The 115,343-nt window shown below is 42.6% G+C and carries 102 protein-coding genes and 2 tRNA genes (1 of these 104 running past the window's edge); 41 read left to right on the top strand and 63 right to left on the bottom strand.

The features are described 5' to 3' along the window. The 14 genes in view from DW173_RS12440 to DW173_RS12375 are tightly spaced (at most 57 nt apart) and all read left to right on the top strand, a layout consistent with a single transcriptional unit that may run on beyond the window. Positions 1-1,187, top strand: the 3' portion of a protein-coding gene (locus tag DW173_RS12440; protein WP_120144512.1) for a beta-ketoacyl-[acyl-carrier-protein] synthase family protein. 121 nt of this gene lie to the left of the window's left edge; only the last 1,187 of its 1,308 coding nucleotides appear in the window; its start codon lies beyond the left edge, outside the window; the stop codon is at positions 1,185-1,187. 12 nt (positions 1,188-1,199) lie between these two features. Beyond that, positions 1,200-2,225 carry a beta-ketoacyl synthase chain length factor gene (locus tag DW173_RS12435; protein WP_120144511.1) on the top strand — a complete coding sequence of 342 codons (1,026 nt, stop codon included), beginning with the start codon at positions 1,200-1,202 and terminating at the stop codon, positions 2,223-2,225. Further along, on the top strand, positions 2,222-2,902 hold the full coding sequence (locus DW173_RS12430) for a polysaccharide deacetylase family protein (protein WP_120144510.1): 681 nt from the start codon (positions 2,222-2,224) through the stop codon (positions 2,900-2,902). The genes DW173_RS12435 and DW173_RS12430 overlap by 4 nt, the downstream gene beginning before the upstream one ends. Before the next feature lie 11 nt (positions 2,903-2,913). Then, positions 2,914-3,549 (top strand): outer membrane lipoprotein carrier protein LolA, encoded by a 636-nt coding sequence (locus DW173_RS12425; RefSeq protein ID WP_120144509.1) that lies wholly within the window; start codon positions 2,914-2,916, stop codon positions 3,547-3,549. Continuing rightward, positions 3,524-4,084, top strand: a complete 561-nt coding sequence (locus DW173_RS12420) for a hypothetical protein (protein WP_120144508.1) — start codon at positions 3,524-3,526, stop codon at positions 4,082-4,084. Before DW173_RS12425 ends, DW173_RS12420 begins: the two co-directional genes overlap by 26 nt. Positions 4,085-4,087: 3 nt before the next feature. Beyond that, positions 4,088-4,567: a 3-hydroxylacyl-ACP dehydratase gene (locus DW173_RS12415; protein ID WP_120144507.1), complete on the top strand. Its 480-nt coding sequence runs from the start codon at positions 4,088-4,090 to the stop codon at positions 4,565-4,567. Then, positions 4,564-5,754, top strand: a complete 1,191-nt coding sequence (locus DW173_RS12410; RefSeq protein WP_120144506.1) for a DUF2062 domain-containing protein — start codon at positions 4,564-4,566, stop codon at positions 5,752-5,754. Before DW173_RS12415 ends, DW173_RS12410 begins: the two co-directional genes overlap by 4 nt. Continuing rightward, a complete protein-coding gene (locus DW173_RS12405) occupies positions 5,751-9,617 on the top strand; it encodes a 1-acyl-sn-glycerol-3-phosphate acyltransferase (protein ID WP_120144505.1) in 3,867 nt (1,288 codons plus the stop codon). The genes DW173_RS12410 and DW173_RS12405 overlap by 4 nt, the downstream gene beginning before the upstream one ends. After that, positions 9,610-11,100: a phytoene desaturase family protein gene (locus DW173_RS12400; protein WP_087318133.1), complete on the top strand. Its 1,491-nt coding sequence runs from the start codon at positions 9,610-9,612 to the stop codon at positions 11,098-11,100. Before DW173_RS12405 ends, DW173_RS12400 begins: the two co-directional genes overlap by 8 nt. Then, the gene (locus DW173_RS12395; RefSeq protein ID WP_087318134.1) at positions 11,093-12,829 is read left to right on the top strand and encodes a C45 family autoproteolytic acyltransferase/hydolase; all 1,737 of its coding nucleotides are present in this window, start codon (positions 11,093-11,095) and stop codon (positions 12,827-12,829) included. Before DW173_RS12400 ends, DW173_RS12395 begins: the two co-directional genes overlap by 8 nt. Continuing rightward, positions 12,813-14,108: a phenylacetate--CoA ligase family protein gene (locus tag DW173_RS12390; protein ID WP_008020513.1), complete on the top strand. Its 1,296-nt coding sequence runs from the start codon at positions 12,813-12,815 to the stop codon at positions 14,106-14,108. Before DW173_RS12395 ends, DW173_RS12390 begins: the two co-directional genes overlap by 17 nt. A gap of 57 nt (positions 14,109-14,165) precedes the next feature. Further along, a complete protein-coding gene (locus tag DW173_RS12385; RefSeq protein ID WP_008020512.1) occupies positions 14,166-14,735 on the top strand; it encodes a hypothetical protein in 570 nt (189 codons plus the stop codon). A gap of 19 nt (positions 14,736-14,754) precedes the next feature. Next, positions 14,755-15,495, top strand: coding sequence for a hypothetical protein (locus DW173_RS12380; RefSeq protein ID WP_117811263.1), 741 nt, complete (start codon positions 14,755-14,757; stop codon positions 15,493-15,495). 57 nt (positions 15,496-15,552) lie between these two features. Further along, entirely contained in the window at positions 15,553-16,167 is a 615-nt protein-coding gene (locus tag DW173_RS12375) for a hypothetical protein (RefSeq protein WP_049701827.1), read from the top strand. A gap of 637 nt (positions 16,168-16,804) precedes the next feature. Here DW173_RS12375 and DW173_RS12365 read toward each other — a convergent pair. Further along, on the bottom strand, positions 16,805-17,659 hold the full coding sequence (locus tag DW173_RS12365) for a phosphodiester glycosidase family protein (RefSeq protein ID WP_117811828.1): 855 nt from the start codon (positions 17,657-17,659) through the stop codon (positions 16,805-16,807). Between the two features lie 200 nt (positions 17,660-17,859). On the opposite strand from DW173_RS12365, the gene recJ reads away from it, so the two are divergent. The 8 genes from recJ to dnaG all read left to right on the top strand — a co-directional run bounded on the left by recJ (position 17,860) and on the right by dnaG (position 29,262). Continuing rightward, positions 17,860-19,578: a single-stranded-DNA-specific exonuclease RecJ gene (gene recJ / locus DW173_RS12360; protein WP_008016000.1), complete on the top strand. Its 1,719-nt coding sequence runs from the start codon at positions 17,860-17,862 to the stop codon at positions 19,576-19,578. Then, complete coding sequence (locus DW173_RS12355; RefSeq protein WP_004311061.1) at positions 19,571-21,475, top strand: ATP-dependent DNA helicase RecQ; 1,905 nt, start codon at positions 19,571-19,573, stop codon at positions 21,473-21,475. The genes recJ and DW173_RS12355 overlap by 8 nt, the downstream gene beginning before the upstream one ends. A gap of 39 nt (positions 21,476-21,514) precedes the next feature. Further along, complete coding sequence (locus DW173_RS12350) at positions 21,515-22,477, top strand: tetratricopeptide repeat protein (RefSeq protein ID WP_004311062.1); 963 nt, start codon at positions 21,515-21,517, stop codon at positions 22,475-22,477. 450 nt (positions 22,478-22,927) lie between these two features. Further along, positions 22,928-23,776 carry a prephenate dehydratase gene (locus DW173_RS12345; protein ID WP_004307854.1) on the top strand — a complete coding sequence of 283 codons (849 nt, stop codon included), beginning with the start codon at positions 22,928-22,930 and terminating at the stop codon, positions 23,774-23,776. Beyond that, on the top strand, positions 23,751-24,929 hold the full coding sequence (locus tag DW173_RS12340; RefSeq protein ID WP_004307853.1) for a pyridoxal phosphate-dependent aminotransferase: 1,179 nt from the start codon (positions 23,751-23,753) through the stop codon (positions 24,927-24,929). The genes DW173_RS12345 and DW173_RS12340 overlap by 26 nt, the downstream gene beginning before the upstream one ends. 108 nt (positions 24,930-25,037) lie before the next feature. Then, the gene (locus tag DW173_RS12335; RefSeq protein ID WP_004307852.1) at positions 25,038-26,099 is read left to right on the top strand and encodes a bifunctional 3-deoxy-7-phosphoheptulonate synthase/chorismate mutase type II; all 1,062 of its coding nucleotides are present in this window, start codon (positions 25,038-25,040) and stop codon (positions 26,097-26,099) included. 130 nt (positions 26,100-26,229) lie between these two features. Beyond that, positions 26,230-27,003 carry a prephenate dehydrogenase gene (locus tag DW173_RS12330; protein WP_004307851.1) on the top strand — a complete coding sequence of 258 codons (774 nt, stop codon included), beginning with the start codon at positions 26,230-26,232 and terminating at the stop codon, positions 27,001-27,003. 180 nt (positions 27,004-27,183) lie between these two features. Next, positions 27,184-29,262 carry a DNA primase gene (gene dnaG, locus DW173_RS12325; RefSeq protein WP_032851002.1) on the top strand — a complete coding sequence of 693 codons (2,079 nt, stop codon included), beginning with the start codon at positions 27,184-27,186 and terminating at the stop codon, positions 29,260-29,262. 113 nt (positions 29,263-29,375) lie between these two features. Here dnaG and folE read toward each other — a convergent pair whose 3' ends face one another. From folE to DW173_RS12255, 14 genes are all read right to left on the bottom strand, one after another. Further along, positions 29,376-29,966 (bottom strand): GTP cyclohydrolase I FolE, encoded by a 591-nt coding sequence (gene folE, locus DW173_RS12320; RefSeq protein ID WP_004324710.1) that lies wholly within the window; start codon positions 29,964-29,966, stop codon positions 29,376-29,378. A 7-nt stretch (positions 29,967-29,973) separates the two neighbouring features. After that, positions 29,974-30,423, bottom strand: coding sequence for an SPOR domain-containing protein (locus tag DW173_RS12315; RefSeq protein ID WP_004307848.1), 450 nt, complete (start codon positions 30,421-30,423; stop codon positions 29,974-29,976). Between the two features lie 110 nt (positions 30,424-30,533). Then, positions 30,534-31,292: a triose-phosphate isomerase gene (gene tpiA / locus DW173_RS12310; RefSeq protein ID WP_004307847.1), complete on the bottom strand. Its 759-nt coding sequence runs from the start codon at positions 31,290-31,292 to the stop codon at positions 30,534-30,536. Positions 31,293-31,399: 107 nt separating this feature from the next. Next, positions 31,400-32,758: a BT_3928 family protein gene (locus DW173_RS12305; protein ID WP_004297258.1), complete on the bottom strand. Its 1,359-nt coding sequence runs from the start codon at positions 32,756-32,758 to the stop codon at positions 31,400-31,402. After that, a complete protein-coding gene (locus tag DW173_RS12300) occupies positions 32,748-33,290 on the bottom strand; it encodes a DUF1599 domain-containing protein (protein WP_004297257.1) in 543 nt (180 codons plus the stop codon). Before DW173_RS12300 ends, DW173_RS12305 begins: the two co-directional genes overlap by 11 nt. Positions 33,291-33,412: 122 nt before the next feature. Beyond that, entirely contained in the window at positions 33,413-34,282 is an 870-nt protein-coding gene (locus DW173_RS12295; protein WP_004307844.1) for a peptidoglycan DD-metalloendopeptidase family protein, read from the bottom strand. Positions 34,283-34,301: 19 nt separating this feature from the next. Next, on the bottom strand, positions 34,302-34,766 hold the full coding sequence (gene ndk / locus DW173_RS12290) for a nucleoside-diphosphate kinase (RefSeq protein ID WP_004307843.1): 465 nt from the start codon (positions 34,764-34,766) through the stop codon (positions 34,302-34,304). 223 nt (positions 34,767-34,989) lie between these two features. Next, positions 34,990-37,086, bottom strand: coding sequence for an ATP-dependent DNA helicase RecG (recG, locus tag DW173_RS12285; RefSeq protein WP_120144504.1), 2,097 nt, complete (start codon positions 37,084-37,086; stop codon positions 34,990-34,992). After that, the gene (locus DW173_RS12280) at positions 37,087-37,746 is read right to left on the bottom strand and encodes a 2-C-methyl-D-erythritol 4-phosphate cytidylyltransferase (RefSeq protein WP_120144523.1); all 660 of its coding nucleotides are present in this window, start codon (positions 37,744-37,746) and stop codon (positions 37,087-37,089) included. It abuts the gene before it with no gap. Between the two features lie 7 nt (positions 37,747-37,753). Next, entirely contained in the window at positions 37,754-38,305 is a 552-nt protein-coding gene (locus DW173_RS12275; protein WP_008020485.1) for a DJ-1 family glyoxalase III, read from the bottom strand. Positions 38,306-38,332: 27 nt separating this feature from the next. Beyond that, positions 38,333-39,205, bottom strand: coding sequence for a cell envelope integrity protein TolA (locus DW173_RS12270; RefSeq protein WP_120144503.1), 873 nt, complete (start codon positions 39,203-39,205; stop codon positions 38,333-38,335). A gap of 6 nt (positions 39,206-39,211) precedes the next feature. Then, the gene (locus DW173_RS12265; RefSeq protein ID WP_004305499.1) at positions 39,212-39,628 is read right to left on the bottom strand and encodes an ExbD/TolR family protein; all 417 of its coding nucleotides are present in this window, start codon (positions 39,626-39,628) and stop codon (positions 39,212-39,214) included. Between the two features lie 46 nt (positions 39,629-39,674). Next, on the bottom strand, positions 39,675-40,394 hold the full coding sequence (locus tag DW173_RS12260; RefSeq protein WP_008020483.1) for a MotA/TolQ/ExbB proton channel family protein: 720 nt from the start codon (positions 40,392-40,394) through the stop codon (positions 39,675-39,677). Beyond that, positions 40,391-41,107, bottom strand: a complete 717-nt coding sequence (locus DW173_RS12255) for a pyridoxine 5'-phosphate synthase (protein WP_004307837.1) — start codon at positions 41,105-41,107, stop codon at positions 40,391-40,393. The genes DW173_RS12260 and DW173_RS12255 overlap by 4 nt, the downstream gene beginning before the upstream one ends. 148 nt (positions 41,108-41,255) lie before the next feature. Between DW173_RS12255 and DW173_RS12250 the strand changes: the two genes are divergently transcribed. Beyond that, positions 41,256-42,125: an NAD kinase gene (locus DW173_RS12250; RefSeq protein WP_004307836.1), complete on the top strand. Its 870-nt coding sequence runs from the start codon at positions 41,256-41,258 to the stop codon at positions 42,123-42,125. 8 nt (positions 42,126-42,133) lie between these two features. Here DW173_RS12250 and DW173_RS12245 read toward each other — a convergent pair whose 3' ends face one another. After that, positions 42,134-43,006, bottom strand: a complete 873-nt coding sequence (locus DW173_RS12245; protein ID WP_008020481.1) for a hypothetical protein — start codon at positions 43,004-43,006, stop codon at positions 42,134-42,136. 885 nt (positions 43,007-43,891) lie between these two features. On the opposite strand from DW173_RS12245, the gene mdh reads away from it, so the two are divergent. The 5 genes from mdh (at position 43,892) to DW173_RS12215 (ending at position 50,109) form a co-directional block, all read left to right on the top strand. Continuing rightward, positions 43,892-44,833 (top strand): malate dehydrogenase, encoded by a 942-nt coding sequence (mdh, locus tag DW173_RS12235; RefSeq protein ID WP_004297234.1) that lies wholly within the window; start codon positions 43,892-43,894, stop codon positions 44,831-44,833. 269 nt (positions 44,834-45,102) lie between these two features. Beyond that, entirely contained in the window at positions 45,103-46,566 is a 1,464-nt protein-coding gene (locus DW173_RS12230) for a TolC family protein (RefSeq protein ID WP_008020478.1), read from the top strand. Between the two features lie 106 nt (positions 46,567-46,672). Further along, positions 46,673-47,665: an HlyD family secretion protein gene (locus DW173_RS12225; RefSeq protein WP_008020477.1), complete on the top strand. Its 993-nt coding sequence runs from the start codon at positions 46,673-46,675 to the stop codon at positions 47,663-47,665. 2 nt (positions 47,666-47,667) lie between these two features. Then, positions 47,668-48,849: an ABC transporter permease gene (locus DW173_RS12220; protein WP_032811697.1), complete on the top strand. Its 1,182-nt coding sequence runs from the start codon at positions 47,668-47,670 to the stop codon at positions 48,847-48,849. Continuing rightward, entirely contained in the window at positions 48,850-50,109 is a 1,260-nt protein-coding gene (locus DW173_RS12215) for an ABC transporter permease (protein WP_049701821.1), read from the top strand. A 154-nt stretch (positions 50,110-50,263) separates the two neighbouring features. Here DW173_RS12215 and DW173_RS12210 read toward each other — a convergent pair whose 3' ends face one another. Then, complete coding sequence (locus DW173_RS12210; protein ID WP_004314733.1) at positions 50,264-50,833, bottom strand: porin family protein; 570 nt, start codon at positions 50,831-50,833, stop codon at positions 50,264-50,266. Positions 50,834-51,231: 398 nt separating this feature from the next. Here DW173_RS12210 and DW173_RS12205 point away from each other — a divergent pair, with 398 nt between their 5' ends. The 3 genes from DW173_RS12205 to DW173_RS12195 all read left to right on the top strand — a co-directional run bounded on the left by DW173_RS12205 (position 51,232) and on the right by DW173_RS12195 (position 55,538). Then, the gene (locus DW173_RS12205) at positions 51,232-51,597 is read left to right on the top strand and encodes a BlaI/MecI/CopY family transcriptional regulator (protein WP_004305524.1); all 366 of its coding nucleotides are present in this window, start codon (positions 51,232-51,234) and stop codon (positions 51,595-51,597) included. 18 nt (positions 51,598-51,615) lie between these two features. After that, a complete protein-coding gene (locus tag DW173_RS12200) occupies positions 51,616-53,433 on the top strand; it encodes a M56 family metallopeptidase (RefSeq protein ID WP_120144501.1) in 1,818 nt (605 codons plus the stop codon). A gap of 191 nt (positions 53,434-53,624) precedes the next feature. Continuing rightward, on the top strand, positions 53,625-55,538 hold the full coding sequence (locus DW173_RS12195; protein WP_004307827.1) for a TlpA family protein disulfide reductase: 1,914 nt from the start codon (positions 53,625-53,627) through the stop codon (positions 55,536-55,538). A 331-nt stretch (positions 55,539-55,869) separates the two neighbouring features. On the opposite strand, the gene DW173_RS12190 is transcribed toward DW173_RS12195, so the two are convergent. The 8 genes from DW173_RS12190 to mnmA form a co-directional block, all read right to left on the bottom strand. Beyond that, a complete protein-coding gene (locus tag DW173_RS12190) occupies positions 55,870-56,970 on the bottom strand; it encodes an Mrp/NBP35 family ATP-binding protein (RefSeq protein ID WP_004309381.1) in 1,101 nt (366 codons plus the stop codon). Between the two features lie 94 nt (positions 56,971-57,064). Further along, complete coding sequence (trmB, locus tag DW173_RS12185; protein WP_004314730.1) at positions 57,065-57,823, bottom strand: tRNA (guanosine(46)-N7)-methyltransferase TrmB; 759 nt, start codon at positions 57,821-57,823, stop codon at positions 57,065-57,067. Positions 57,824-57,935: 112 nt separating this feature from the next. Continuing rightward, positions 57,936-58,559 (bottom strand): DUF975 family protein, encoded by a 624-nt coding sequence (locus tag DW173_RS12180; protein WP_004314729.1) that lies wholly within the window; start codon positions 58,557-58,559, stop codon positions 57,936-57,938. Between the two features lie 45 nt (positions 58,560-58,604). After that, positions 58,605-59,636, bottom strand: a complete 1,032-nt coding sequence (locus DW173_RS12175; protein ID WP_255344217.1) for a branched-chain amino acid aminotransferase — start codon at positions 59,634-59,636, stop codon at positions 58,605-58,607. Positions 59,637-59,675: 39 nt separating this feature from the next. Then, positions 59,676-59,885, bottom strand: coding sequence for an exodeoxyribonuclease VII small subunit (gene xseB / locus DW173_RS12170; RefSeq protein ID WP_004314727.1), 210 nt, complete (start codon positions 59,883-59,885; stop codon positions 59,676-59,678). A 60-nt stretch (positions 59,886-59,945) separates the two neighbouring features. Further along, positions 59,946-61,178, bottom strand: coding sequence for an exodeoxyribonuclease VII large subunit (gene xseA / locus DW173_RS12165; RefSeq protein WP_004309386.1), 1,233 nt, complete (start codon positions 61,176-61,178; stop codon positions 59,946-59,948). Positions 61,179-61,191: 13 nt separating this feature from the next. Beyond that, complete coding sequence (locus DW173_RS12160) at positions 61,192-62,547, bottom strand: S8 family peptidase (protein ID WP_008020460.1); 1,356 nt, start codon at positions 62,545-62,547, stop codon at positions 61,192-61,194. A 24-nt stretch (positions 62,548-62,571) separates the two neighbouring features. Next, positions 62,572-63,657: a tRNA 2-thiouridine(34) synthase MnmA gene (mnmA, locus tag DW173_RS12155; RefSeq protein ID WP_120144500.1), complete on the bottom strand. Its 1,086-nt coding sequence runs from the start codon at positions 63,655-63,657 to the stop codon at positions 62,572-62,574. Between the two features lie 110 nt (positions 63,658-63,767). Here mnmA and DW173_RS12150 point away from each other — a divergent pair, with 110 nt between their 5' ends. After that, a complete protein-coding gene (locus DW173_RS12150; RefSeq protein WP_120144499.1) occupies positions 63,768-64,631 on the top strand; it encodes a hypothetical protein in 864 nt (287 codons plus the stop codon). Here the strand turns inward: DW173_RS12150 and DW173_RS12145 are convergent. From DW173_RS12145 to DW173_RS12130, 4 genes are read right to left on the bottom strand one after another with little or no spacing between them, the layout of a single operon-like run. Next, positions 64,621-65,628: a metallophosphoesterase family protein gene (locus DW173_RS12145; RefSeq protein WP_074706626.1), complete on the bottom strand. Its 1,008-nt coding sequence runs from the start codon at positions 65,626-65,628 to the stop codon at positions 64,621-64,623. The two genes, DW173_RS12150 and DW173_RS12145, sit on opposite strands and share 11 nt — an antisense overlap. A gap of 18 nt (positions 65,629-65,646) precedes the next feature. After that, positions 65,647-66,129, bottom strand: a complete 483-nt coding sequence (gene ispF / locus DW173_RS12140; RefSeq protein WP_004308656.1) for a 2-C-methyl-D-erythritol 2,4-cyclodiphosphate synthase — start codon at positions 66,127-66,129, stop codon at positions 65,647-65,649. Between the two features lie 38 nt (positions 66,130-66,167). Then, a complete protein-coding gene (locus tag DW173_RS12135) occupies positions 66,168-66,782 on the bottom strand; it encodes a fumarylacetoacetate hydrolase family protein (RefSeq protein WP_008020452.1) in 615 nt (204 codons plus the stop codon). Further along, the gene (locus DW173_RS12130; protein WP_004297208.1) at positions 66,782-67,432 is read right to left on the bottom strand and encodes a redox-sensing transcriptional repressor Rex; all 651 of its coding nucleotides are present in this window, start codon (positions 67,430-67,432) and stop codon (positions 66,782-66,784) included. The genes DW173_RS12135 and DW173_RS12130 overlap by 1 nt, the downstream gene beginning before the upstream one ends. A 165-nt stretch (positions 67,433-67,597) precedes the next feature. Between DW173_RS12130 and DW173_RS12125 the strand changes: the two genes are divergently transcribed. Both DW173_RS12125 and DW173_RS12120 read left to right on the top strand, forming a co-directional pair. After that, a complete protein-coding gene (locus tag DW173_RS12125) occupies positions 67,598-67,948 on the top strand; it encodes a translation initiation factor (protein ID WP_004314718.1) in 351 nt (116 codons plus the stop codon). Between the two features lie 36 nt (positions 67,949-67,984). After that, the gene (locus tag DW173_RS12120) at positions 67,985-68,494 is read left to right on the top strand and encodes a TlpA family protein disulfide reductase (protein ID WP_009038982.1); all 510 of its coding nucleotides are present in this window, start codon (positions 67,985-67,987) and stop codon (positions 68,492-68,494) included. Positions 68,495-68,698: 204 nt separating this feature from the next. Here DW173_RS12120 and tsf read toward each other — a convergent pair whose 3' ends face one another. From tsf to DW173_RS12095, 5 genes are all read right to left on the bottom strand, one after another. Then, entirely contained in the window at positions 68,699-69,691 is a 993-nt protein-coding gene (gene tsf, locus DW173_RS12115) for a translation elongation factor Ts (protein ID WP_004297205.1), read from the bottom strand. Positions 69,692-69,813: 122 nt separating this feature from the next. Further along, on the bottom strand, positions 69,814-70,650 hold the full coding sequence (gene rpsB / locus DW173_RS12110) for a 30S ribosomal protein S2 (protein WP_004297204.1): 837 nt from the start codon (positions 70,648-70,650) through the stop codon (positions 69,814-69,816). 121 nt (positions 70,651-70,771) lie between these two features. After that, positions 70,772-71,158: a 30S ribosomal protein S9 gene (rpsI, locus tag DW173_RS12105; RefSeq protein ID WP_004297203.1), complete on the bottom strand. Its 387-nt coding sequence runs from the start codon at positions 71,156-71,158 to the stop codon at positions 70,772-70,774. A gap of 6 nt (positions 71,159-71,164) precedes the next feature. Then, positions 71,165-71,626, bottom strand: a complete 462-nt coding sequence (rplM, locus tag DW173_RS12100; RefSeq protein WP_087322380.1) for a 50S ribosomal protein L13 — start codon at positions 71,624-71,626, stop codon at positions 71,165-71,167. Positions 71,627-72,428: 802 nt separating this feature from the next. Further along, positions 72,429-72,947, bottom strand: a complete 519-nt coding sequence (locus DW173_RS12095) for a transposase (RefSeq protein ID WP_233562153.1) — start codon at positions 72,945-72,947, stop codon at positions 72,429-72,431. A gap of 78 nt (positions 72,948-73,025) precedes the next feature. Between DW173_RS12095 and DW173_RS12090 the strand changes: the two genes are divergently transcribed. Continuing rightward, positions 73,026-73,400, top strand: coding sequence for a helix-turn-helix domain-containing protein (locus DW173_RS12090; RefSeq protein WP_049701812.1), 375 nt, complete (start codon positions 73,026-73,028; stop codon positions 73,398-73,400). Positions 73,401-74,120: 720 nt separating this feature from the next. On the opposite strand, the gene DW173_RS12085 is transcribed toward DW173_RS12090, so the two are convergent. From DW173_RS12085 to carB, 9 genes are all read right to left on the bottom strand, one after another. Beyond that, positions 74,121-74,612 carry a DUF4488 domain-containing protein gene (locus DW173_RS12085; protein ID WP_120144498.1) on the bottom strand — a complete coding sequence of 164 codons (492 nt, stop codon included), beginning with the start codon at positions 74,610-74,612 and terminating at the stop codon, positions 74,121-74,123. A 139-nt stretch (positions 74,613-74,751) separates the two neighbouring features. After that, positions 74,752-76,155 carry an asparagine--tRNA ligase gene (gene asnS / locus DW173_RS12080; RefSeq protein WP_008020415.1) on the bottom strand — a complete coding sequence of 468 codons (1,404 nt, stop codon included), beginning with the start codon at positions 76,153-76,155 and terminating at the stop codon, positions 74,752-74,754. 138 nt (positions 76,156-76,293) lie between these two features. After that, positions 76,294-77,781 carry a pseudouridine synthase gene (locus DW173_RS12075; RefSeq protein ID WP_120144497.1) on the bottom strand — a complete coding sequence of 496 codons (1,488 nt, stop codon included), beginning with the start codon at positions 77,779-77,781 and terminating at the stop codon, positions 76,294-76,296. A 74-nt stretch (positions 77,782-77,855) separates the two neighbouring features. Next, positions 77,856-79,202, bottom strand: coding sequence for an adenylosuccinate lyase (purB, locus tag DW173_RS12070; protein ID WP_008020410.1), 1,347 nt, complete (start codon positions 79,200-79,202; stop codon positions 77,856-77,858). 142 nt (positions 79,203-79,344) lie between these two features. Further along, a tRNA-Val gene (locus DW173_RS12065) sits at positions 79,345-79,419 on the bottom strand. A gap of 34 nt (positions 79,420-79,453) precedes the next feature. Then, positions 79,454-79,528, bottom strand: a tRNA-Val gene (locus tag DW173_RS12060). 312 nt (positions 79,529-79,840) lie between these two features. Continuing rightward, complete coding sequence (locus DW173_RS12055; RefSeq protein WP_120144496.1) at positions 79,841-80,395, bottom strand: sugar O-acetyltransferase; 555 nt, start codon at positions 80,393-80,395, stop codon at positions 79,841-79,843. Positions 80,396-80,398: 3 nt separating this feature from the next. Next, positions 80,399-81,172 (bottom strand): peroxide stress protein YaaA, encoded by a 774-nt coding sequence (gene yaaA, locus DW173_RS12050; protein WP_120144495.1) that lies wholly within the window; start codon positions 81,170-81,172, stop codon positions 80,399-80,401. 244 nt (positions 81,173-81,416) lie between these two features. Then, entirely contained in the window at positions 81,417-84,638 is a 3,222-nt protein-coding gene (carB, locus tag DW173_RS12045) for a carbamoyl-phosphate synthase (glutamine-hydrolyzing) large subunit (RefSeq protein ID WP_032844102.1), read from the bottom strand. Positions 84,639-85,064: 426 nt separating this feature from the next. Here carB and trpS point away from each other — a divergent pair, with 426 nt between their 5' ends. Further along, a complete protein-coding gene (gene trpS, locus DW173_RS12035; protein ID WP_004314379.1) occupies positions 85,065-86,159 on the top strand; it encodes a tryptophan--tRNA ligase in 1,095 nt (364 codons plus the stop codon). A 94-nt stretch (positions 86,160-86,253) separates the two neighbouring features. Here trpS and DW173_RS12030 read toward each other — a convergent pair whose 3' ends face one another. Further along, positions 86,254-88,668: a DUF2339 domain-containing protein gene (locus DW173_RS12030; protein ID WP_120144494.1), complete on the bottom strand. Its 2,415-nt coding sequence runs from the start codon at positions 88,666-88,668 to the stop codon at positions 86,254-86,256. 281 nt (positions 88,669-88,949) lie between these two features. Between DW173_RS12030 and DW173_RS12025 the strand changes: the two genes are divergently transcribed. The 3 genes from DW173_RS12025 to DW173_RS12015 all read left to right on the top strand — a co-directional run bounded on the left by DW173_RS12025 (position 88,950) and on the right by DW173_RS12015 (position 90,724). Further along, positions 88,950-89,408 (top strand): hypothetical protein, encoded by a 459-nt coding sequence (locus tag DW173_RS12025; RefSeq protein WP_120144493.1) that lies wholly within the window; start codon positions 88,950-88,952, stop codon positions 89,406-89,408. Positions 89,409-89,445: 37 nt separating this feature from the next. After that, entirely contained in the window at positions 89,446-90,147 is a 702-nt protein-coding gene (locus DW173_RS12020) for a hypothetical protein (protein ID WP_117685318.1), read from the top strand. A 163-nt stretch (positions 90,148-90,310) separates the two neighbouring features. Continuing rightward, positions 90,311-90,724: a hypothetical protein gene (locus DW173_RS12015; RefSeq protein WP_004314383.1), complete on the top strand. Its 414-nt coding sequence runs from the start codon at positions 90,311-90,313 to the stop codon at positions 90,722-90,724. A 162-nt stretch (positions 90,725-90,886) separates the two neighbouring features. On the opposite strand, the gene DW173_RS12010 is transcribed toward DW173_RS12015, so the two are convergent. From DW173_RS12010 to tig, 12 genes are all read right to left on the bottom strand, one after another. Beyond that, positions 90,887-92,074: an OmpA family protein gene (locus DW173_RS12010; RefSeq protein WP_004314384.1), complete on the bottom strand. Its 1,188-nt coding sequence runs from the start codon at positions 92,072-92,074 to the stop codon at positions 90,887-90,889. 103 nt (positions 92,075-92,177) lie between these two features. After that, positions 92,178-94,079, bottom strand: a complete 1,902-nt coding sequence (gene mutL, locus DW173_RS12005) for a DNA mismatch repair endonuclease MutL (protein WP_120144492.1) — start codon at positions 94,077-94,079, stop codon at positions 92,178-92,180. Between the two features lie 17 nt (positions 94,080-94,096). Then, on the bottom strand, positions 94,097-94,396 hold the full coding sequence (locus DW173_RS12000) for a hypothetical protein (RefSeq protein ID WP_004314386.1): 300 nt from the start codon (positions 94,394-94,396) through the stop codon (positions 94,097-94,099). A gap of 1 nt (position 94,397) precedes the next feature. Beyond that, a complete protein-coding gene (locus DW173_RS11995) occupies positions 94,398-96,164 on the bottom strand; it encodes an OstA-like protein (RefSeq protein WP_008020395.1) in 1,767 nt (588 codons plus the stop codon). 22 nt (positions 96,165-96,186) lie between these two features. Next, complete coding sequence (locus tag DW173_RS11990; RefSeq protein ID WP_008641845.1) at positions 96,187-97,569, bottom strand: peptidylprolyl isomerase; 1,383 nt, start codon at positions 97,567-97,569, stop codon at positions 96,187-96,189. Positions 97,570-97,578: 9 nt separating this feature from the next. Next, on the bottom strand, positions 97,579-98,424 hold the full coding sequence (locus tag DW173_RS11985) for a peptidyl-prolyl cis-trans isomerase (protein ID WP_120144491.1): 846 nt from the start codon (positions 98,422-98,424) through the stop codon (positions 97,579-97,581). 54 nt (positions 98,425-98,478) lie between these two features. Next, positions 98,479-100,023: a peptidylprolyl isomerase gene (locus tag DW173_RS11980; RefSeq protein WP_120144522.1), complete on the bottom strand. Its 1,545-nt coding sequence runs from the start codon at positions 100,021-100,023 to the stop codon at positions 98,479-98,481. 142 nt (positions 100,024-100,165) lie between these two features. Beyond that, entirely contained in the window at positions 100,166-101,644 is a 1,479-nt protein-coding gene (gene guaB, locus DW173_RS11975) for an IMP dehydrogenase (RefSeq protein WP_008020388.1), read from the bottom strand. 86 nt (positions 101,645-101,730) lie between these two features. Next, the gene (gene recQ / locus DW173_RS11970; RefSeq protein WP_008020386.1) at positions 101,731-103,911 is read right to left on the bottom strand and encodes a DNA helicase RecQ; all 2,181 of its coding nucleotides are present in this window, start codon (positions 103,909-103,911) and stop codon (positions 101,731-101,733) included. Positions 103,912-104,078: 167 nt separating this feature from the next. Next, positions 104,079-105,323 (bottom strand): ATP-dependent Clp protease ATP-binding subunit ClpX, encoded by a 1,245-nt coding sequence (gene clpX, locus DW173_RS11965; protein ID WP_008641838.1) that lies wholly within the window; start codon positions 105,321-105,323, stop codon positions 104,079-104,081. A 2-nt stretch (positions 105,324-105,325) separates the two neighbouring features. Further along, complete coding sequence (gene clpP, locus DW173_RS11960) at positions 105,326-105,988, bottom strand: ATP-dependent Clp endopeptidase proteolytic subunit ClpP (protein ID WP_004297164.1); 663 nt, start codon at positions 105,986-105,988, stop codon at positions 105,326-105,328. Positions 105,989-106,131: 143 nt separating this feature from the next. After that, the gene (gene tig / locus DW173_RS11955; protein WP_074708781.1) at positions 106,132-107,487 is read right to left on the bottom strand and encodes a trigger factor; all 1,356 of its coding nucleotides are present in this window, start codon (positions 107,485-107,487) and stop codon (positions 106,132-106,134) included. A gap of 675 nt (positions 107,488-108,162) precedes the next feature. On the opposite strand from tig, the gene DW173_RS11950 reads away from it, so the two are divergent. Further along, positions 108,163-108,408: an RNA recognition motif domain-containing protein gene (locus tag DW173_RS11950; RefSeq protein ID WP_004297160.1), complete on the top strand. Its 246-nt coding sequence runs from the start codon at positions 108,163-108,165 to the stop codon at positions 108,406-108,408. A 66-nt stretch (positions 108,409-108,474) separates the two neighbouring features. Here DW173_RS11950 and DW173_RS11945 read toward each other — a convergent pair whose 3' ends face one another. Next, positions 108,475-109,245 carry an ABC transporter ATP-binding protein gene (locus DW173_RS11945; protein WP_004308628.1) on the bottom strand — a complete coding sequence of 257 codons (771 nt, stop codon included), beginning with the start codon at positions 109,243-109,245 and terminating at the stop codon, positions 108,475-108,477. Further along, on the bottom strand, positions 109,242-109,985 hold the full coding sequence (locus DW173_RS11940) for an MlaE family ABC transporter permease (protein WP_004308627.1): 744 nt from the start codon (positions 109,983-109,985) through the stop codon (positions 109,242-109,244). Before DW173_RS11940 ends, DW173_RS11945 begins: the two co-directional genes overlap by 4 nt. Before the next feature lie 75 nt (positions 109,986-110,060). On the opposite strand from DW173_RS11940, the gene lptB reads away from it, so the two are divergent. Continuing rightward, entirely contained in the window at positions 110,061-110,822 is a 762-nt protein-coding gene (gene lptB, locus DW173_RS11935; protein ID WP_004308626.1) for an LPS export ABC transporter ATP-binding protein, read from the top strand. 128 nt (positions 110,823-110,950) lie between these two features. On the opposite strand, the gene der is transcribed toward lptB, so the two are convergent. From der to DW173_RS11910, 5 genes are all read right to left on the bottom strand, one after another. Then, positions 110,951-112,264 carry a ribosome biogenesis GTPase Der gene (gene der / locus DW173_RS11930; protein WP_004308625.1) on the bottom strand — a complete coding sequence of 438 codons (1,314 nt, stop codon included), beginning with the start codon at positions 112,262-112,264 and terminating at the stop codon, positions 110,951-110,953. A gap of 48 nt (positions 112,265-112,312) precedes the next feature. Continuing rightward, positions 112,313-113,194, bottom strand: coding sequence for a GTPase Era (gene era / locus DW173_RS11925; protein ID WP_087319022.1), 882 nt, complete (start codon positions 113,192-113,194; stop codon positions 112,313-112,315). Between the two features lie 86 nt (positions 113,195-113,280). Next, positions 113,281-114,288, bottom strand: a complete 1,008-nt coding sequence (locus tag DW173_RS11920) for a beta-ketoacyl-ACP synthase III (protein WP_004308623.1) — start codon at positions 114,286-114,288, stop codon at positions 113,281-113,283. Positions 114,289-114,375: 87 nt separating this feature from the next. Next, a complete protein-coding gene (gene rpmF, locus DW173_RS11915) occupies positions 114,376-114,561 on the bottom strand; it encodes a 50S ribosomal protein L32 (protein ID WP_004296852.1) in 186 nt (61 codons plus the stop codon). 12 nt (positions 114,562-114,573) lie between these two features. After that, positions 114,574-115,152, bottom strand: a complete 579-nt coding sequence (locus DW173_RS11910; protein ID WP_004313594.1) for a YceD family protein — start codon at positions 115,150-115,152, stop codon at positions 114,574-114,576. Positions 115,153-115,343 lie beyond the last annotated feature (191 nt).

The raw sequence follows: 115,343 nt of genomic DNA, 5'->3' as shown, positions 1-115,343 counted from the left end.
CTCTCGATGTACCCGTATCTGAAGTGAAACGTAGCAATGAAGAACTTAAACAACTATTATCTTTACCTCCGCAGCGTACAGTATCACGCACAGCATTGCTAGGCATGATAGCCGCCAAAGAAGCGATGGAAGATGCAGGACTAAACTTGCGTATATCATCCAATCAGCCAAAAAATCAATTACCGAACCAGTCAATAACCTCGCAAAAAGACCAGCAACCGTTACGTATTGGTTTTATTTCCGCCACTTCTGTCGGCGGTATGGATTTAAGCGAGCGTTTCTATGAATCGTTCAAGAAAAACCCGAAACAGGGACGATTGCGGGAAGTGATTTCACACGACTGTGGAGCCAGCACTGAATTAATAGCTTCGTATTTAGGTATCAATGATTTTATAACCACCATCAGTACAGCCTGTTCATCGGCAGCCAATGCTATTATGTTGGGAGCGAGACTGATAAAACACGGACAACTGGATGCTGCTATCGTCGGAGGTACGGATGCACTTTGCCAGTTTACGCTTAATGGGTTCAACTCTCTCATGATCTTGGACAAAATACATTGTCGTCCTTTTGACCGTTCGCGTAACGGATTAAATTTGGGAGAAGGCGCAGGTTATTTAGTGCTTCAATCAGAAAGTTCACTGCAGAGAATTCCTTACTGTGAACTAAGCGGTTATGCTAATACAAATGAAGCGTATCATCAAACAGGAAGTTCTCCCGAAGGAGATGGCGCCTTTCTATCAATGAGCGAAGCCATCGCTTCCAGTGGTATTTCTCCTGAAGATATTGATTATATCAACGTACATGGAACAGGTACTCCCGGCAATGATGCGTCGGAAGGTATGGCACTGCGAAGAATCTTCGGAGAACATGTTCCACCGTTTAGTTCGGTAAAAGCTTTTATCGGACACACCTTAGGAGCTTCCGAAGGAATTGAAGCTGTTTATTCCGTTCTTTCCATAGATAAAGGCATGATTTATCCGAATCTGAATTTCACGGAGGCTATGCCGGAAACAGAGCTGATGTCAGAAACAGGAGTAAAATCAGAAACAGGATTGATACCGGAAACGTCTTTCCAGGAAGGATTGCCGATCCGCCATGTATTATCCAATTCTTTCGGCTTTGGGGGAAACGACTCGTCGCTCCTCTTTTCCGCAACGAATTTTCCAAAACGAACGAACCTTTAAGTTTTTGAGCCTATGCAGCCAGTTTATATTCAACGCATCGCTTCTATCCATCCACAAGGAAATCATTCACAAGGAAATAATCCGAAAGTAAATGATTCGCCCGATGTTTCAGCAAACCGTCCTTTTCTTCAGGCTTGTGAACCCGATTATAAGGATATTATTGCCAATGCAACTTTGCGCAGGCGCATGAGCCGTATTGTCAAAATGGGAGTAGCTTGCGGATTGGAATGTATGGGCGAACTATCTCCCGAGAAGATAGGGGGAATTATCACAGCCACAGGGTTGGGCTGCCTGGTTGATACGGAAAAGTTTCTGAACAACCTGTTAGATAATGAAGAGCGGATGCTGAATCCTACTCCTTTTATTCAGTCGACATTCAATACAATTGGTGCACAAATAGCTTTAATTCATCAAATACACACCTATAACATGACTTATGTTCACCGGGGACTAAGTTTTGAAAGCGCTTTGCTGGATGCCATGATGAAAATAGAAGAAGGAAGCGAGAATATACTGGTGGGAGCCATGGACGAAATGACAGAAACCAGTTACATCATTCAGCAACGACTGGGCCTGCTGAAAGGAATAGAAGCCGGAGAAGGCGCTCAATTCTTCCTATTAAGCCGGGAAGCCGGAGAGCATCCGTTAGCAGAAATACGAGGACTTGAAACTTTCACGGGACAACATACGACAGAAGAAATCAGTTCCCGAATTATTCGTTTTTTACAACGAAACGGATTAGAGTGTCAGGATATTCAATGGTTAGTTACCGGAAAGAACAAAAAACAATCCCTTCAAGGTGATTACCACGAGCAAATCACTAACTCTATCTATGAAGAGCTTGAAACCAACCTTTTCCCGGAAAGTATTCATCTTAGTTTTAAGGACGAATGTGGAGAATATCCTACCGCCTCATCGTATGCCGTATGGAAAGCAGTAAAGACATCAATAAACTGCACTACCCCTACCAATATATTGATTTATAATCATCACCACTCCATCAATCACTCATTGATTCTAATTCGGAAAAGCGTATGATGATTGTTTGCCTCCTTCTATGTTTATTCTTGATACTGTCCTTTCTCGTTTATGCTTCCTATAGCATTCAGTCGGGAATTTATCTACGATCGTTTTGCAAAAAACGTACTACGGAAAAAGTTGTCGTCCTAACTTTTGACGACGGTCCCGATCCCATTCAAACGCCCAAAGTATTGGAGGTACTAAAAGAATATCAGGCAACTGCCTGTTTTTTCTGTATCGGACACAAGATAAAAGGAAATGAAGCCTTATTGAAAAGTATGGTAACAGAAGGTCATCTAATTGGGAATCATTCATATAGTCATTCCGGTTTATTTCCACTATATGGACTCTCTAAAATGAAAAAAGACCTGCAAACTTGTCAGTGTGAACTAGAACGAGTAACTTCGCAGCCGGTTACTTTGTTTCGTCCGCCATTCGGTGTCACTAATCCTACGATTGCGAAAGCTGTCCGACAGTTAGGATATACCTCGATCGGATGGAGCATCCGTACATTAGATACGCAACAGTCAGCTCCGGACAAAATACTTGCCAGGATTCGGAAACGTCTTGAACCGGGAGCCATCATTCTGTTGCACGACCGGATGCCCGGCAGCGACCAGTTAGTGAAACAAATACTGGATTTGCTGAAAGAACAAGGATATACCGTTGTCCGTCCGGATAAACTATTGGCATAAAATAAAAATGTATGAGAACTTTATTACTATACTTATCGCTTTTCTTCTTGTCTATCGCCACCGTCCATGCACAGAGCATGAAAAAGATGGTGCAAAAGACCGAGTTTGAAAACCGCTTGGCAAAGGAGGCACAAACCGTAGAGTCTATCGAAAGCGATTTTACCCAAGTGAAATATCTCGATGTATTCGACGAAAAGGTTACTTCCAAAGGGAAGTTCTACTACCAAAAAAGCAATAAAATCTGTATGGAATACTTCCGCCCGATGGATTATCTCATCGTGATAAATGGCAGTAAACTCAAAATTGTATCGGATGGCAAGAAAAGTATTATGAACCTAAGTTCGAACAAAATGATGGCACAGATGCAGGATATGCTAACTGCGTGTATGATAGGCGACCTGTCTAAGATGTCATCCAACTACCAGCTAGAATATTTTGAAGACGCACGATATTATTTGGTTAAAATTAAGCCGACTAACAAAGCAGTACAAGCCTATATTGCCGGTATCGAAATTTATTTGGACAAGAAAGATATGTCGGTGCACAAACTCCGTCTGTCCGAAACAGCTACAAACTACACAGAATACGAATTCTATAATAAAAAGTTCAACTCTCTGAAGAATGAGACGAAGTTTGCGATTCATTAGCCTGACGGTTCTGTTATTCTTAGGAATACAGGTTCAAACGTCCTGCTCTCCACGAATAAGCGGGGAAGGCAGTACTGTGCCTCCTGTTATCGAACTGACACAAGGGGAAGAATCACAAAAATACAATATCCAACTGGATTTCATGAAACATCACATGAGTGGTATGCTGATAGTACGCCGTATGCCTGATAACGAAATCCGGATCGTGGCGTCTACCTACTTCGGATTAAGCCTTTTCGATTTTTCTCTTCGCGATGATCAATTTAATGTCAACAGCTGCATTGAACCCATGAAAAAAGAAAAGGTATTGAAACTGTTAGAGATGGATTTCAGGCGTTTGTTCTTAAATGGAAAAGACGTCCGTGTGAAAGCCACCAAAGACAATGCTACCCAAAAAAGAACCAGTGGAAAAGGCTTTGGAAAATCAGTGGTCTACATTACCGGCGACACTCCGGGTGAACCGGCACAAATAAAAATCAAACATCCGTGGATACGGTTAACGATCCGTCTGGATAAACTATCTAAAGAAATTTAATATATGCTACTTGATAACTTCTATACTATCCTTTCCTCCGAGTCATCGGATTCAACCACCTGGACTATTCAGATAGAGTTGAATCCTGCCCACACTGTTTATCAGGGACATTTTCCTGAACATCCGGTAGTTCCCGGAGTTTGTCTATTGCAACTTATCAAGGAATGTGCAGAAAATATTCGTCAGCAAAAGTTGCAAATAACACAAGTATCTTCCTGCAAATTTCTTTCGGCTATCAATCCTATAGAAACGCCTCGGATAGCAATCGTACTGATTCTCAAAGAGACAGAAGAAGGCAAGTTCCAGTTACAGGCGGAAGGTACTATAAAGGGAAATACCGTAAATAAAAGCATTGTGAAAGAGGATATTGCAAAAGAAGAAATTGTAAAGGAGAACACAGGAAAAGAAAGCATTATAAAGGAAGAAAATATAAAAGACGAATGTTTCATTAAACTAAAAGCTGCACTTACCCCAAAAGCATGAAGGAGCAAACAAGTACAGCCTATTGGCACGAAAAGTTGAAACAATTAGGGATCATCGTCATCATCCCGAGTTACAACAATGGCAAGACACTGGCAGAAGTCATAGCAAGTGTACGTCTTTATGCCCCGGAAATCCTTGTTGTCAATGACGGTTCAACGGATGAAACACCTGAAATACTGAATCAGGAAGCTAATCTTCACATCATCACCCACCCTGTCAATCAAGGAAAAGGGGTAGCTTTGAAACATGGATTATCTTTCGCAAAGAAGCAAGGATTCCGATATGCCATCACCATTGATTCCGACGGACAGCATTTCGCTTCGGACATTCCCGTATTGATTGAAGCCATAGAAAAGGAACCGGACACGTTACTGGTAGGCTCCCGTAATCTGGCCTCGGACAATATGCCGGGAAAGAACACCTTTGCTAATAAGTTTTCCAACTTTTGGTTCACCCTCGAAACCGGTATCAAACTACAAGATACGCAATCCGGCTACCGCCTCTACCCTATCCAACGAATGAATGTGGACAAGTGGTATTACACTGCCAAATATGAGTTCGAACTGGAAGCACTTGTTTTTGCAGCATGGGGAGGCAATCCCGTAAAAAACATTCCGGTACACGTTTATTATCCGCCACAGGAAGAACGGGTTTCTCATTTCCGCCCGTTCCGTGATTTCACCCGTATCAGTATTCTGAATACGATACTGGTACTCGTCACTTTCCTTTGGATCGTACCACGGAACTTCTTTCGTAAACTGACCTGGAAGAATTGCAAGCAGTTTTTCTCCAATCACATCACCCACTCCCCCGAATCTAACCTGCGGATTACAGCAGCCATCATGCTCGGCGTATTTATGGGCATCGTTCCGGCATGGGGATATCAAATGCTGATTACGTTGTTTTTGGCACATTTGTTCCGATTAAACAAAGTCATAGCTATTGTAGCAGCCAACATCAGCATCCCTCCGATGATACCATTTTTACTGTACGGAAGTTATGTAACCGGCTGTAAAGTACTGGGAGAACCTGTAAACCTGCACTTAAACGAACTTTCTTTTGAAAATGTAAAATCAGTCATAGAGCAATATTTAATAGGAAGTGTTATCTTTGCAGTCGTATGCAGCATACTGGCAGGAACCATCGCGTTCATTCTGCTCACGGCGTGTAGGAAAAAAAAGATATGACCCAGTTTTTTATCGGACTATATGATTATTTTGAGAGGCACAAGATTCTGTTCTATTTGTCACTCATCAGTTGTGTCCTGTTGATGGGGTTCTTTGCCCTGCAAGTAAGGTTCGAAGAGAACATCACACAATTCTTCCCCGACACCAAAGACTCCCAAAACACAATCAAGGTATTCGACAATCTCAAAATCAAGGATAAGATTATCATTATGCTATCCTCGGCAGATACATGTCACCGGGTAGAACCTGATTCCCTGATAGAAGCTGCCGGACAACTGCAACAAACCCTGACTGAAAAAGCCGGAGGAACCCTGATTAAGGGAATTTTCGCACAGGTAGACCAAAGCCTCATCGGAGGAGCCACAGACTTTGTCTACGAGCATCTCCCGCTTTTCCTGACAGATACGGATTATCAACGATTCGATTCCCTATTGACAGAGAAAGGTATACAAGCTATCATGCAGAAGAACTATACCAATCTCCTCTCTCCTGCCGGAATCGCATTAAGAAGTTATATTCTCCGGGATCCGCTCGGACTGGGAAGTGAAGCCCTGAAACATCTGCAGGATTTCCAGTTGGAAGCCAACTACGAGATTTATGACGAACACATCTTTTCCAAAGACGGTTCCACCTTGCTTATGTTCATTACCCCGGTATTCAGCACAGGCAGTACCGGAAAGAATGACGAACTGATAAAAATACTCGAAGAAGAACTCCAACACGTACAGGAAGAATCTCCTACCATTCGAGCCGAATATTTCGGCGGTCCCTCCGTGGGAGTCTACAACGCCCGTCAGATCAAGAAAGACACGATTCTGACTTCTTCCCTGGCACTGCTTATCATCATAGTCTTTATCTCACTCGTGTTTAAACGGAAGCGATCGATACCATTGATTATTACTCCGGTACTCTTCGGAGGATTATTCGCCCTGTTTCTGATTTTCTTTATCAAAGGAAGTATATCGGCCATTGCCGTGGGAGCCGGTTCGGCAGTGATGGGTATTGCGCTAAGCTATTCCATCCACATGTTGGCACATCAAAACCATGTTTCCACCGTGCAACAACTGATTAAAGAGATAGCCTATCCGCTTACAGTAGGTAGTTTCACTACCATCGGCGCATTTATGGGATTGATATTCACCAGTTCCGATCTGTTACGCGATTTCGGGTTGTTCGCTTCCCTGGCATTGGTGGGTACTACTCTTTTTTGCCTCATTTACCTGCCTCATTTCCTGAAAGGACAGGCAGACGTCAAACAGGGACGCGTATTACGCATCATCGAGAAAATAAACGCATATTCTTACGAAAAGAATAAATGGTTGGTAGGCGGTATTCTCCTCATTACAGTTATCTGTTTCTTTACCTCACAAAAGGTCGGCTTCAACAACGACATGATGAGCCTCAACTATGAACCTCAACACCTCAAACAATCGGAAGAGAAATTAATGCAGCTCTTCGACAGCGACGAAAAGACAGTGCTTTTTGTCAGCGTAGGCAAAGACATGAATCAGGCTACCGAAACTTATGCAATAACCAATCAGAAGTTATTGGCACTGAAAGATCAGGGACTGATTAAAGACTATGCTTCCGCCTCACAATTTCTGATCTCACCACAAGAGCAACAGCTACGTCTGAAAAAATGGAAAGACTACTGGACAGATGAGAAACAACAGCAAATCCGTGAACAGCTGGAAACAGCTGCCGCTGAATACCGTTTCCGCCCAGGAAGCTTCGATCCCTTTTATCAATGGCTAAACCAACCTTTCGGTGAATATCACTACACCGCACAAGAAGACGATTTATCCGGCAAGCTACTGAACGAATGGCAAACTTCTGCCGATTCCATCACCATGCTTATCAGCCAGATACGGATTAGCGACCAGAATAAGGAAACCGTGTATCAGAACTTCAGCAAAACCCAGGATGTAGTCATCTTCGACCGTTCCTACTTTGCCAATAAATGGGTATCTGCCATCAATGACGACTTTTACCTGATTCTGTATATCTCTTCTTTCCTGATATTCTTCGCATTATGGTTCTCATACGGACGTATCGAACTTACCTTGATGAGTTTTCTCCCGATGCTGGTCAGCTGGGTAATCATCTTGGGATTGATGGGAATTTTGGGGATTGAGTTCAACATCATCAACATTATCCTGTCCACCTTTATCTTTGGCATTGGAGACGATTTCAGTATCTTCATTATGGACGGGCTACAAAACAAATACCGTACAGGTCAGAAGGTACTGAATTCTCACAAAACAGCCATCTTCTTCTCTGCTTTCACCACAGTTGTCGGCATGGGAGCGCTTGTTTTTGCCAAGCATCCGGCTTTGCAATCCATTTCATTGATTTCCATTCTCGGCATGATAGCAGTGGTGTTGGTAGCTTATACCATTCAGCCACTCATTTTCCGGTTCTTCATCGCGGGACCCGCTTCCAAAGGATTGCCGCCTTATACGCTTATCGGACTGATACGAACCGTGTTGCTCTTCCTGCTTTTCTTTATCGGTTGTATCTTCCTCCGTGTACTGATCGCTGTCCTTTATCTGGTGCCTGTGCGGAAAAGCAACAAGCAACGTTTGGTATGCCGACTGATACAAATCACTTGCAAAGGGATTCTGTTGTTGGCCACTGCCGTTAAAAAAGAACATATCAACAAAGCTAACGAACGTTTTCAGCATCCGGCAATTATTATCGCCAACCACCAGTCGTTCATCGATATTCTGGTATTGCTGTCTCTTTCGTCTAAAATCCTGATGGTAACCAACCATTGGGTATGGCATTCTCCTTTCTTCGGAGCAATCATCCGCTATGTCGATTTCTATTACATAGGCGAAGGCTACGAACAATATATGGAACGGATGCGGAAAAAAGTAAAAGAGGGCTACTCCATCGCTATCTTCCCCGAAGGTACACGCACTTACAACGGAAAGATGAAGCGTTTCCACAAAGGAGCTTTCTACCTGGCAGAAACATTGCAACTGGATATTCTTCCGATCCTCCTCTACGGCAACAACAAAATCATTGCAAAGGCACAGCCTTTCAATATCCGCAAAGGAATCATCTACACGGAAATACTTCCCCGTATACCGGCCGACGACCTTTCTTTCGGAACCACCTACCAGGAACGTACCAAACGCATATCCGCGTATATGAAGGAAGGTTACGCCCGTATCTGCCGGGAAAAGAACACGACGGACAATCCTGCTTTCTACGAAGCACTGATCCAAAACTATATATACAAAGGACCGGTCGTAGAATGGTATATCCGTATCAAGGTGAAAATGGAAAGAAACTATCGACTGTTCAACCAATTGATTCCCGTCCAAGGGCAAATTACAGACATCGGCTGCGGCTACGGTCCGCTCTGTTATATGCTGTCTCTGCTTTCCGAAGACCGGGAAATTTTAGGAATTGATTACGATGAGGATAAAATAGCCTTGGCACAACACGGATGGTTACGCAACGAACATCTCCAGTTCAGGCACGGCAACGCATTGGAATATCCGCTACCGGAAAGCGATGTTTTTATCCTGAACGATATGCTTCACTATATGAGCTATGAACATCAACGGACTTTGCTGTTGAAATGCGCTGACCGGCTGCGTTCGCAGGGAATGATTATCATACGCGACGGAAACTCGGCAAATACATCCAAACACCGGCTGACCCGGTTCACGGAATTGCTATCCACCCGCATCTTCAATTTCAACCGGACTACCGGAGAATTGCATTTCACCACAGAAACCCAACTACGGGAAATAGCAGTCACCTGCGGAATGAATGTAGAAATCATTCCTAATGACAAATATACCTCGAACACTATTTATATATTCAGAAAACCGAACGAACATGAATAAATACGATATCATCATTATCGGAAGCGGCCTTGGCGGACTGGAATGTGGAGCGATTCTTAGTAAAGAAGGATTCAGCGTATGCGTCGTAGAGAAAAACACGCAATTCGGCGGATGCTTTCAAACCTACCGGCGAAAAGGACACTTATTCGATACAGGCATTCATTATGTAGGAAGCCTGGATGAAGGTCAAGTGATGAATCAGTATTTCCGCTATTTCGGCATCATGGACAAACTAAAGCTGAAACGTTTGGACGATGAGGCTTTCGATACAATCTACTATAAAGGAAAAACATACGATTATGCAATGGGGTATCCGCAATTCATCGAAACGATCTGCCGGTCCTTCCCGCACGAAAAAGAAAACCTGAAACGTTATGCCGAACAGCTTCAGACTGTTGGTAACTTGATTAGCGTAGACCATCTGAAACAGGGCACACTTGCCCTGGAAGGAATGAAATACTTCTGCACCTCCGCCGCAGGACTGATTGCGGATATTACTCCGGACCCCACTTTACAAAATGTACTGGCAGGCTCGGCTTTGCTCTACGGAGGCTTGAAAGATGTCTCCACCTTCTACGAACATGCCATGATTAACCATTCCTACATCGAAGGAGCTTATCGTTTTGTGGACGGCAGTATGCAAGTCAGCCTGGAATTGATTAACGTGATCCGGGCGAATGGAGGGACAGTACTTAACAACAGCGAAGCCACCCGCATCATTGTTGAAAACGAAAAAGTACAGGGAGTCATCATCAACGGCGAAGAACGATTGGAAAGCGACTTTGTGATTTCTAACATGCATCCTCAACGAACCTTAGAGATACTGGATAAAAACCGCAGCATCAAGAATGCCTACATTTCCCGCATCCGCTCGCTCGAAAACACATACGGTATCTTCACGCTTTATCTGGTAATGAAAAAGAAGAGCACTCCATACCAAAACCGTAACCTCTATCTGCATGGAGATCATAAAGTGTGGTATGACAAACAGCTCTATCCGGGACGGACCACCAACTGCATGATTTCGATGCAAGCCTCTTCCGAAGACAGTCAATACGCCAGTGTTATTTCTATCCTGACACCGATGTATATGGACGAACTCTCTGCATGGAAAGACACCACTCCCGAACATCGGGGAGAAAGCTATCGGTTCTTCAAGCAGGAAAAGACGGAACAGCTACTTCGCTTTATCCGGAGCCATGGCATTGATTTCTCCGACAACATAGAAGAGATTCACACCACCACTCCGTTGAGCTACCGCGACTATACCGGAACGGTGGACGGTTCCGCATACGGAATTATCAAAGATTATAAATGTCCGCAAATCGGTTTTGTGTCTACACGAAGCCGGTTGGGTAATCTCTTTCTCACAGGTCAAAACCTGAACGTGCATGGCGCACTGGGGGTAACGCTGACTTCCATGCTCACTTGTGCGGAATTTGTGGGACAAGAATACCTGGCTAAAAAAGTAGGAAATGCATAAAACAATCAAAAAGATATTCAAGTACACGAGCTGCGTTCTTTTGTCGCTCCTTGTGATATTGATAGCCGGAGTCTGTTATCTCTACTTTTCAGCAGATATGAGGACACCGAAACATGAACCTGGTATCATCATGACAAAAGTGTCTCATGCAGATACTACCATCATGGTTCCGGCAGAGGTGCTCTACAACGATACGCTTGATCTCCGATATTATGACGGCAACTTCCTGCGCCACAGCGAAAGCGGATTGTGGGAGTTGTTTGTGAAAGGGGATGCCTTTCAAAGAGGAGAAGCCATCGGCAAACTGTCTTCCGATTTGCTTCATTATCAGGAGAAAGTATTTGTCGATCAGATTCGCGAGATTATTCCTTCAGACAGTTATCTGAAGTTCCTCCGGTTCTTTATTGTATTATTCAACCGTCATTTAGGTGAGAACGTTCTCGAAGAATACCGCGACGAGATCTACGGAATCTCGCTATCGTGTACTCATGAATACGACTTTATCGGCACTCCTTACGAACGTCAGTTGAATTACCATTCGGCACACGACCTGGGACATGCCATGCAAGATTATATGTTAGTAGGATGCAGTTCGTTTGCCACTTGGGGAACTCAAAGTGCAGATTCGTCTCTACTGATCGGACGCAACTTCGATTTCTATGTGGGAGATGCCTTCGCAGAAAATAAACAAGTGGCTTTTTATACACCGGATCAAGGTTATAAGTTCGCGTCCGTAGGATGGCCTGGCATGATAGGCGTACTATCCGGTATGAACGAAACGGGGCTGACCGTCACGATCAATGCCGCCAAGTCTGCTGTTCCAACAGGTTCCGCCACTCCTATTTCCATTCTGACCAGAGAAATACTGCAATATGCGTCAACGATTGATGAGGCTTTTGCCATCGCAAAGAAACGGAAGACATTCGTCTCCGAATCTATATTGATAGGTTCTTCCAAAGATGGCAAAGCCGCTATCATTGAGAAATCTCCGGAGAAGACAGTGCTCTTTAAAGGAAAAGAAGCCGACCGGCTCATCTGCACCAATCATTACCAATCGGAGGAATTCAGTAAGGATGAACGAAACATGGAAAATATCCGTACTTCGGACAGTCCATACCGTTTTGCACGACTGGAAGAACTCATCAATGAAAATATGCCGATAGACGCCTCCAAGGCCGCCTCTATCCTGCGTAACCACAAGGGTTTGCAAAATGCAGACTTGGGACTGGCTAACGAAATGGCTATCAATCAATTCATTGCTCATCATTCCGTTATCTTCCAACCGGAGAAACGATTGATGTGGGTATCTACCTCTCCCTGGCAATGTGGAAAGTATGTAGCTTATGACCTAAATAAGATATTTAACGACACGATTAACTTGCAACACGAAATATACAGTTCCAACCTGACCATTTCGGCAGATGAATTCGCCGAAACACCGGAGTTCCAGCATCTTCTTACTTATAAGAAGCTGACTCCGCTCCTATTGAAGAAGATCAGGAAAAAGGAGAAGATAGAAGAGCATGTTTTAAAAACATACGAAGCCTCTAATCCTTCTCTATATTATGTATATGAAGTGATGGGAAATTATTACGAGGCTATGCAGCAACCGCAACAAGCCATCGTATACTGGCAAAAAGCATTAAAGAAACCGATTCCCAAATTGCAAGAGAAAGAACGTATCCAACAGAAAATTCAAAAACAATCCAAAGATGGAAAAGAATCCTGAAATTCAGTTCCGCTCACCGGAAGAGATCAAATGCTATCAGGAAGAACGGTTAGCCCAAACGTTGACCTACCTGCAAGCACACTCCAAGTTCTACCAACGAATGTTCGAAGAACACCACATTGACATCAATCAGATAAAGAAGATTGAAGACCTGCAACAAATCCCTGTCACCACCAAGACAGACTTGCAACTTCATAACGACGACTTCATCTGTGTAGACAAGGAGCAAATCATCGACTATGTAACAACTTCCGGCACACTGGGAGATCCGGTGACTTTCGTTCTCACTTCCGAGGACCTGGACCGTTTATCTTACAACGAGTACCTGTCTTTCACCACCACCGGATGCAGTAAAAAGGATATTCTGCAACTCATGACTACCATCGACCGCCGCTTCATGGCCGGACTTGCCTATTATATGGGAGCACGCGAACTCGGCATGGGAGTGATCCGGGTAGGTAACGGCATCCCCGAACTGCAATGGGACACGATTCGCCGGATTCATCCGACTTGTGGAATGGTCGTTCCTTCTTTCCTTATCAAACTGATAGAGTTTGCCGAGAAGAATCATATCGACCATAATGCGTGCTCGATGCAGAAATGTATCTGTATCGGTGAGGCTTTGCGCAATCAGGAGTTTCAGTTAAATACGCTCGGACAGAAGATACATGACAAATGGCCTGCCTTACAGCTATATTCCACCTATGCTTCCACCGAAATGCAGTCGTCCTTTACCGAATGTAGCGAATTCCATGGCGGGCATTTGCAACCGGAACTTATCATCGTAGAGTTTTTGGATGACAACAATCGTCCTGTCGCAGAGGGAGAAGCAGGCGAAGTGACGATCACGACGCTTGGAGTAGAAGGTATGCCGCTGCTCCGCTTCAAGACTGGTGATATTTGTTACCATCATACCGAACCTTGTGCCTGCGGAAGAAATACGATTCGCCTTAGTTCCATCCTCGGACGAAAAGGGCAAATGATTAAATACAAAGGGACTACTTTGTATCCACCTGCATTGTTCGACATTCTGGACAATATCCCTTCGGTAAAGAATTACATCATTGAAGTCTACACCAACGAATTGGGGACGGATGAAATTCTGATCCGTATCGGAAGTGAAAACCGCAGCGAAGGTTTTGCCAAGGAGATAAAAGACCTGTTTCGTTCGAAAGTAAGAGTGGCTCCAAGCATTAATTTTGAGTCGGCAGAATACATCGCAAAAATTCAAATGCCTCCAATGAGTCGAAAAACGATAAAATTCATTGATTTACGATAATTATTTTCTACTTTTGGAAGTTAGTAAACCAACTATATCACTTTAACATTAACGTATATGAAGAAACTTATTCTATTCTTATTCTTAAGTACGAGCCTGTTCTGTTTTGGACAAGGCAAGAGTGCATTGAAAGACATCCAGTCTATCAAGTTCTATGGAGTGGACTACTCCCAAGCTAAAGTTTTCGGTGCAGATGAATCACCGATACAATTCAAAGATGCTTTCAGACGTATCAATGAGCTGTTCATCACAGAAGCAAAAAAGTATAACGTAGGAAAACAGTTGAAAAAAGAAGTAACGGAAATCTCACTGGATGCAGTCAATCAAGTGAACGAAAACATCAACGTGGCCGAGCTGATGACTACCAAAAGAGAATATAGCCTTAGTAAAGAACAAATCAAAGCGGCTATCGAAGCATTACCTATTCAGAAAACGCCGGGCGTAGGTATGGTATTTATCGCACAGTTCCTGGATAAATCAAACAACAGAGGCACGTATGAAGTCGTATTCTTCAATACTGAAACAAAGGAGATCATTGAAGAATGGATAACAGATGGAAAAGCACGTGGTTTCGGATTGCGCAACTACTGGGCAGGCTCTGTTTATAGCGCACTCAAGAAATTATAAACCAATAATATATATAAACATGAGAAAACTACTATTATTGCTGACTTTACTGTTAAGTATCAGTACTTATGTCGCAGCACAAAATTACACAGAAGTAGTGTATTTAAAGAATGGCAGCATTATCAAAGGAGTTATCATTGAGCAAGTGCCCAATGTTTCCTTAAAAATTAAAACAAGTGATGGCAGCCTCATCATCTGTCAGATGAGTGATGTGGAGAAAATCACTAAAGAAGAACGGTACACAAGAGATTACCGCAAAGAGGCCAACAACCGCAAAGCTGCAAGAAATACATTAAAAGGCTATAAAGGTTTCGTTGACTTTGCATACATCGGTGATGTCAGCGACTACAATGCCTCCAAAATTGAATTATCAACCTCACACGGTTATCAATTCAATAATTATTTCTTCGTTGGTGGTGGTGTTGCTCTCAACTACTATACGGATGCTGATCTTGTTGCAGCGCCAATCTATGCTAACTTCAGGGCTAACTTCATCAACAAAAGAGTGACGCCTTTTGCCGATGTAAAAACCGGATATGCTGTAGGAGACATAGAAGGAGCGTATGCTTCGATAGGAGTAGGAGTACGTTTTTCTTTAAAAGGGAAAAAGGCCTTGAATTTAGCTTTAATATATAACTTCCAGGATTATGAGATCTCAACAGATTATGGTTACAGTTCCGGAGGTTATTATTACCATTCCAGTTATGACGATACATGGGAGTTACACGGAGTAGGAGTCAGATTCGGTTTTGAATTCTAAATCTACTGTTTGTCTGTACCTTTTAACAACAAACAAACAATAAATCAAATTCGAACCATGAAAAAGACTATCACAACACTTCTACTATTGAGCTGCATTACTGCATTTTCATTTGCGCAAAGCATTGTTATGACTTCAGGAACTATCGACTTCATCAAGGACCAACAAGTGATACAATTCACTTTCTCTTATGATGAAATGCTGGTAGGAAAACTGACAGAAAGCGAATATGTAGACAAAAAGAGCTCTGAATATAATGCAAAAGAAGAGGGCAAAGGAGATCAATGGAAAGCTGCCTGGTATGGCGACCGTAAAGAACGATTTGAGCCAAAGTTCTTGGAACTTTTCGATAAATATATGAGCGAAGTTGGTATCACAGCAGGTACGGAAGGCGCTCAATATCGAATCGAAATCAATACAGACTTCACCGAGCCGGGCTGGAATGTGGGTGTCATGCGTCAGAATGCATCTGTCGACCTAAGCTGCAAAGTGAAGAAGATTGAAACGGGTGAGCAAGTAGCCTCTATCAGAATCCGTAATGCTTCTGCCAACAACTTTTGGGGTACTGATTTCACTTCCGGGTATCGCGTTCAGGAAACGTATGCCAAAGCAGGAAGAGAATTAGCCAAGTTCTTTATCAAAAAGGCGAAGTTACGCAAGATAAAAGACTAACTGGCTTGAACCACATTTGCCTACTATAAAGTTGAAAAAACATAGAAGTATCTGCCACCTGCAACAAAAAGCGCGTAATACGCTAGCTGACAAACAGTTGTAGCGTTGCAGATACCTGCGACAGATGCGTTGCAGATAAAGTATCTGCAACGCGTTATATAACCAAAGAAAACCCCTTGGTTTCTATATGTAAAGCTATAAGATAGTTTTGGTATCCATACGGAGAAACGGCAGTTTCCATACATAGGAACTGTCGTTTCCTGCCTTGGAAACGCTCGTTTCCTACCGTGGAAACTACAATTTCTAATACCGGAAACGACAGTTCCCCGCCTGGAAACTGGAGTTTAATGCATTTAATAAACTTCCGTACTCATAGGAAATAGGTTTATGTATAGATTATACAGTGTGGCAGATACTCTATCTGCAACGCATCTGCAACAGGTATCTGCAACGCTACAACTAGTTGTAAACTAATATATTATACGCGTTTTGTTGCAGGTGGCAGATACTTCAATGTTTTTTCAACTTTATGGAGGAAGGAATATATCACAATTATGCTCATAACTGTAAAACAGTTGGATGAAGCACTCTCCCATCCGTTATTGAGCTAAATAAATGCTCTCATTAAAGAGTAGTATTAATGAATATAAAGAATATTAGGCACCTTACGCTCCCCAGCATGATCAAACCGCCCATTATCACAAGGATAATTAACGACTCCATCATCCGATGCACCGGACAGCCAAAGGGTAGTAGACCCGCCTCCATCCAAATTTAACGCATCCTCACCTCCTAAAATACGAATCAAGTGTGCCAGTTCCGGAATATTCACCCCTTCGGCTTGCTCCGGGAAACGTCCGTCTACGGTTATCAACAATATTTTCCCCTCCTTAGTGGTGGCAACAGCACTACGAGGATGCTTGGTTCGGATAAAATTCGTGCCACATGAATTCCAATCGCAAATCTGTCCGTCTTTCAGCATCAGCGGACCGGAAGCAAGTACTATACCTGTTTCCCCTTTGTATTCTTTTTCTATCTGCCTGCTCCAGGGAATTAACTTTATCTTCCCTTTATGTACATGCATAGCTCCTGTGACACGCAGTTTACATTCGCTCAAAGTGGTTGTGTCAACAACCTGATTGCCCACTTTCAGGAAACAAACCGAATTTCCCCGCTTCATATCAAAGTAGGAACCATTAATTGCTGCAATGCCACGATGTTCTGAAGCAATCCGGCTCGTCTCTTTCATCTCATCCGAAACGGCAATATCGACTTTCAAACCTGCGCCGGGTTCTATTTCTATCAGACTAACAGACTGGATCCCCTGATATAATCGAGGGATAGAAGCATACTTATGAATTATTCCTTTTTGAGGACTTTCCACTTTCCATCGGGCAGACATGATCGCCAGTGAATCCGACACAGTTTGCCCTTTTATTATTCCGATAGAGCATAAAATCAGGATAGCGATTAACAAGTTTCTTTTTATCATAAACAGAGAAATCTCACAAATTTAATTCTTTGCACTTTTTACAAAGATAGGCAAAAGAAATCAGCCTCCAAAAAGTCAGCCTTGAAATATTTTCGTCTTATCTACTATACACTTCCGCTTTTTTTCGTACTTTTACCCCTTGTTGGGAAGAAGTGCCTTTCCAACCCTTGAGAACAGAAAAAGAAAAAACAATATATAAAATGAATCACAAATGGAATTATCGACCCATTACACCCGAACAGGCAGAGACAAGCCAGACATTGGCCCAGGAATTAGGGATTAGCCCGATTCTTGGACAACTTTTGGTACAGCGGGGAATTACGAAGGCAGCAGATGCCAAGAAGTTTTTCCGCCCGCAGTTGCCCGACCTGCACGATCCGTTCCTGATGAAGGATATGGATATTGCAGTAGAACGTCTGAACAGGGCGATGGGAAAGAAAGAACGTATTCTAATTTATGGAGATTATGACGTAGACGGTACTACTGCCGTGGCATTGGTCTACAAGTTTATTCAACAGTTCTATTCGAACCTTGATTATTACATACCCGACCGCTACAACGAAGGGTATGGCATTTCTAAAAAAGGAGTGGACTACGCCGCTGAAACCGGTGTGGGACTGATTATTGTACTCGATTGCGGAATAAAAGCAGTAGAGGAAATTACGTATGCCAAAGAAAAAGGGATTGACTTTATCATCTGCGACCATCACGTGCCGGATGATATTCTCCCGCCTGCCGTAGCTATATTGAACGCCAAACGCCTGGACAACACGTACCCGTACACCCACCTTTCCGGTTGTGGAGTCGGTTTCAAGTTTATGCAGGCGTTCGCCATTAGTAACGGTATCGAATTTCATCATCTGATTCCGTTGCTCGACATCGTAGCCGTGAGTATCGCATCGGACATCGTTCCGATTATGGGTGAAAACCGTATTCTCGCCTACCACGGTCTGAAACAACTGAACAGTAACCCGAGCATCGGCATGAAGGCCATTATCGATGTATGCGGACTTTCTGAAAAAGAAATTACTGTCAGCGATATTGTGTTTAAAATCGGACCGCGCATCAATGCATCGGGACGTATTCAGAATGGGAAAGAAGCAGTAGACCTGCTGACGGAAAAAGACTTCTCGGCGGCACTTGAGAAAGCCGGACAAATCAACCAGTACAACGAAACCCGGAAAGACCTCGACAAGAGTATGACGGAAGAGGCAAACAACATCGTTGCCAATCTGGAAGGATTAGCCGACCGCCGCTCTATTGTGCTCTACAACGAAGAATGGCACAAAGGAGTGATCGGCATCGTAGCTTCCCGTCTGACGGAAGTGTATTACCGCCCTGCCGTGGTATTGACACGAACGGATGACATGGCGACAGGTTCCGCACGTTCTGTTTCCGGCTTCGACGTATATAAAGCAATCGAGCATTGCCGCGACCTGCTGGAAAACTTCGGAGGACATACATACGCCGCCGGACTATCAATGAAAGTGGAGAATGTGGATGCTTTTACCAAACGGTTCGAAGACTACGTCTCACGGCATATCCTGCCGGAACAAACCAGTGCCGTCATCGAAATTGATGCTGAAATCGACTTCAGGGATATTTCTTCCAAATTCTTCAACGACCTGAAAAAGTTTAATCCTTTCGGTCCCGACAACACGAAACCCATTTTCTGCACTCATCACGTCTATGATTATGGAACAAGCAAAGTGGTGGGACGCGACCAGGAACATATCAAGCTCGAACTGGTTGATAATAAATCGAATAATGTAATGAACGGTATTGCGTTCGGACAGAGTTCGCACGTGCGCTATATCAAAACGAAACGTTCGTTCGACATCTGTTACACCATTGAAGAAAACACGCATAAGCGTGGCGAAGTTCAACTTCAAATCGAGGATATAAAGCCGATTGAATAAGTATCAGGAGATATTAAAACAATATTGGGGATATGACTCCTTCCGCGACTTGCAGGAGGAGATCATCACCAGTATCGGCGAAGGCAAAGATACACTGGGGCTCATGCCTACCGGAGGCGGTAAGTCCATCACCTTTCAAGTGCCTGCTCTCGCCCAGGAAGGAATTTGCATTGTCATTACTCCGCTCATCGCCCTGATGAAAGACCAGGTGCAGAACCTCCGCAAACGCGGTATCAAAGCCCTTGCCGTATATTCCGGCATGACGCGGCAGGAAATTCTCACTGCACTTGAAAACTGCATCTTCGGTGATTACAAATTCCTTTATATTTCTCCGGAACGTCTGGACACGGACATATTCCGCACCAAACTGCGGTCGATGAAAGTCTCTATGATTACGGTTGACGAAAGTCACTGTATCTCACAATGGGGATATGACTTCCGCCCCGCTTACCTGAAAATTGCCGAAATACGGGCGCTGTTACCGGGAATTCCGGTATTGGCACTGACCGCCACCGCCACTCCGGAAGTGGTGAAAGATATTCAAGCTCGCTTGGATTTCCGTGAAGAGAATGTTTTCCGCATGAGTTTCGAGCGGAAAAACCTGGCGTATATGGTACGGCAAACGGATAACAAGACTCAAGAACTGTTGCATATCTTACGAAAGGTACCGGGCAGCGCCATTATCTATGTCCGCAACAGACGACGGACCAAAGAAATCACCGAATTACTGGTAAATGAAGATATCACCGCCGACTTTTATCACGCCGGACTGGATAATGCCGTAAAGGACCTCCGTCAAAAACGCTGGCAAAGCGGAGAAGTTCGCGTGATGGTAGCTACCAATGCCTTTGGCATGGGGATCGATAAGCCTGATGTGCGTATCGTATTACATCTTGACCTCCCCGACTCTCTCGAAGCCTACTTTCAGGAAGCCGGACGTGCAGGAAGAGACGGTGAGAAAGCGTATGCCGTAATCTTATATACTAAAACGGACAGAACGACGTTACACAGGCGTGTAGTGGATACTTTTCCCGATAAAGAATATATCCTCAATGTGTACGAGCATCTGCAATATTACTATCAGATGGCAATGGGCGACGGTTTCCAATGTGTACGTGAATTTAACCTGGAAGAGTTTTGCCGGAAGTTCAAATACTTCCCGGTTCCGGTAGACAGTGCGCTGAAGATACTGACTCAAGCAGGTTATCTGGAATATACGGACGAACAGGACAACGCTTCCCGTATTCTTTTTACGATTCGCCGGGACGAACTGTACAAACTGCGGGAAATGGGAACGGAAGCGGAAGCTCTGATACAGATGATTCTCCGTTCTTACACCGGAGTGTTCACCGATTATGCCTATATCAGCGAAGCCACCCTGTCCGTACGTACCGGACTGACCCGCGAACAGATTTATAACATATTGGTCACGCTTACCAAACGTCGCATCGTGGATTATATTCCGCACAAAAAGACTCCTTATATTATATATACACGCGAACGGCAGGAACTTCGTTTTGTGCACATCCCCCCTGCTGTCTACGAAGAGCGTAAAGCCCGGTATGAAGCTCGCATCAAGGCGATGGAAGAATATGTCATTTCGGAGAATGTGTGCCGAAGCCGGATGCTGCTCCGCTACTTCGGAGAGAAAAACGAGCATAACTGCGGACAATGTGATGTTTGCCTTAGTCACCGTGCAACAGATACGCTGACCGGGGAGTCTCTTGAAGAACTGAAAAAGAAAATAGCAGAATTACTTGCCCAAAAACCGCATACGCCGGCAGAAATAGCCGAGAAAATAGAAGCGGAGAAAGAGAGAGTCAGTGAAGTCATCCAATATTTATTGGAGGAAGGTGAATGGAAGATGCAGGATGGAATGATACATATTTCAAAATAAGTTACTACCTTTGCAAGGTAACTCAAAAATAACACAGTCATGCCGAACTTTTTTAAATCTTTCTTCTCCGGTAAGTCGGAAACTCCGGAAAGTGAAAAACAGAAAAACGATCAGAAAAATTTCGAGATTTTTAAATACGACGGTTTACGTGCGCAACGCATGGGACGTCCGGATTATGCAGTAAAATGTTTTACAGAAGCTCTTGCCATTCAGGAAGAGTTTGAAACAATGGGCTATCTTAGCCAACTCTACATTCAGATGGGAGAAACGGCAAAAGCCCGCGAACTGTTGGAAAAAATGGCTGCCATGGAACCTCATCTCACGAGTACTTTCCTGACACTGGCAAATGTATGCTTTATCCAGGAAGATTATCAGGCCATGGAAGAGGCTGCCAATAAAGCAATTGCCATTGAGGAAGGAAATGCCGTAGCTCATTATCTGCTAGGAAAAGCCCGTAAGGGACAAAACGACGACCTAATGACCATTGCCCATCTCACCAAAGCGATCACTTTGAAAGACGATTTCATCGAAGCCCGCCTGCTACGTGCAGAAGCTTTGCTGAACCTGAAACAGTATAAAGAAATGATGGAGGATATAGACGCCGTACTTGCTCAAAATCCGGAGGAAGAAACTGCCATGCTCCTGCGTGGAAAAGTGAAAGAATCCAACGGTCAGGGCGAGGAAGCGGAAGAGGATTACAAACTGGTGACGGAAATAAACCCGTTCAACGAACAGGCTTACCTTTATTTAGGACAACTTTATATCAATCAGAAGAAGCTGACGGAAGCCATCGGACTGTTTGATGAAGCCATCGAACTGAATCCGAACTTTGCAGAGGCCTACAAAGAACGCGGACGTGCTAAATTACTGAATGGTGATAAGGATGGTTCTGTAGAGGACATGAAGAAATCTTTGGAATTGAATCCGAAGGAGGAAGCTGGTCTGAATGGAGAATTCAAAAATTTGGGACCGAAATCGGAGGCACTGCCGGGAATCTTTTGATTGTTTTTTTTGATTGTTTTGTAAGATATATCATAAAAGTAGTGGTCGTTTCCAAAATAGAAACGACCACTACTTTTATATATAGGGATCTAACTAAAAAGGACTCAATTCTACAATCCAGAAACATTCCGCTTAATCCTCCCTGTATCTTATACCTTTTTCATCCTTTTTAGATGAAAAAACAAAAAAAATATCGTTTTTTGTTTGCATCTAACAGAAAATTATTACTTTTGCCCCAGAATTAGAAACCAAAGCAAAAAACAAAGATTCGAATGAAATCATTTACTTATGCATATTACTTCTTTTTTTACTTTTACTTTAGCAACAAAGTAGAGCGGGAGTTTGTATGTATCAAGTGACAGTGATGCTTAAGGACTGAATAGAGAAATCAATCATATGAATCCCGCTCCAATATGGACGCGGGATTTTTTTATATAATACATTAGAACAATGAAAAAGATAGCAATTCAAGGAACACTCGGCTCATATCATGATATCGCCGCACACAAGTACTTCGAGGGAGAAGAAATAGAGTTAATCTGTTGTGCCAACTTCGAAGACGTGTTTACTTCGATACGAAAAGACAGCCAGGTTATCGGAATGCTAGCCATCGAGAATACAATTGCGGGAAGCTTGCTGCACAACAATGAGTTGCTGCGACAAAGCGGCACACAAATCATCGGTGAATACAAACTGCGTATCTCGCACAGCTTCGTCTGTCTCCCTGATGAGAGTTGGGAAGACCTGACTGAAGTCAACTCCCACCCTATCGCCCTGATGCAATGTCGCGAATTTCTGAATCAGCACCCACAGTTGAAAGTAGTGGAAGGTGAAGATACTGCCCGCAGCGCGGAAATCATCAAGAATGAAAGTCTGAAAGGCCATGCCGCTATCTGCTCCAAAGCAGCAGCCGAACGTTACGGCATGAAAATTCTTCAGGAAGGCATTGAAACGAACAAACACAACTTCACCCGTTTTCTGGTAGTTGCCGATCCCTGGCAAGTGGACGAACTCCGCCAACATCATGTCAACGCAACCAACAAAGCGAGTATGGTATTCACTCTTCCGCACACAGAAGGTAGTCTGTCACAGGTTTTGTCTATTCTATCGTTCTATAATATCAATCTGACAAAAATCCAATCGTTGCCAATCATCGGACGGGAATGGGAATACCAATTTTACGTAGATGTAGCTTTCAACGATTATCTAAGATACAAGCAATCTATTGCCGCAATCACTCCATTAACCAAAGAACTTAAATTATTAGGCGAATATGCAGAAGGAAAGTCAAACGTATAAAATCGCTCCTGCCGACAGATTGGCAAGTGTTAGCGAATACTACTTCTCAAAGAAACTTAAAGAGGTAGCACAGATGAATGCTGAAGGAAAAGATGTCATCAGCCTCGGTATCGGAAGCCCCGATATGCCTCCTTCAAGGGAAACCATCGAAACATTGTGTAACAATGCTCATGATCCCAACGGACACGGTTATCAACCGTATGTAGGTATCCCCGAACTGCGCAAAGGTTTCGCCAATTGGTATCAACGCTGGTACGGAGTGGAACTGAATCCGAATACGGAAATACAACCATTGATCGGTTCGAAAGAAGGAATCCTCCATGTTACGCTGGCATTTGTCAATCCGGGTGAGCAGGTGTTAGTCCCGAATCCGGGATACCCCACCTATACTTCTTTAAGTAAAATACTTGGCGCGGAAGTTATCAACTATGACCTGAAAGAAGAAGACGGTTGGATGCCCGACTTTGAGGCACTGGAAAAGATGGATCTTAGTCGTGTAAAACTAATGTGGACCAACTACCCGAATATGCCGACAGGAGCCAATGCTACTCCGGAAATCTATGAGCGCCTTGTTGATTTTGCCCGCCGAAAGAATATTGTGATTGTGAACGACAATCCGTACAGCTTTATCCTGAACGATAAGCCTATCAGTATTCTAAGTGTGCCGGGAGCCAAAGACTGTTGCATCGAGTTCAACTCTATGAGCAAGAGTCACAATATGCCCGGCTGGCGTATCGGTATGCTGGCATCGAACGCAGAATTCGTACAATGGATATTGAAAGTGAAAAGTAATATCGACAGCGGTATGTTCCGTGCCATGCAACTGGCTGCAGCAACTGCTCTTGAAGCAGAAGCAGACTGGTATGAAGGCAATAACGAAAACTATCGCAACCGTCGTCACCTCGCCGGTGAGATTATGAAAACATTGGGATGCACCTACGACGAAAAACAAGTAGGAATGTTCCTTTGGGGAAAGATTCCCGCTTCCTGCAAGGATGTAGAGGAGCTAACGGAAAAGGTATTGCATGAAGCAAGAGTGTTTATCACTCCGGGATTTATTTTCGGCAGTAACGGAGCAAGATATATTCGTATCTCTCTTTGTTGCAAAGACAATAAGTTGGCGGAAGCACTGGAAAGAATAAAAAGAATATAGGTTTCTGTTGTTCTCTCTTCAAAGAAAAAGAGAAGAAAACAGCAGCATAATGAGACAGAATAATTTCAACGAAAACAAGTTATTAAAAGAATAAAAACAAATAAGAATATGGAACTCGAATCAATTTTATTACCGGGCATTGAAGCTAAAAGACCGATTGTCATTGCCGGCCCTTGTAGCGCAGAAACTGAAGAACAAGTAATGGATACAGCCAAACAACTGGCTGCAAAAGGACAGAAAATATATCGTGCCGGCATCTGGAAACCGCGTACCAAACCGGGAGGTTTCGAAGGTATCGGCGTAGAAGGTCTTGCCTGGTTGAAAGAGGTAAAGAAAGAAACAGGAATGTATGTTTCTACGGAAGTAGCAACAGCCAAACATGTTTACGAATGTCTGAAAGCGGGCATCGATATTCTTTGGGTAGGTGCGCGTACCACTGCCAATCCCTTCGCCGTACAGGAAATCGCTGATGCGCTGAAAGGTGTTGATATCCCCGTATTGGTTAAGAACCCGGTGAACCCGGATCTCGAATTATGGATCGGAGCACTGGAACGTATCAACAACGCTGGTTTGAAACGCCTGGGGGCTATCCACCGTGGTTTCAGCAGCTATGACAAGAAGATCTACCGTAATCTTCCCCAATGGCATATTCCTATCGAACTGCGCCGCCGTATCCCTAATCTTCCGATTTTCTGTGATCCGAGTCATATCGGTGGAAAACGTGAGTTAGTAGCTCCGCTTTGCCAACAGGCGATGGACTTGAACTTCGACGGTCTGATCGTAGAAAGCCACTGCAACCCGGATTGCGCTTGGAGCGATGCTTCCCAACAGGTTACTCCGGACGTACTCGACTATATCCTCAATCTGCTGGTGATCCGTACTGAAACGCAATCTACCGAAAGTCTGGCACAACTCCGTAAACAAATTGACGAATGTGACGACAATATCATTCAGGAACTATCAAAAAGAATGCGCGTAGCCCGCGAAATCGGTACTTACAAAAAAGAGCATGGAATCACCGTTCTTCAAGCCGGACGTTACAATGAAATCTTGGAAAAACGTGGCGCGCAGGGCGAACAGTGTGGTATGGACAGCGAGTTTATGAAGAAAATTTTCGAAGCCATCCACGAAGAATCGGTTCGTCAACAGATGGAAATTATTAATAAATAAAAAGCAGCCTCTCCACTAACCCTCTTCCAAAGAGAGGAAAGAAAGTAACCTCCTGTTCATATTGACAAGAGTAACTTTCAGTCTGTTCTCCTTGGGAGAGGGTTAGGGAAAGGATTTTTAAATAAACATTATGAGAATATTAATCCTTGGAGCCGGCAAAATGGGCTCTTTCTTTACTGATATATTAAGCTTTCAACATGAGACGGCCGTGTTCGACGTCAACCCGCACCAGTTGCGTTTTGTCTATAACACGTATCGTTTCACCACATTGGAGGAGATTAAGGACTTTGAACCGGAACTGGTTATTAATGCCGTTACAGTGAAGTACACGCTGGATGCCTTTCATAAAGTATTGCCTGTGTTACCGAAAGACTGTATCATTAGTGACATTGCCTCTGTAAAAACAGGACTGAAGAAGTTTTATGAAGAAAGCGGTTTCCGTTATGTCTCCAGCCACCCGATGTTTGGCCCTACTTTTGCTAGTCTTAGTAATCTAAGCAGCGAGAATGCCATCATCATCAGTGAAGGAGACCATCTGGGAAAAATATTCTTCAAAGATCTCTATCAGACATTGCGTTTAAACATCTTCGAATATACGTTCGACGAACACGACGAAACAGTAGCTTACTCGCTTTCTATTCCGTTCGTATCGACTTTTGTATTTGCTGCCGTAATGAAACATCAGGAAGCTCCGGGAACTACGTTCAAAAAGCACATGGCAATTGCCAAAGGCCTATTAAGCGAAGACGACTACCTGCTTCAGGAAATCCTGTTCAACCCACGCACTCCGGGACAGGTAGCCAATATCCGCACGGAGTTGAAGAATCTTCTCGAAATTATCGAGAACAAAGATGCGGAAGGAATGAAAAAGTATCTGACTAAGATTCGGGAGAAGATTAAATAATCCATTATCTATTATATAGAGAGGGATCAGGGGAAATAATAATCTTCCGTGTGCCTCTCCGGTTACAGAACCATCCCATATATAGGCAAGATTTAACGATCCTCTGCATACTTTTTTGTTTGCAGGGGATTTTTTTATGTGTACCTTTGTATCCGCAAAAACGGATTCACAGGAGAAAGAATGATAGATCAAGTTACCATAGACCGGATATTGGACGCGGCACAAATTATGGATGTCGTTTCGGATTTTGTCACCCTGCGCAAACGTGGTGTCAATTACGTCGGTTTGTGTCCGTTCCACAGTGATAAAACCCCTTCTTTTTATGTCTCTCCCGCCAAAGGATTATGCAAATGTTTTGCTTGTGGAAAAGGTGGAAACGCAGTGCATTTCATTATGGAGCACGAGCAGATGTCATATCCGGAAGCGCTGAAGTATCTTGCCAAGAAATACAATATTGAAATCAAGGAGCGGGAATTAAGCGATGAAGAGAAGTTTGTGCAAAGCGAACGTGAAAGTCTGTTTATCGTCAATAACTTTGCGCGCGATTATTTCCAAAACATACTAAAAAATCATATAGACGGGCGTAGCATCGGTATGGCTTATTTCCGCAACCGTGGCTTTCGCGATGACATTATTGAGAAATTCCAATTAGGCTACTGTACTGAAAGTCACGATGCATTCGCCAAAGAGGCAATCCAAAAAGGATATAAGAAGGAGTATCTGGTAAAGACCGGACTTTGCTACGAAACGGATGACCACCGATTGCGAGATCGTTTTTGGGGACGTGTGATTTTCCCTGTCCATACGCTTTCCGGTAAAGTGGTGGCTTTTGGCGGACGTGTACTTGCCAGTGCAACGAAAGGGGTTAAAGTAAAATACGTCAATTCACCCGAATCGGAAATCTATCATAAAAGTAACGAATTATACGGTATATATTTTGCCAAACAGGCTATTGTAAAACAAGACCGTTGTTTTTTGGTTGAAGGTTACACGGATGTAATCTCCATGCATCAATCCGGTATAGAGAATGTGGTTGCTTCTTCGGGAACAGCCCTTACACCGGGACAAATCCGTATGATTCACCGGTTCACCAACAATATGACTGTGCTTTACGATGGTGACGCAGCGGGTATCAAGGCCTCTATCCGGGGAATTGACATGTTATTGGAGGAAGGTATGAATATCAAAGTCTGTCTTCTTCCCGATGGGGACGACCCGGACTCTTTTGCCCGCAAACATAACTCAACGGAATTCCAGGCTTTCATCTCTGAACATGAAACGGACTTTATCCGCTTCAAAACAAACTTGCTGCTGGAGGATGCAGGAAAAGATCCCATCAAGCGTGCGGAACTGATTGGTAACTTGGTGCAAAGTATTTCTGTTATCCCGGAAGCGATTGTCAGAGATGTCTATATCAAAGAATGTGCACAGCTACTTCATGTAGAAGATAAGCTGTTGGTATCGGAAGTTGCCAAAAGACGGGAAACTCAAGCAGAGAAACGAGCTGAACAGACGGAACGGGAACGCCGGATGGCTGAAAGAACAGCTACAATGTCTCAAGGGACACCGTCTGAAAATGCTCCGATGCCCAACGGAGATATTCCGTTGCCTCCTGAAATAGATAACGGATATACAGAGGTTCCTCCCGCTCTGCAGGAAGACAACTATGCATCTTTTATCCCCCAGGAAGGAAAGGAAGGACAAGAATTCTACAAATTCGAACGGCTGATATTACAAGCGGTAGTTCGTTATGGAGAAAAAATCATGTGTAACCTGACTGATGAAGAAGGAAACGAGATTCCGGTAACCGTTATAGAATATGTGATTAATGATTTGAAAGAAGATGAGTTAGCTTTTCATAATCCGTTGCACCGCCAAATGTTATCGGAAGCTGCTGCACACATGCATGATTCCAATTTCATTGCTGAACGTTATTTCCTGGCACATCCTGATCCGGTAATCAGTAAATTGAGTGTGGATTTGATTAATGTGCGGTATCAGCTTAGTAAATACCACTCCAAATCCCAAAAGATCGTAACAGATGAAGAGCGTCTCTATGAAATGGTTCCAATGTTAATGATTAACTTCAAATATGCAATCGTAACGGAGGAATTGAAGCACATGCTTTATGCCCTGCAAGATCCTGCTCTTGCCCATGATAATGAAAAATGTGACTCGCTTATGAAACGCTTTAATGAGTTGAAGACCGTACAAAGCATCATGGCAAAACGATTGGGTGACAGGGTTGTTCTGCGATGATTCCTCATCGGTGCCGAGAGATGTCTTCATCGGTGCCGCACACCCTCTTCATCGGTGCCGAAGCCTGCCTTCCCCGGTACCGAAACCAAATAGCATTTCTTACCAGGTTTTCTCTACAAAGTCCCGTGTTGAATCAGATTCATAAACTCTTCACGAGTTTTTGCCTGATTGAAAGCCCCGGTAAAATCCGAAGTAGTAGTAATAGAATTTTGTTTTTCTACACCACGCATCTGCATACACATGTGTTTGGCTTCCACTACCACCATTACCCCAAGTGGATTCAGTGTTTCCTGAATACACTCTTTGATTTGCAGTGTCATGCGTTCCTGCACTTGCAGGCGATGAGAGAATATATCGACTACACGGGCTATCTTGCTCAACCCGGTGATATAGCCGTTAGGAATATAAGCCACGTGTGCCTTCCCGTAGAACGGCAACATGTGATGTTCGCAAAGGGAGAAGAAATCGATATCTTTCACAATCACCATCTGACTGTATTCTTCCTGGAATTTAGCAGAGCGAAGCACTTCATGAGGATCCATGTGATACCCTTTCGTCAAGCTTAACATTGCTTTAGCCACCCGTTCCGGAGTTTTCAGCAACCCTTCCCGTTCGGCATCTTCACCCAACAAAGTTATAATACTACGATAATGACTCTTCAACTCCTCCAGATTCGGAGAAACAATTTCTTCTTTTTCTAACATGATACAATTATAAAGGAATATTGATCTGGTCTCTTACAATAGAAACCTCTTTGAACACACCGGTAGACTTCAACCGACGCATCATTGCGTCCGCCTCTTCAATGCTCCGGAAATCACCTACACGACAAAGCCAACGAGGTGGATTGAACGAAGTATATACTGTCAATTCAGGGAAATACTCTTTAACGCGTGATGCTACATGATAAGCATCATTCTTAGCCTGACGAGTATTATTACCGGCATACGCCTGTATTCTGAATCCGGAAGTCTTTATTACTTTCTGTTCACCTGTTGCAGGACGTTCCATCCCTATCAGAGCCTCAATACGGGGATCTTGATGAATAGTCACCTTTCCTTGTCCCGGAACGTTACGTTCCAGACTTTTGACAATGCCCTGTGCCTGTACACCGACAACTGCCAATACCAACAACAAAGTAAGTAAAGCTAGTTTTCTCATTCTATAAATAATATTTAGGCACGGATTACGCGGATTATACAGTTTTTGAAATCTCTTGGACTAAACGATATCGTGTAATCCGTGAAATCCGTGCCTGAAAGAAGTTTTAATTATGCGTTAAAAGCATCAATGATACCTTTGAAATCAGATACTTTCAGAGCAGCACCACCAATCAAACCACCATCAACGTCCGGGTTAGCGAACAGTTCTTTAGCGTTAGAAGGTTTGCAGCTACCACCGTAAAGGATAGAAGTATTGTCTGCGATTTCTTTGCCATACTTGTCAGCTACGATAGAACGGATGAAGGCATGGATTTCCTGTGCTTGTTCAGGAGAAGCAGTTTTACCTGTACCGATAGCCCAAACCGGTTCGTAAGCCAATACAATCTTAGAGAAGTCTTCAGCCGACAGAGAGAATACAGATTCCATTTGTGCAGCTACCACTTCGTTCTGCTTGTTAGCTTCGCGTTCTTCCAACACTTCACCGATACAGAAAATCGGAGTCAGACCGTTAGCCAAAGCCAATTTTACTTTTTCTTCAAGGATAGCAACTGTTTCACCGTAGTATGCACGACGTTCAGAGTGTCCCAGAATTACATATTTTGCACCAGTAGAAGCAACCATTTCAGCAGAAACTTCACCTGTATAAGCACCTGATGCTTTGTCTGCACAGTTTTCAGCACCTACACCAATCTTAGCAGCGTCTACCAACGGAGTAACAGAAGCCAAGTGGATGAACGGAGTACAGATGATTACATCACAGTTAGGCTTTTCGTTAGCCAATGCTTCGTTCAGTTCTTTAGCCAAAGCGATACCCTCTTGAAGGGTTTTGTTCATTTTCCAGTTTCCTGCAACAATGTTCTTTCTCATTTTGTTTTTTATTTTAAAGGGTTAATAAATTTACGATTTCACGATTGACAATTGAACGATCGGAATTAGCGTTCGTTACAGAGGCCGCTCGTTATCATTTATTTTTTTTATTCTTGTTCTTCTATTTTCGGATTCTCCGTTTTTAATTCTTTGCTTTTCATCTCTTCCTCTTGTTGCTTCCGCTTCGCGTTTTTCCGTTCTCTGCGGCGAACGACCAAAACATCCACCCCAAGCACTAACAACAATGGAATAACAAACCATAAGAATACATATCCTACCGTATGAGTGTCACTGCTCACCTTCTGCTTTCCTAACGACAGATTTTCCAGTTTGTCCGTCAGCACATATTCATCCGGTATATCCTCATCGCTCCATTTATTCAAAATTGTTCCGTTCTTAATCAGTATCAATCCCGGATTGGAACGAACCATCGTCTTTAATGTAATATCATCCATCTGACAGAAAGGATATTCGGCTCCCGTCTTGTCCTTCCACAATTCGATCTGTTCTTCCGGTGAAGAAGTGAGGCAATAAAACTTATAGCCATGCTCCACCGAATAGTCATATATCTCATTAATCAAATCAATGTTACTATCATCCGCCTCTTCAATCCGATGGGCAACCAACAGGAAGGTGTATCCTATATCCGTCAATACATCGTCTGTTATATCCTCGCCCGTATTCAGATCAATCATAGAGAAATCGTGAATAGCCGGTTCATATCCTTTTTCCTTCAGGATTGTCCGTGTGTCGACAAATGTCCAGGTACTATCCGGATAGTTATCCAACGTAAATTCTTTCTTCTCTCCGTTCTTTTCCAGAATAAAGATGCTTTCATATACACTCGGTTTCGCTCCTTCGGGCATTGTCATTCCTTCCAGAATATTCTTTCCGATCTTGTAAGGACGAAAGTCTAAAACAGGCAGACGGTCCAGACAATAGAACGACAAAGTAAATACAAAGAACAACGTGTAGAGAGAAACTAGCCACTCCATTTTCACACTGATAAAACGAACCAGCATTCTTCTGTGACGGAAAGCCATCATTGCTGCAAACAGCAGAACTATATTCTTACCGAATGTCTCCCAGTTCGTCAACACCCATGCATCTCCAAAACAGCCACAGTCCGAAACCGGATCAAAGATGGCAAGATACAAGGTCAGTGGTGTCATGAAAATCATCAGCATCAAAGCCAACGAAGTAGCCAATGTTCTTCTGGTAGCAAAAAATAAGGAGATACCGATAAAAAACTCAACGGCTGACAAGATGATGCCTCCCAATAAAGGGAAGAATGAAGGGAACCAGGAAGCCATTCCGAATGCGGTCAGATAATCCTGGATCTTATACTGGAACCCCAGTGGATCAACTGCCTTTACAAATCCGGAAAAGATGAACGATGCCGCCAAAAGAAAGCGACACGTATTCGCCACTACCTCCTGAATGATATGTAAGTTCTTATCCTTCAAATTCTATCTTAATCAGTCCGAAAACAGAGTAATTAATCATATCCATATAATTGGCATCAATTCCCTCTGACACCAATGTGTTGCCGGCCAGGCTCTCAATCTGCTTGGTACGGTAAATCTTCATCAAGATCAAGTCTGTGTAAGAGCTGACACGCATGCTCCGCCAGGCTTCATCATAATCATGGTTTTTGGCAAGCATCAGGTCTAATGCCTCTTTTGCATACTTATCGTATAAAGCCATCGCTTCTTCATTGCTGATGTCGGCAGACTCGGCATAACCCAGTTCCAACTGGATGAGCCCGACAATGCCATAATTGACAATCGCAATAAATTCAGCACGGATTCCCTCATCAATCAAGGTCACTCCTTTGGTTTCAATACTACGAATCCGATTGGCTTTAATAAAAATCTGGTCAGTCACCGAAGCCGGACGCAGGATACGCCATGCAGGTCCGTAATCGTGCAGCTTCTTGGAAAATAAGTCACGGCACAAAGCGATGACATGTTCAAATTGTTGCTTGGTATCTTTCATCTTCTTCCAAATAGTGCGCAAAGGTAACAATAATTAAGTAAAAACAGAAAGAGGGCACTCTAAATTATATTAAAGTGCCCTCTCCTAAAGATATTGTATTACTGTTTTATAAGCTATATTTTTTATGAACAACGCAAAACCTGTCCGATACGCAAAGTAGTGGTCGGTTTGATACGGTTCAGTTTGCAAAGTGTACTGACTGATACGCCACGCAATTTAGCAATGCGGGACAATGTATCGCCACTCTTCACCTTGTGATAACGGATGGTACCGTCAGCCACTTGAGTATCATGAGAACCAGCACGCTTCACGCCTTTTGCTTTGCGGAACGTATAAGTATCGGCAACGATATCTTGTTTCGGGAAGTCGAACATATAAATCGGATTAATTGCAATCCCCAGGAAGCGGGTTTCGAAATGAAGATGCGAACCAGTAGAGCGTCCGGTGTTACCACCCAAACCGATTACTTCTCCGGCTTTCACTAATTGGTTTTCTTCAACCAATTGTTTTGATAAATGACCATACACTGTTTCCAATCCATTATCATGACGGATAACGACATATTTTCCATATCCTCTACGCTCATATTTTACGATACGTACTTTACCGTCAAAAGCAGCTACGATAGTATCACCTATATTCACTTTCAAGTCCAACCCATTATGCATTCTTCTCCAACGAGGACCGAAAGGCGAAGTAATTTTTGTACTTGGAGTTGGCATATGGAAACCTGTCAGGTCGATTGTATACGTATCAGGGATAATAGCATTTCCGTAAGCATGTACATACTGGTTGTTCCAGTTTGGATAAAGACTTAGGGCGGGATATTCGGACTGTTCGGCACGGATTTGCTTCTGCAAGGCCAAAGAGTCTACTGATTTTAATTTCTTGTCTATCGGTGCTTGGCGGGCAATCAGGTCTTGTGAGAAAGAGCTCAGACTGACCATAGCCGCAACAGCGACCAATCCTGTTTTAATAATGCTAAAATTCATTCCTTCTTTGTCAATTCAATTAATATTCGTCGTTTGCGTACAGGTAATCGAATGTAGCCTGCTTGTAATCGAATATTTCTTCCGGTTTAAAAAATCTCGTTAATTCAATAGCTGCAGTCTCCGGAGAATCGGATGTATGAACGATATTCTCTTGAAAGCTCATACTGTAATCCCCGCGAATGGTGCCTGGGGCAGCTAAACGTCCATTAGTTGGTCCCGCCAACGTACGGACTGTTTGAATAGCATCCACACCTTCGAAACAACAAACAATGACAGGAGTTGTCATCATCGAATCTTTCACACGCTGAAAGAAAGGTTTGCCGCTAAGGTGGGCATAATGTTCGCTTAACAATTCATCAGTCAGTTGCATCATCTTCATGCCGGCCAACCGTAATCCTTTACGTTCAAAGAGATGAGTAATCTCACCAACCAATCCCCGTTGAAGGGTACATGGTTTTAAAATGACCAGCGTTTTTTCAAGCATAATACTCGACTTTGCAAATGGTTAAACAATACATTTACTAAAAAAATTCCCCCAAAGGTAGTATTTTCCTATGAAAAGGCAAGAGAGTTATTAACTATTTTTCAGATGCTTAGTACAAAAAGAGGGAGCAATTGAGCCGTTAAACTCCTATAAATAGGGAGAATAGGGACAAAATATGTTTTGCAACACATTTACGCAAATAAACTGCATGTTTAACCGTTTTTCAACTTATGGCAGCCCAGTTAACATTCGTTTTCCGCAAGGCTTTAAGTTGCCGCCACAAGATTTCATTCTCGGGATTCTGTGCCGCAGGGTCTTGTTCCACAATACTTTCAGCTATGGCACGAACGTATTGCAACAGTTGCCCGTCGCGTACAATATCCGCAATCTTCAAATCGAAAGCGATGCCGCTTTGCTGCGTACCTTCAAGATCACCGGGGCCACGCAATTTCAAATCGGCCTCGGCTATTTCGAAACCATCATTGGTGCGTACCATGATTTCCAATCGTTTTCGGGTGTCCTCCGTCAACTTATAATTCGTCACCAGAATACAATAAGACTGTTCCGCCCCACGTCCTACCCGACCACGCAACTGATGTAACTGCGAAAGCCCGAAACGTTCTGCATTTTCAATAATCATCACCGAAGCATTCGGAACGTTCACTCCGACTTCAATGACGGTAGTAGCCACCATGATCTGCGCTTTGCCCGAAACAAAAAGCTGCATTTGCTCATCCTTCTCGGCTGGTTTCATTTTGCCATGCACTTTACAAACCGTACATTTGGGAAACTCTTCCAGAACATGTTGATATCCTTCTTCAAGGTTCTTCAAATCAATCTTTTCGCTTTCTTTAATCAGCGGATAGACAATGTAGACCTGACGTCCTTCTTCAATTTGTTTGCGCACCGAACGGTACATACTTTCCCGGCGGTTATCAAATTGGTGAATGGTAGTAATCGGTTTTCTTCCGGGTGGAAGCTCGTCGATAATAGACACGTCCAAATCACCATACAATGTCATTGCCAAAGTACGTGGAATCGGGGTAGCAGTCATCACGAGCACATGTGGAGGTTGAACATTCTTACTCCAAAGGCGGGCGCGTTGCGCCACACCAAAGCGATGCTGTTCGTCGATAACAACGAAACCTAAAGAAGAGAAATTGACAGTATCTTCAATAACGGCATGCGTTCCTATTAATATCTTCACATCTCCGGTCAGCAATCCGGTCAGAATCGCTTCCCGCCTTTTGCCTTTAATAGAACCTGTCAGCAGTTCGACACGGATATCCATGCCAAAGAGCAGTTCTTTGATCGTTTCATAATGCTGGTTCGCCAAAATTTCGGTAGGCGCCATCATGCAAGCCTGATAACCGTTATCCAACGCCAACAACATACTCATCAAGGCAACCAGCGTTTTCCCGCTTCCTACATCTCCCTGCAAGAGGCGATTCATCTGCCTGCCACTGCCGACATCGTTCCGTATTTCCTTCAATACCCGCTTCTGTGCACCTGTCAGTTGAAAAGGAAGATTCTTTGTATAAAATGTATTGAACACCTCTCCCACTTTCTCAAAGATATATCCACGATATCTTTTTTGTCTGTCTTTGGCGTAGCGGAGGATATTCAGCTGAACATAAAACAGCTCTTCGAACTTAAGGCGATATTGCGCCCTGCGAAGCACATCGGGATTGGTCGGGAAGTGGATATTCCGGAGAGCTTCCGTCAAAGGCATCAGATGATATTCCGCCAGCAATTTGGAAGAAAGTGTTTCAGGCAGAGGCTCCTGTATTTGTTGAATCACCGTTGCCATCATCTTCTCAATCGCGTGAGAGTTGAGGAAACTGCGCTTCATCTTCTCCGTCGTATTATAATAAGGTTGCAATCCCACCGAAGAAAGTTTCAAATCTTCCGGCTTGTCTACATCGGGATGCGCCACATTGATACGTCCGTTGAAAACAGTCGGTTTACCGAAGATGATATATTCTTCGTGCAACTTATACTTGCCTAAGATATACTTAATGCCTTGAAACCACACCAAATCCACGACTCCCGTACCATCCGAAAAGTGCGCCGTCAAACGACGTTGACGTCCTTCGCCAATGGTTTCGAAACCGAGAATTTCTCCTTTCAACTGGATATACGGCATATTGCCATCTATTTCGTGAATGTAATAGATGCGGCTCCGGTCAATATATTTATAAGGGAAATAATAAATTAAATCGTGCAAGGAGTAGATTTCCAACTCCTTATTTAATACAGCGGCTTTTTGAGGGCCTACACCGGAGATGAATTTTATGTCGCGTGTGGCTAAATCGAACATTTATAAAAGAGCACTCCCTACTTTTAAATCGAAAGGAGTCGTTATTTTTATATTTTCACGGTTACCTTCCGCCAGATACACAGGTATTCCCATTGCTTCGACAACGGAAGCGTCATCTGTAAAGAAGGGAGTAAATTCTTGTGTATATGCTTGTTTCAACAACTCTACATCGAAAACCTGCGGTGTTTGCACCAGCTTGTAATCATTCCGGCTGACCGTTTCACTTCCGGCATCTGTCAGATGGCGAAGTGTCTCTACCACATCCACCACAGGAATCACTGCTTTCTGCACTTTTGCCAAGTCATAACAACGGCGAATCACCTCTACCGACACAAACGGACGTACTCCATCATGCACCCCTACCAGTCCCGGCTCCTGCACCAGTGCCAGACCATTCTTTACAGAGTGAAAACGTGTTTCGCCTCCATCGGCAAGGGTATGTTCCACCACAAAGCTATGTTTTTGGCAAAGTTGCTTCCAAAAGTCCTGTTGTTCCTGCGGAAGCACTACTATGATTTGAAGTGTTTCGTCATATTTCCTGAATACTTCCAGGGTATGCATCAACACAGGTTTATCACCCATGGGAAGGAATTGTTTCGGGAGGTCACTTCCCATTCGCAAGCCCTTTCCACCGGCGACAATGATTACATATTTCTTCATGGACGGTTTAGCGTTTAACACACATCGCTTCTACCAGTTCGTCTACTTTTTCTTTACCTACCAACAGGTCAACGATTGTCAAAGCAAATTCCATGGCAGCACCCGGTCCCATACCGGTAATGATGTTTCCATCACGTACGACAGGTTCATTTACACATTCTGCACCATCCAGATATTGTTCAAAACTCGGATAACAGGTAGCCTTCTTTCCTTTCAGCAGCCCCAGCTTACCCAACACCATCGGAGCAGCACAAATGGCCGCAATAGGTTTACCTTTTGCGGCAAAATCAAGAATCAATTTACGCAACCCTTCGTGCTTGTCAAGTGTGGCAGCTCCCGGCATTCCTCCCGGCAACAACAGCAGTTCAGCATCGAAAAAATCGCAATTCTCGAAGTTGATATCGCAAAGGACAGATACGTCATGTGCTCCCACTACAATTTCATCCGGCGTAACGGATACGATTTCTACATTAAGTCCGGCACGTCTCAACGTGTCAATAGCAGTAAAGGCTTCAATTTCTTCAAAACCATCTGCAAAAAAAGCGTATACAGTTCCCATAATCCTTTATATATTTGGTTAATGATACTATCTCAAGTTAAAATAATAGGTGATTGTCCCTGTCTGGTTATTCACCCCATCTATCGTATTAAAACGGGCTTTCTTCGCTGCATCCTCCGCTGCCTTACGTAAAGCGGAATTTACCGTATTCGTTTGAGGGCTAATGCTGGTCGATATCACTTGCCCTGCAGGATTCACGGTGATATTCACCACTACACGCCCTTCTTCCTGCACATTATATACAGGCTTCGGCAAACTGCCCGTACCTAAAGAACGTCCGCCAAGGTCAAATGTTCCGTAACCTCCGGTTCCGGTCTTCGCTCCGGTAGAAGAATTCCCCTCCTTGCTACCTTCGGTTCCCGTGCCACTAGCCGCTGTTCCTTTATTTCCTGTCATTTGCGCTCCCTTTCCAAACGCACCGGACACCCTCTTTCTGGCAGCTTCTTCGGCAGCCTTACGTTCACGTTCCGCTTTTTCTTCTGCCAGTCGTTTCGCTTCCGCAGCTTTTTCGGCTTCCGTTTTCTCCGGCTTCTTCACCGGTTCTTTCGGCTTGACCACCTCTTTAGGTTTCACCGTTTCTTTTTTCGGTTCTTCCGTCTTAGGTTTCAGGGTTACTGTTTCCTCTTCAGTCTGCGTCAATAAATCCTGTTCCGAAGGAAGTTCCGGTGCTGTTTCCGCAGGTGCTGCCGCATCTTCATCCATGATATCCACGTCTACCAGAGAGGGATCATCGAAGCCACTCGCTGCGTCTACATTTCCCATCATTACAGGCACTCCGCCTGCATCTTCATCCGGTTGAGGGATAGTAAAGCTCACCAGAATCAAAAGAGCAATCACTGCCACATGCACCAACAGTGCACCCAGCGCTCCTATGTATTCACCCTTTTTTCTTCTGTCCATTGTTTCTTATTTGTTTTCAGGCGGGCGTGTAGCCAGCACCATCTTAAAATGATTCTCGTTTGCAATGTTCAATACCCTTACGATCTCACGGTAAGGTACCGATTCATCCGCATACAATGCCACGTACATTTCCGGCTCCTTCTCTGCGCAACTCTGCAAGAATGAAGTCAGGTCGTTCAGCGCCACCGGCTGCTCTTTTTCATTGCCAAAAGCGGCATAGAAATTCAAGTCTTTATCGATAACCACTCTTGTCAGCGGTTTGGCCGAAGTCTGCTGCTTGCCTTGCGGCAACAAGACTTTGATAGCATTGGGCGACACCACCGTAGAGGTTATCATAAAGAATATCAGCAACAGGAAGATGACGTCCGTCATGGAAGCCATGCTGAAATTGGGCGATACTCTATTTCTTCTTTTTAATCCCACTTTGTTAGTGATTAAGGGTTAGTGATTAATAGGTTGGCATATCGATTCACTTTCCAGCCGGCTCGTTCAGCAAGTCCATGAACTCCATTGTACGAGATTCCATTTTATTTACCACACGGTCTACCAGCATCACCAGATAATTGTAGGCAAACATAGCAATGATACCGACAATCAGACCACCGACCGTAGTAATCATAGCTTCATAGATACCACCGGAAAGTAAAGTGATATCAATGTTTCCGCTTCCGGCATTCGCCATTTCGTAGAATGCACGCACCATACCGGTCACCGTACCGAGGAATCCAAGCATCGGAGCACCTCCGGAAATAGTTGCCATTACAGTCAATCCTTTTTCCAGCTTTGCCACTTCAATATTACCTACATTCTCAATAGCTACCTGCACATCGTTAATAGGACGTCCCAAACGGCTGATCCCTTTTTCTATCATACGTGCCGAAGGGGTGTTTATCGTACGGCAATAGTTAATAGCCGCTTTGATCTCACCGCTATGAATATAGTCTTTAATCCGCTCCATAAACATCGGGTCCTCTTTTCCTGCCTTGCGAATCATGTAGTTACGTTCAAACAGGATATAGAAACAGACAACCGACAATACACCCAGCACAATCATAATCCATCCACCCTTGATAGCCATATCAAGCATGTTCATTTCAGGAGCGTTCACCTCCGTCAATACGGGGTTGGCAGTAGCCAGCGAGTCGGCCATATTCATAGCCCCTTGGGCTAACAAGATCATTGCATTCATGAGCGTAGACAGTTTTTATATTCCTGAATGGTACGTTCGAGTCCCAGATACAATGCATCACTAATCAACGCATGTCCAATGGAGACTTCATCCACCCAAGGAATGTTTTTATAGAAATAATTTAAATTCACCAGACTTAAATCATGACCGGCATTCAATCCGATACCCAGTTTACGGGCAGTCTTCGCGGCTTCGATAAAAGGAGCGATGGCAGCTTCCGGATTCTTCGGATAGTTCGTTGCGTATGGTTCGGTATACAGTTCGACACGATCCGCTCCCGCTTTTGCCGCATATTCCACCATTTCAGGATCGGCTGCCACAAAAACGGAAGTACGAATACCGGCGCTGTTAAACTGATCGAGCACTTCAGTCAGGAATTCCAGATTTGCTTTGGTGTCCCAACCGGAATTAGAAGTAATTTGTGAAGGATCGTCGGGGACCAAAGTTACTTGATGAGGTTTAACTTTCAACACCAGGTCAATAAACTCCGGAGCGGGATAACCTTCGATATTAAATTCCGTGCGCAGCAAAGGGCGCAAATCATATACATCTGAACGACGAATGTGGCGTTCATCGGGACGAGGATGAACAGTGATACCGTCTGCACCAAAAGATTCACAATCAAGCGCTACCTTTACTACATCGGGAACATTTCCTCCGCGAGCATTCCTTAGCGTAGCAATCTTGTTTATGTTTACACTTAATTTAGTCATAGTTCTACGTTATATTTGCCGCAAAAATACAAATATTATTATTAGTTGCCTAATAATACGAAACGCATTATGGGTTCTTTTTTGGTTATTTAAAGTAGAAATCCAAGAAAAAATGCCAAATTTGCATCCTGAACTAATGATATTGCTTATGAAATTCGCCATTTTCGGAAATACTTATCAGGCTAAAAAGTCCTCTCATGCTGTCACCTTGTTTAAACTTTTAAAGAAACAGGGAGCAGAGATTGGTATGTGCAGGGAATTTTATCAATTCCTAGTTTCTGAAAATATGGATATTAAAGCAGATCAATTATTTGATGGTGATGATTTTACTGCCGATATGGTAATCAGCATCGGAGGCGACGGAACATTTCTGAAAGCTGCCCGCCGCGTAGGAAGAAAAGGGATTCCTATTTTGGGAATTAACACAGGACGTTTAGGATTTCTGGCAGATATTTCGCCGGAGGAAATGGAGGAAACATTTGATGAAATCCAAAACGGCAGATATAGTGTGGAGGAACGGAGCGTACTTCAGTTGATCTGCAACGACAAACATCTCCAAGATTCTCCTTATGCCCTCAACGAAATAGCTATTCTCAAACGAGACAGCTCCTCAATGATTAGTATCCGGACAGCTATTAATGGCGCGTATCTGAATACTTATCAAGCTGACGGGTTAGTAATTGCCACTCCAACAGGTTCCACAGCCTACTCTTTGAGTGTAGGAGGCCCGATCATCGTCCCTCATTCCAACACTATTGCCATCACTCCGGTGGCTCCACATAGTCTCAACGTCCGTCCTATCGTTATTCGGGATGACTGGGAGATTACATTAGATGTAGAAAGCAGAAGTCACAACTTCCTCGTCGCCATCGACGGGAGGAGCGAGACTTGCAAAGAAACGACTCAACTAACCATCCGTCGGGCAGATTACAGCATAAAGGTAGTGAAACGTTTTAATCACATTTTTTTCGATACACTCCGCAGCAAAATGATGTGGGGAGCGGATGGAAGACGATAGATGGGAAACTAATCTAACGTAAAAGTCTGCGAACCAATCAGATTACCACCTTCGAAGATATCAACGCGATAGTTTCCGGCATATAAGAATTCTTCTACATCCCAGAATACATTCACGTTCTGTTCTTCTCCGTTATATTCAATATATTTCTTGATGGAGTAAACCAGTGTACGGTTTTCATAAGGGAAAGTATTGGATGCACTCTTGGTCAGTACATCATTATCGGGTTTGGTAATACGTATATAGATGGTACGTTCACCGTTTTCAGCAGTTATATTCTTCACGATTGTGAAACTGATAGCCAATTTCACCACATCTTTCACCTTCTTCGCCACTTTACCGCGTTTATTGCGTGGTTCGATACGAATATTAGTTGCATCGAGTTGTGCGGCTAACGTCACCTTCTTATCCAGATTTTTCTTTTCTTCGGAAAGGTTACTGATTTGTTGTGAAGCCTGATTATATTTTTGTGTTACTTCTGCAATGACCTGTTTCTGCTGTGCAGCCAGTTTATTTAGTGAATCAATCTGATTAATATAACCAACCATTACTTTACGTAAGGTAGCCAATTCTTTCTTTAAACGACGAATCTCTGTTGCATTCGAACTCTTCACAGTACGAAGTTCTTCTAATAGACGTTGGGTCTTTAACTGTTCCTGTTCTAACAATACTCCTAATGAGTCATTAGTAACCTTAAACTTCAATTCATCATATTCTTGCACAAAACGACTATATTCGTTTTCCAGATCTTCCTTATCCAATTGGAATTCCTGCACTAACTCCCGATTAGCTTTTTTTTCGGTAAACAATAAATAAGTAATACCAATAATAGCTATCACCAAGATAGCCACGGCCGCAATAAGAAGGCTTTTTTTACTCATAGTTTCAGTTGTGAATTGATAACGTGCGCAAAAGTAATCATTTCGCAACAGAAGTCAAGTATAAAAAGTGAGAGTTTTTGAAAAACTCCCGACTAATCTATGCAATTTTAATTTATTAACCAGTCAACCAGGCCGAACCGACAGACGCAAAGTCCCCCGACTGATTCTCCTTTATGATCCTAAGCGGCCACTGACATTACCTGATCGAAGCATCCTTATTTGCGACTTTTACCTTGTTTACGTACTAGTTTTGAAGCAAATGGTACTTTAGCAAACAAGTATTGAAATTATTTTTTAATGAAGCGGTAGCCCGAGAAATAATATAGAATTCACCTAACGTACAAACGTATGTTATCTACCGTGTGAATGTCCGTTACCCACCGGGCGAGCATCAATAACCTACCAGACAAAAGGCGGTCATCTGCCGGACGAACAGTTCATGAGGGACACGGGAACAGAAACGACACCGACGAAGTGATCCGAACCGACAACGGCAGCAGCCAAAGCCATCTTCTCTGCCCAGTATTATTGCTATTGTTTATAACAGAAATAATACTTTTACTTACTCTTCTTTACTTTACTCTTCTCTACTCTACTGGTTTTCATTGGGTTTTTCCCCTTTACTGGCGGGCGTTTCAACGCTTTGTAACACCCTCTCCGAACACCCTCGTTTTTGTATCGTTTTCGTTGTTTATTCTCCGCTTCTCTTCCACGCTTGCCAACGGCTTGTTCGACCACTTTTTTTTCATGATAGCTATCCATTCCGGAGAACTTAGACCTTTAACTAAAATTATTACGGAAAAATTTCTTTAATCAGGATTATCGTTGTAATTTTGTCGCGCTAAAAGATAAAACAAATTATCAACTTTTTAAATATATAGTATTATGTCAAAAGTAACCGTAGTAGGCGCAGGTAACGTAGGTGCTACATGTGCAAATGTACTTGCTTTTAATGAAGTAGCAGACGAAGTAGTAATGCTGGACGTTAAAGAAGGCGTTTCAGAAGGTAAAGCAATGGATATGATGCAGACAGCTCAATTGCTGGGTTTCGACACTACATTGGTAGGCTGCACTAACGACTATGCTCAAACCGCTAACTCTGACGTTGTTGTGATTACTTCAGGTATTCCTCGTAAACCGGGTATGACTCGTGAAGAGCTGATTGGTGTGAACGCTGGTATCGTTAAATCGGTAGCAGAAAACCTGTTGAAATATTCTCCTAACGCTATCATCGTTGTTATCTCTAACCCGATGGATACAATGACTTATTTGGCATTGAAAGCTTTGGGCTTGCCGAAAAACCGTGTGATCGGTATGGGTGGTGCTTTGGATAGCTCTCGTTTCAAATATTTCTTGTCTCAAGCTATCGGTTGCAACGCTAACGAAGTAGAAGGTATGGTTATCGGTGGTCACGGTGATACTACTATGATTCCTTTGACTCGTTTCGCTACTTACAAAGGTATGCCTGTAGCAAATTTCATCTCTGCCGAAAAACTGGAAGAAGTAGCCGCTGCTACAATGGTAGGTGGTGCTACACTGACTAAATTGCTGGGTACTTCTGCATGGTATGCACCAGGTGCAGCAGGAGCATTCGTAGTTGAATCTATCCTTCATGACCAAAAGAAGATGGTTCCTTGTTCTGTATTATTGGAAGGTGAATATGGTGAATCAGATCTTTGCATCGGCGTTCCTGTAATCCTTGGCAAGAACGGTATCGAAAAGATCGTTGAACTGAACCTGAACGAAGACGAAAAAGCCAAGTTCGCAGCTAGCGCAAAAGCTGTTCACGGAACGAACGCTGCTTTGAAAGAAGTAGGTGCTCTGTAATTAATCCCCTTACTTTATATATCAAGAAAGGCTGTTCTTCACTACGAGGAGCAGCCTTCTTTCTTTTCTACAGAATCCTACCCCACTATATTTTAAAAAAAGCTAATTCATTTTGCACTTTCAAGTAAAGCTCATACATTTGCATCGTTGTTTATGCAATTATTGTTTAAGTAAACAAGTTCAAAAAAACAGACTACTTCAATAAACAAATTACATGAGAACCGGGTTATTAAATATAGAAGTATCACCTTATTAATATGCAAGATGCGATGAAAAAAGTATTTCTTCTGACAATTCTGCTAAGTCTCACTTTCATAGGAAAAGCGCAGAACTTTCTAAGTCTGGATAGTTGCCGCGCATTAGCTCTTGCCAACAACAAAGATTTGTTGATAAGCAATGAGAAGATAAATGCTGCTCATTATCAACGAAAAGCTGCATTTACGAATTATTTGCCCAACTTCTCGGCAACCGGAGCTTACATGAGAAACCAGAAAGAGTTTTCATTATTAAACAATGACCAGAAAGCTACGCTTTCAGGATTAGGAACTAATCTGGCAGGCCCTATCCAACAGGCTGCAACCGAGATTGTAACAGCACATCCTGAATTAAAACCACTTATTGCTTCCTTAAGCGGAAAACTAGGAGCGGCTCTGCCTGCTCTCGACCAAGCAGGAAACTCTTTAGTGGATGCACTCCGCACAGACACCAGAAATGTCTATGCAGGCGCTATTACATTGACACAGCCTTTATATATGGGTGGAAAAATCCGGGCGTACAACAAAATAACAAAGTATGCCGAAGAGTTAGCTCAAGAACAACACCACGGTGGCATGCAGGAAGTAATCATGAGTACAGACCAGGCATATTGGCAAGTTATTTCGTTGGTTAATAAGAAGAAGTTGGCGGAAGGTTATTTAAAGCTCTTGCAACAGCTGGACGGTGATGTGGAAAAAATGATTAATGAAGGAGTAGCCACCAAAGCGGATGGCTTGTCTGTACGCGTCAAGGTGAATGAAGCAGAAATGACACTCACCAAAGTGGAAGATGGATTGAGCCTTGCCCGAATGTTGCTGTGCCAACTATGCGGTATTGATCTTAGCTCCCCCATCACGCTAGCAGATGAAAATATGGAAGATATTCCATTACTGACAACAGACCCTCATTTCGATTTATCTACCGCTTATGAGAATCGTCCGGAAATACGTAGTCTCGAATTAGCGACACAGATTTATAAACAGAAAGTAAACGTAACCCGTGCCGAACATCTTCCTTCTATCGCATTGATGGGGAATTATATGGTAACCAACCCTTCTGTCTTCAACAGCTTTGAAAACAAATTCAAAGGCATGTGGAATGTGGGAGTGATGGTACAGATACCTATATGGCACTGGGGAGAAGGTATTTATAAAACGAGAGCGGCAAAAGCCGAAGCCCGCATTGCACAATACCAGCTTCAGGACGCACGCGAAAAAATAGAGTTGCAAGTCAATCAAGCCGCTTTCAAGGTAAAAGAAGCAGGTAAGAAACTGGTTATGTCTTCCAAAAACATGGAAAAAGCGGAAGAGAATCTGCGCTATGCAACGCTTGGTTTTAAAGAGGGAGTGATTGCCACAAGTAATGTTCTTGAAGCACAAACGGCATGGCTGTCCGCTCATTCAGAAAAGATTGACGCACAAATAGATGTGAAGTTAACAGAAATCTATCTGAAGAAATCTCTGGGAACACTGAAATAAATAAAAAGCAGAAAAATAAAGTAAAGAACCCAATCAGAAACAACCCAATCCCTAACCAACTCACAATCCATAAAACATAAATCATAAATCATAATTCATAAATCATATGGCACCTATAAAATCACAAAACAGCAATATGCTGCTTGCATTCCTTACTCTACTGGGAGTTATTGCAATCGTTGCAGTCGTTGGCTTCTTCATGCTTCGCAAAGGTCCTGAAATTATACAGGGACAGGCTGAAGTTACCGAGTATCGCGTTTCGAGCAAAGTTCCGGGACGTATATTGGAATTTCGCGTGAAAGAAGGACAAAGTGTCAATGCCGGAGATACGCTGGCCATTTTGGAAGCTCCTGACGTAGTGGCAAAAATGGAACAGGCACGTGCTGCCGAAGCTGCCGCACAAGCACAAAACGCAAAAGCAATCAAAGGCGCACGTGAGGAACAAATCCAGGCGGCATACGAAATGTGGCAAAAAGCCCAAGCAGGCGTCACCATTGCCGAAAAATCATATCAACGTATAAAGAATCTCTATGAGCAGGGAGTAATGCCTGCACAGAAATTGGATGAAGTTACTGCGCAACGGGATGCAAGCATTGCTACAGAGAAAGCAGCCAAAGCGCAATATACTATGGCAAAGAACGGAGCAGAACGTGAAGATAAGATGGCCGCGGAAGCTTTGGTAAACCGGGCAAAAGGTGCTGTTGCCGAAGTAGAATCGTACATAAAGGAGACTTATCTCATAGCTCCGGCTGCCGGAGAAGTTTCAGAGATTTTCCCGAAGGTAGGCGAATTGGTAGGTACTGGTGCTCCTATCATGAATATCGCCGAGCTCAACGATATGTGGGTAACATTCAACGTACGCGAGGATCTGCTCAAAAATCTGACAATGGGTTCGGAATTCGAAGCAGTCATTCCTGCTCTGGATAATAAAAAGATCAAACTCAAAGTATATTATCTGAAAGACTTAGGGACTTATGCCGCTTGGAAAGCAACCAAAACAACCGGACAATTCGACCTGAAAACATTCGAAGTGAAAGCTTCTCCGATAGAGAAAGTGGAAAACCTCCGTCCGGGTATGTCTGTCATCATTGACAAGTAATCATGAGAGAGAGAGAAAAGAAATATATAGCCCTGTGGCAGGTCATGCAAAGAGAGTGCCGGCGGTTGGTTTCACGCCCGCTCTACCTCTTCTGTATGGTCATTGCCCCACTGTTTTGCTATATATTCTTCACCACCTTAATGGATTCGGGACTTCCCAAGGATCTTCCTGCAGGAGTGGTAGACATGGATGATTCGTCCACCTCCCGCAATATTGTCCGCAACCTGGATGCTTTTTCACAGACAGGGGTTGTAGCTCATTACAGTAATGTGACAGATGCACGCATTGCCATGCAAGAGGGAAAAATCTACGGATTCTTCTACCTTCCCAAAGGTTTATCGGCAGAGGCACAGAGCCAACGACAACCGACAATCTCCTTCTACACCAATTACTCCTACCTGATTGCAGGCTCCCTATTGTTCAGAGACATGAAAATGATGGGAGAACTCACTTCGGGAGCTGCTGCAAGGACTATGTTATATGCCAAAGGTGCAACAGAGGATCAGGCTATGGCATATCTGCAACCGATTGTTATCGATACACACCCACTGAATAATCCGTGGCTGAACTATTCGGTATACTTATGCAATACACTGATACCGGGAGTACTCATGCTATTAATATTTATGGTAACTGTCTATTCAATCGGTGTAGAAATCAAAGATCGTACGGCTCGCGAATGGTTACGAATGAGTAACAACTCCATTTATATTGCATTGGCCGGGAAGTTGCTTCCCCACACCGTAATCTTTTTCATCATGGGTATATTTTATAACGTATACCTGTATGGATTCCTGCATTTTCCTTGCAACAGCGGTATATTTCCGATGATATTTGCCACGCTTTGTCTTGTACTGGCATCCCAATGTTGTGGTATTGTCATGATAGGAACCCTGCCGACTCTACGACTCGGATTAAGTTTTGCTTCCCTGTGGGGAGTCATATCGTTCTCCATTTCCGGTTTTTCATTCCCGGTCATGGCTATGCATCCTGTTTTACAGGCTTTGAGCAATCTATTTCCTTTGCGGCACTATTTCCTTATTTACGTGGATCAGGCGCTCAACGGATATAGTATGGCTTACTCATGGACCAACTATATGGCACTATTAATATTTATGATGCTCCCCTTCTTCGTGGTTCACCGCCTGAAGGAAGCATTGGTTTACTATAAATATATACCCTAAATGAAAGATATAAAATTAAAAGATAAGATAGCTCAAGGCATCAATGACCTGTTTTATATCTGGAAACGGGAGTTTCAGACAACTTTCCGCGACCAGGGGGTACTGATATTCTTTATACTCGTCCCGTTAGGTTATCCGTTGCTATATAGTTTCATCTATGATAACGAAGTAGTGCGTGAAGTTCCTGCTGTTGTTGTAGATGATTCACATTCATCTCTTAGCCGCGAATATCTCCGCAAGGTAGATGCTACACCCGATATTCAAATCGTCTCCTACTGTGCCGATATGGAAGAAGCTAAACAAATGCTGAAAAACCGGCGTGCATACGGTATCATTTATATCCCTTCGGATTTTAGTGACAATATTGCCAAAGGAAAACAGACACAAGTGAGCATCTATTGCGACATGAGCGGATTGTTGTATTATAAATCGATGCTTCTTGCCAACACAGCGGTTTCTCTGAATATGAATAAGGACATCAAGATTGCACGCAGTGGAAATACAACCGACCGGCAGGATGAAATCACCGCTTATCCGATCGAATATGAAGAGATTTCCATTTTCAACCCGACTGCCGGATTCGCCGCTTTCCTAATTCCTGCAGTATTGGTATTGATTATCCAACAAACATTATTACTCGGCATCGGTCTCGCTGCAGGTACAGCTCGTGAAAATAACAGGTTTAAGGATCTCGTGCCTATTAACCGCCATTACAACGGAACGCTGCGAATTGTATTAGGAAAAGGCTTGAGTTATTTCCTGGTTTATATATTGGTAGCTTTCTACGTACTTTATGTGGTACCAAGATTATTTAGCCTCAACCAAATTGGGCAACCCAGTTCATTAATATTATTCGTTGTCCCCTATCTTGCGGCTTGTATTTTCTTTGCGATGACAGCTTCTATTGCCATTCGCAACCGGGAAACGTGTATGCTGATTTTTGTATTCACGTCAGTCCCCTTGTTATTTATTTCCGGAATCTCTTGGCCGGGAGCAGCTATTCCCCCGTTTTGGAAGTATGTATCTTACATCTTCCCCTCTACCTTTGGAATTAACGGCTTTGTAAAAATCAATAATATGGGAGCTACTCTTAGTGAAGTAGCTTTTGAATATAAGGCTTTATGGTTGCAAGCCGGCATTTATTTCCTTACCACCTGTTGGGTATACCGCTGGCAAATACTAATGAGCCGCAAACATGCAATAGAGCGATACAAAGAATTAAAAGAGAAAGCAAACTTATCCAAGCAGATAAGTGATTAATGAGTAAGAATTACAAGAGAGAGAATTAACGGTGTATCCTTTCAATGGGATATGCCGTTTTTCTTTTTATTAATAAGGATATAAAAAAATCCCCCGTTCCAAGAGAGTATAGAACGAGGGATTTTAGAGATATTATAAAGAGAGTATAATAAGTTTAGAACTTGTAACCTACGCCAATAGAGAAGTTCATGTTCTTCGGTGCACCGTCACCATCAGCCAATTTAGCCAAACCAAATTCTCCTGATAAGTCAATAAAGAATTTATTAATTTCATAAGCAACGCCTACACCGAGACCTGCATCAAATCTTTTTGCTCCAAATTGATCATCACCGTCACCAAAGAAATCAATTTTTTCATCACCAATTTTACACTTACCAGCAATACCAAATGCAAAATAAGGACCAGCTTTCACTACAATATTCTGGTTATCAGCAATTGCAAATCTTGCAGCAGCCAATACCGGAATCTCCAAATACATTGGATTCATTTTCACTTCATCCTGTTTAGCACCTTTTTGAGTGAACATCAACGAAGGTTGAATAGACCACATATCAGAGAACTGATATTCCATGCCAACGCCTACATTGAATCCAATCCTCATGTCAGTATCCATATCCCCAGTAAAGTTACTCATGTTCATACCAACTTTGGCATTCCAAGAAATCTGAGAATAAGAAACGATAGAAACAAGTGCAAATAGCACAAAAATCAAACCTTTTTTCATATCATTCATTTTTTAGTTTGCCTTCCTCTTCCCTTTGGTTGGCATTGTTAGTTAATAGTTCTGTTTGAAGTGTGGGGAATTATTCGCAACCGATTAAAGTATTGAAACACACCCTTCCGTATTTAACGTATGTTTTGTAGCCGCAAATATATTTCATTTATTTTATATAAAAAAATCCTTGATAGTCTATTTTTTGCATAAAGGTTATTAAAGAGTGACTATATAGAAAAAAATAATGTTCATCCGGTCTTTTTTTATGCTTAAATAATTTCCGAATAACAATGCAATTAAAATATTCTTGCAAGATTTATACATTTACAATTATTAACCGACTAGCTATTGCTTGTTTACGAAATATTCGTAGATTTGCGAAGTATTCGTAATTAAACAACATCTCCATGGAAAAGTTAACTATACAAGAAGAAGAAGTAATGATCTACATTTGGGAGTTACAATGCTGTTTCGTAAAAGACATTGTTGCAAAGTATACGCAACCGGCACCTCCTTATACCACAGTAGCATCTATCGTAAAGAACCTCGAGCGGAAAGGATATGTCACACCGAAACGTGTGGGTAATACCTACCAATATACTCCTGCCATTCGCGAAAATGAATATAAACGCCATTTTATGAGTGGCGTAGTTCGTAACTACTTTGAGAACTCTTACAAAGAAATGGTTTCTTTCTTTGCCAAAGACCAGAAAATTTCGACCGATGATCTCAAAGATATTATCGAACTCATTGAAAAAGGAAAAGAAAATTAATAGAAAACATTCATCACCATGACTCCGGAACTAGCTTATTTTCTAAAGATAAATGTAGCGATAGCTCTGTTCTATGCATTCTATCGGTTGTTTTTCCATAAAGACACCTTCTTCCATTGGCGTAGGATGGCTTTGCTATGTTTCTTTGCCATCTCCATGCTTTATCCCCTATTGAATATTCAGGGATGGATAAAAGCTCACGAACCGATGGTGGCAATGGCAGATCTTTATGCAACCATCCTGCTTCCGGAGCAAGTTGTGACTCCTACACAAGAGACTGTCATAAATTGGCAAGAGGTTATCATGCAGTTCGCTAAAATTATTTATTGGAGCGGAATGTTATTACTTACCGCACGTTTCTTCGCACAACTGGGTAGCATCATCCGATTGCATTTCCAATGCTCAAAAAGCAATATACAAGGAGTACGCGTACATCTATTAAAAAAAGAAACAGGTCCTTTTTCTTTCTTCCACTGGATATTCATACACCCGCAATCACATACGGAATCTGAAATCAGTGAAATCATTACGCATGAAGAGACCCATGCCCGACAATACCACTCGGTGGATGTGCTTTTCAGCGAAATAATGTGTATATTCTGCTGGTTCAACCCATTTATCTGGTTAATGAAACGGGAAGTCAGAGGAAACCTCGAATACATGGCAGACCATCGTGTATTAGAGACGGGACATGATAGTAAATCATACCAGTACCACTTATTGGGACTGGCACATCACAAGGCTGCAGCAAATTTATCAAATAGTTTCAATGTTTTACCACTCAAAAATCGTATTAAAATGATGAATAAACGAAGAACGAAAGAAATAGGAAGAACAAAATATCTGATGTTTCTTCCCTTGGCTGCCATCTTGATGATTGTCAGTAACATCGAAATGGTAGCACGTACTACTGAAAAATTTGCAAAAGAAATGATGGGACAAATAACAGAAGAAGTTGCCATGCAAGCTGAAACCACAAATATTCCCGAACTTTCTACAAGAGAAATTCAAGAAATCACTCTTCCGCAAGGTACAAAAGGAAAGGAAGTAACGGAAACACAAATCAAGAATGTACCGGATTCTGTTGTTTTTCAGGTTGTAGAAGAAATGCCGGATTTTCCGGGAGGGATGAAGGCATTGATGGATTACTTGTCGAAAAATGTCAAATATCCGGCTGAAGCACATGCAATCGGTGCACAAGGACGTGTAATTGTAAGCTTTACTGTTAAAAAGGACGGAAGTATAGCCGACACAAAAGTAGAACGAAGTGTCAATCCGTATCTCGACAAAGAAGCCATGCGTGTCATTGCTGCCATGCCTAAATGGCAACCTGGAAAACAAAGAGGGGAAGCAGTAAATGTAAGATTTACAGTTCCCGTTGCTTTCAGACTATCCGATCCCCCCACCCCCAAAGCGGAAGAGATCAAGCAGTCTGATCTGGACGAAGTAGTTGTAGTGGGATACGGTCCACAGGAAGATTCAACTCCCGGTGCAGTAGGTGTGAAAGGAGAAAACACAGATCAGGCTTTCACTGTAGTAGAAACAATGCCCAAATTCCCGGAGGGACAAGCCGGGTTGATGCGTTATCTTGCTAGAAGTATCAAATATCCTGTCATTGCTCAAAAAAACAAAGAACAAGGCAGGGTAATCATACAAATGATTATCGGAACAGACGGTAGTTTGTCAAACGTAAAAGTATTACGTAGCGTATCTCCGTCACTGGATGCAGAAGCCATCCGTGTAGTGGGAAACATGCCTAAATGGGAACCGGGAATGCAAAAAGGACAGGCTGTCCCTGTTAAGTATACCCTCCCTATCACGTTCCGGTTACAATAAATAACTTCCCCGATACCGCTCCCTTTCCTCATCGGTGAGGAACGGGGCGTTCATCGGTGGGGAACCCTCTCCTCCCCGGTGCCGGACGTATCTTTCCCCGGTGCTGAAAAAAGTCATTTCTTTTTCCGTTTTTTACAAGGATAGTTATAAAAAGATCCTTATATTTGTTCGTGTAATAAAACATTATTCACATGAAAAGATTCGCATGGATTATCGGTTTAATATTCTGCACAATCTGCACCATACAAGCCAAAGACAGAGTTATCGAGCGGCCTCCTTTTCTAGCATGGAGCTCCAATAGTATTGAGATTGATAAAATTGTCATGAGTGATACCGTGACAACAGTGTATATAAAGGCTTTTTATCGTCCGAAATACTGGATTAAAATAGCAACGGGCAGTTTTCTGAAAGATAATAATGGAATGCTTTATCCCATCCGAAAGGGAGTTGGAATCACATTGGATAAGGAATTCTGGATGCCGGAATCGGGAGAAGCGGAGTTTCAACTCTTATTTCCCCCAATACCTGAAAATGTAACCAGTCTGGATTTCTCGGAAGGAGACTTCGACGGGGCCTATAAGATATGGGGAATACAATTAGACAAAGATACATTCTATAAACAAAAACTTCCCAAAGAAGCAGTCGTACACAAAATAAATAAGAAAGCGATATTGCCTACTCCAAAGTTGGTTTATGGGACTGCTACACTTAAAGGAAAAATACTGGACTATCAAAAAGAGATGATGCAACAAATGAAGATGCATATAGAAAGTCCTGCATTGAATGTCCACAACGAACAGAATATCATAAAGATCAAAGAAGACGGCACTTTTCAGGCGGAGGTCAAAGTAGCGTCCGTTACAAGTGTAGCATTAGAACTTCCTTTTGGCTGGATCGAGTGTCTGATAGCTCCCAACGAAGAGACATCGCTCATCATCAATACAAAGGAACTATGCCGTAGACAGGCGCATCTGCAAAAAAAGGATAAAACGTATGGAGAACCTGTATACTTTAATGGTTATCTGGCTAGTCTGCAACAAGAATTAGCTTCCGTAGATATAGATATTGTATTGAAAAGCGTTTATTACATGGATATGTACAACGACATTGCCGGGAAAAGCGCAGATGAATACAAGGCTTATGTATTGGAGCGTCTTCCATCCATTCGAAAAGAAATTGCACAATCCCCATACAGCAATGCGTGTAAAGAGCTATTAAATATTCAGGTAGATCTGGCAGCGACTGGTAAAATCGCCATGACGGAGAGAGAACTAAAATCAGCATATATCACTGTTAATAAACTGAATAAAGAACAGACCGACGACTATTTCTACAATACCCGCATTGATATTCCTACAGGATACTATGACATATTGAAAGAGTTCACTTCTATCAACACTCTGAAAGCGCTATACGGTAAATATTACGCATCAACAATATACTTGATAAGTTTTCTGCCAAATTCTTTAGATGTACTTAAAGAGACACTGGGAACGGGACAGGGACCCTTATTCGATAACATTAAATTTAATAAGCTGTATCAATCCATAAAGGATTTTACCCCGTTAACAACAGAGCAGAATGCCGAACTAAAAACTTTTTCTTCCCCGGCATACGCAGAGATGCTTACCCAAACGAACAAAGAAATAATAAAGAAAATAGAATTAAACAAAAGAAAGACAGGCTTCACTGTAAACGAGACGGGACAAGTCTCCAATGAGGACTTATTCCCATCCATTATCTCTAAATTCCGTGGACACACGTTGTTAGTCGATTTTTGGGCAACTTGGTGTGGCCCTTGTCGCACAGCCAATAAAGCCATTACTCCAATGAAAGAGGAATTAAAAGACAAGGATATTATCTACCTCTACATCACAGGCGAAACTTCACCCAAAGGCACTTGGGAAAATATGATTACCGACATTCATGGTGAGCATTTCCGTGTGACAAATGAACAATGGAGTTTTCTGATGTCCAGCTTCAATATCCGGGGAGTTCCCACTTATTTTGTTGTTGATCCGGAGGGTAATATTACTTTCAAGCAAACTGGATTTCCCGGAGTAGACACCATGAAAAAAGAGCTTATGAAAGCTTTGAATAAGTAACTCGAACGTTAAAAAGATAGTGACGGTATATGCTTAGGATAGTGACGGTATATGATAATGATACCGTCACTATTTCTATCGGATAGCGTCACTATCTTGTAGAGGAAAATCCGCCAACAACAATTGCTACATAAGTATGTCATCATAATTAGTTTATATAATATATTTAGGCACGGATTACGCGGATTATAATATAAGATTATTTTGCAAGAATACGTAATCCTAAAAATCAATAAATAAACGAGCCTCCATAGTCTTTGAAAAGACTACAGAGGCTCGTTTTATATCCTATGGATAACTTACTGCAAAGCTATCCAACTCCAGATTCCACTTATTTATGCATTTCCACGATTTGAGTCGGCGCCATCTCTACATTCCGTCGATCTACTTGGCGAACGACACTGGCAGCCAGGGATAAGAAAGCACGTCCGGTTACGGAATCTTCATCCAACGCAACAGGTGTACCATTATCTCCCCCTTCGCAAATGCTTTGTACGATAGGTATCTGTCCCAACAAAGGAACATTCATCTCTTCAGCCAATTTCTTTGCGCCTTCTTTTCCGAAGATATAGTATTTATTTTCGGGAAGTTCGGCAGGAGTAAACCAAGCCATATTTTCAACCAAACCAAGGATAGGTACATTTACCTTATCATTGGTAAACATATTGATTCCCTTACGGGCATCTGCCAAAGCCACTGCCTGCGGAGTGCTGACAACAATCGCCCCTGTCATGGCCAGCGTTTGAACAACTGTCAAATGAATATCACTGGTTCCGGGAGGAAGGTCTATCAGAAAATAATCCAACTCTCCCCAAGCTGCATCAGCAATCAACTGTTTCAACGCATTACTAGCCATTCCACCACGCCACAAAGTTGCCTGATCCGGATCGACAAAGAAACCGATAGATAATAATTTCACTCCATATTTTTCTACCGGAATAATCATGTCACGACCGTCGATACGTTCAGCATAAGGGCGTGCATCTTCCACCTGAAACATCTTCGGCATAGAAGGACCAAAAATATCAGCATCAAGCAAACCTACTTTATAACCTAATTTAGCCAAAGCAACAGCCAGATTCGCAGACACCGTAGACTTGCCTACTCCACCTTTACCGGAAGATATGCCGACTATATTCTTCACTTGCGGAAGGAGCTTGCCAACTTCCGGACGGGCAGCTTGTTTACTTTCCGCTGTGATCGTTACCTGCACATCAGGAGAAACATACGTGTGAATAGCTGTTTCCGCAGCCTTCAACATTGATTTCATAAACGGATCAGTCGGTTTCTCAAAGATCAATGAGAAGCTGACAGTCATGCCATCAATACGGAGATTATCGGCAACCATCTCCGCTTCCACCAGATTCTTTCCCGTACCGGGATAACGCACCGTTGCCAATGCATCTAATATCAATTTAGGATAGAGAGTCATTTTATTTACTATTTGACGATTTACTATTTACAATTTAAAATCACCATTCGATTAAGTGTCAGTTCACTTTAAGGGCGATTGTTACTGCACAAAACTATTTACTTGTACTTAATCCGCTACGTTTGCTACGATTGTAACTACGATAAGGATCAAGTTCTATTTCTACATCCGGTTCTTGCAATTGACCTTCCTGCGGAAGCCGGAATTTGATATACTTAATAGCTAAACCACGATCGAGCCATTGTTGTTCATAATAAGTCTTGATACCGAGAATATCATCTACCAAATCGGAATGATATAAATCTTCGGTCATAAACTCAACGGGAAGACGATTTGCTTCAATCATGTATTTTGTATAGGTAAACATGAAGTTGCTGTCCGTTTTCAGGTGGATAATACCATTCGGCTGTAAGAATTTACGGTACCGTTCCATAAAATAGGTAGAAGTCAATCGCTTGGTTGCTTTCTTCATTTGCGGGTCAGAGAAGGTAAGCCATATTTCACTTACTTCGCCTTCGGCAAAAAAACGTTCAATGATTTCAATATTGGTACGCAGAAAAGCGACATTCTTCATTCCGGCCTGTAATGATTCCGTTGCTCCCGTCCACATACGGGCACCTTTTATATCAACTGCTATAAAGTTCTTTTCGGGAAACATTTTACCCAAGCCGACGGTGTACTCACCACGTCCGCAGCCTAGTTCGAGCACAATCGGATGATCGTTTTTAAAAAACTCCTCATGCCATTTTCCCTTCATGTCAAAAGGCACGTTATCTACCGCCGAATAAGGATATTCGAACACGTGTGGATAACTCGCCATATCGGCAAACTTTTCTAATTTATTCTTTCCCATATCAATCCTGATTAGGCCGCAAAGGTACTGATTTTGACGCAACCGACAAAAAGAAATGGAGCACAGATTTCTCTATGCTCCATTCTTCTATAATATTGAATGATTCGTGTTATTAAATCTCAACATTCACCTCAACGTTTACTTCTACATTTCCACCTTGTTGTGCTTTCAAATCTTCATAGAAAGCTGCACGGGAAATAGCAACATACGGTTGCAGGAAAAGAAATCCGATACCAAAAGTAAAAATACAAAGGATAGCCCAACCAATGAAGCTTAAATCAAGCATGAACAACTTCATCTTGTTCCCTTCCATCATAGCCATACTTTTCTCAATAGCTGCATTGTTTTTCATTTCCGGTTCATCTTTCAAGATAAAAGATGTCATTGCATAAGAATAAGACTTAATGATACCCGGTATAACCAGCAATAATGACCACAAAACTGTATAGACAGTCTGAAGCAACATAGTTACAAAAATACGCCCATAATCCTGGAAACCTTCGAACAAAACACCAAAGTCAATGTCTTTGCCTCTACATACACCAAGCATTACAATAGTAAAACCGTATGCAACCGGTAGTCCGACAAACAATGAACATAATCCGCCAATCACAGGAATAGCAGATAATCCACCGGCAATAACTGAATAAATAAGTGCAGCAACGGCTGCCATAGGCCACTTTCCTCGAAGTGCCTCACGCGCCTGAGCACGCAGTTCTGAGTTTAGTTTTAACATAGTGAATAATATTAATTGATAAATGTGTTATTTCATAATATATCGTCATTCTACAATCGTCACCCAGCCATGTGTATCCGGCTCGTCGCCATACTGAATTCCACGCAGCTTATTGTACAATTTTGTACAGATAGGTCCCGGCTTACCATCTTTAGAGATAACGTATGATTTTCCGTTTTCCAAATCATCGATACGCTGAATCGGGCTGATTACTGCGGCAGTACCACAAGCACCTGCTTCTTCAAACGTTTCCAATTCTTCTTCCGGTATCGGACGGCGTTCCACTTTGATACCCATGTCTTCTGCCAACTGCATCAAACTCTTATTGGTAATAGAAGGCAGAATAGAAGTTGATTTCGGAGTGATATAAGTATTATCTTTAATACCGAAGAAGTTGGCAGCACCACATTCATCAATATATTTCTTTTCTTTCGCATCGAGATAGAACTCGCAGGAATACCCCAGATCGTGTGCTTTCTTATTAGCACGAAGACTGGCTGCATAGTTGCCACCTACTTTATAAATACCTGTTCCATGAGGAGCGGCACGATCGAACTCACGAATGATAACGTACGGATTGGTAGAAAAACCACCCTTGAAATACGGACCTACCGGAGTTACGAACACTACAAACATATACTCTTCAGCAGGATGTACGCCTACTTGGGCACTTGTTCCGATCAATAGCGGACGAATGTAAAGAGAAGCACCGGTTTCATAAGGAGGGATAAAACGTTCATTCAGTTTTACGACTTTCAAAATTGCTTCTTTAAACCGTTCTGTCGGAAGTTCTGCCATCAGAATTCCCTGGCAAGTAGATTGCAGACGGGCTGCGTTTTCTTCCAAACGGAAAATACGTACTTTACCATCCTTTCCACGGAATGCTTTCAACCCTTCAAAGGCTTCCTGACCATAGTGTAAACAGGTTGCCGCCATGTGCAAATTAAGGTGTTCATCACTACTAACCTCTAATTCCCCCCATGCACCATTACGGAAGTTAATTCTCACATTGTAATCTGTCTTCATGTATCCGAATGACAGATTCGCCCAGTCTATTTCTTTCATATTGTTATGTATTAGTTTATTTTCTATTGCATTGAAACGCAAAAATAACTTTTATTCTTCAGATAGCCTCTTTTCTTGCAATAATTTTTCGACTTCCCGGTCGGCTTTTGTCAGTTTATCCTTGCAAAAGGCAATAATCTCATTGGCTTCTTTTATTTTCTCACTCAAAATGTCGATATCCAGTTCGTTATTATCTATCTGGCGAACGATCTTTTCGAGACGTTCCATTGCTTGGGAATATGTTTCTTTTTTTGCTGCCACGATGATTGATATTTAATGGTTAATGATGAATGTTCTTACAAATAAACAGTCGACGGATAGTTACTTTTCCACCACAGATTGCACTTCTCCTTTCAGCAACCGGGTTGTCAAGCGATCTCCCGGTTTCAGCGAAGATGCATCCGTCACCGCTTTCCCGTCTTTGATTGTAATACTGTATCCCCGGCTCAAGAGTTTATCCGGAGAGGCGTCTGCTATTCGCTGTTGTAAAAGTTCCAACCGGTGAGACTGACGGGCCAACAATGCTTTCGCCACTTGTGACAAATCCTTCTTTGCTGCCAGCAAAGAAAAACGAGCATCCGCAAGTTTGCGGTGAACAAGATTGGGAATACGGATTTGGAGCGCCTCCAACCTTCGTTGTTCCTGCTCAAGAAGCATATAAGCTCCCTGTTGAAGACGTACAGATAATTCTTCCAGATGCTCTGCTACTTCCGTTACCTGATGAATCAGAAGCTCGGCAGCAGCCGTAGGAGTCTTTACCCGGGTATGAGCTACAGAGTCAAGGACTGTATCATCGCGTTCATGACCAATACCGGTAATGATAGGTAATGGAAATTGCGCACATGCAGCTGCTAGTAGATAAGTATCAAAACCGGATAAATCGGAAGTAGCCCCACCGCCACGAATAATGACCACTACGTCAAATTCATTGATGCGGGCATTGATACGGTCTAAAGCCGCCAATACAGACTCTTCAACTTGATTGCCTTGCATTAAAGCCGGAAAAAGTTCTGTATAAAAATAGAATCCGCCCGGATTGTGCTGTAACTGATGGCAGAAATCTCCATATCCGGCTGCGGTAGCCGAAGAAATGACGGCAACACGTTGGGGAAGAACCGGCATTTCAAGTTCTTTATTCAACGTCAAGACTCCCTCCTCTTCCAACTGCAATAATATTTCCCGACGACGGCGAGCCATATCTCCCAACGTGTAAGCAGGATCAATATCAAGCACCGTCAAACTGTAACCGTATAACTCATGAAACTGAACAGTTACTTTCACCAGCACTTTAATACCGGAGGTAAATAGTTGTCCGGTGCTTTCCTCAAAATAGGGTTTCAGCAAGCGGTAGATATTATTCCAAATCATCCCCCGTGCTTTGGCTACGAGATTATTACTACGAGGATCTTTCTGCACAAATTCCAGATAACAATGCCCCGTCGTATTGGAACGGACATCGCTCAACTCTGCCTGTATCCAATATTCATCGGGCAGGCATTGCTCCAGACTACGGCGGACAAGTGAATTCAGTTCTAAAAGGGAAAGAGAATCCATAAAAAAAGAACAGTTAACGTTGAGTTGATTGATATGCTTTCCACAAATCGGGAATACCATATCCATATATATTATCCGGGAAATCAGCTCTGTCACCTGACTGACGCACCAAATCAATAATCTGCTTTGCCGTCAGCTTCGGACAAGCCTGCCACAAACAAGCTACCATACCGCACATAATCGGAGAAGCAAAAGAGGTTCCATTGGCGCGACGAAGATTTCCATCCGTTCCCATCACATCCGAATTTAAACCGACAGCCACTACGTCCGGCTTCACACGCCCGTCAGCCGTATTTCCTACAGAAGAAAACGGCGCCAGTTCTCCTCTTTTTGTTACAGCTCCTACAGTTATGATATTCTCCGCATCTCCCGGAGGAGTAATCTTCTTCCACGAACCCGCGCCCGAATTTCCGGCACTGCACACAACGACCATTCCTTTATCGGCAGCCTTCGCAGCTTCACGGGACATCAATGCATAATGCCCATTCAAGTCACGGTATCTATAATTCTTCGTAGGATCATCAAATGAGTAGTAACCAAGCGATGTATTCACTAAATCCACTCCTACACTATCGGCAAACTCGATGGCTGCCGCCCAATAATCCTGCTCTACCAAATTTTCCGAATATTCGTCTTCACTACGCAGCAACCAATAAGAAGCTTCAGGAGCAGTGCCAATCATCACATGCGGCTGGTTCATAGCCATACAGGACAATACAGACATTCCATGACTGCTTTCTGCATAAATATCTGCCTCCGGATTCACAAAGTCACGCACACCGAGAATACGGATATTTTTCATGGCATCAATCTTATCCACATTATGGAAGCCGGCATCAATCACGGCAATGGTCATTCCCTGTCCCTTAAAGCCTGCATCATGCAGGAGATCGACGCGGCTCATAGCCGCTTGCGTGATTGCAGGACCGTAAAGGCTATCGGTGCGCAACGGTTTATTTATCAGTGAGTCTCTTTGAAATGCTCTTTGCGTGATACCTTTCCACACTCTTTCTGTAGAACGTACAAAAGGCAGTTGAGCTATTTCGCTGATTAAGGTACTGTCATTACAAGAAACAGTAACGAAATTATCCCATTTCCCGGTCACAAGTACATGAACACCAGTCTTTCGTATGGCATCTACATACGTCCTGCAAACCGGTAAATCGGTAGAATCAATGGGCAATCCCTGTTTCTTTCTCCGTTCTATAGATTTCTTAGACAAATACTTTTCCGGTTTTTGCAAGGAATAGTCCGTAGCCGCTTTGTCTTTCAGACTAATCCGGTATTTTAAGGTATCTCCCGGAGTAAATTGGGCAGATACCCCCAGATACAGATTTAGAGCGAGAATCAATACTATAAACTTCTTCATAAGTTATCTTTCTATTTTAATCAATCATAATTCTTCATTTTCTATAATCACCAGCCCGATTCCTCTTTGGGAAGCGATGAAAGCTCCTCCCAGCACCCGTCTTCCATCATAAAACACAGCAGATTGTCCGGGAGCAATGGCTGAAGCCGTTTCGAGGAAACGGACCAACAAACGTCCGTCTTCCAGTCTTTTCACCCGACAGGGAATCGGACGACTGCGATAACGAATCCGCACTGTCAGATTCTCACACCCGAACAGTTCCCGTTCATCCACAATCTTATCCTGCTCCGCCAACATGTATTCAGTTTCCAATTGGTCGGCATCTCCAAGCATCACCGTATTTTTCTGCGGATTGATTTTCAACACATAAGCAGGCTTTCCTAAAGCGATCTCCAGTCCTTTTCGTTGGCCAATCGTATAATAAGGTGCTCCTTTATGTTTCCCCAGTTTTACTCCTTCAGAGTTAACAAACCATCCCGGTCCGATTTCACTATCCAGTTCGGGGCACTGTTCACGAAGAAAATCACGGTAATCTCCCTTAATAAAGCAGACTTCCATACTTTCTCCTTCTTTCGACTTTGCTTCATATCCTTTCTCCGCAAGATACTCACGGACCTTTACTTTCGTATAATCTCCCAACGGGAAAATGCAACGTTTCAGCACATCCTGCCCCAATCTCCAGAGAAAATACGACTGATCTTTCTTATCATCGTCTCCGGCTACTATATAAATGTTTCCGTTTTTCTCTTCCAATCGCGAATAATGTCCGGTAGCTACCCATGCACAATTCAACTTATCCGCCCACTCCGTCAAAACACGAAACTTAAACAACGGATTGCACATCACACACGGATTCGGTGTACGCCCCTGCTTATATTCGTCTATGAAGTTTTTTACGATGGTCTCTTTAAAAGGAATACGCTCATCTGCCACATAATATTCAATCCCCATCCGTTCTGCTAACTCCCTGGCGTCCTGCGGTTCATCTCCCCACACACGCATGGTAACTCCTACAATCTCATATCCTTGTTCTTGCAGCATCAAGCAGGTAGCGGTGCTGTCTATGCCACCACTCATACCTACCAATACTCTCTTGTTTCGTTCTTCCATTCGAATTTTGAAAATTTACATGGTTACAAATGTACGAGATTTCAAAGAGAAAAGTTGCTTTTCTGAAAGAAAATCCTTATATTTGAAATATACCAAAAGCGAGAACAATTATGGCTAACCCTAGATTACCGGGCATTTCCGAAAACGAAGAAGCCTTATTGTATGCCAAATTGAATGAGTACAACCGAGGCAGAGCCTCTTTTAAAGAGGCAGGAGTCTACTTGGTGGTGTTGCCCCGACCGGGGAAACCAAACTATTCCCTTTGGCTGTACTCTCCCCTGCCCGAAAAGCAATCCATTCTTTATATACATGACCTGTCACCGGACATTAACGAATCCCTCCGGATGGCCAGTACGATGCTTTACTATTCAAGGCGTTGCCTTATTCTCATGGATTACAATGAGAAAAGAATGCAAAGTAACGGTGACGACCTTATCTTTTTCGGAAAATACCGGGGACATTTTCTTCATGAAATTTTGAAGATAGATCCTGCCTATTTAAGTTGGGTAGCTTACAAGTTCACCCCCAAAATACCTAAACAGGAACGTTTCGTTAAGATAGCACAGGCTTATCATTCCATACATTTGGATATCATGATCAGAAAGTCGAGAGAGAAACGTTCATCAAGCCGCTATTTGGGAGAATTAGGGGAAAAACTGACTGACTTAAAATTAAAAGTCACACGCGTACGACTGGAAGACGATCCATACAAAACAAGAGTGAACGGCACTACCCCACAGTTTTTTGTCAAGCAGATACTAACTTTAACCGATGCCAGTGGAAACCTGGTTATTATAAGTATTCCATCAAAAAATCCCAGTGCGGTTTCATGCACTCTATCAGGGATAGAACATGAATACCGACTGGGAGATATTATCTACATTGCATCGGCGAAAGTATCACGCCAATACGAAAGCTATGGTTCAAAGTACACGCGCCTTAGCCATGTGAAGTTCGCAAGCCTCAACGTTTAGTCCAATCGTCCTTGACAAAACTTGCCGGATAAGAAATTTTATCCACCACTCCGTCTTTCTGACGAATCCAGGACGTAAATGTACGAGCACCCTCATCTAATACAATAATACGGGCCCCGTTAGGCAAATGATTATATTCCGTATTTCCACCGGTGAAGCGTCCATAAGCCAGAAGAATACCTTTCCACATCACTGCATAATCATTATCATGATCGTGTCCTACAAACATACCCATCACATCACCCGCTTCTTTCATTGCCGCAAACATTCCCGTATTCAATTTAGGTGCACAAGCTTCCTCCATACGAGTTCCGCGAAGAATCGCGTTTTCGGTACGGGCAGCTTCATTGTATTCAGGAAGAGGAATATGGAAAAAGGCAAGAGCCGGCAAAGGCTGTCCACCATTTTGCGCTTTATAAGCTGCACTCTGCTGGCGATACCAATTTATCTGATCGAATGTAAGCCATGCATATCCCTTCACATCTTTCAAAGGAGAATAGGAATGAGAATCCATGCAATAAAGCAAAGCTGCATCCTTCTTTACATTAGAAGACGATTTCACGGTTAATACATAGTCCGGCGATAAGACTGTTCCCCGGTCAGGCAATAAATTTCCGGGAACTTTACGGATAATATCATATAACTGTTCCCGTGTCATTCCCTGTTCATTGTCATGATTACCAAAAGTGACCACGAAAGGCAGTTTGCGTTTAACTACCGGTTCCAATACCTGCAACATTCCGGAATCTGCCGGAGCAGAATAAACAACATCGCCGGTAAAAATCACCAAATCCGGGCGTTCATCATCAAGCACCTGATTTATGCGTTCCAAAGCGATATCAGAAGCCCGGTTGCCGTATTTAAAATGCACATCGGTAAATTGCACAATTTTGAATTTACCATCTTTACTAAATTTCAGTTCACTCTTTTGAGCCATACAAAAAGTCGTTACCAACAAAAAGGTAAGTGTTAAGTAAATTTTTAAGAGCCGAATCATATTTATTTGTTTTAGGGGTTAAGAAATCTTCTCTATCAGCACGGTAGCATAGGCTGATATACCTTCTTCACGACCCGTAAAACCGAGTTTCTCGGTAGTAGTCGCCTTAATGGAAATATCATCCGCATCAATTCCCATGACAGTTGCCATCGTCTCTTGCATCAAAGGAATGTGTGCCTTTAACTTCGGGCGTTCGGCACAAATGGTTGCATCGATATTACCCACTTTATATCCTTTGGTAGCAATCAATTCCACTGTTTTCTTCAGCAGAATTTTGCTATCTATGTTTTTAAATTCTCCAGCCGTATCGGGAAAGTGATAACCGATATCACGCATATTCGCTGCCCCTAACAAAGCATCGCAAACCGCATGCAACAATACATCAGCATCCGAATGTCCCAACAATCCTTTGGTATGTTCCAAAAGAATACCGCCCAGCCACAATTCACGCCCTTCGACCAACTGATGTACGTCGAAGCCAAAGCCTACTCTTATCTTCATATTTTGTATAACAAATGAGTACTAATGAATAAAAAAGATCAACGGATATAGAAATCCAGCAGTTTTTCCTCTTCCAGATAACCTTGCAAACGCTGTCCGATACTAACAGGACCTACACCGACAGGAGTCCCCGTAAAGAGTAGATCACCGATTTTCAACGTTACAAACTGACTGACATAAGCGATAATATCATCTATCTTGAAAAGCATATCTGCTGTACAGCCACGCTGTACTTCTTTACCGTCGATCAACAGATTGAAGTTCAGATTTTGAATATCTTTATAATGCTCTACCGGAACAAAAGTCCCAATAGCAGCCGATGAATCAAAACCTTTACAAAGCTCCCAGGGGTTCCCCTGCTCACGGAACTTTCGTTGAAGGTCACGGGCTGTAAAGTCGATACCGACTGTCACAGCATCATAATAGCGGTTAGCGAAACGGGAAGCGATATTTTTCCCCAATCGGTTGATACGGACTACCAATTCCGTTTCATAATGTATCTCGTTGGAAAAGTCGGGGATGAAAAACGGTTTGCCATCTTTCAGAATAGCAGAATCAGGCTTCATAAAAATCACCGGCTCCGTATTTACTTGTGTATGTCCCAGTTCTTTGTTATGCTGGGCGTAGTTCATGCCTACTGCAATAATCTTCATTATTTCTCGTTAAAATTCAATCGGTTAAACATAACAGCCAAATGAGCATATAAAGACGTATTCTGCACCACAATATTCTCGGGTACACGGATTCGGAAAGGAGTAAAGTTCCATACGGCTTTTATACCTCCGTCTACCATCTTATCTGTAATTTCCTGAGCAATATTAATAGGCACGGTCAACACACCGATATTTACATCGTATTCTTTCATCTTTGCCTCAAAATCATCAGAGTGAAAAATAGGAATACCATTCAGGTCTTTTCCCACCAATTCCGGATTCACATCAAAAGCTGCCACAATCTCCAGCCCGAAATGATGCAAACCTGAATCCCGAAGCAAAGCAGCCCCCAGGCTACCTACACCAAACAAGAAGGCTTTGTGCATATTGGTAAATCCAAGAAAACTCTCCAACACTTCAATCAGCGCATCAATGTTATACCCTACTCTCGTGCGCCCGGAGATATTGACGTAGGATAAATCCTTGGCGATTTGAGAAGCATCAATATTTATTTCCTTAGAGATTTGTGTAGAAGAGACGTACTGTTCTCCTTTTTCTTTCATTAGTTTTATGTTGGACAGATACCAGGGAAGTCTGCGCAAGGTAGGCTCCGGCACTTTATCCGCCTCTTTTCGTATAGATGTGCTCATACTTCTTACTAAATTTGGTATTTTGCAAAAGTACAATCTTTTTTGAGACTGACAACCCTATAACAGAAAACCTTAATAGAGATTAAACAAAACAATGAAAAGAGGTTCAAATTTTGCTCTTTTCCATAAGTTTAATACTTTTGAAAAGGATTAAAAATGACGAGTATGAAAAATAATGATTGGAAAGATAGATTAAACGTAGTGTATTCCACGAATCCGGACTTCGGCTATGAAATGGATAACGATGAAGAGCAAGTTACTCTCGACAAAAACAAACAAAGCCTGCGAGTTTCCATTGACAAAAAGAACCGGGGCGGTAAAGTGGTCACATTAATTACCGGATTTATAGGTACAGAAAACGACTTGAAAGAGCTGGGTAAGCTACTGAAAAGCAAATGCGGAGTAGGCGGATCGGCTAAAGACGGAGAGATTATGGTACAAGGAGATTTCAAAACCAAAATCATAGAGCTGCTCATTAAAGAAGGATACTCTAAAACAAAAGGTATAGGAGGTTAAACTAAATAGCATTTTGTAACTAGAAATTTTAAAGATATGAGAAAAGTAACATTATTCTGTGCAGCAGCGTTATTCTCACTGTTGTCATTTGCACAAGACAACAATGCTGATATCGTCAAGGTAGGCGATAGTATGCCTGCTTTCACCCTTCATTCAACAGTGAACGGTACTGTAAACTCCGAGGACTTGAAAGGGAAAGTTGTATTAATCAATATTTTCGCTACTTGGTGTGGTCCTTGCCAAAGCGAACTGGCTGAAGTTCAAAAAACACTCTGGCCTAAATATAAGGACAACAAAGATTTCTGCATGTTAGTAATCGGGCGCGAACATACCGACGATCAATTAACGGAATACAACAAGCGTAAAGGGTTTACATTTCCTCTCTACCCGGACCCGAAACGGGAAGTCACAGGTAAGTTTGCCAGTCAATACATTCCCAGAAGTTACTTAATCAACAAAGACGGGAAAGTGATATCCGCCACTGTCGGTTATAAAAAAGAGGAAATGGACAAGCTGATGAAGGAAATAGACAAAGCATTGAAATAATCCTCCCCAAGAATGTGCCTCATGTTATACATGGCAGTTTCTTGAGGAAAGGAATGATAAGATCAAATCAAAAGAAAAGGCAACTAACTCGTTATGAATTAGTTGCCTTTCTTGTATCTTCAAATAGAGAGTCTTAATGAATACCTCTATTAAGTTAACGTGTTCCGTTTTTAAGGACACATCATAGAATTTGAATCTGATTGATTATTCAGCTTTCAAAGTGAAACGCTTGAAATCAACAATCTTCAGTTCAGGGTCAGCAGCAGCCAACACTTCTCTTACAGTTTTCTTACCGTCCATGATATCTTCCTGGTTCAATAAGCAAACTTCTTTCAAGAACTTGCCCAGACGACCTTTCGCGATGTTCTGAATCATTTGTTCAGGCAGGTGTGCAGCCTTCTCTGCAGAAACAGTAGCAATGATTTCTTTTGCTTTAGCTACATCTTCAGCTGTAATCCATCCTTTAGCCATGTTGCTATCCATGTGTTCTTCGCTGTCCACATGAGCCGGGTTGATGTTAGCTTTCTTCAGAGCAGCCTCTACAGCTTTCTGTACCTGTTCTGCTTTTGTCTTCTCAATAGCAACTTCAATTTCTTTCTGTTTTACTTCTTCAGAAACGCCATCTTCATCAATAGCAATCGGGTTCATGGCAGCAATCTGCATAGCTATTTGCTTAGCCAACTGCTCGTTCACTTCCTTGTTGAAAGCAACAATCGTGCAAAGACCATTTCTGTTCATGTGATTGTAAACAGCAGTGCATACACCTTCTACAGTCATGTAACCATCCAGTTCCATTTTCTCACCTGTGATACCGCTACGGTCAGTCACTGCATCCTGTACAGTACCGTTACCCATCGGCAATGCTTTTACTTCGTCCAAAGTAGCGCATTTATTAGCCACAGCAAGATCAAGAATATCCTGAGTCAGTTTCACGAAATCAGCATTCTGAGCCACAAAGTCAGTTTCACACTTCAAAGCAACGATAACAGCACGGTCACCGGTAGTTTTAGCCAAAACGCAACCTTCAGAAGCTTCACGTTCTGAACGCTTAGCAGCAACAGCTTGTCCTTTCTTACGGATAATTTCCATTGCCTTGTCGAAATCGCCTTCAGCTTCAGTCAACGCGTTTTTGCAATCCATCATACCAGCTCCGGTCATTTTGCGCAGCTTGGTAATATCAGCCATACTTACAGCCATAATAATTTCCTTTATTTAAATGAATAATAATTTTCGAAACAAAAAAATGTGCCAATCTGCCAATCAAGATACAAGCGTATAAATATACTCTTGCACATTAGCAAATTGGCACATTTTATATATTAAGCCTCTTCGTCTTCCTTGATGAAAGCAGCAGCTTTAGCTGCGTTGATAGCTTCTTCGTCAGACTTGTCGAGTCTAGCTTTCACTGATTTCTTCTTGCCTTTGTTAGCAGGAGCTTCACCAGCAGCTTCCATATCGATCTTTTCAGCTTTTCTTTCTTCCAAACCTTCGATCATTGCAGCGCAGCAAGCATCCAAGATAACTTCTACTGATTTAGTAGCGTCATCATTAGCAGGAATTACGAAATCTACGTTTGAAGGATCAGAGTTAGTATCAACGATACCAAATACAGGGATACCCAGACGGTTAGCTTCGCGAACTGCGATGTTTTCTTTCATTACGTCGATAACGAACAATGCAGACGGCAGACGAGTCAGGTCAGCGATAGATCCCAAAGTCTTGTCCAATTTTGCACGTTGACGAGAAATCTGAAGAACTTCTCTCTTAGAAAGGTTAGAGTAAGTACCATCGTTAGTCAATTTATCGATAGTAGCCATTTTCTTCACAGCCTTACGGATAGTCGGGAAATTAGTCAACATACCACCCGGCCAGCGTTCGATTACATAAGGCATATTAACAGATTGAGCTTTCTCAGCTACAACTTGTTTAGCTTGTTTTTTAGTAGCAACAAAAAGAACTTTCTTGCCAGATTTGGCAATCTGTTTCAAAGCTTCAGCAGCTTCGTCTACTTTTGCAACTGTTTTGTGGAGGTCAATGATATGAATACCATTGCGTTCCATGAAAATATAAGGAGCCATTGCAGGGTTCCACTTTCTCTTAAGGTGTCCGAAGTGGCAACCAGCCTCCAATAATGTATCAAAATTTGTTCTTGACATCTTGTTTTTTCTTTAAATCGTTTACTTTCTTTTTTGTTTTTTCTAAACCAACCGCTGGGTAGTCTATGAGCAGAGTCCCAGTAGTTTAGATACTAAACATATTCCTCTATCAGGCAGCACATTAACGCTTGCTGAACTGGAATCTTCTACGAGCTTTCGGCTGTCCCGGTTTCTTACGTTCAACAGAACGAGGGTCACGAGTCATGAAGCCTTCTGCACGAAGAGCAGCTTTATCTTCAGCGTTCATCTTAACCAGTGCACGAGCGATTGCCAAACGCAATGCCTGAGACTGACCAGTGAAACCACCACCACACAAGTTCACCTTGATGTCATACTTCTCAGCAGCACCCAGCTTGTTCAATGGTTGTTTTACAACATACTGAAGAATAGTTGATGGAAAGTACTCTGCAAGGTCTCTCTTGTTAATAGTAATCTTTCCTGTACCTTCGCTTACGAATATGCGTGCAATAGCACGTTTACGTCTGCCTAATGCATTTACTACTTCCATTATATCTTATTTATATGAATTAATATCAATCTTTTTCGGGTTCTGAGCAGCCTGTTTGTGTTCGCTACCAGCGTAAACATACAAGTTATTCAGCAATTTAGCTCCCAGGATATTCTTAGGAAGCATGCCCTTCACTACTTTTTTCAGTAATCTCTCTTCACCGTTCGGTTTTGTGATCAAACGGGCAGGAGTCATTTCTCTCTGACCACCAGGATAACCTGTATATGACAAATAAACTCTGTCATTCCATTTGTTACCAGTCAGTTTTACTTTGTCTGCATTGATGATGATAACGTTATCACCGCAGTCTACGTGAGGAGTAAAGTTTGGTTTGTACTTTCCTCTCAGCAATTTTGCAACTTTTGCTCCCAGACGGCCTAATGTTTGGTCTGTAGCGTCAACGATAACCCATTCTTTGGTTACAGTCGCTTTGTTTGCAGAAATGGTCTTGTAACTTAAAGTATCCACTCTAATTTTGTTTTTTAAATGTTACTACTAAAAATTTCTTCACCACTCATTAGTCTTCCCCGGACAAAGGAATACTAACTTGCTATGAATTAATCTCTTATCATTTTGTGATAATAATCGGCTTGCAAAAGTACGGCTTTTCTTTGAATTGGCAAACTATTTTTGTATATTTTTCCAGTCGCCTATTCTATTGAGGGACTTACTAATACCCGTCATTATATCATTCCATTGAGTTTCGGATTACTTTGTATCTCTTTCAGAGGGAAAATCGCGGAGACGCTTATGTTGCAGATGGCAAATGTTTTTATATTTTTCAGGTTTATGGAAGATAAAAAAACTCTCATTCATTTCTGTACCCGCATGAGCAAAATTCACCTCTGTGTCCTCCGCGTCCTCTGTGGTGAACTATTGTCATCTACCCAAAGACAGCCTCTCCCTAGAGGCAAGTGTAAAGATAGAATTAATACCTTTTGCACGAATAAACGCCCTTTTATATCATGCTGTTCAGTTTTCTTTTATATATTTGCAGAGTCTGAACGGAAAAGCGACAAACTTCCCGGACAGGCATACATTATTATAAATAAGAAAAGAAAGCCTTATCAGCTTCATCCTAAAAAACGAAAATCGCCAAAATTTCGACTGATAAAGGATGGAACAGTATGATGCTTCTGTTGTTGTATGTGTGTGCACCCTTGCAAAAGGGTGCACACACATATACTATCAGCGTGGGGTGTTTATTCAGTTCATTTATCAGTCTGGTGTTTGGCGATACCACGTATTCTATGTTTCTATCCAAGTCATTTTATGAGTTTAACATTTGCTTAACATCGGTAAATTTAGCATTGTAAAACATGTATGTTTTTGGGTCGTAATAGACCTTCTTTCGCACAAGAGCCACAATAATCCTGATGAGTTTGTTCTTGACATTGTTTAAAGCCACTTGTGGCTTTTTACCACGCCCAATTAGTCGGTTATAATACTCTCTTATCTCTGGATTGAATTTTTTTGCACAATGAGCAGCCTGTCCCAGCAAGGATTTTATGAGCTTGTTGGCGAAATGGCTTGTTTTAGCCGGAGAGTGGATACTTGTGCCTGAATCTTTTCCAAACGGGGCAACACCATAATAACAGACTATTTTGCGTGCGTCCAGGTCAAAACGTCTGAAGTTGTTGGTGAAGATAAGCAAACAGGCTCCGTTTTGACGTGCAACGCCTTTTATCGAAGTGATGATAGCATAGTTCTCCTTAAGTTCGGCATCACTTTCTATGATGCGGTCTATCATCAGGTCGCATTCCTTGATGGCATTATCAATCTCAGACATTAAATGCTTGCTTTTTTAACAATGGAAAGCCCGCTGCCACAGGGGAACAGGTGCAGGCACATTACAAGCACACAAACTGTGGAATCTAAATTTAAAGACATCTATATTGAAAAACTCATACAGCAGAAAGTAGATGAACGCGGTATCAGTTATGCAGAGTTCGCCCGGCAAATTCATTGCGCACGGACTTCTCTCTACCATATTTTCAACAGTAAAAACATAGATATGGAACGTCTTCTACTCATCTCTGAAGTTCTTCAATACAACTTCATTGAAGAAGTCTATCTGCAGAAACTGAAATCCACGGACGAGAATATACCTTGCATTGTAATCCCTGTCAAAGAGAAAGGCATCGACACCTCACAGCTTCCGAACGAACTGCTGGAGTGGTTGAAGCAACAATTGTTGGATCAGTCTAAAAAATCGGGGGAGACAGTTTGGAAGTCTGGATAATGTGCTTCAGGGCATCCTATATCACAATAATTTATTCATGTCTGCACGGTAATGAATATCTTTTATTCATTACCAATATTAAGAATCAGCCTTCTTATTACTGATAAACTACCGCCTTCTCGTATACTTTATTTCTATTTATTAATCGCCGACTATAGTTGTCTGCCTGGCTGACTATAGTCGGCTGATTAGACAACAATAGTCGACTAGATGGACAACTCTAGTCGGCTTCTTAGATGCAAGCTGTTCAATTTGCTAAGATTGACAATGTCGATGCGAAGGTTGCGGACTGTGAAAGTGTAAACTGTGGGGATTGTGAAGGCGTGAAGAGCGTGAAAATAAGACTTTTCTTTATTTGTTCACAGAAAACACCTATCAAACAGATGGTTACCATCCGTGAAGGATGTGAATGAGAAAAACTAAACTTAATTGGGGCTTTGGTAATTTTCGGCACAATTAGTTCAAAACCACACCGCTTTTTAGTTAAATGAGAATTTAATACAGACAGAAGAGCATAAGAACAAAAAATAAAATAACCGTTCAATAAGCAACAGAAATTTAATATACCCACAGGGTTTTAGGACTGCCTCCCTTTTTCCCGATAGCTCATACCTCACATACTAAAAGAATAAGTGGCAGGTGGATATTTACATAGTAATATCTATCTGCCACCCCTCTATATATCGGTTTTATCCCCTTCCTGCACATGTGCGTTGGAAATTATCTCACAATATCTTCCGGGAATTTAGCCGGCATCCCCACCCTCTTCCAGGTTTCATAATACCAGGTGTTCAACTCATTTCCATTCAAATCATTCTTGATAAAATATTTCAGATGGAGATAATCATTGTCCTTAATCTCAAATTCCAAAATATTGTCCTGATTGTCCAGCATCGGGAGATGAATGTTCTTCTCGATACTTTCCTTATAAGAATCGTCCGTGAGTTGTTTATAAGTACCGTATCCAGTAATAATCGCATCCGCACCGGGAATAATGGTAAAGTTAACGATTTGTCCGTCATCACCCAATACTTTAAATGTATTACTGGGTTTCAACGCTCCCGGAACATCGGGAGACTCGGATACATAATGGCAGAGCTGCCAAATACCTTTCAAATCGGCCGCTTTGAATTTGGTTTTCTTCTGGGCCGTCGCACCTGTTACCGCTAACAACATTATTGAAAGCATGGTAAAGAAATAGAGCTTTTTCATTGTTGTATTATTTTAGTTAACACTCTCGAATGCGTATTTCCAAATATAAAGATTTATTTTGAGAATACAGCAATTCAGAGCATAAAAAAACTCGCATAACCTAAAGATTATGCGAGTTTTACATAAATATACCGAAATATTAGAAATCAGCATTTCTTGGTGTACGCGGGAACGGTATCACGTCACGGATATTCGCCATACCTGTTACAAACAATAACAGACGTTCGAATCCTAATCCGAAACCGGAGTGAGGACAAGTACCGAACTTACGGGTATCCAGATACCACCACATATCCTTCATCGGGATATGCATTTCTTCAATACGGGTCATCAGCTTGTTATAGTCGGCTTCACGTTCGGAACCACCGATAATTTCACCAATTTTCGGGAAAAGAACGTCCATGGCACGTACAGTCTTACCATCTTCGTTCTGCTTCATATAGAAGGCCTTGATTTCCTTCGGATAATCAATCAGAATCACCGGACGTTTGAAGTGTTCTTCCACTAAGAAACGTTCGTGTTCGGAAGCCAAGTCCACGCCCCAGTAAACCGGGAATTCAAACTTATGTCCTTTTGCAACAGCTTCTTCAAGAATCTTGATACCGTCTGTATAAGGCAAACGTACGAAATCATCTTTCAATACACCTTGCAGACGTTCAATCAAGCCTTTATCGAACATATCGTTCAGGAACTTCACATCATCCGCACAGTTATCCAACGCCCATTTCACACAATATTTGATGAACTCTTCTGCCAAGTCCATGTTGTCTGTAATGTCGTTGAAAGCCACTTCCGGCTCAATCATCCAGAACTCTGCCAAGTGGCGGGGAGTGTTGGAGTTTTCGGCACGGAACGTAGGACCGAATGTGTAGATAGATCCCAAAGCAGTAGCTGCCAACTCACCTTCCAGCTGACCGGAAACAGTCAGACTTGCCTGCTTACCGAAGAAATCATCTTCGTATGAGATAGAACCTCTCTCATCTTTCTTCAAGTCATACAGGTTCATGGTAGTCACCTGGAACATCTGTCCGGCACCTTCACAATCGGAAGCCGTAATGATCGGCGTATGGAAATAGAAGAAGCCCTTTTCATGGAAGAACTTGTGAATAGCAATCGCCATGTTGTGACGGATGCGGAACACTGCACCGAATGTATTGGTACGCGGACGCAAGTGAGCAATCTCGCGCAAGAATTCCATAGAGTGGCCTTTCTTCTGTAATGGATATGTATTATCGCAAGTACCCAGCACTTCGATTTCACGAGCCTGTACTTCCACTTTCTGTCCGGAACCCACTGATTCTACCATTTCTCCGTTCACGCTGATACAAGCGCCGGTAGTAATCAGTTTCAGCATCTCTTCATCGAAACCAGCCAAATCTACTACGATCTGCAAATTATTTATTGTAGAACCGTCATTCAGTGCGATAAAGTTTACTTGTTTGCTACCTCTACGGGTGCGAACCCATCCTTTCACATTGACCATAGCGCCAATATCTGTGCGCTTCAACAGGTCAACAATTTTTGTTCTACCAATCTTTTCCATTTAACTTACTTTGATTAATGAAGAATGAAGAATGAAAAATGAAGAATTTGGCTGTGCTATGCAAACACGCCCTGATAATTCTTCATGTTCCATTCCTCATTTTCAATTCTTAATTCTTCGTTCTTAATTCTTAATTCTTCATTCAAAAGATCCCATGCGGAGGTAGTTTACTTCTGCTTCCGACAGGTAACGCCAGTCTCCGCGACGCAGACCTTTTTTGGTCAGTCCGGCGAAGAACACACGGTCGAGTTTTACTACTTTATAACCCAGTGATTCGAAAATACGGCGAACGATACGGTTCTTACCGGAGTGAATTTCGATACCGACCTGGTCTTTCTTGAAATCATCTGTATAGCTGATCGCATCTGCATGGATTTCGCCATCTTCCAACTGGATACCAGCTGCAATCTGTTCCATATCTGCTTTAGTCAGGTTCTTGTCCAGATGAACATGATAAATTTTCTTCTTCAGGAATTTCGGGTGTGTCAGCTTGGAAGCCAGATCACCGTCATTCGTCAGTAACAGTACACCAGTCGTGTTACGGTCCAGACGTCCTACCGGATAAATACGTTCGTTGCAAGCGCCTTTCACCAAATCCATTACTGTACGGCGTTCCTGCGGATCATCCGATGTAGTAACGGTATCTTTCGGTTTATTCAGCAATACGTATACCTTGCGTTCGATGCTTACCGGTTCGTCGTGGAACTTAACCACATCCGAACGTTTGATCTTCGTACCCAATTCCGTTACCACTTCACCGTTTACAGAAACCACACCTGCTGTGATAAATTCATCAGCCTCACGACGGGAGCAAACACCTGCGTTAGCCAAGAACTTATTCAGACGGATCGGTTCATTCGGATCAACGAACTGTTCCTTGTACTCGATCTGTTTCTTTACGCTATACTTAGCGTTCGGATCATAATCGCCGGTACGCGGACGAGGACGATATCCTCCTTGACGGTCGTTATTATATCTCGGACGATAACCTCCACCGCCGTTGTTGCTGCGATAGCCGCCACCTTCGCCGTTATTGAAACGAGGACGATACGGACGGTCACCACCTTCACGGTTGTAAGAAGGACGTTGAGGACGGTCGCCACCTTCGCCGTTATTAAAGCGGGGACGGTAAGGACGGTCGCCACCTTCACGGTTGTAAGAAGGACGTTGAGGACGATCGCCATAAGACGGACGCTCACCACCTTCGCCGCTATTGAAGCGGGGACGATAAGGACGGTCACCACCTTCACGGTTGTAAGAAGGACGTTGAGGACGGTCATAAGAACCACCTTCGCGGTTGTAAGTACGTTGCGGGCGTTCACCTCCTTCATTATTGTTATTGAAGCGAGGACGATACGGACGATCTCCACCTTCACGATTGTAAGAAGGACGTTGGGGACGGTCGCCATAAGAGCGGTCACCGTACGAACGCTGCGGGCGTTCGCCTCCTTCATTGTTGGCATTAAATCGCGGGCGATACGGACGATCCCCGCCTTCACGGTTGTAAGAAGGGCGATACGGACGTTCTCCACCTTCTCTGTTGTAAGACCTGTTACCATCACGGCCGGCACCTGTATTCTCTTCATTGAAAGAATTTTCGCGCCATTCTTCGTTTTCTGTGCTCATTTTTTTATTCGAATAAAATTAGACTTTGGCCTCACGGCCTATTTAAAAAACACGTTTATTATATAAGTAAACAATTAAAGCCCCGTATATGTATGGGGAGTGATTGCTCTTAACTCTTTTTTAATATCTTCGCTTACATTCAATTCTTCGATAAACTCTTTAATAGAACTTTCTGTAATAGCTTGGTTGGTGCGGGTTAACGCTTTCAAAGCTTCATACGGATGCGGATAAGCCTCACGGCGCAGGATGGTCTGAATAGCTTCTGCCACTACACTCCAACAATTATCCAAATCACGATAAATAGCCGGTTCGTTCAATAACAGTTTGCGCAATCCTTTCAAAGAACTCTGGATGGCAATCACGATGTGACCGAAAGGTACACCGACATTACGCAACACTGTTGAGTCTGTCAAGTCACGCTGCAAACGGGAAACAGGAAGCTTCACAGCCAAATGTTCCAGAATAGACGTTGCTATGCCCAAGTTACCTTCTGCATTTTCAAAGTCAATCGGATTCACTTTATGCGGCATAGCGCTCGAGCCTACTTCTCCGGCTTTGATCTTCTGCTTGAAGTACTCCATAGAGATGTACTGCCAGAAGTCACGATTCATATCCACCATGATGGTATTGATACGCTTCATAGCATCAAAAACAGCAGAGAGGTTATCATAGTTCGAAATCTGCGTTGTATATTCTTCGCGTTCCAGTCCCAGCTTTTCTGCAACAAACCGATTGCCGAATTGTTTCCAGTCATATTGAGGATAAGCCACGTGATGCGCATTGTAGTTTCCGGTAGCACCGCCAAACTTAGCGGTAAGCGGACATGCTTTCAACATAGCCAACTGACGTTCGAGACGGTAAACAAATACCATCACTTCTTTACCCAGACGGGTAGGAGAAGCCGGCTGACCGTGAGTTTTGGCAAGCATCGGAATGTTGGCCCATTCTGTCGCATAGGTTTTCAACTGTGCAATCAGCTCTTCAATCAACGGGTAATAAACCTGATCCAATGCCTCTTTGATAGAAAGAGGAACAGACGTATTGTTAATATCCTGAGAAGTCAGTCCGAAGTGGATAAACTCTTTATAGTCATCCATTCCGCCCATCTTGTCAAATTCTTCTTTCAGGAAGTATTCTACGGCTTTCACATCGTGGTTAGTTACACTTTCGATATCTTTAATGCGTTGTGCGTCTGCTTCAGAGAAGTTACGGTAGATATTCCGTAAAGTTTCAAACACGCTACTATCGATTCCTTTCAATTGCGGCAAAGGAAGTTCGCACAAGGTGATAAAATACTCCACCTCTACCTGTACACGGTATTTAATCAGTGCAAATTCAGAGAAATAAGCTGCCAAAGCTTTAGTTTTGCCTCTATATCGACCATCAATCGGAGATATGGCCGTTAATACATCAAGTTCCATACGTTTTCTTAGATAATTATCAGACTGCAAAATTAACTCTTTTTCCTGAGTTATAAGATAAAAGGAGAAAGAAAGTTTGTATAAAAGAGGTAAGAAATAAAAAAAGTCTCACGAATTTCTTCGTAAGACTTCCTTTTTGGTGTGGGCGTTGACGGATTCGAACCGCCGACCCTCTGCTTGTAAGGCAGATGCTCTGAACCAGCTGAGCTAAACGCCCTTGTTAATGAGCCGGAAGTGTTTCGTTTTTTGTGTGGGCGTTGACGGATTCGAACCGCCGACCCTCTGCTTGTAAGGCAGATGCTCTGAACCAGCTGAGCTAAACGCCCGTACACTTCCGTTTCAAAAGCGATGCAAAGGTACGGCATTTTTTGAATTCTGCAAACATTTCATGTATTATTTTTCAAGAAAGTTTTTATCAAATAAAGAAACACTCTGATTATCAGCAAATAATAATAAAAACTTTTTTCTTGCCACTTTCACTTCTTCCGGTTCATCTAATAAACAGAACAAAATAAAGATAGCCGCGCCTCTTTTTCTATCATTAATAATTAAAATAGAATCTGCAGGAAAACGAATTCCCAACAAAGATAGTAACGCAGGAACGCTTAAATCCGGGAAATAACTTTTCCGGTCAAACGTTAAACAACCTGTTTGCGAACAACACGTGCCGGATTCCCGACTGCCACACTGTCGTCGGGAATATCTTTCGCCACAACGCTCCCCGCCCCTATCACACAGCGATTGCCAATCGTCACGCCGGGACAGATAATAGCACCGCCACCAATCCAGCAGTCTTCGCCAATCGTCACCGGATAAGCATATTCCTTAGAGCCTCTTCTTTCCAGGTAATCCATCGGATGATGCGGCGTATAAATCTGCACACAAGGTCCAACCAGCGTATGGGCGCCTATCGTGATATATCCTCCATCCAGGAAAGTGCAATTGGCATTCACAAATACATGTTCACCCAATTTGATTCCGTCTCCATGATCGCAATGAAAAGGCGGGCAGATTATTGAAGTTTCAGGAATCTCCGGTACCAGTTCTTCCAATAATTCCCGATACCCCGCATCATAAGTGCTCATTCCCCGCATACGCGCCAGCAGCTTCTTGGCATGTTCAAAACGCACCTGCAATTCCGGCGCAGCCATATCAGCCAACTGGCTACTACGCATCTTTTCTACTTCCGTCATACTTTATATTTCTTTACCGTTAGTAAATACAAACTTCTTTTCATCCGAAAGAAATTCGTTAAATTCGAATCCTTCCCAGGAGAAGCTTTTCAAATCCTCCGGATTTTCGATTCTGTTCTTCAGAATGAACCGCGTCATTTCACCACGGGACATCTTGATATAGATCACTATCGAAGCTAATTTCCCGTTCTTCCACACCTGAAATTCGGGAGTAACGACACGTACTTCTCTCTCCACACGTTTCCAATCGAACAAACTTTTCATCTCGTCGCTAGCCAGATTGCAGAGTATGCCTCCCGCTTTCTTTATATCTTCGATGAAAACATCCGTCAGACGGGATTTCCAATAAGAGAACATGGTCTGATTACCCGGTTCCGGCAACACTACGTCTCCTTCCAAGCGGTAGGAACGAATGACATCTAAAGGCCTCAACAACCCATAACAGAAAGAAGTCAACCGCAGATGTTCCTGCGCATATTCAAATTCTTCTTTCGAGAAATCCTTTGCATTCAGTCGCTTGAATACAATTCCGGTATAAGCCAGCAAAGCGGGCAGTTCCGATGTGTCTTCTGCATGAAAAGCCTGATAACGCTTATAATTCTCCACCGCCATCCTGGCATTTATACGCAACAGGCGTTCCAGTTCATCCATCGAAAACTGTGACATCTGCAAAGCAATCCCGAAAGCTTCTTTTTGAAATCGTGGAACTGTCGTCAAAGGTACTTTCACCTTTGAAGTCTCACTCATAGTCTTGGCACAAGATAGAAGTACTAACATTGTTTTATCTGATTTTATCTTTTCAAGAAACAAAAATAAAAAATAAATCGCTTCTCTTGCTGATGGATAGACAGATTCTACTTAGTTTCAACCAATAATTAACTTTAATCATTTATTAATAACAAAAACACTCCCTATATAGAACACACTCTGATGTGCTATATTTACTAATAAAAAAGAAACTCCCCCTTTGGACAAGCCAAAGAGAGAGTTCTCCTTATCTAATAGACAGCTAAAGCTGTTTTTATTTATATTCCTGCCAGCTCTTAATCTGAATATCATTCAGTTTCAATTCGCAGAATGCTTCGATAAAGGCGCTTGCCAAACGAGCATTGGTAATCAACGGAATGTTATGATCGATTGCACCGCGACGGATACGATAACCGTTCGTCAACTCACGCTTGCTGTGATTCTTCGGAATGTTAACGATCAAATCAAACTTATGGTCAGCAATCATCTTCATGACGTTGTTCTCTGCACCCGGTTTTTCGTCCGGCCAGTAAACTGGAGTCGTTTCTACACCGTGAGCGTTCAGGAAGGCAGCAGTTCCGGCAGTTGCGTAAATTTGATATCCCTTAGCAAACAGCATACGGCTGGCATCCAGCAAATCTACTTTCGACTTCATTGCACCGGAAGAGAACATCACAGCTTTTTCAGGAATCTTGAATCCGGTAGCAATCATTGAATTCAGCAATGCTTCAGAGAAATCGTCACCGATACATCCCACTTCACCAGTAGAAGACATGTCTACGCCCAATACCGGGTCAGCCTTGTGCAGACGAGAGAAAGAGAATTGAGAAGCTTTTACACCAATCCAGTCGATATCGAATGCAGACTTATCCGGGCGTGAGTATGGAGCATCCAACATGATGCGGGTAGCAGTTTCGATAAAGTTACGTTTCAGAACTTTAGAAACAAACGGGAAGCTACGAGAAGCACGCAAGTTACATTCGATTACTTTCACTTCGTTGTTACGAGCCAGAAACTGGATATTGAACGGACCGGAGATATTGAGTTCTTTAGCAATCTGACGGCTGATCTTCTTGATGCGACGAGCTGTTGCAAAGTAAATCTTCTGTGCCGGGAATACCAACGTAGCATCACCGGAGTGAACACCGGCAAACTCTACGTGTTCGGAGATTGCGTATTCTACCACTTCACCATTCTGTGCAACGGCATCAAATTCAATTTCTTTCGTATTTTCAAGGAACTGGGAAACAACAACCGGATATTCTTTAGAAACTTCGGCAGCCATCTTCAGGAAGTTCTCCAATTCTTCATCGTCATAGCAAACATTCATTGCTGCTCCTGAAAGGACGTAAGAAGGACGAACCAATACCGGGTAGCCTACTTTTTCTACAAATCCCTTCACTTCTTCAAGACTGGTCAGTTCCATCCAAGCCGGTTGGTCGATACCCAGTTGGTCGAGCATAGCAGAGAACTTGTTACGGTTTTCAGCACGGTCGATAGAAATCGGAGAAGTACCCAATACAGGAACCGACTGACGGTAAAGTTTCATAGCCAGGTTGTTCGGGATTTGTCCGCCTACCGAGACGATCACACCACGAGGTTGTTCGAGGTCGATTACGTCAAGTACACGTTCGAACGAAAGTTCGTCGAAGTAGAGACGGTCGCACATATCATAGTCAGTAGAAACCGTTTCAGGGTTGTAGTTAATCATGATAGACTTGTAACCCAGTTTGCGGGCAGTCTGAACTGCATTCACCGAGCACCAGTCAAATTCTACAGAGCTACCGATACGGTAAGCACCCGAGCCTAGTACGACTACTGATTTTTCATTCTTATAATAGTTTACATCGTAGCCTTCCACTGCATAAGTCATATACAGATAGTTAGTCAGTTCCGGATGTTCGGAAGCGATGGTATTGATACGTTTTACAGCCGGAAGGATACCCATCGATTTACGATGAGCACGTACGGCAAGGTTTTCTTTCTCCATGTTTCCGGTTGGATTCAGTACGAAACGTGCAATCTGGAAGTCAGAGAAACCTAACACTTTAGCTTCACGCATTACATCGGCAGGTATATCTTCTACCTTATTATAAGTAGACAATTTCGCTTTGTAGTCTACGATATTTTTCAGTTTGCCAAGGAACCATGGGTCGATCTTTGTCAGGTCGTGGATACGTTCGATGGTGTAACCTTCTTCCATTGCTTGTGCGATAGCGAAAACACGCAAGTCAGTCGGGCGAGAAAGCTCTTTATCAAGATCATCAAAGTGCAGTTCGTCATTACCTACGAAACCGTGCATTCCCTGACCGATCATACGAAGGCCTTTCTGGATGATTTCTTCGAAAGAGCGACCGATAGACATGATTTCACCTACCGATTTCATGCTTGAACCGATTTCACGGGATACACCGGCAAACTTCGTCAAGTCCCAACGAGGGATTTTACAGATATAGTAGTCAAGTTGCGGAGCTACGTATGCAGAGTTCGGGGTTCCCATCTCGCCAATCTGGTCGAGTGTGTAACCAAGTGCCACTTTAGCAGCTACGAATGCCAACGGATAACCGGTAGCCTTAGAAGCCAATGCAGAAGAACGGCTCAAACGGGCATTTACTTCAATCACACGGTAGTCATCCGTTTCAGAGTTGAAAGCATACTGAATGTTACATTCACCCACGATACCGAGGTGACGGATACATTTGGTAGAAAGTTCTTTCAACAGAGCCAGTTCTTTATCATCCAGCGAGCAGGTGGGAGCTACTACAATTGATTCGCCGGTATGAATACCCAGCGGATCGAAGTTTTCCATGCTGGCTACTGTGAAGCAATGGTCGTTAGCGTCACGGATCACTTCAAATTCGATTTCTTTCCAGCCTTTCAAAGACTCTTCTACCAGAATTTGTTTGGAGAAAGCAAATGAGCTCTCTGCCAATTTCAGGAATTCTTCCTCATTGGCACAGATACCACTACCAAGACCACCCAGTGCATAAGCAGAACGCACCATGACAGGATAACCAATTCTGCGTGCAGCAGCAATGGCATCTTCCATGTTTTCTACTGCCTGGCTGACCGGAGTCTTCATTTCTATCTCGTCCAGTTTCTTCACAAACAGGTCACGGTCTTCTGTATACATGATAGCTTCTACTGAAGTTCCGAGCACCTTTACTCCGTATTTATCAAGAACACCTTGTGTGTAAAGTTCAGCACCACAGTTCAATGCAGTCTGTCCGCCGAATGCCAAAAGGATACCATCGGGACGTTCTTTCTTGATAATTTCTTCTACGAAATAAGTATTCACGGGAAGGAAATACACTTTATCGGCAATACCTTCAGAAGTCTGAATGGTTGCGATGTTCGGGTTTACCAATACTGAGCTGATACCTTCTTCTTTCAAAGCTTTCAGTGCTTGTGAGCCTGAGTAGTCGAACTCTCCGGCTTGTCCGATTTTGAGTGCTCCAGAACCCAAAACGAGAACTTTCTTGATTTCCTTTTCCATTTCTTTTGTTGTTATAATAAGTTGTTATTTCTAAGTCCGTTCATAAAAAAAATGCGTTACCCTCAAAAAAGGATTAACGCATTACCAAAGAACTAAAATATTGTTTTTGGAAATAAGAGAAGAAGACTTTCGTTTCGGGATGAAAAACATCCGAATGTAAATAATACTTGCTTCTAATTTCCTGTTGATTCATTGTTGACTTCAAAATTTGTGCAAAGTAACGACATATTTTGCACATGACAAAAAGATACGTTCACTTTTTTACTGAAATAATTTACCGTGTTAATGAAACAGTCGTTTTTCCATTGGCTTTTAATGATTACATTCTTATCTTAAGCAGGCACAAATCATGAAGTAACTGCATTTTGATGTTTCTTTCAGTTTTTATCCTTATCTTTGTCGCCATTATATAATAAGGTAATAAATATGGGAAAAGAAAAAATCATATTGACGGGCGACCGTCCTACCGGAAGACTTCATATCGGTCACTATGTAGGTTCGTTGAAACGCAGAGTTGACCTGCAAAACGCAGGTGATTATAGTAAGATGTTTATCTTCATTGCCGATTCACAGGCATTGACAGACAATATAGACAATCCGGAAAAGGTGCGTCAGAATGTAATCGAAGTTGCTCTTGATTATCTGGCTTGTGGTATTGATCCGACTAAAGCTACGATTTTCATCCAGTCGCAAATACCGGAACTATGCGAACTTAGTTTCTATTATATGGACCTTGTCAGCGTATCCCGCCTGCAACGTAACCCGACTGTGAAATCGGAAATCCAGATGCGTAACTTTGAAGCAAGTATTCCCGTAGGTTTCTTTACTTATCCCATCAGCCAGGCAGCAGACATTACAGCATTCCGCGCAACGACTGTCCCTGTGGGTGAAGACCAGGAACCGATGCTCGAACAGGCTCGCGAAATCGTTCGCCGTTTCAACTATATATATGGTGAGACATTGGTAGAACCGGAAATCCTGTTGCCGGACAATGCAGCTTGTCTGCGTCTTCCGGGAACTGACGGTAAAGCTAAAATGAGTAAATCGCTCGGAAACTGCATCTACCTTTCGGAAGAACCGGAAGAAATCCAAAAGAAAATCATGAGTATGTATACCGACCCGGGACATCTCCGCGTACAAGATCCGGGAAAAATTGAAGGTAATACGGTATTTACTTACCTAGATGCTTTCTGCCTCCCCGAACATTTCGAACGTTATTTACCGGATTATCCGAATCTGGCAGAACTGAAAGCGCATTATCAACGCGGCGGATTGGGTGACGTGAAAGTAAAACGTTTCCTAAATTCCATCATGCAGGAGACTTTGGAACCGATTCGCAATCGTCGCAAGGAGTTCAGCAAGGATATCCCTGCTATCTACGAGATGCTTCAGCAAGGCTGCGAAGTGGCAAGGGCTGCGGCTGCCGAGACTTTGGCTGACGTGAAGAAGGCGATGAAGATTAATTATTTTGATGATAAGGAATTAATCGAAGAGCAGGTGAAACGTTTCTCGCAAGAGTAAAAGATTTCGTCTGGGAATAAACATAATTATAAGGTAAAGGCTGCCCTTCTTTTGTAGAACAGGCAGCCTTTCTTATCGGATATTTTTCAAAGATTCAGTTTGTTTCTTCCTCGTCATTCTTGAACAACACATCCTTTAGTTTCTGATAAAGGAATGAAAGTATCAGCAATATCAATCCCAGAATGATAAATACAATAATCTTGCCAATGGTCGGCATAGCCCATAAATCATCAAAGACGAGTTTGAGCAGGACTAATCCGAAAGTCGCAAGGCTCACCATGCGGAGTAGTTTCTGATGCAGGCGCATGCCCAACCCCATTTGGACGAACCCGGCAATGCTTAATGAGAGTGACAGCCCGGCACTGAAATCGTCCACTCCTACTTGCCAAAGGAAAGAGCGTACCATTGTCAGCCAAAGGAGCGTGGCAAGAATATTCAGATATACGGTGAAACGGGATTTTATGCCGATTGATGTATAGTACATACGTGCTACATAATACAAATTCGCTATTACGAACACAGCTGTCAGCCATGGTAGTACAACAGGAGGGGAAGTCCATATTCTCTGGTCGCCCCATATATTTATAATATATACAAGTACGTTTGCCCCGATAGTCAAGATATAAGAAGTGAGATGTTTCGTTATCGGGAATCGTTTTCTGAAAGCATAGCAAACACTCGAAATGGATATGGCTGTAAACAAGAACATAACTCCGCTTCTCGTCGCACCTTCAAAATACAAATTGAATTCCATCATAAATGTATAATAAAGTATGATTACGGAGACGATAAGCATAAAAGGATTCCAGAAGCTGTATTTCAACCGGCGTGCCGTAGAGAAGAAGGAATGATAATATTCCATTAATAAAGCAAATGCTCCTGTCGCTAATCCCACAAACAAAGAGGTGGCAAATGAACTATTCAGAAAAATTGTATCCAAGGAATGATGTTCAAACATCACACTATACACATCCATCAAGTAAGAAACGAAAGTGAGTCCTACCAGAACTTTAGCCGCATACTCATATACTCTAATTTTCGACTTAACATAGAGCCACAACAGCAATACCATTTCCGATGCCCAAAGCAAGGTTATATAGTTTCCGTCCAGTTGAATCGGAACTGTAATGGAGACAAATGTCAGCACAAGCCCCAACGTGGTATGCACGAGGAATTTATATTCCTTCCTATTCTTCCACAACCAAAGAACCAGTCCTAAATTAACGAGTGCGATAAACAGGCTCAACAAGCCGCTTGCTTTGAAAGATAATCCCATATTCCGCAAGAATAAGGCTCCTGAAAGTAAATAGATAAAATTATTCGTTATAATAACGAATACTAATCCCCGGCTCATCGTCCGCATATTCTCTCCACGAAGGATAGAGAACACCGGAAGTAGAAAGATAAAATAGAACAAAGTAGCAAACCAAAACAGATGGTTCGAAATAACCGTAGAACTAGAGGTATAGTTAAACAAAAGAAAGATTCCCATTATCAGGCAAGTAAAGACAAATGAAATCATTGGAAGTTCACTCCACTTTTTATAAATGGAAAGTCCGAACATACCCAGATTTAATATGCTCACGTAAGTGAACAGTACCAAATAACTTCCTTCCCCGCTACTCACTATGAATGGCGCAAGGAAGCCTCCTACAAGAGAAATGATAGCCAACTCACGCCGATTATATACCACAGACAGAATAGACATAAACACTGTGACACCAATCAGAATGATAAAGGCCATAGTCTGCGAGAAAATATGATAATAATGGAAAGCAATGGCAACTGTAAGATAGAACACAGCGAAAGCACCACCCGCAAGCAGCGAACTGAAGGTTCGGTATTTCTTTTGCAACCGTTCGGCAACAGCCAGCAATACAGCTCCCGTCAAGAAACCAAGCACGGTACGGAAGGTTTCATTAATCCAGTTTTTATCAATGGCATACTTTACAAAGAAACCTACACCGATTACAAATATAAGGATACCAATCTTCCCGAAAAGATTCTCACCGATGAATTTTTCATAGTTCACCTGTTTTTTTTGTTTCGGAACAGTCGGAACAACCGGAGTAGCCGGAGTAACCAGTACAACTGGCACAGTCGAAGATTCAGCGGATTCCTTCCGAACAGCCTCTACACAAACTTCCTCCATTCTTGTTTCAAGCGTCTTTTCAGGCGTCTTTTCCAATGTCTCACGGACAACTGCTTCAACAACCGGTTCGTGTTTTTCCTGAACAGCCTCTTCTCGTTGTCCGGTCTTTACTGCCTTAACATGCTCTGCCGCTTGAGGCATCACAGGAATATCTTTTGTTTCTTTTTCTGATATTTCCTCTTTCGGCTTGGAGGCTTCAGCAACAGAATTTTGCTGAACCTTGAGATAATCTTCCATCCGTTTCTTTATCTCATGCAACTCTTTCTCTATTTTTCCGAAGCGATTGTCCAACCTACTCAATAAAATAAATAACATAACCAAAACGAGTAGTGCATATACGGTATTAAAGTCGTCCATAATATTCCAGATTTGAGTTCTATATCACAAATATAGATAATTATTAATAGCTTCAATCAATTGTTATTAAATTATTTGGATTATCCCAATAATGCAATTTTACATCTATTGCATAAATCAGGATACAAATCCTCTAAATCAGGAAAAAAATCTCCTCATTTTATAAAAAAGAATAGAGCTTACAAATTCCAAACAATTATACGGCTTTTATTCTTCTTTTTCCTATCTTTGCCACAATATCAATAAAAATCACACAAATTATTCACTTAAACACAAGAAGCATGAAGCACCTTAAATTTCTATTTGCACTTGGCGGCATTCTTTTCTTATCTTGCCAAACAGTATCCGCACGTGGTTTAAAAATCCCTTTCGGCGACCGCGAAGTATTAACCAAAGTAGCAGATTTGCCTGATACCGAAGAGTACCAAACAGACGATGGAAACTACATTGATCTGGCAACTTTCCATCAGGAGTTCAACATCGCTTACATTCTCCCTCTATACATAGAGAAAGAGCCTCGCCTGGTCGGCTATTGCGAAAAGGAAGACACTTACTATGAACTGACGGAAGAACAACTGGCTACCATCCTAAAAGAAAATAATTTGGATGGAGAGAAGTTGAACAAGGTCGGTTTCTATTCCCGTTATGGCGGTAAAGCTGTCGGACTTCTTATAATTGCCCTTATCATTTGGGGATGTATTCCTGGAAAAAAGAAAGAAGTGAAACCCGTGGAAGTATAAAACAAACCATTATTAATAACATTAAAAAGTACAAACTATGTCTATTTACACCTTTATTCCGGTCATTTTCATTGTTCTATATCTAGGATACTGGTTTTACATGAAAAACAAAAACTCGCAACAGGCACAAGTAGTGAACAACACCGATTTCAAAGCTGAATTTGCAAATGCAGAACAGTATAAAAACCTCTGCTTAAACTCTGATTTATCTTTCCTGAAAGAAGCTATGGGAGAAGAAAAAATTGACGCTTTCAACTATGCCAGCAATGAGTATGGTGTAGCATCCGCACTCAAAGACGGAATGAAAGATAAGCTGAAAGGAATGGCCACTTTAGGAACTGTACGTTTCAATACCGTACAAACTCCCAAATATCTGGTATTGAGCGGAGACAATCTGCACCTATTCGATACAGACACAGATGGAGAAATCGACAATCATTTTGTATTCAATCAGGCGCGTCTTGAAAATTCCCGTCTCATCGCAATTCCTATGGAGGGACAAGTACAAGCACAGGCACAAGCCAGAGGAAACAACGTGAAAGCATACAAACTTTCATTGCAAACCGACGAGAAACCTGTTGAACTCATTATCTACTCCTGTCTGATATTTACAAATATCCCGGAGATTCCGACAGATCCACAAGAAACAATACAGGATATTATCATTGGCAATGACTTCTTGAAACAATTGGGTGACAAATATCCTAATTTGAAAGTCTCATTGCCGATATTTAGCTAAAGAAGGACATATACTTAGAAAAAATAACAGCGGAAGGTTAGCTAGTTACCAAACATTATGCGTCCCGGCGTCCCGGCGGATTTGCAATCCGCCGTTCTCCGAGTATCAGGATTTATAATCCGCAATACACCTATACTTTATATAGTTCGGATTGAAAATCCTGATGCTCAAAGCAATCGGATTACAAATCCGATTGAACAGAGAACAGATCTCTGCAGATACTCCCCGCAGAAATTCAAAAGTAAAATTAAAAGCGATACAGTTTCGTTCGGACAAGAAGCTGAAACAATCTGTCGGATATATAAAAATAAAGCAAATGAAGCGGGTCAAGCACTCTGCCAAATTATCGGAAATAGAGATAGACATGCGGCTAAAAGAGTATTTCAGCGATCATCAGATTATGCAACGTTCCGACTTTCAAGGCATCACGGGGATGGTACGTTCCACAGCCATGATTCATATTCGCCGACTCCGTCAGGAAGGCAAGCCGCAGAATATCGGCATTCCCAGTCAACCTATTTATGTGCCGGCCCCAGGATTTTATGGAAAGTCCAGAGATTATCAGCCTGTCAAATAAACTAAAACAAAATATCAGAGGAGATACCCCCAAATAACAGATATAAAAAAGGCGGCTGAAAGCATGAACCTCTCTTTTCAAGGTTCGCTTTCAGCCGCTATCTCTTTCCAGCAAGCGATTACAGAGAATCGCTGAATGCTGAAATCGCTTTTTTACTTTTTATTACTGTGCAGATTCTACCAATACTACACGGTTCAGAATCGGTTGACCGAATTTGTCAACACCACCACCGGCTGCAACTTTCAGTCTATCGGCAGAGATGCCATACTTCTTAACTAACAAGTCTTTAACAACCTGTGCACGTTCCAAACTTAACTTCTGATTGAAAGCAGGAGTACCGGTTGCAGAGTCAGCATATCCGTTGATTGTGTATGTAGCATTCGGAGATTCTTTTATCTTGCTGGCAAGATATGACAAGTTCATTTCTTCTTGCGGAGATAATTTATCAGAACCGATCTTGAAGAATACGGTACGCGGAGCAATGTTAGTATCTGTGATAACAACTTCTTCAGTATCTTCTACTTCTACCGGTTGCTGTGCATTTGCCAACTGCTGTTGCAATTGCATATTAGCTGCTGCCATTGCATTCATCTGATTACGCATCTGATTCAATTCGAGTTCAGAGATAATCTGTGGAGTAGGACGTTGGAATCCGCGAGTAGGGAAGTAATAAGTCACACCGAGGGTAGCACCTAAGATACCATCATAATCGGGTCTACCTCCATGTTCTCCGTCAAACTTGCCTTCCAGACCTGTTGCGCTCAACTCCAGATTCAAGTCAACAGCATTCGACAAACGGAAGCGGTTGATAATACCTGCATTGAAAGTAGCGGAGTTAGTGTGAGGACGAGAATAAGCATGAGCCCAACCGGCACCTATATAAGGGATAATTTCATATACGCGGTTCGGATTGTATCCACCGAAAAGTGCGTTCAAGTTAATCATCAAATCACCATGCAAGTTCATGTAGTCCCATCTTTGTTTGTAAGAACCGTCTTCTCTCGGACCACCCACTACATAATTAGCAGTTTCGCTGGTAGTGAATCCTTTTGCCTGCAATCCGCTGTATTGCAAACGCAGCCCGAATCCCGGAGTTACCCATTTGCCGACAGACACGTTAAATGTAGGAGCAACACGGTCTCTGAATTTGCCAATATGGTCATTGTTTCCATATAGCACTTGGGCGCCGCCTCCTACAGAGAAGAACCAGTTACTCCAGAAAGGATTAGTTATTACTTGATATTTATCTTGTACCTGAATCACTTCGTATTCAGTTACAGTCATTGTCTGCTGCGCAGAAGCGACAGACGCAACGCCGGCAAATGCCAGCAACATCAGAATCTTTTTCATATACCTAATAGTTAAGTGGTTATTTAAATCTTTTTCTTTGTTGAACTATTTAAATAACACGAACCGAACTAAAAGGTTTTAGAAAAAGATGAAATTATTTGTTTTATTTGAATAATCTTTCGATGTCTTCCTCCTTGATTGTTGTCAAAACAGTTTTCCCATCAGGGGTGTAATTCGGTGAGGGACAGGCAAAAAGGTTGTCTACAAGGCTTACCATTTCTTCATTACTCAACACCTGTCCGTAAACAATAGCCGCCGCGCGAGCCAATGTTAATGCCAGAATACTTTGGATTTCTTCCTTGACGTCACTTCCTTTTTCCATCGCCGTATGCAGCATATTACGCACCAGTTCCACCGGATTCAGACCTTCAATCCCCGAAGGAATACCATTAATGGCATAGCTACCGCCTCCCAGATTACTCAAATCGAAACCGACTGCAGACAAATCATCCATAATACTTTGCAGTACAGCTGCTTCCGAAGCCGGCAACTGTAAGATTTCCGGGAACAGGACGCCTTGTGATACCCCCTGTTTCTGTTGGATCTGTACCATATAACGATCAAAAAGTACCCGTATGTGTGCCCGGTGCTGATCGATTAGCATCAAACCGGATTTAACTGAAGTCAAAATAAACCGCCCTTTAAACTGCAAATGCTGATTTCCTTTCTCTATCACCGGTTCACTGGCATACAAAGTAGAAGAAGCGGCAGAGGTGACCGTCTCCATCTTTTCTTCAACGAAAGCGGGTTGGCCGCCAATAGAAGAGTCTTCCCAATCCATTTCGGGTTCCGGTTGCGGGTTATTCATCTTACTGGCTTTCGTCAGCCCTCCGTACAAATCTTCCCATTCCACTTTCGAACGGCTGTACGATCCGCCACCACCGCCACCGGCAGAAACTTTAAACGGATTATAATCTGTATTATAATGTATCTTCGGAGGCTCGGAAGATATTTTCTCCTCAAATGCCGGAATGTCAGGCATATCTTCCGTATCAAAGTCGATGGAAGGGATCGCACTGAATTTACCCAACGACTCCTTCACGGATGCCGAAAGTATCTGCCAGATGGCCTGTTCATTTTCAAACTTGATTTCAGTCTTTGTCGGATGGATATTCACGTCAATATTAGCCGGATCTACATCGAAATAGATAAAGTAGGAAATCTGTTCACCAGTGGGAATCAACTGTTCATAAGCCTCCATGACTGCCTTATGAAAATAAGGATGACGCATATAACGCCCGTTGACAAAGAAATACTGATGTGCCCCTTTCTTACGGGCAGTCTCCGGCTTAGCTACGTATCCAAAGATTTTCACCATGGTAGTATTGACCTCTATGTTCAGTAACTGCTGATTGAGCTTCTTACCGAAAATAGCAAGGATACGCTGGCGTAATTGTGATACCGGAAGATTAAATAACTCCGAATCATTACTATAAAGCGAAAAGGCAACCTCCGGATGCACCAAAGCGATCCGTTCAAATTCGGCAAGGATGTTACTCAATTCCGTTGAATTAGCCTTTAGAAATTTACGACGGGCAGGTACATTAAAGAATAGGTTCTTTACAGAGAAGTTACTTCCTTTAGAACAGGACACAGCCTCCTGACTTTCCACTTGAGAGCCTGCAATCACCAGTTTCGTGCCCAGCTCTTCCGATTCCGGACGTGTCTTTAACTCTACCTGTGCCACAGCAGCGATGGAAGCCAATGCCTCTCCGCGAAATCCCATTGTACGCAAAGCAAACAGATCTGCCGCTTGACGTATCTTGGAAGTGGCATGTCGCTCAAAAGAAAGACGGGCATCCGTTTCGGACATTCCTTTTCCATCATCAATCACCTGAATGCTGGTTTTACCTGCATCAGTCACCAATACATGTATATTTTGTGCATCTGCATCAATCGCATTCTCCACTAGCTCCTTGATGACAGACGCGGGACGTTGTATCACTTCACCGGCAGCAATCTGGTTAGCTACCGAATCAGGTAACAAATGAATTATATCGCTCATTCTTCGTAAATTAATAATTAAAAGTTCCAGCTTCCTGTCGCCAAATAATGCCACAGATAAAGAAGGAAAGCAATGATTATCAGTATGATTCCGAAAGAGACCGGTTTGCGGCCACTCGCTTTTCTTCTTTTCAAATGCGTAGTACCTTCGATGAACTTACCGCGAATATCCTCCGGATTAAATTCCTTTTCCGGAAGCATCCCCAAGTCACGTTTGGCGTTCTCCTCCATCTTTGCGAGCTTTTCTTTCCGCTCGTCTACATAAATGTATTGATGATTAAAGCCACGGGGCTTTCTCATTGAGTTAAACATTCCCATACTACTTCATATTTATTAAGTTTCGCTTTTCTGTTTTGGGGCGCCGATCGGTGGTCGGTTTCAGTGTATCACCCGCACGCTTACCCCGCCAGTTAAAGATATCATCCTTATTCAGCGGACGGACATAGTCGAACCAGGCAAAAGTGGGAAGACGCAATTTATCAGGCGGTATCTGGTCCATCGGATACATCGTTCCGTTGGATTTACCGATAAACAGTCCTTTTTCCATCTTCTTATCCTTCATATAAAGATGAAGCACACTACCTTCCAGACAATTAAAGCCGGTCATCGTACTGTCTTTTTCTTCCGGATAGAAAGCGGTCAACACATTACCAATCACTTCAATATGACGCATATCTCCATTAATGAAATAGGCTTTCATCTCTTTGCCGGACACTTGGTTATAATGAATAGAATCTTTCATTTCCACCGTCAACGCCTGGTTGATGATGTGCGCCCAGTCAATCGTGCTGTCATTCATATAAATCTTGATCTGCTCGCCAAGTAGTTGCTGCCCTTCATTCCAAAGAATAGGGTCGGTATACATGGTCATACAGGAATCCTTCGAATTATAGACCAGTGAGTCACATACTCCCTGAACATCCGTACGATACATACGTACCTTGTGATAAGCTTTCATCAACCGGAAAACGGAATCGGTATTCAGGTTGTAAGACACCAACTGCAATGTATCGCCATGCATAAAAAGACTGTCAGGCCCTTGCGAGTAGTCGATTGCCACCGCACGTTTCGTCGCAAACGCGGAGTCTGTCAATTCATTATAGAAACAATAATCACCCGTCAGCATATTCTTATTAATGGAATCTGTCATCTTCACATTATCGAACGCCTCGCCATAACCGATGATACGGTCATAGAACAGACTGTCGCCTACCAGTTTCTTTCCCTGATTGGTCAGTACCGAACGGTCTAACAATTCGGCTTGTTCGGTCATTGTGTTATAAAATCCCCGTTCCGAATAGATATGATTATTATCACTGACGATATTGGAAGGTCCGAGAATAACTGCGATTTTGCTTTCCGTATTATACCTTAATGTATCGGAAGTCAACACAAACTTAGGGTTTACCAACTTCACATCATGGTTGAATACCGACTGTTTTGTTGCAGGACTGTATTCTCCCCAATCGGAAGTCAATACATTCTCTTCATCCATCAAGGTTCCTCCCTCGAAATAATATCCGAGGTCGTAGAGACGGTCGTAGTTCAAGCTATCTGTTAACAGGGTGGTGTTCCGATTAATCATCTTCACATTTTCACGAAGCTGCGCTATTTGCGTCATGCCGTCATAATAAAGATAATCACCGTAGATGAACAAAGTGTCTCCCTGTTCCATACGTACATTACTGAAGGCCTCCACAGAGTTGGTTTTCTCAAAAATCAGTGCACTGTCACAGTACATATACATACTGTCATGGCGCAATTTCACGTTACCAATCAATACCTGCACATCCGGACGCGCCAACTTATCCGCCTGACCTTCATCAGCATGAAGCAGATAAACTTTGGTCTTTTTATTCTCCGGTTGTTTCTTGTTGTCCGATTGTTTCTTATTGCCTGCCGGTGTTTTGGCTTTTGAAGCCGACTTAGACGTATCCGCAGCCGATTTAATTGAATCCCCTGTTACAGGTTTCTGTCCCGTTGGCCTCACTTGTGCTACAAGACATACACCAAACAGGCATAGAAAGCCTATAAGGAGCCATCTATGCCTGTCTTGTTGTTTATTTTTCTTATTTGTTTTCAGCATATAAAATCAAAGCAAGGTTACATCAGTCCTTCTTGACCCAACCCGGATACTTGAAGTCACACTTCTGCCAGTTTTCGTTGATGCGTACATAAGTATGTTTCTGCTTGTCCAGAATCCATTTCTGCAACATCTCTTCACGGCGTTTCTCCATCACAATTTCTTTCAGGTCCTGATAGTCTTCTGCAATGGTTGCTTTATGACCGTTGATTTTTGCTTTCAACTTCACGATAGCACATACTTCTTTTCCATCCTTCTCATTAATCATTGTAAAGGCTTTGGAAATTTCACCTACATTCATCTTATCCACTACCTTAGCAACGTCTTGAGGAAGATCCTGCATCTGGAACTTAGAAGTAGTCACACCTGAATTTTCATTGATGTTCACCATAATACCATGGTTGTTACGGGTGTCTTTATCCTGTGAGATAACGGCAGCCGCATCATCAAATGTAAATTTGTTGGCACGAATATCATCGGCAATAGAATCCAGACGGGCACAAGCCTCGGTCAGTTCTTTTTCCGATACTTTCGGACGCAACAAGATATGGCGAGTGTTGACACGGTCACCACGTTTTTCAATCAACTGGATAATGTGGAAACCAAATTCCGACTCCACAATCTTAGAAACTTTCTTCGGATCTTGCAAACTGAACGCTACATTCGCATAAGCAGGGTCCATCATACCACGTCCCATGAATCCACATTCACCACCTTTAATAGCAGATGCCTTGTCTTCCGAATACAAACGCGCCAATGTAGAGAAGTCAATTTCTCCTTTTGTCACACGATCCGTATAATCACGCAACGTCTTTTTTACATCCTCAATCTCCGAGATAGGAATTTTCGGTTGTAAAGTAATGATCTGCACTTCTACCTGTGTCGGAATGTAAGGAATACTATCTTGTGGAAGGTCTTTGAAGTAACGGCGTACTTCTGCCGGAGTCACTTTGATTTCTCCTACCAGTTTCTGCTGCATCTTCTGAACGGTCAATCCGTCACGTGCATTATCACGCAGCGTCTCACGAATCTGGGTGGAAGTTTTATTGAAATACTCCTCCATCTTCTCTCTGGAACCGATCTGCTGGATGTACATGTTGGTCATCATATCCACACGCTGGATGATTTCCGCTTCGGAAACCTCGATACTGTCCAACTTTGCCTGATGCAAGAACAACTTCTGCACGGCAATCTCTTCAGGAATTACACAATAAGGATCGCCGTCAAATCTGCGTCCATTATACAAGGCATCCATACGGGCCTCTTCTACATCTGATTTCAAAATAGCTTCGTCACCTACTACCCAAACTACTTCATCAACCACATTATCTTGTGCATAGGTTGCCACATTAGCAAATATTGCCAGGACAAGGGTAACAACAAATCTAAAGTTCACAAACTTCTTCATTCTTTGTATTTAATAATTATATATAATCTTCTTCTTACTTACTGCCTGCTGATACAAGTCGTTCTTTACCTGTTCCATAAAGCTCACCCGTTTCTGATTAACCAGTAAGTCTTTCACTTCCGAACGGGCAAATTCATACGGTTTCTCTTCACCAATTCCGCGATAATCGCTCACATTCAGGAAATAATAATAGGCCGTATCTTTCAATTCTACCTGACGGTGTTTGTCTACGTACTCTTCCGGTGCCTCTACTTTTAATGAAATCATATCCAGTACATCAGTCACGGACACCCATTTGTCATAGAAGTATTCGTATTTCACTGCATTCTGTAAGCTATATTTTTCCAGGCTCTCAACAGCATCCTGTTTGTCCGACTTATACCACCTGCGCACATTGTTCAGCTGGGGAGCCGTCAACGGCACTTTGATAAACAATCCCTTAATCAACGGGGTTTCCAGCTTAAACAGTTCTTTGTTTTTTCCGTAATATTCTGCGATCTCTTGTTCGGAAATATCATTCGACAGCTTCTGGTTTATCAACTCCTGCTGATAAGTATGCATAATCAACGCTTTCCGATAATTCTCCACTAGTTTGTCTACATCCACATTATCGGGAATATTGTTCGCAGCTTTCTCATATAATAAAATCTCTTCCGCCCAACTACGAATATAATGTTCGGTGAAGAGAATACTATCATCTTTTGACAATCCGACCGGAAGCACGGACATCAAATCTTCTTTATATAAAAAGTTACCGTCCACCTCTACCAAAGGAGTCTTTCCTTTGTGGTCGCGCTGTTCCTTGCACGCTCCACAACCAAGAAGGGTAATCAGTAAGAGGACTAATATTCGCATTGGCAACTAAAATCTACTTATTTAAGGTACGAAGATAGTGAATAATCGGTTACATCAGTTATTATTAACTGTTTTTAAAACCTCTTGGTTTATTTCAACCTTACCAAACTCCCTCAATTCCCGCGCCCAGCACGTGTCAAGATAGCTTCGATAATCCTTTCGCACCTGTTCAATTACTTCCCGATAATCATCCGGTCCTTTCATTTTTTCGCCTACAACAATGGTAAAAGGATAAGACATCACGGGTTCGAAACCACCCTTCTTAAAAACCAGTTTATCTATATATTTATTGTCTCCGTCGGCAAAAATTCCTTGTTCAACCTGTATCTTTTCCGTCCCGGATGTATTAAAAGTTTGCCGAAGCTGGTCCGCCCACTCTTTTTCCGGCACTTTCTTCAGCATTTTTTTAGCTTGCTTTACCGTCTTTTTATCAACGCAATGAAGCACGACTCCTCTATACCGGGGACTCTCCCACCGATAATCCGACGAATGAAATTTGAAATAGGTAGCCAATCCGGCCCGGTCATTAATAGCAGGCAACTCTATTTTTTGTCGTGTGATTTCTTTTACCAAATAGTTTTCGTCAGATTCCCGCAAGGCAACACGAATTTCCGGATGCTTTTTATCTATATTCCGGCTTTCATAATCCAATAATGATTTAGCAATAAACCCTTCCAACTGGCGTTTGACAGATTGAGGATGAGAAGAGGCAAAACGCGTGAACATAGCTCCGGTATATGCCTGTCCATCAATCATAAAGAGATTTTGTTCTGTCCGGCCTTTCGTCAACAGCTCTTCCATTGCTGCCTGATTCGGGGTATACTGCCATGACCTTTTTAATCGGTCGAGCATCGCTGCCGTGCCTTTGTCTAAAATTTCCTTACGCCGTAACCGCTCTATCAACCTGCCACTGACATTTTCATAAGCAAATGCTTCCTCCCGGTCAATCACTTTCAAGATATGAATCCCTTCAGGAGTGAAGAATGGCTGTGATACCGCACCTTTCGCCAAAGAGAAAGCGACATCCTCAAATTCACTCGTTGTCTCCAGACCTTCTATCCATCTACTCTGCTTATCATCCGAATAGATTTCCACCATACGGTTAAAATTCAAATCCGGCTGATTCTGTATCACCCGGTATATAGAATCCATCCGGGCTTTTTCTTCTTCCAAATGACGGGAAGTAACCGTCTGCGGTAAACGTTTAAAAATTTGCATGACTTGCACCCGGCCGCTACGTGCTTTCAATCCCATCTTCTGATACAAGACACGGGCACAACTATCCATCACTTGTTTGTCAATCAGATAAGATTCTACCAATTCTGTCCAACATTTCTCGTGTTGTTTACGGAAAACTGTAGTCGTATCAAGCCCGGCAGCCCTGGCTGCTTCCACCTTCAACTTTGATTGAGCGAAAAGTGCCGCATACTCTTTTGGTGAAAGCCGGGCATTTGAGCGTTCTGCATAACGGCGGTATGCATTTTCAAATTCCGAACGGAGTACCTCTCTTCCGTTAACACGCATCAATACCGGATCTTCTTGCGCAAAGACCGCGACAACAAAGAGAGAAATACATCCCAACAACAGGCTTCTTTTCATCATCATTTTTTATTTTCCAAACAATAAACAACAAACATCACAGAGGCAATAACAGATAAACAACAAACGGTGAGCAGTGAACACCTTGCTGACAATACAGCCTGTTCACCGTTCACCGTTAATAGTTCACCGTATCTATCTATTATTCCGGACGGCTATAGTTAGGCGATTCACTAGTAATCGTCACGTCGTGCGGATGGCTTTCCATTACACCTGCATTGGTAATGCGGGTAAACTTAGCATCATGAAGTTTATCAATATTGGCAGCACCGCAGTATCCCATACCTGCACGCAAACCACCTGACAACTGATAGACAACCTCGAAAAGTGTACCTTTATAAGGAACACGGGCAGCAATTCCTTCCGGAACCAGCTTCTTCACATCAGCAGTTCCGCTCTGGAAGTAACGGTCTTTCGAACCGTTCTCCATCGCTTCCAACGATCCCATACCACGATAGGATTTAAATTTACGTCCATTGAAAATGATTGTGTCGCCCGGAGACTCTTCTGTTCCGGCAACCAACGATCCGATCATTACACAATATCCACCGGCAGCCAACGCTTTCACTACATCGCCCGAATAGCGCAAACCACCATCGGCAATCAAAGGAATACCTGTACCCTTCAAGGCTTTTGCTACATCATAGACAGCAGACAACTGTGGAACACCTACACCGGCAACCACACGAGTGGTACAGATAGAACCCGGACCGATACCGACTTTCACTGCATCCGCTCCTGCTTCTACCAACGCTTTTGCAGCTTCTCCGGTAGCAATATTACCCACTACGATATCAATGTTCGGGAAGCGTTTCTTAGCTTCTTTCAGTTTTTCAATCACAAACATAGAGTGTCCGTGAGCCGTATCAATCACAATTGCATCCGCACCGGCATCTACCAATGCCTGCATACGATCCAGCGTATCGGCAGTCACACCTACACCGGCAGCTACACGCAAACGACCTTTGGCATCTTTACAAGCCATCGGTTTATCTTTTGCTTTTGTAATATCTTTATAAGTAACAAGACCGATCAACTTTCCGTCCATTCCGACAATCGGAAGTTTCTCGATCTTATGTTTCTGAAGAATCTGTGCAGCAGATTCCAGATCAGTAGACTGGTTTGTAGTTACCAATCTTTCTTTCGGAGTCATGACAAGATCAATATGTTTAGCCATGTCTCTTTCGAAACGCAAATCTCTGTTAGTAACAATACCCACCAAATAACCTTCATCATCTACCACAGGGATACCACCGATTTTGTATTCCGCCATGATGTCCAGTGCATCCTGCACAGTAGAACCTCTTTTAATAGTTACGGGATCATAAATCATACCATTTTCGGCACGTTTTACAATAGCAACTTGTCTTGCCTGTTCTTCGATAGACATATTTTTGTGAATCACGCCGATACCACCCTCACGAGCAATGGCAATAGCCATTTTCGCTTCGGTAACCGTATCCATGGCAGCCGTCACAAAAGGAATTTTTAACTCAATGTTTTTTGAAAACTTAGTCGAGAGATCGACAGTGCGCGGTAAAACTTCAGAATAAGCGGGGATCAACAATACGTCGTCGTAAGTTAACCCATCCATTACAATCTTATCAGCAATAAATGACATAGGGCTATGCGTTTAAAAATTATTGCGTGCAAATATACGGTTTTTATTCAAAACCGCATACCTGCACGCCTATTTTTTTCGCTTTTTTAATTAGCCATTTCAGAGATGAACTTAATACGCACCAAGCGAACTTCCTCTTCAGTGAAGTCATCGCCTAATTCATCAAGCGCATCATCAATCTTATCAGTGGTAGATTCCTTGAAATAATCATAGATATCGAGCATGTGATCTTCATCCATGATTTCTTCCAGGAAATAATCGATATTCAGTTTGGTTCCCGAATAGACGATAGCTTCTACCTCGTCCAGAAGTTCACCGAACTCGATACCTTTGGAAAGAGCGATATCATCTAACGCCACTTTACGGTCAATTGCCTGAATGATAGCTACTTTCATCTTTGATTTATTGGCAACCGTACGTACCCGCAAGTCTTCGGGACGTTCTATTTCATTCTCTTCACAGTGGCGTTTGATTAATTTACAGAACTCTTCACCGTAACGTTTTGCTTTTCCGGCTCCTACACCCGGTATATTCTGCAATTCATCCAATGTCACCGGATAAATGGTAGCCATCGCTTCCAAAGACGGATCCTGGAAGATCACATAAGGCGGCACTTCCAGTTTCTTCGAGAGTTTCTTCCGCAAGTCCTTCAACATAGAATAAAGAGCAGGGTCTACCGCACAGGAACCACCGCCACGTGCCGGAACTTCTTCTTCCGTCTCTTCAAAGTCGTTGTCTTCGGTAATCTTGAATGACTTCGGCTTCTTCAAGAACTTGTGTCCTTCCTCCGTCACTTTCAGGAGTCCGTAATGTTCCACATCCTTGCTCAAGTAACCTGCGATCAGTGCTTGACGAATCACTGCGTTCCATGTTTTATCCTCTTCGCCCATACCGGAGCCGAAGACTTCGAGGTCTTCATGCAAATGCGCCTGTACTTCGGAAGTTTCTTTACCTTGTAGTATGTCTATAATATAATCTGCCTTAAAATTTTCTTTCACCGCGATAATCGCTTCAATCACGGCACACAATAACTCTTGAGCCTCCACTTGTTTTTTAGGGTTTAAACAGTTGTCACAATTTCCACAATTCTCTTCCGTATATTCTTCGCCGAAATAATGCAGCAACGTCTTGCGCCGGCATACGGAAGATTCGGCATAAGCAGCGGTTTCCAACAGAAGCTGCTTGCCAATTTCCTGCTCTGCCACAGGTTTTCCTTGCATGAACTTCTCCAGTTTCTGCAAGTCTTTGTTTGTATAAAAGGTTATGCACTGACCTTCACCGCCATCTCTACCGGCACGTCCGGTCTCCTGGTAATACCCTTCCAGACTCTTTGGAATATCGTAGTGAATCACAAACCTTACATCCGGCTTGTCGATTCCCATACCGAAAGCGATAGTTGCTACAATAACGTCCACTTTTTCCATCAGGAAATCATCCTGATTCTTAGTCCTCGCCAACGAATCCATCCCGGCATGATAAGGACGCGCATTGATACCGTTTGCCTGAAGGATTTCAGCAAGTTCCTCTACTTTTTTCCGGCTAAGGCAATAGATAATGCCCGATTTTTCCGGATTGTTTTTGATAAACTTGATAATATCCCTGTCAATATTAGCGGTCTTCGCGCGTACCTCATAATAAAGGTTCGGACGGTTGAACGACGATTTGAAAACTTGAGCATCTACCATTCCCAGATTTTTCTGGATATCATGCTGCACCTTTGGTGTCGCTGTTGCGGTCAACGCAATCAACGGAGCCTTTCCTATTTCGTTGATAATAGGGCGAATCCGCCGGTATTCCGGTCGGAAGTCATGTCCCCATTCAGAAATACAGTGAGCTTCGTCTACTGCATAGAATGAGATTTTCACCGAACGCAAAAATTCTACATTTTCTTCTTTCGTCAGCGATTCCGGCGCCACATATAGCAATTTTGTCTTTCCGGCAAGGATGTCCGACCTTACTTGGTCTATTGCGCCTTTGTTTAATGAAGAATTGATAAAATGGGCGACGCCATCTTCTTCACTGAAATTGCGCATTGCATCCACTTGATTCTTCATCAACGCAATAAGCGGAGAAATTACAATTGCCGTACCTTCCATCAAGAGCGAAGGTAGCTGATAGCATAAAGATTTCCCGCCACCGGTAGGCATCAGTACAAAGGTATCTTTACCATCGAGCAAGTTGTTAATGATCGCTTCCTGGTTTCCCTTGAACTTATTAAATCCGAAACACTTCTTCAGTTCATCTGTTAAATTAATCTTCCTTGCCATCTTAACTTAGGTTGTTTTATTCAGTTCATGGTTTAACTTTAGTAGGCTTCCTCCTTCAAGAGAGCCAAACAAAGTTATAAACAACTTCGTAATTACCAAGCAAAATGCGACTAATATTTTCAAGAAAATACAGTTACGATCATCTTTTGCAGCCTTACTCTTTGATTTTAAGCAGTTTGCAGTCGTGCCATATTCGCTTTTTCCAGTTGCATCTTTGCATAATCCAGCGTCACCTTATACTCTTTTTTGTCCTCTGAAGGGATTTCAAACATGACATCCATCATGATTGTTTCCACAATAGAGCGCAATCCACGGGCACCCAGCTTATATTCCACCGCCTTATCGACGATATATTCGAAGACAGCATCTTCAAATGTGAGCTTGATACCATCCATTTCAAACAGTTTGATGTACTGCTTGATGATAGAGTTTTTCGGTTCGGTGAGGATAGCACGAAGCGCATTCCGATCCAGCGGATTCAAATAAGTCAGTACCGGAAGACGTCCGATAATTTCGGGAATCAGTCCGAATGACTTCAAATCCTGCGGAGCGATATACTGCATCATGTTATTCTTGTCCACCGTCGCTGTTTTCTGCGACGCCGTATAACCTACGACATGTGTATTCAACCGTTGGGCGATCTTCTTTTCGATACCATCGAAAGCGCCGCCACAGATAAAGAGAATATTTTTGGTATTTACCGGAATCATCTTCTGGTCCGGATGTTTACGACCACCCTGGGGAGGTACGTTCACAACAGAGCCTTCGAGTAATTTCAGCAATCCCTGCTGTACACCTTCACCGCTCACATCGCGAGTGATGGAAGGGTTATCTCCTTTGCGGGCAATCTTGTCGATCTCGTCGATAAACACAATACCCTGTTCCGCTTCAGGTACATTATAATCTGCCACCTGAAGCAAACGGGTTAAAATACTTTCGATATCTTCGCCTACATAACCGGCCTCTGTCAGCACCGTAGCGTCTACAATGGTAAACGGCACGTGCAGCAACTTGGCAATCGTACGTGCAAGCAACGTTTTTCCGGTTCCGGTACTACCTACCATAATAATGTTCGACTTTTCAATCTCCACATCATCCCCGCTGTCTTTTTGCAACAGACGTTTATAATGGTTATAGACCGATACGGAAAGGAAGCGTTTTGCGTCATCCTGTCCGATCACATACTGGTCGAGGAATTTCTTGATTTCTACCGGTTTGGGCAGTTCTTTTAAATTGAGTTTGGTAGCTCCCGCGCTTTTCTTGCCTTCGCCCAATGCTTCCTGAGTAATCTCATAAGCCTGGGTAGCACAACTGTCGCAGATATAGCCGTTCATTCCCGTAATCAGGAATCCGACTTCGTTCTCCGACCGTCCACAGAAGCTACACCTTTTCTTTGTCTTTGAATCAGCCATTTTTATTTCTTAATCAATACCTCATCAATCATACCGTATTCTTTCGCTTCCTGAGCTGTCATCCAGTAGTCGCGGTCAGAGTCCGCCCATACCTTATCGAAATCAGTATGCGAATGATCGGCGATGATCGTATAAAGTTCTTTCTTCAATTTCTGAATCTCACGAGCTGTGATTTCAATGTCCGACGCTTGTCCTTGCGCACCACCCATCGGCTGGTGAATCATCACACGTGAATGAGGCAACGCAGAACGTTTGCCTTCAGCACCGGCAACAAGCAATACAGCCGCCATTGAAGCTGCCATACCTGTACAGATGGTAGCAACATCACTTGAAATAAACTGCATCGTATCATAAATGCCCAGTCCGGCATATACACTTCCGCCCGGAGAGTTGATATAGATAGAGATATCCTTACCCGGATCAACAGAATCCAGATACAGCAACTGTGCCTGAAGCGTATTCGCTGTATAGTCATCTACTTGTGTACCGAGGAAAATGATGCGGTCCATCATCAAACGGGAGAAAACGTCGAGTTGAGTAACGTTCAACTGTCTTTCTTCCAGAATATAGGGATTCAAATACCCGGCCTGCGATTTAATCACATCATCCAATACCATGCCATTCATTCCTAAATGCTTGGTTGCGTATTTTCTAAAATCATCCATGTTAATTGTTCCTTTCTTATAAATTAAAAATAAACGTAAGTACAAAGAAACGAAAAAGAATACAGAGACACAAAAAAACACAGAGTTATAATTTTATAAAAACTCTGTGTTTCTGTGACTTTATATTCTATTCAACCGAATGATTATTCAAACATCTTATTGAATTCTTCGATTGAAACGTTCTTGTTTTCCAAAGTAACCTGCGCTTTCAGAGCAGCAGCCAGCTTCACTTCTACCACACGACTTACCAAATTATTGATAGTTTCTTTCTTCTTCAACATCTCCTGTGCATAGTTGTCAAGCACATCATCAGGGATAGACAACATACCGTATTGAGCAAACTGTGCCTTCGTTGTTTCTCTAGCCATCTTCAGAACATCTTCCTGTTCTACTTTGATATCGTTTGCTTCAACCAACTGTTCCTTAATCAGGTGCCAAGTCAGTTCCTCGATGCTCTTATCATAGTTTTCAGCAACATATTCTTCGCCCTTTTCTTCGTTGTTCAGCAACATGATACGTTTCAGCAGAGCGTCAGAGAATTCCAACTTACCTACTTTTTCCATCATCACCTTGCGAATATCGATCAGGAACTTATAATCGCTGTCAGCAACAAATCTTGCTGCAATTTCTTCTTTAATCTTAGCGCGGAATTCCTCTTCAGTCTTCACAACACCTTCGCCGAATGCCTGGTCGAACACTTCCTGTGTCAATTCACCCGGAACAAAACGAGTGATTTCTTCTACCTGGAAGCTGAAGTCAGACTTAACGTCTTTCGCGATTTCCTTGTCGATCTTCAACAAAGAACCCAGTTCAGCAGCATGTCCGTCATAAGCAACATTCGGATTGAACACCAATACATCATTTACTTTTGCGTTAGCAAAAATAGCTTTCTGATCGTCATTCTTCATGTAAGCAGGCATCAACACAGCAGCTTCTACCTGAATACCACCTTCTTTTGTATTGCCTTCTTCGTCCAACTGTGCCAGCAGACCTTTCAACATATCATTATCTTCGTAAGCATCTACCTTATCATACTTACCAGTGCGTTGAGTGTACATCTTCACCTGGTTGTCGATCATTTCTTCAGAAACTTCGATAGAATAATAATCTACTTTATCTTTAGCGCTTACTTCTGCTTTAAATTCAGGTGCCAAAGCGATATCGAACACGAATTCGAACTCTTCCATTGTATCGAAATCAATATTCTGCTGCTTTTCTTCATTAGGCAACGGCTCGCCCAACATATTCACCTTATTATCTTTAATATAATTGTAAACAGCTTCTTGCAATGCCTTATTCACAACCTCTGCAATCACCGATTTACCATACATCTTTTTAATAAGACTTGTCGGCACCATACCTTTACGGAATCCCGGAATCTGTGCCTTCTGACGGAGTGATTTCAACTCTTTGTCTACTTTCTCCTGATAATCTGCTTTCTCAAGCTTTACAGTAAGCTCTGCGCTTACTTTGTCAATGTTTTGTAATGAAACGTTCATTCTGACAATTATTTATTTGATTTATACTTTGTTCTATACTCAAAGAGGGTGCAAAATTAGTGCTAATCTTTCAAATTTCAAAAGACATTGCAGATTTATTTCAGCAACGCCACCCATCTTTCACACATCTTTTATTAATTATTTCATCAATTCCTCATATATAAACAACAATAAACCATCAGCAACGACCACGCCGCAGGTCCCCCGGCCTACTTTTTTCTCCATCAAGCGAGCGCCCGTAACGAAGCGTTAAGAAGGGCAGACTGTTTGAGCGTAGCGAGTTTCTGCCCTTTAGCGTAGTGAAGGAAGCGAGTAGGAGAAAAAAGTCAGCCTTGAAAAGCCCGATTTAGTGAGTGTAGCCACAAGCTCGCTTGAGGATACCGAGCGTGAGGGCTTTCTCCAACTTTTCTTTGGTTCTTTCTTTTCTTTCAAGAGAAAAGGAAAGAACTTTTTTTTCTGATAATCCGCAAATTAACCTTCCAAAAAGATGGTTAATCCAAAAATTATTCTTTTCTTTGCTGCGGATTGATGGACCATTAGTTTCTCGATTTGATTACAAGGTTTTTACTTCCGTTACGAAACGCATTTGTAAACTCTCTGTCGTTTTAATCTTTTTATTAGTAACCATCTGTCCAGAGAGTTTTATTCATTTATTTATTTTTTATCATTTTCATTATGAACATTTATGTTGGAAACCTTAACTACCGTGTTAAGGAAGGAGATCTGCAACAAGTGATGGAAGATTACGGAGCAGTATCATCAGTTAAAGTTGTTATGGACCGTGAAACCGGTAAATCCAAAGGATTCGCTTTCATCGAAATGGAAGACGACGCTGCAGCTGCAAAAGCTATTGCTGAATTGAACGGAGCTGAATACATGGGCCGTACAATGGTAGTTAAAGAAGCTAGACCTAGAGCTTAATTGCCGACGCTAATATAGCTAAGAAAAAAAGAAACTTCTGTCACCCCGATGACAGAAGTTTTTTTATTACCCTTCCATTCCTTGCACTTCCACGTCCTTCACCTTACGGAGCAAGTCTGAAGCAAAGATAAAGTTATTCAGTCGTTCGTTGGTAGAGGTAAAGATATCATCTTTTGTCCCTTCCCACTCTTTATGTCCTTCATAAATATAAATCACTTTCTCGCCAATTCCCAATACAGAGTTCATATCATGCGTATTGATAATGGTCGTCATGTTATATTCCTGCGTAATATCATGGATCAGATCATCAATCACCAATGACGTTTTCGGATCGAGTCCCGAGTTCGGTTCATCGCAAAACAAATATTGAGGATTCAGGGCAATCGCACGTGCAATAGCCACACGCTTCTGCATCCCCCCACTGATTTCTCCCGGAAACTTATCTTTCGCCTCCCCCAGATTCACACGATCCAAGCAGAACATCGCCCGTTTGGTACGCTCACGCAAAGTATCATTGCTAAACATATTCAACGGAAACATCACATTGTCCAACACCGTCATCGAGTCAAACAGAGCCGCACTCTGGAAAATCATCCCCATCTCCTTGCGAAGCATCTTTTTCTCCTTCTTCCCCATCAAGACAAGGTTACGTCCGTCATATAAGACTTCCCCCTTCTCCGGAGTAAGCAATCCTACAATACACTTCATCAATACCGTCTTACCGGAGCCACTCTGACCGATAATCAAATTCGTCTTTCCATTTTCAAAACTAGCATTGATATCGCTCAATACCGTTTTGTCATCAAATGATTTATAAAGTCCTTTAATCTCAATCATCCCATCAAAAGTTTAGTTAATATCAAGTCCGCAAACAGAATCAATACACTGCTGGATACTACGGCATCCGTAGAAGCCTTTCCCACAGCAATCGATCCACCATCTACCGTATATCCGAAGAAAGCAGACACACTTGCAATAATAAACGCAAAAAAGAGGGATTTGATGATACCGGCCCAAATAAACCACTCCACAAACATATATTGCAATCCATATTCCAGATCGACCGCATTCATCACCCCGGCAAACCAACAGGTGCAAAAGGCACCGATAATTCCGGCAAAGATACTGAACGTCACTAAAATAGGAATCACAGTTACCATCGCCGTAATCTTAGGCAGAATCAGGTAGTTTGCCGAATTGATACCCATAATTTCGAGCGCGTCAATCTGCTGCGTCACCCGCATCGTTCCTAATTCCGAAGCGATATTCGATCCTACTTTTCCCGCAAGAATCAAACACATGATAGAGGAAGAAAATTCCAGCAACATAATTTCACGTGTCACATACCCCACTGTCCAGCGAGGCATCCACGGACTTTCGATATTCAACTTGATTTGGATGGTAATAACCGCGCCGATGAAAAACGAAATCAACAGCACGATACCGATGGAGTTCACACCTAGTTGCTCCAACTCGTTAAGGTATTGCCGGAAGAACATACGCATACGTTCAGGACGGGAAAAAGTCCGTCCCATCAGCATGAAATATCTCCCGACGGTTCTCAATGCTTTTATCATAACTCACACTATTTGTCTGCAAATGTACATTATTTCAGCTTATTTTTACTACATTTGCCGCAAAATAACTAGAATATGGAAGAAAGCAAGATGGTGCTCCGCACGGAAGACCTGGTTAAGAAGTACGGTAAACGAACCGTTGTGAGCCACGTTTCCATCAATGTGAAGCAAGGTGAGATTGTAGGTTTGCTGGGACCGAACGGTGCCGGCAAGACGACTTCATTCTATATGACTGTAGGGCTGATTACTCCGAATGAAGGACGTATTTTCCTCGACGACCTGGAGATTACCAAATATCCGGTTTACAAACGAGCGCAAACGGGAATCGGCTACCTTGCACAGGAAGCTTCCGTTTTCCGCCAGATGAGTGTGGAAGATAATATCGCCGCCGTACTGGAAATGACTAACAAGCCCAAAGAATATCAAAAGGAAAAACTCGAAAGCCTGATAGCAGAATTCCGTCTGCAAAAGGTACGCAAAAACAAAGGTAACCAGTTGTCCGGAGGTGAACGCCGCCGTACGGAGATTGCCCGTTGTCTTGCCATCGACCCCAAATTCATCATGCTTGACGAACCTTTTGCCGGTGTAGACCCGATTGCCGTAGAAGATATCCAGCAAATTGTTTGGAAGCTGAAAGATAAGAATATCGGAATCCTGATTACCGACCACAACGTACAGGAGACACTTAGTATCACCGACCGCGCCTATCTGCTGTTCGAAGGAAAGATTCTTTTCCAGGGAACACCGGAAGAATTATCGGAGAATCAGATTGTGCGTGAAAAATACTTGAGTAACAGCTTCGTTTTACGCAGAAAAGATTTCCAGTTGGAGAAATAGATTCACCACAGATTTTCACAGATATTTCATAAAGAATACGGGCTAATCAAATGATACAAAACTTGTAAATTGATTAGCCCGTTTTTTATTTTTAATCTGTGGAAATCTGTGTTAATCTGTGGTGAACTTTACTTCTGTCGAATATAAATATTAACCGGAGTACCTGTCAGATTCCATTTCTCACGCATCTTATTTTCGAGGAAACGTTTGTACGGATCCTTCACATACTGCGGCAAGTTGGCAAAATAGACAAATGAAGGCACTTGCGTATTCGGCAGCTGTGTGATGTATTTAATCTTGATATACTTACCTTTATTTGAGGGAGGCGGATAAGCCTCGATCAGCGGGAGCATTTCTTCATTCAAACGAGCTGTCGGAATCTTTGTCGTCCGGTTCTCATATACATTACGTGCTTCTTCCAGCACTTTCAGAATACGTTGTTTAGTCAACGCAGAAGCAAAGATGATCGGGAAATCGACAAACGGAGCAAAACGTGAACGGACAGCTTCCTCAAATGTCTTCTGCACTTTCACTGATTTATCTTCCACCAAGTCCCATTTATTAATCACGACTACCAATCCTTTCTGGTTCTTCTGAATCAGAGAAAAGATATTCAAGTCCTGGCTCTCAACACCCCTCGTTGCATCCAACATCAGAATACAAACATCCGAACCTTCGATGGCACGAATCGAACGAATCACCGAATAATATTCCAAGTCTTCATTTACCTTGTTTTTCTTACGGATACCTGCCGTATCTACCAGGTAAAAATCAAATCCGAATTTATTGTAACGAGTGTAGATCGAGTCACGGGTAGTCCCTGCAATCTCTGTCACGATATTACGTTCTTCCCCAATAAACGCGTTTACAATGGAAGACTTTCCGGCATTCGGGCGTCCTACCACAGCAAAACGAGGAATATCATCATCCAGGATTTCAGAAGATTCCTTCTTGAAATTGCTGACAATCAAATCCATCAAATCACCCGTACCACTTCCTGTCATGGCAGAAACACAATACGGATCGCCCAATCCCAGTTTATAAAACTCGGGAGCGTTATACTGTAAATCATGATTGTCCGTTTTATTGGCAACCATAATCACCGGACTATTAGCACGGCGCAGAATAGCCGCTACCTGCATATCCAGATCGGTCACTCCGTTCATCACATCCACAACGAACAAAATAACGTCCGCTTCATCCACTGCCAATAATACCTGCTTGCGGATTTCCTCTTCAAAAACATCATCCGAATTAACCACCCATCCGCCGGTATCCACCACGGAGAACTCACGGCCCAGCCACTCGGACTTGCCATATTGTCTGTCGCGGGTTGTACCCGCTTCTTCATTCACAATAGCCTGACGAGTCTTCGTCAGACGGTTAAATAAGGTAGACTTGCCCACATTCGGGCGTCCTACAATTGCAACTAAATTACCCATAGTTCAATACCTTGTTTTTTCACGACTATCACAGTCGCATGAATACTCTTAATCTAACTGATAACCAAAATTACGCAGCTCCTTATCCGAACTACGCCAATCCTTATCCACTTTCACATACGTTTCGAGGAAAATAGTCTTTCCAAAGAAACGTTCCAGTTCGCGGCGAGCCTCGGTAGCTACCTTCTTCAACGCCTTGCCCTGTTTACCGATAATAATTCCTTTCTGCGAATCACGTTCCACGTTAATCACCGCACGAATATGAATCTTCTTCGGCTCTTCCTTAAACTCCTCTACGACCACTTCCACCGAATAAGGAATCTCCTTGTCGTAGTAGAGCAGAATCTTTTCCCGGATAATCTCATTCACGAAGAAACGGGCAGGCTTGTCCGTCCACTGATCCTTTCCAAAATAAGGAGGAGAATCGGGCAACAGTTCTTTGATTCGCTTCATCACATAGTCCACATTGAACTTCGATGTAGCAGAAATCGGAATAATTTCGGCTTGGGGAAGCAGTTCTTTCCAATCTTCCACCAGCTTTACCAGTTTTTCCTGATCTGTAAGATCTATCTTATTGATGAGCAAGAGCACAGGCACCGTCATCTGGCGTACCTTCTCCATAAACTCATTATTCTTATCCGGCGTCTCCACCACGTCAGTCACATAAAGCAAGATATCCGCATCCGTCAATGCCGAAGTAGAAAAATTCAGCATCGACTCCTGTAGTTTATAATTGGGCTTCAATACTCCCGGAGTATCAGAAAAAACAATCTGCATTTCATCCGTATTATAGATTCCCATAATCCGGTGACGAGTTGTCTGCGCCTTGAAAGTAGCGATCGAAATACGTTCGCCCACCAAAGCATTCATCAATGTCGATTTTCCGACATTCGGATTTCCTACAATGTTTACAAAACCTGCTTTATGCATTTCTCTTCATTTTATTGGTTGAGACAAAAAAACGCATCGAATCGAAATAGGATGCGTTTTTGAGTGTTATAGTTCAGTAACTTACGTTACGATTCCTTTTTTCCGTCATAACCCCATTTCACGTAAACTGCGCCCCATGTAAATCCGGCACCGAATGCAGTGAAAATGATATTATCACCTTTCTTGAGTTTATCTTCATAATCCCAGATACACAAAGGAAGAGTAGCAGCACTGGTGTTACCGTAATGCTCAATATTTACCAACACTTTATCCATTGGCACCTCCATACGGTGAGCCACGGCTTCGATAATGCGGACATTCGCCTGATGCGGAACAATCCAGTTGATATTATCTTTCGTCAGACCATTCTTTTCTGCAATAGCAGCAGATACATCCGACATGTTAGATACAGCATATTTAAACACTGTTCTTCCTTCCTGGTGCAAATAGTGCATTTTATTGTCTACTGTGAAATAAGACGGAGGACAAACCGAACCACCAGCTTTCATGTGGAGGAAAGGCAATCCTTTGCCATCAGTTCTCAGTATCGAATCCATGATTCCGTAATCTTCCGTAGTCGGTTCCACCATAAAGGCAGCAGCACCGTCACCAAAGATAGGGCATGTAGCACGATCTGTATAGTTAACCATTGACGACATCTTATCGGCACCGACAATGATAATTTTCTTATATCTTCCCGAACGGATGAAATTAGCAGCTGTCTCCATTAAATACAGGAAACCACTACAAGCAGCTTGCAAATCGAAAGCAAATGCATTCTTCAGTCCGAGTTTATCACAAAGAATAGAAGCTGTAGAAGGGAAGTGATAGTCAGGAGTAGTGGTAGCGACAACAACCAAATCAATGTCATCAGGATTAGCACCAGTTTTCTTCATCAACTGTTTGGCAGCTTTGCGTGCCATGTATGAACTACCTAATCCTTCCTCATTCAGAATATGTCTCTCCTTTACTCCGATACGAGTCATAATCCATTCGTCGTTGGTATCCACCATTTTTGATATCTCGTCGTTAGTTAAGATATAATCGGGAACGTACCCGCCGACTCCTGTGATTACTGCATTTATTTTTTCCATCAAACCTATTTTAAATTAGCAATACTATAATACTTAAAGCAGCCGGAGAGCTTTACCCTCAGGCTGTTTTCAGTATAACTGTACTAATTATACAGCTGCTTCTTTCTCAATAGCGAGCTTACCTCTGTAATAGCCACAAGCACCACATACAGTGTGGTAAACGTGCCATTCGCCGCAATTCGGACAAATAGCCAATGTAGGAGCTACTGCCTTATCATGAGTTCTTCTCTTCGCTTGTCTCGTACTTGATTGTCTTCTCTTAGGATGTGCCATTTTCTTAAAACTTTAATTATTATCTAATATTTTTTTTAATTCATTCCAGCGAGGATCAATTTGTTCCTCCACTTCTTCCTCAATTACGATGTCATCTCCACCTGTGTCGAAAGTATCATCGCTATCCTCATTCGCATTTGTTTTCAAATGCTTGTTCAATTTACTAGTTACCGCTTTATTACACTTACCGGGAGCATGTACATGCTTCATCGGAATAGACAGCGCAACAAATTCATACATGAACCATGCAACGTTGATTTCCCCTTCTTCCTCGGGAATCACAATCAGGTTGTCACCTTCTTCTGCATATTCATGACCAAACTTTACCATCAGTTTATCAGAAGAACTGATAGGTAGCTCCATATCATCCAGACAACGGTCGCATGGTACCCATACCATTCCGTCAGTTTGGAAACTCAGCTCGAAAGCACGAGAGGTTCTTTTCACAGTCAATGTAACATTGACCTTTCCTTTCTGAACTTCAGGACCATCAATGTGAGCGAAGTAAAGGTTATCCAATACAAACTCATACTTAGCAGAGTCTGCTTGCATACCTTTCAAGTCAATTTTGTATTTATCAAATTTTCCCAAAGCTTCTCTCTTTTTTAAATCGTTAGCTTACAATTCGGGCGACAAAGATACAAATAAATATCCTCATAACATACAAATTATCAGTAAATATTCACTTTTTTAATAGGTATTATGAGGTTTGTATCTGCTAAAAAGGGTGGTATAAATACCAAAGTAATAAAAAACAGAAAGCCTCGCCCGTCAATAGACAA

Source organism: Bacteroides sp. AM16-13, assembly GCF_003602705.1.
In the GTDB taxonomy this organism is placed as follows: Bacteria; Bacteroidota; Bacteroidia; order Bacteroidales; family Bacteroidaceae; genus Bacteroides; species Bacteroides xylanisolvens.
The sequence above is the reverse complement of the archived record's forward strand: the minus strand, read 5'-3'. Positions and strand labels throughout refer to the sequence as shown.

Excerpts from the sequence above, each read along its gene's own strand:
- asnS (WP_008020415.1), bottom strand. The coding sequence starts at position 76,155 with ATGGAAAAGATTGGTAGAACAAAAATTGTTGACCTGTTGAAGCGCACA.
- trmB (WP_004314730.1), bottom strand. The coding sequence starts at position 57,823 with ATGGGAAAGAATAAATTAGAAAAGTTTGCCGATATGGCGAGTTATCCA.
- DW173_RS12055 (WP_120144496.1), bottom strand. The coding sequence starts at position 80,395 with ATGACGGAAGTAGAAAAGATGCGTAGTAGCCAGTTGGCTGATATGGCT.
- DW173_RS12315 (WP_004307848.1), bottom strand. The coding sequence starts at position 30,423 with ATGAGAAAACTAGCTTTACTTACTTTGTTGTTGGTATTGGCAGTTGTC.
- DW173_RS12215 (WP_049701821.1), top strand. The coding sequence starts at position 48,850 with ATGAAAGATATAAAATTAAAAGATAAGATAGCTCAAGGCATCAATGAC.
- DW173_RS12250 (WP_004307836.1), top strand. The coding sequence starts at position 41,256 with ATGAAATTCGCCATTTTCGGAAATACTTATCAGGCTAAAAAGTCCTCT.
- DW173_RS12220 (WP_032811697.1), top strand. The coding sequence starts at position 47,668 with ATGAGAGAGAGAGAAAAGAAATATATAGCCCTGTGGCAGGTCATGCAA.
- clpP (WP_004297164.1), bottom strand. The coding sequence starts at position 105,988 with ATGGATGATTTTAGAAAATACGCAACCAAGCATTTAGGAATGAATGGC.
- DW173_RS12135 (WP_008020452.1), bottom strand. The coding sequence starts at position 66,782 with ATGAAGATTATTGCAGTAGGCATGAACTACGCCCAGCATAACAAAGAA.
- DW173_RS12260 (WP_008020483.1), bottom strand. The coding sequence starts at position 40,394 with ATGAATGCAATGATCTTGTTAGCCCAAGGGGCTATGAATATGGCCGAC.
- mnmA (WP_120144500.1), bottom strand. The coding sequence starts at position 63,657 with ATGGAAGAACGAAACAAGAGAGTATTGGTAGGTATGAGTGGTGGCATA.
- DW173_RS12280 (WP_120144523.1), bottom strand. The coding sequence starts at position 37,746 with ATGAAGAAATATGTAATCATTGTCGCCGGTGGAAAGGGCTTGCGAATG.
- guaB (WP_008020388.1), bottom strand. The coding sequence starts at position 101,644 with ATGTCATTTATTGCTGATAAGATTGTAATGGATGGGTTAACTTACGAC.
- DW173_RS11990 (WP_008641845.1), bottom strand. The coding sequence starts at position 97,569 with ATGAAGAAGTTTGTGAACTTTAGATTTGTTGTTACCCTTGTCCTGGCA.
- DW173_RS12400 (WP_087318133.1), top strand. The coding sequence starts at position 9,610 with ATGAATAAATACGATATCATCATTATCGGAAGCGGCCTTGGCGGACTG.
- DW173_RS12125 (WP_004314718.1), top strand. The coding sequence starts at position 67,598 with ATGAAAAATAATGATTGGAAAGATAGATTAAACGTAGTGTATTCCACG.
- ispF (WP_004308656.1), bottom strand. The coding sequence starts at position 66,129 with ATGAAGATAAGAGTAGGCTTTGGCTTCGACGTACATCAGTTGGTCGAA.
- DW173_RS12160 (WP_008020460.1), bottom strand. The coding sequence starts at position 62,547 with ATGAAGAAGTTTATAGTATTGATTCTCGCTCTAAATCTGTATCTGGGG.
- der (WP_004308625.1), bottom strand. The coding sequence starts at position 112,264 with ATGGGTAATTTAGTTGCAATTGTAGGACGCCCGAATGTGGGCAAGTCT.
- DW173_RS12210 (WP_004314733.1), bottom strand. The coding sequence starts at position 50,833 with ATGAAAAAAGGTTTGATTTTTGTGCTATTTGCACTTGTTTCTATCGTT.
- rpsB (WP_004297204.1), bottom strand. The coding sequence starts at position 70,650 with ATGTCAAGAACAAATTTTGATACATTATTGGAGGCTGGTTGCCACTTC.
- recJ (WP_008016000.1), top strand. The coding sequence starts at position 17,860 with ATGAATCACAAATGGAATTATCGACCCATTACACCCGAACAGGCAGAG.
- DW173_RS12150 (WP_120144499.1), top strand. The coding sequence starts at position 63,768 with ATGGCTAACCCTAGATTACCGGGCATTTCCGAAAACGAAGAAGCCTTA.
- DW173_RS12435 (WP_120144511.1), top strand. The coding sequence starts at position 1,200 with ATGCAGCCAGTTTATATTCAACGCATCGCTTCTATCCATCCACAAGGA.
- DW173_RS11995 (WP_008020395.1), bottom strand. The coding sequence starts at position 96,164 with ATGCTGAAAACAAATAAGAAAAATAAACAACAAGACAGGCATAGATGG.
- DW173_RS12420 (WP_120144508.1), top strand. The coding sequence starts at position 3,524 with ATGAGACGAAGTTTGCGATTCATTAGCCTGACGGTTCTGTTATTCTTA.
- DW173_RS11950 (WP_004297160.1), top strand. The coding sequence starts at position 108,163 with ATGAACATTTATGTTGGAAACCTTAACTACCGTGTTAAGGAAGGAGAT.
- DW173_RS12230 (WP_008020478.1), top strand. The coding sequence starts at position 45,103 with ATGAAAAAAGTATTTCTTCTGACAATTCTGCTAAGTCTCACTTTCATA.
- clpX (WP_008641838.1), bottom strand. The coding sequence starts at position 105,323 with ATGGCTGATTCAAAGACAAAGAAAAGGTGTAGCTTCTGTGGACGGTCG.
- DW173_RS12430 (WP_120144510.1), top strand. The coding sequence starts at position 2,222 with ATGATGATTGTTTGCCTCCTTCTATGTTTATTCTTGATACTGTCCTTT.
- DW173_RS12365 (WP_117811828.1), bottom strand. The coding sequence starts at position 17,659 with ATGATAAAAAGAAACTTGTTAATCGCTATCCTGATTTTATGCTCTATC.
- DW173_RS12255 (WP_004307837.1), bottom strand. The coding sequence starts at position 41,107 with ATGACTAAATTAAGTGTAAACATAAACAAGATTGCTACGCTAAGGAAT.
- DW173_RS12130 (WP_004297208.1), bottom strand. The coding sequence starts at position 67,432 with ATGAGCACATCTATACGAAAAGAGGCGGATAAAGTGCCGGAGCCTACC.
- DW173_RS12385 (WP_008020512.1), top strand. The coding sequence starts at position 14,166 with ATGAAGAAACTTATTCTATTCTTATTCTTAAGTACGAGCCTGTTCTGT.
- DW173_RS12075 (WP_120144497.1), bottom strand. The coding sequence starts at position 77,781 with ATGAGCACAGAAAACGAAGAATGGCGCGAAAATTCTTTCAATGAAGAG.
- DW173_RS12190 (WP_004309381.1), bottom strand. The coding sequence starts at position 56,970 with ATGACTCTCTATCCTAAATTGATATTAGATGCATTGGCAACGGTGCGT.
- DW173_RS12395 (WP_087318134.1), top strand. The coding sequence starts at position 11,093 with ATGCATAAAACAATCAAAAAGATATTCAAGTACACGAGCTGCGTTCTT.
- recG (WP_120144504.1), bottom strand. The coding sequence starts at position 37,086 with ATGTTCGATTTAGCCACACGCGACATAAAATTCATCTCCGGTGTAGGC.
- ndk (WP_004307843.1), bottom strand. The coding sequence starts at position 34,766 with ATGCTTGAAAAAACGCTGGTCATTTTAAAACCATGTACCCTTCAACGG.
- folE (WP_004324710.1), bottom strand. The coding sequence starts at position 29,966 with ATGTTAGAAAAAGAAGAAATTGTTTCTCCGAATCTGGAGGAGTTGAAG.
- DW173_RS12330 (WP_004307851.1), top strand. The coding sequence starts at position 26,230 with ATGAGAATATTAATCCTTGGAGCCGGCAAAATGGGCTCTTTCTTTACT.
- DW173_RS12025 (WP_120144493.1), top strand. The coding sequence starts at position 88,950 with ATGAAGCACCTTAAATTTCTATTTGCACTTGGCGGCATTCTTTTCTTA.
- lptB (WP_004308626.1), top strand. The coding sequence starts at position 110,061 with ATGGAAGAAAGCAAGATGGTGCTCCGCACGGAAGACCTGGTTAAGAAG.
- tpiA (WP_004307847.1), bottom strand. The coding sequence starts at position 31,292 with ATGAGAAAGAACATTGTTGCAGGAAACTGGAAAATGAACAAAACCCTT.
- DW173_RS12275 (WP_008020485.1), bottom strand. The coding sequence starts at position 38,305 with ATGGGAACTGTATACGCTTTTTTTGCAGATGGTTTTGAAGAAATTGAA.
- DW173_RS12335 (WP_004307852.1), top strand. The coding sequence starts at position 25,038 with ATGGAACTCGAATCAATTTTATTACCGGGCATTGAAGCTAAAAGACCG.
- purB (WP_008020410.1), bottom strand. The coding sequence starts at position 79,202 with ATGGAACTTGATGTATTAACGGCCATATCTCCGATTGATGGTCGATAT.
- DW173_RS12030 (WP_120144494.1), bottom strand. The coding sequence starts at position 88,668 with ATGGACGACTTTAATACCGTATATGCACTACTCGTTTTGGTTATGTTA.
- DW173_RS12095 (WP_233562153.1), bottom strand. The coding sequence starts at position 72,947 with ATGTCTGAGATTGATAATGCCATCAAGGAATGCGACCTGATGATAGAC.
- DW173_RS12380 (WP_117811263.1), top strand. The coding sequence starts at position 14,755 with ATGAGAAAACTACTATTATTGCTGACTTTACTGTTAAGTATCAGTACT.
- DW173_RS12405 (WP_120144505.1), top strand. The coding sequence starts at position 5,751 with ATGACCCAGTTTTTTATCGGACTATATGATTATTTTGAGAGGCACAAG.
- DW173_RS12180 (WP_004314729.1), bottom strand. The coding sequence starts at position 58,559 with ATGTTAAAACTAAACTCAGAACTGCGTGCTCAGGCGCGTGAGGCACTT.
- DW173_RS12145 (WP_074706626.1), bottom strand. The coding sequence starts at position 65,628 with ATGATTCGGCTCTTAAAAATTTACTTAACACTTACCTTTTTGTTGGTA.
- dnaG (WP_032851002.1), top strand. The coding sequence starts at position 27,184 with ATGATAGATCAAGTTACCATAGACCGGATATTGGACGCGGCACAAATT.
- rpsI (WP_004297203.1), bottom strand. The coding sequence starts at position 71,158 with ATGGAAGTAGTAAATGCATTAGGCAGACGTAAACGTGCTATTGCACGC.
- DW173_RS12010 (WP_004314384.1), bottom strand. The coding sequence starts at position 92,074 with ATGAAAAAGATTCTGATGTTGCTGGCATTTGCCGGCGTTGCGTCTGTC.
- rpmF (WP_004296852.1), bottom strand. The coding sequence starts at position 114,561 with ATGGCACATCCTAAGAGAAGACAATCAAGTACGAGACAAGCGAAGAGA.
- DW173_RS12300 (WP_004297257.1), bottom strand. The coding sequence starts at position 33,290 with ATGAAAGATACCAAGCAACAATTTGAACATGTCATCGCTTTGTGCCGT.
- DW173_RS12200 (WP_120144501.1), top strand. The coding sequence starts at position 51,616 with ATGACTCCGGAACTAGCTTATTTTCTAAAGATAAATGTAGCGATAGCT.
- DW173_RS11920 (WP_004308623.1), bottom strand. The coding sequence starts at position 114,288 with ATGGAAAAAATAAATGCAGTAATCACAGGAGTCGGCGGGTACGTTCCC.
- DW173_RS12350 (WP_004311062.1), top strand. The coding sequence starts at position 21,515 with ATGCCGAACTTTTTTAAATCTTTCTTCTCCGGTAAGTCGGAAACTCCG.
- xseA (WP_004309386.1), bottom strand. The coding sequence starts at position 61,178 with ATGGATTCTCTTTCCCTTTTAGAACTGAATTCACTTGTCCGCCGTAGT.
- DW173_RS11985 (WP_120144491.1), bottom strand. The coding sequence starts at position 98,424 with ATGCGAATATTAGTCCTCTTACTGATTACCCTTCTTGGTTGTGGAGCG.
- DW173_RS12020 (WP_117685318.1), top strand. The coding sequence starts at position 89,446 with ATGTCTATTTACACCTTTATTCCGGTCATTTTCATTGTTCTATATCTA.
- DW173_RS12345 (WP_004307854.1), top strand. The coding sequence starts at position 22,928 with ATGAAAAAGATAGCAATTCAAGGAACACTCGGCTCATATCATGATATC.
- DW173_RS12340 (WP_004307853.1), top strand. The coding sequence starts at position 23,751 with ATGCAGAAGGAAAGTCAAACGTATAAAATCGCTCCTGCCGACAGATTG.
- tig (WP_074708781.1), bottom strand. The coding sequence starts at position 107,487 with ATGAACGTTTCATTACAAAACATTGACAAAGTAAGCGCAGAGCTTACT.
- DW173_RS12245 (WP_008020481.1), bottom strand. The coding sequence starts at position 43,006 with ATGAGTAAAAAAAGCCTTCTTATTGCGGCCGTGGCTATCTTGGTGATA.
- DW173_RS12425 (WP_120144509.1), top strand. The coding sequence starts at position 2,914 with ATGAGAACTTTATTACTATACTTATCGCTTTTCTTCTTGTCTATCGCC.
- DW173_RS12375 (WP_049701827.1), top strand. The coding sequence starts at position 15,553 with ATGAAAAAGACTATCACAACACTTCTACTATTGAGCTGCATTACTGCA.
- DW173_RS12270 (WP_120144503.1), bottom strand. The coding sequence starts at position 39,205 with ATGGACAGAAGAAAAAAGGGTGAATACATAGGAGCGCTGGGTGCACTG.
- DW173_RS12415 (WP_120144507.1), top strand. The coding sequence starts at position 4,088 with ATGCTACTTGATAACTTCTATACTATCCTTTCCTCCGAGTCATCGGAT.
- DW173_RS12295 (WP_004307844.1), bottom strand. The coding sequence starts at position 34,282 with ATGAATTTTAGCATTATTAAAACAGGATTGGTCGCTGTTGCGGCTATG.
- DW173_RS12120 (WP_009038982.1), top strand. The coding sequence starts at position 67,985 with ATGAGAAAAGTAACATTATTCTGTGCAGCAGCGTTATTCTCACTGTTG.
- mutL (WP_120144492.1), bottom strand. The coding sequence starts at position 94,079 with ATGAGCGATATAATTCATTTGTTACCTGATTCGGTAGCTAACCAGATT.
- mdh (WP_004297234.1), top strand. The coding sequence starts at position 43,892 with ATGTCAAAAGTAACCGTAGTAGGCGCAGGTAACGTAGGTGCTACATGT.
- tsf (WP_004297205.1), bottom strand. The coding sequence starts at position 69,691 with ATGGCTGTAAGTATGGCTGATATTACCAAGCTGCGCAAAATGACCGGA.
- yaaA (WP_120144495.1), bottom strand. The coding sequence starts at position 81,172 with ATGTTAGTACTTCTATCTTGTGCCAAGACTATGAGTGAGACTTCAAAG.
- carB (WP_032844102.1), bottom strand. The coding sequence starts at position 84,638 with ATGGAAAAGGAAATCAAGAAAGTTCTCGTTTTGGGTTCTGGAGCACTC.
- DW173_RS12225 (WP_008020477.1), top strand. The coding sequence starts at position 46,673 with ATGGCACCTATAAAATCACAAAACAGCAATATGCTGCTTGCATTCCTT.
- DW173_RS12195 (WP_004307827.1), top strand. The coding sequence starts at position 53,625 with ATGAAAAGATTCGCATGGATTATCGGTTTAATATTCTGCACAATCTGC.
- DW173_RS11980 (WP_120144522.1), bottom strand. The coding sequence starts at position 100,023 with ATGAAAAGAAGCCTGTTGTTGGGATGTATTTCTCTCTTTGTTGTCGCG.
- DW173_RS11945 (WP_004308628.1), bottom strand. The coding sequence starts at position 109,245 with ATGATTGAGATTAAAGGACTTTATAAATCATTTGATGACAAAACGGTA.
- era (WP_087319022.1), bottom strand. The coding sequence starts at position 113,194 with ATGCATAAAGCAGGTTTTGTAAACATTGTAGGAAATCCGAATGTCGGA.
- DW173_RS12085 (WP_120144498.1), bottom strand. The coding sequence starts at position 74,612 with ATGAAAAAGCTCTATTTCTTTACCATGCTTTCAATAATGTTGTTAGCG.
- DW173_RS12000 (WP_004314386.1), bottom strand. The coding sequence starts at position 94,396 with ATGGGAATGTTTAACTCAATGAGAAAGCCCCGTGGCTTTAATCATCAA.
- DW173_RS12205 (WP_004305524.1), top strand. The coding sequence starts at position 51,232 with ATGGAAAAGTTAACTATACAAGAAGAAGAAGTAATGATCTACATTTGG.
- DW173_RS11940 (WP_004308627.1), bottom strand. The coding sequence starts at position 109,985 with ATGATAAAAGCATTGAGAACCGTCGGGAGATATTTCATGCTGATGGGA.
- DW173_RS12410 (WP_120144506.1), top strand. The coding sequence starts at position 4,564 with ATGAAGGAGCAAACAAGTACAGCCTATTGGCACGAAAAGTTGAAACAA.
- DW173_RS12390 (WP_008020513.1), top strand. The coding sequence starts at position 12,813 with ATGGAAAAGAATCCTGAAATTCAGTTCCGCTCACCGGAAGAGATCAAA.
- recQ (WP_008020386.1), bottom strand. The coding sequence starts at position 103,911 with ATGGCAAGGAAGATTAATTTAACAGATGAACTGAAGAAGTGTTTCGGA.
- DW173_RS12015 (WP_004314383.1), top strand. The coding sequence starts at position 90,311 with ATGCTCAAAGCAATCGGATTACAAATCCGATTGAACAGAGAACAGATC.
- trpS (WP_004314379.1), top strand. The coding sequence starts at position 85,065 with ATGGGAAAAGAAAAAATCATATTGACGGGCGACCGTCCTACCGGAAGA.